Origin of the sequence: Apibacter muscae (genome assembly GCF_007845635.1) — a bacterium.
Classification (GTDB): Bacteria; Bacteroidota; Bacteroidia; order Flavobacteriales; family Weeksellaceae; genus Apibacter; species Apibacter muscae.
In genome coordinates, this window is the sequence record NZ_SELG01000027.1 from 1 (window position 1) to 111,160 (window position 111,160).

A 111,160-nucleotide genomic window follows, 5' to 3' on the forward strand; every position below is an offset into this window, starting at 1 on the left:
CTGTAGTATTCTGCGCGAATACAGTCGATGCTATCATACTAGCCGCTACTGTAACTAACAAATTGAACTTTTTCATATATAAAATCTAATTTTTATCTGCAAAGTAACGTTATTCCCAAATAAAAGACAAACAAATATTAATATTTCTTTACCAATCTATTAATATTTCTTTGAGTTTCTCTTTCTTTTATTGTTTCTCTTTTGTCGTATATTTTTTTACCTTTAGCTAAATATATTTCTATTTTTGCTAATCCTTTATTATTTAAATATAAACGTGTAGGAACAATAGTTAACCCTGATTCTTTTGTTTTTCTTAAAAGTTTGTTAATTTCTTTTTTATTCAACAGCAATTTCCGTTCCCTTTTTATTGAATGATTGTATATGTTACCAAAAAAATATTCATCTATAGTCATATTTATTACATATAACTCATCATTTATAAATTGACAGAAACTTTCAGCTATACTGGCTTTACCTAATCTTAAAGACTTTATCTCTGTTCCTTTTAATACTAGCCCCGCCTCATATTTATCTAACAATTCATAATTGAATCGTGCCTTTCTATTTAATATATTTACTCTGTTCTCAAATTTCATAATCAGACTTTTTCTTATTACTTTTGTACAAATTTATTAAAAGTATATGCTTACAGTATCAAACTTGTCTTTACAATTTGGAAAAAGGGTTCTCTTTGATGAAGTAAATATAAAATTTACTAAGGGAAATTGTTATGGAATTATCGGCGCTAATGGGGCTGGAAAATCTACTTTTTTGAAAATCCTCTCTGGAGATATTGATCCAACTACCGGGCATGTAACTCTTGAAACTGATAAAAGAATGTCTGTCTTAGAGCAAGATCACTTTGCTTACGATTCATATTCTGTCTTAGAGACTGTCATGAGAGGAAACCAAAAGCTTTTTCAAATTAAAGAAGAAATGGATGCTTTGTATGCCAAGCCTGACTTTTCGGATGAAGACGGCGTTAAAGCTGGTGAATTAGGAGTTATCTTTGAGGAAATGGGGGGATGGAATGCTGAAGCGGATGCTGGTACTTTACTATCCAACTTGGGTATTAAAGATGATCTTCATTATAAAATGATGTCTGAACTTGAAAATGTAGATAAAGTTCGTGTGTTACTAGCACAGGCATTATTTGGAAGTCCTGATGTGTTAATTCTTGATGAACCTACCAATGATCTTGATATCGATACTATCTCATGGCTTGAGGACTTTTTAGCTGAATATGAGAATACTGTAATTGTTGTATCGCACGATAGACACTTTCTTGATGCTGTTTGTACTCACACTTGTGATCTTGATTTCAGTAAATTAAATCTGTATACAGGTAATTATTCATTCTGGTATCAAGCCAGTCAATTAGCTACTAGACAACGTGCTCAACAAAATAAAAAAGCTGAGGAAAAGAAGAAAGAACTTCAAGAGTTTATCTCTAGATTTAGTTCAAATGTCGCAAAGGCAAAACAAGCAACTGCGAGAAAAAAAATGTTAGAAAAGTTGAATGTTGAAGATATTAAGCCTTCTTCTAGAAGATACCCAGCTATAATTTTTGAACAGGAAAGAGAAGCAGGAGATCAGATCTTGGAAGTTAAAGGGCTAGAAAAAACTAAGGATAGCGAACTGCTTTTTAGTAATATTGATTTAAATCTTAAAAAGGGAGATAAAATTGCTGTCCTTTCTAAAAACTCATTAGCTATTAATGAATTTTTTCAAATTATATCCGGGGAGGTTGATGCAGATAAAGGTACTTATACATGGGGAGTAACAACTAAACAAAGTTATTTACCTTTAGATAATACAAAATATTTCCAAACGGATGATAATTTGGTTGATTGGCTTAGACAATATGTAAATACAGATGAAGAAAGACATGAAGAATATATCAGAGGATTTTTAGGTAAAATGCTTTTTAGTGGTGATGAAGCTTTAAAATCTTGTAAAGTTCTTTCTGGAGGGGAGAAAATGCGTTGCATGTTTTCTAGAATGATGTTGTTTAGAGCTAATGTTTTAATGCTCGATGAACCTACCAACCATTTGGATTTGGAAAGCATTACAGCGCTAAATAACTCTTTGGTTAATTTTAAAGGGACTCTTTTACTTTCATCGCATGATCATGAATTAGTTTCAACAGTTTGTAATCGTATTATTGAACTTACTCCTAAGGGAATTATTGACCGTTACATGACTTACGACGAGTATTTAAATGACCCTAAAGTAAAAGAATTAAAAGCTCAATATTATAGTTAAAATCTTTAAATTTTGGCTAAAAAAACCTTCCAAATTTGGAAGGTTTTTTATTTATTTTTTATTATTAGGCTTAGGGATTTTTTCTGGCTTTCAAAGGCTAATTCTTCTAATTTAATTTCATCTAAAGACTTCCAAACAAATCCTTTTAATTCCAATGAATCAAAATCTGTAATTTCTAGTTTATCATCCCTATACAAATAAAATAAATCAATGGTATTGTACAATATTTCTTTGTATAAATAGGTATTCGGATTGGAATTTAGATACTTCAATTTTGATTCATCAATAGAAATATTCAATTCTTCATTTAATTCTCTCTTACAAGCATTTTCAGCCGTTTCCTTTGGATCGATAAATCCTCCAGGCAAATCCAACATCCCTGCTTGAGGATTTTTATTTCTAACTGTAAATAAAATTTTATCTTTATTTTGAATAATCACTGCTACCGCCCCTGCAACATTATGATAATATTCAAAATTACAGCTAGAACATGTAATTTTGCTTTCATTCTCGATTCTTAACTTAGGTTTTTTACAATTGGGGCAATATTGGAAGCTTGATTTCATAAATGCTTGTTTTTTTACATTCAAATTTAGCATTTTCTATTGTATCACTATTTTTAAATCATAATTTTTTTTCAAAGTATTATTTCTTTTATATAGTTAATTACATTTACTATTATTAGTTATTTAATATAATTGGAATTATTTTTGAGAAATTATCTAAACAAAATTTAAAATTGAAATAATTATGGCAACTGTTACTTTAAAGGGTAGTGAGGTTCATACTTCTGGTGATTTACCTAAAGTGGGGGATAAAGCTCCTGATTTTACATTGGTTTCTTCTGATTTGTCTGAAAAAAAATTATCAGATTTCGTTGGAAAGAAAATTGTTCTAAATATTTTTCCTAGTATTGATACAGGTACTTGTGCTATGTCTGTTCGCACCTTTAACAAAGATGCATCTAGTTTAGATAATACTGTGGTATTGTGTATCTCTAAAGACTTACCATTTGCCCAATCTCGATTTTGTGCTGCAGAAGGTTTAAATGGAGTAATTAATTTATCTGCATTTCGTTCTGATTTTGGAAAGGATTACGGTCTTGAATTTACTGATGGCCCTTTAAAAGGTCTTTTAAGTAGGGTCGTAATTGTTTTGGATGAAGCTGGTAAAATCATTTACCAAGAACAAGTTTCAGAAATTTCTCAAGAACCTAATTATGAAAAGGCGATTGCTTCTTTAAAGTAAGATAATTTAAATAAAAAGCCGTTTATTTTAAGTAAATGGCTTTTATATTTTCTGTTTTTTTTAAAATGTAAGGGAAGCTTTTTTTCTTAAGTCTTTTAGGTATTCTTTTTTTTCGTCTCTATAAAATAGATTCATATTTTCAAAAGGAATTATTTTTCCGTCTTTATTTACTATATGAACACAGGATTTTTTTACTGCTCGCACATCAAAGTCATAGGCATCCATAAAATTCATGATGATAATTCTAAATAGATTTTCATATTTTAATCCTGGTGCTGAAATTTGTGGCAAACAACATAGTAATTGATTAAATTCTCCTTCTGCTTTATCTACTGATATCCCAGTACTAAAAATCTTAATTAATTTATCCCGCATTACTTCACTCTGCTCATATATAATTGTATTCTGGGTTTCTGTATTCAATAATTCTTTAGGATCTATGTAACGGGTAAGTGGAAATTTTTCTCCCCCTAATTTTAATACATAACCCATAGCCAAAGCATCCGGATTACAGGGAACAGGAATTATATCATTGGGCTGAAAAACATCGGTTTGAGTTAAAATATTACTTCGAACCTCTGTAAGCGTTAATCTGTTTTTTAATGATTCCGGTGTATTTCTTCCTGCTATTTGAACGGGCTGAAAGGTTACTCCTCGCACACATTTTTGTTTAAGGGCAAAGTCAATAATTTTACCTGCTTCATCATCATTTAAACCTTTTTCCATGGTAACCACTAAGGTGGTACTTAGATTTAGTTCATTTAGTTTTTTCAGGGCTTTTTCCCTAACTTCGGTTAAATCTTTCCCTCTCATCTTTTGAAGCACTTCTGGTTTAAAAGAGTCAAACTGAAGATAAATTTCAAAATCTGGCATATAGGTAGCTAACTTTTCCGCAAATCCTGGATCTTGTGCTATTCTTATCCCATTGGTATTTAACATAAGATGTTTAATGGGTTTGCTTTTGGCTATATCTAAAATTTTGAAAAATTCAGGATGTATGGTAGGTTCTCCTCCACTAATTTGAAGAACATCGGGTTCTCCTTCATTCTCTACCATTATATTTAACATCTTTTCTACTTCTTCAACAGTTCTATGATTTCCATAATGAGGGGAAGACATGGCATAACAGGTAGGGCAAGTTAAATTACAACGATCGGTGATTTCTATAATGCTTAAACAACTATGTTGTTCATGATCGGTACATAATCCACAATCATAGGGACACCCATACTCAATAGGTGTATTAAATTTTAGGGGCATCTCTGATGCCTTGTTATAATTTCGAATATTTTTGTAATAATCTATATCTGTGGCTAGTAATACTTTATGTGTTCCATGTTCCGGACATTTTTTTATCATGTATACATTTTCTTTTTCAAAGACTATTTTAGCTCCTATCCTTTTTAAACAAGTAGGACATAGACTAATGGTATAGTCATAATAAGTATATTTTCTAACAGGATTTGCCATAATAATTTTCTATAATATAGTTAATTTATAAAGAAAAAATTGCGCTACAGAGTAGACTTGAAAGTAATAATGATATTCCTACGGCTAGTAATGCATATAAAGTTATTTTTAATTCCCCTTTATATGTTCTCTTTCGTAGAATTTTAATTAATATGATTAGGCATGTAGATATCAATACTAAAATAGCTATGAATATTATCAAAAACAACAAAAATACAAGCGATGATATTGTCCCTCGAACATCCATTGTTTTACATTACTAAAATTTATTTTTGATGTACATTACCTTAACCACCCACATAAAATACTGGTAAGGAGTAAAGATACCCCTGATAATAACAAACTTATAAGAGTAATCTTCAACCAAGTTTGTTTGGCTTTATTGCCTATTTCTGATAATACCATGGTAATAAGTCCACAGATAATAAATAAAACAAAAAAAGCAATCATGGCATAAAAAAATACAATTCCTAAATCATTCATTAATGCAACTAATTTTTAAGGTTCAAAATAAAGCGGTTATAATATAAAAATCCTATTAAACAGGCTATTTGAATACTTCCTAATCCTAAAAAATATCTCCAACCTGGCTTTATAAAATCTAGTAAAAAGCGAAAAAGTAGATAGAAAATCATGAATAATTTAAATAAATCTCCACTTTTTAATTCATATTTTTTCTGTATTTGTCTCAGAATAATCCAAATTGCAATTAGGTAAATAATTTCATATAAAGTTACCGGATGCCTGTATATATGATCTCCTAAGTCCATTCCCCAAGGTAAGCTAGTAGGAATGCCATAAGTTTCTTCATAAATACCTGCAGAAAAACAGCCTAAGCGTCCTATAATCATAGCTAAAAGCAATGGATAAACAAATAAATCACCGGTACTTCTTTTTTCTTTTACTATTTTTTTTGCTAATTCTACACCTATTAAACCTCCCAACAAACCTCCTACTAGGGTTTTATTTGTTAAAAAGAAAAGTACCGGATATTGAGTTTCTCTCCATTTTGGAACATTTTCCATAGCACCCAGAACATGTGAACCAAAATATGCTCCAAATGTGGCTCCTATTAAAATAATTAAAACAGAAATAATATCCATCTTTTCTACCTTCTGTTTTTTTCGAAGATACCAATAATATCGAGATCCTAAAAATATTCCTAAGGATTCAAAGATTGTATGATATAAAATGGGGTAACCAAAAATAGTAGTTGAGACAGGAAATTCAAACATAGTAAACAAAACGGTTTAATTTATTTATTTATTTTCTTTCTATCTTTATTTTTATTTATATAACAAAAAACACCGGATATACCGGTGCCCATTTATTTTTAAAATTTTATTATTTATTTTTTGCTTCGTTTTGTTTAATTAGGTTTAATGCTGAACCAGCTTTAAACCATTCAATTTGTCCTTGATTATAAGTATGATTGGTTGTAATTATATCTTTACCTCCATCTGAATGAATCAATTCAATATTGATTGATCTGCCTGGAGAGAATTGGTCTAAATCTAAGAAATTGATAACATCGTCTTCCTTAATTTTATCATAATCTTCTGGATTAACAAAGGTTAATGCTAACATCCCTTGTTTTTTTAAATTGGTTTCATGAATTCTAGCAAATGATTTTACTAATACTACACGAACTCCTAAGTGTCGGGGTTGCATTGCAGCATGTTCTCTAGAAGATCCTTCGCCGTAATTGTTGTCTCCTACAATGATCGTAGATATACCTTCTGATTTATATTTTCTTGCTGAATCTGGAACCGATAAGTATTCACCACTTATTTCATTTTTAACTTTATTGGCTTCCATATTAAAGGCATTAATAGCTCCTATTAATGTATTATTAGATATATTATCTAAATGTCCTCTAAAACGTAACCATGGTCCTGCCATTGAAATGTGATCCGTCGTACACTTTCCATAAGCTTTAATTAGTAATCTGGCTCCTGTAATATTTTTCCCGTCCCAAGCTGGAAAGCTTTCAAGCAATTGCAATCTTTCTGAAGTTGGCTCAACTTCTATTTTCACCTCAGAACCGTCTTGGGCTGGCGCTTGATATCCCGGGTCATCAACCTCAAAACCTTTAGGTGGAAGTTCGTTTCCTTCGGGTGCATTTAGCATAACTTCTTCACCTTTTTCATTTAATAATTTATCTTTTCTAGGATCAAAGGTTAAATCTCCTGCAATGGCTATAGCTGTAATTAATTCAGGCGAACCTACAAATGCATAGGTATTAGGGTTACCGTCAGATCTTTTGGCAAAATTTCTATTGAAAGAGTGAACTATGGTATTCTTTTCTTGTTTATCTGCTCCTTCTCTGGCCCACTGTCCAATACATGGTCCACAAGCATTAGCAAAGACTTTACCACCAATTTTTTCAAATGTTTCTAAATAACCATCTCTTTCTACGGTGTAGCGTACCATCTCTGAACCTGGAGTAACGGTATATTCAGCTTTGGATTTAATCCCTTTTTCAACGGCTTGTTTTGCTATAGATGCTGCTCTAGATATATCTTCGTACGATGAATTTGTACAAGACCCTATTAAACCTACCTCAACTTTTAAAGGCCAACCATTCTTTTCTGCTACTTCTTTCATTTTAGAAATTGGTGTTGCTATATCTGGTGAAAATGGTCCGTTAAGATGTGGCTCTAAAATATTTAAGTCAATTTCAATCACTTGATCAAAATATTGTTCTGGATTTGCATATACTTCTTGATCTGCTCGAAGATCTTCTTTTATATTATCTGCCAAGGTAACCAATTCCGATCTGCCTGTGGCTATCAAATAATCAGCGGCATTTTTATCATACGCAAATAAAGAGGTTGTAGCTCCAATCTCTGCCCCCATGTTACAGATAGTTCCCTTACCTGTGGCTGATAATGATTCTGCTCCTTCTCCAAAATATTCAACTATACATCCAGTTCCACCTTTAACCGTCAACAAACCTGCTACCTGCAAAATGATATCTTTAGCAGATGTCCATCCATTTAATTTACCTTTCAATTTAATACCAATTAGCTTAGGGAATTTTAACTCCCAAGGCATACCTGCCATTACGTCTACCGCATCAGCACCTCCCACTCCTATAGCAATCATTCCTAAGCCTCCAGCTGTTGGTGTATGTGAATCCGTCCCTATCATCATTCCTCCTGGAAATGCATAATTCTCAAATAGTACTTGATGTATTATTCCTGCACCAGGCTTCCAAAATCCGATTCCGTATTTATTGGAAACTGATGCTAAAAAATTATAAACTTCATTGTTCTTATTTATTGCTTCTTGTAAGTCCTTATCCGCTCCTATTCTTGCTTGTACTAAGTGATCTGCATGTACAGTACTAGGAACTGCTACATTTTTTTTACCGGCTTGCATAAATTGCAACAATGCCATTTGTGCGGTTGCATCTTGCATAGCAACCCTATCTGGCGCAAAATCCACATAAGATTCTCCTCTACTAAAGGCTTCTTGTGGTTCACCTGAATATAAATGAGAATATAAGACTTTCTCTGTATACGTCAATGGTTTTCCTAAAATTTTTCTTGCTTTTTCAACTCTTGATTGATAACGGCTGTACACCGCTTTAATCATATCTATATCAAATATCATATCTTGAATTATTTGTGTTTAATTGGAACTAATTTACAATTTAAATTCATCCTTTTATATTCATTTATTAAAAATAAAATTAATTTGTAATCATTCTAAATAATTGAATGTCACTATATATAGATTTTATATTTCTAATTTTTTTAGCTCTATTTTAAATTTAATTTAATTTTTAATATTAGATTTTAGCTTGCTTTTATAAATTAAATAATAGTAATTTTGTTAAAATTAAGTTTATGAAGATCCTTATAACTGGAAGTGCAGGATTTATTGGTTACCATCTAACTAAAGTTTTAGCGATTAGAAAAGATGAAATTTTTGGTTTAGATTCTTTGAATGACTATTATGATGTAAACCTAAAATATGGAAGGTTAGAAGATTTAGGAATTCACAGATCTAATATTTCTTACAATAAAATAAATAAAAGTAGCTGTCTATCTAATATATCTTTTATACAATTAAATTTAGAGGATAAGGAAAATTTAGATTTACTTTTTAAACAAGAACAATTTGACTATGTTATTCATTTAGCTGCTCAAGCTGGTGTTCGTTATTCATTAGTAAATCCACATGCCTATATTGATTCTAATATCATCGGTTTTATTAATATTTTGGAATGCTGCAGAAATTACAAAATAAAACATTTAACTTATGCAAGTAGCTCAAGTGTATACGGCTTAAATGGGAAACAGCCCTTTTCAACTCAGGACAATGTAGACCATCCGGTAAGTTTATATGCTGCAAGTAAAAAAAGCAATGAACTAATGGCTCATACTTATAGCCACTTATTTAATTTACCTACAACTGGTCTTCGTTTTTTTACTGTTTACGGCCCTTGGGGAAGACCAGATATGGCTTTATTTTTATTTACCAAAGCAATTATAGAGAATCAACCTATCGATGTATACAATTTTGGTAATATGCATCGAGACTTTACTTATATTTCTGATATTGTAGAGGGGATTGTTAAGGTTAATGATCATCCTTCTAAGGGAAATGAATTATGGAATTGTAAGAAACCCGATCCATCTTATTCCACAGCTCCTTATAAAGTTTATAACATTGGAAATAGCAAACCAATCAAACTTTTATATTTTATTGAATGCATAGAGAAAGAGCTTGGAAAAGAAGCTTTAAAAAATTTATTACCTATACAACCTGGTGATGTTCCTTCTACTTATGCTGATATTTCGGATTTAGTTAGAGATTTTAATTATAAACCTAAAGTTTCTGTTGAAGAGGGTGTTAAGAATTTTATTACATGGTATAACGATTTTTATAAAGCTAAATAAATGGATTTTAATCCAAATAAAATAAACATCACTATTATCGGCTTAGGTTATGTAGGCATGCCTTTGGCTTTAGAATTTTCAAAAAAATATAAAGTTATTGGATTTGATATTTCTTGTAAACGTATAAACGAACTAAAGGAATGTAGGGACATTACTTTAGAAGTTTCTGTTGAAGAATTATCTAAGGTTATAATAACAGATATTGAGGATCTGAAAAATAAAAATGGATTCTATCCTACAAATAATATTGAAGAAATTAAAAATTCAACTATCTATATAGTGACTGTTCCTACGCCTATAGATGTTTATAATAAGCCTGATTTGACCCCCCTAATATCTGCTAGTTCAACGGTTGGAAGTGTAATTAAAAAAGGAGATATTGTCATTTATGAATCTACTACCTATCCTGGATGTACAGAGGATGATTGCATTCCTATTATTGAAAAAATTTCTGGATTAAAATACAACATTGATTTTTTTGCTGGTTATTCTCCTGAAAGGATTAATCCTTCGGACAAGATAAATACTTTGACTAAAATTAAAAAAATCACTTCTGGTTCTAGCCCTAAAATCGCTGAATTTGTAAATTATTTATATTCATCAATTATAACTGCTGGTACTTACAAAGCATCCTGTATTAAGGTTGCGGAAGCTGCAAAAGCTATTGAAAATGCACAACGTGATATCAATATTGCTTTCGTAAATGAACTTGCTAAAATATTTAATTTACTAAATATAGATACGACTGAGGTTTTAGAAGCTGCAGGTACTAAATGGAATTTTTTGCCTTTTAAACCTGGATTGGTCGGTGGACATTGTATTGGTGTAGACCCCTATTATTTAGCCCAAAAAGCGATTGAAGTAGGTTACCATTCTGAAATTATATTGGCGGGCAGAAAGCTTAATGATAGCATGGGAGAATATATTGCTTCTACTGTTATAAAGTTAATGATAAAGAAGCAAATTCATATTTATAATTCTTCTGTATTAATTTTAGGAATTACCTTTAAAGAAAACTGTCCGGATGTTAGAAATACTAAGGTTATTGATATTATCAGATATTTACAAGATTATAGTATTAATATTTCTGTTTATGATCCTTTAGCTAATGCAGAAGAAGTGAAAAATAAATATAATATCGATGTATTTAATAAAATCCCTGATCATACTAATAATTTTGATGCAGCAATTTTAGCTGTTGCTCATAATGAATTTAAAACATTCAATATTAAAAAATTTTTAAATAAAGATTCTGTCATTTATGATTGCAAATCTTTTTTGGAAAAGGATATTGTGGATTCTAGACTTTAAATTTTTAAATATATATCATGCCTTTATCTAATCAATCTTTACCTTTAATTACTGTATCTATCCCTATTTACAATTGTGAAAAATATATTGAACGATGTATAAGTTCTGTATTAAATCAAACCTATCCGAATATAGAAATTATTCTTGTTAATGATAAAAGCAGTGATGGTAGCTTAGAAATTATTAAACAAATACAAGAGAAACACCCTGAATCAATAGAAATAATTAATTTTATCGAAAATAAAGGTCCCTCTGCTGCTAGAAATGCAGGAATTGATAGAGCAAATGGTGAATATCTTTTTTTTATAGACTCTGATGATGAAATAACTGAAACCTGTATTGAGAAACTGTATGTTAAAAGTATAGAAACTGGGGCGACCATATCAATGGGTAAATCTTTAGCAAAAAATACTTTTAAGAGGACTGAATATGAAATTTTCCCTTTTAAAAAAGATCTTAACTATTTAGAAGGAAATGATATTATACTTAAAAATTTTTGTGAAGGTAACTGGTCTATTACTTGTTGGAATAAGCTAGTTAAACTTGATTTTTTAAAAAAAAATCAATTATATTTTGTAGAAGGAATTTTTTCACAAGATGAACTTTGGTCTTTTCATTGTGCTCTAGAATTAGATAGTATTACTTTTTTAGATGAATATACTTACTATTATTATTTACATGGTGAATCTATTATCTTCAATAAGACAAAACGGAATTTTGAAAACCATCAAACCATAGTAGAATATTTTACAAAAGCTTATTACGAACAAAATAGTATTCGTAAAAAATATATTTTAAATCATATTATAAAGTTTAAGGAAATTACCCTAACGATGCAATATCAAATAATGGGTAGGGATATTAAATATTGGAAGATAAATTATTCTCGGTTAAAAAAATCTCCTTCTTTATCTGTAGTTGATTATTTTTCTAACTCCTTCTCTAAGGATATGAAAAAGAAAAATATTTTCCAGAACTTACCTTCTTCCCTTGGCTATAAGCTTTACAAATGGAGGATTGAACGAACTTGATTATTTATAAATATTCTTTTATCTCTTGAATAGAAATGTGCTTTATCATTAATAAAATTATCCACATTCTTTCTACATAATTTTTGTTGTCACTCCAGACTAATTCTTTATATGCTCTTTTTAATATATCTCGTCTTTGATCTTTGGTAAAATAACTAAAATAATTTTTAATTATATATTTTTTTGTTAGATACATTGCTTTCGTTTTCTCCTTCATTCCAATATTTTTATTCCCTGATATACTTGATTTAGACATTCTAAAGTATACTACTGCATCATTTATGGAATATATGTCTCCACACTCTGAAAATTCAATCCAAGCCAAATTATCACTACCAAATGCCAATGGAAAATTTTTAAATCCATATTTTAAATATTTTTCTCTGGAAAATATATATTCAATAAGTGAACTTCTTGTTTCTCCTTTTATTTTTCGAACATATGCAGATGTTGACAACTCTTTTGTAGGATGTTCGTATTTCTCTGATATTGGATTATCATTTTCATCGATTTCTATTGTAGAAAATTTAACTACAGAAATATTATCTTTCTGAATTTCTGGTAAACTTTTGTAAAACTCTTCTATACAGTTTTCACTTAATGTATCATCATCTCCTAGTATCATAATCCATGGTTCTTCATTAGATAATTGAATGCATCGATCCCACTGCTTAACTAAATCTATACCTCCTAAGTTATTATCAAATTTTTTATATATAATATTATTGTTTGTTGAAAATTTATCAATAATTAATTGGGGATCATCCGGACTATTGTCATTACCAATATAAACAGTAAATTCCTTATTAGTTTGCTTATTTAAAGACTGTAAAGTTCTTTCAAAGAAATCTATTTTATAGTATGGAATTATTATAGCTAATTTTTGCATGATTACTCTATCTTAATTTTCGAATTAGATAATAAATAAAAAAATTGGAAAATAATAATTGCATATATTTTTTTTGAATCTTTTTTGGGATTGAATAACTATATTTTTATTAATTGAGTCAAAAACTCTTTTAAATAAATCTCGTACATATTTTTTTTGAGTTTGTAATGATTTATTTTTCAGCTTATGCTCGTATAATTTTATATAACTATTCAGTTTATTCATAAAAAAGATCTCAAAATCTATATCTATATTTTTATACAATTCATTTTTTTTTATAAATTTTCTATTTAGTATTTCCGTTTCTAATGGAGTTATTGTTTTTAACGAAATTTTTGATGTGCATGAATCCTTATTTCTTACATAGTAATAAACTCCAGAATTAAAGCCAATAAAACCTGCATTGTGAATTAATCGTCTTCCAACATATTCATCATAATTTAACTATGGTTCTTTTTTATAATAAGAAAATGATTGAAAAACTTCTCTTTTATATAAACATCTAAAGGCATACTTAAATCTAATAACAGTAGCTTTAACTGCTTCCTTAGCGGTTAATATATTTTTAGGCTGTGGACGAGATTCTAATAAATCACCATCCTCATCCATAATTTTGACTTTAAATAAACTAATTCCCCAATCTGGATTTTGTTCCATAGAAACTACTGCTTGTTCAAAAGCATCTTCTCCTAACTTATCATCATGATCAAATGTTAGAATATATTTCCCCTTAACTACTTTTTGACCTGCAGCCAATGCATTATGAGCTCCTCCTTCATTATTTTTATTTATTATTATAATTCTATTATCTTCTTGTTGATACTTTTTTAATAAAGATAATGTTTCATCTTGAAATCCATCATTTACACAAATTATTTCTATCTTCTTATAAGTTTGTTTTTGTACTTCTTTTATTGCTGAGTGCACAAGATTTCCTGAATTATAAAAGGTTATTATAACGCTTACTAAAGGTATATCATCCATAATTTTATCTACATAAATATCATTTTATTAATACATCTAATAATGAAGTATTTAAAAATTTATACCTATACCATCTAAATAATGTTTTTTTCTTTTGGATATATGTAGTTTTTTTAAAAAAATCTATTTTAGAGTTTTTTATTTTGGACTTAAAAAAGTCTACATAATCAGATAATTCAGGTATAAAGCATGAATATTCTTGTGCTTTTTCTAATGCTGTTAATAAATATTTAATTTCTAATTCTATATCTTCTATCCCTTCTATATATTCTTTTATTGATTTTTCCTTATCCTTTTTTGATAGTAATTTACCTACTCCTATCTGTTGATTTTCATGAATCCTATATGCACCCAAAATTTTAGGAATAAATGTAATTTCATTTCTAATACCTAGTTTTAATGCTATTTGATAATCATGAATAAGCCTTTCATCTAAAGGTAAAATATGATTTACGATTTCTTTTTTTATTGCTAATGCAGCTCCTGTTAAAATATTATTATATTTTAAAATATATTCTACTAATTTATTTTTTTCAAATATAAAATCAAGAATATTTTTTTTTAATAAAATAGCATCCCATACTGTATCTTCTGATAACTCTCCTAATTTAATTAATTGAAGATTATGAAAACAAGCTCCTATATTAGGATGTTTTTCAAAGAAATTGATTACTTCTTTTATTTTATTAGGAAACCATATATCATCTTGATCTGATAAAAAAATTATATCTCCTGTACATAAACTAATTGCTTTTTCAAAATTTTTAATAACCTTTAAATTTTGATCATTTCTATATAGTTTTATTATATCTGGATATTTTTCTTTATATCTTTTTAGTATCTCAATTGTATTATCAATAGATCCGTCATCACATATTATTATTTCATTAGGTGATATAGTTTGAGCTAAAATACTTTCTATTTGTTCTGCTATATATTTAGCTCCATTATAGGTGCATAAAGCAACTGATGTTTTCATTTATGAAAATAAAAATTTTAAGAGAGATCTTCTGGAACCTGAGCCTACTCCTATATTAAATACAAATTTTATTTTATCTATAAAAGGAAGTTTTTCTTCTGATAACCTAAGATACCATTTCTTTCTTATAATATTATATTCCTTTCTTAATATAATATCACGATTTTTATGTTTTTTATATATTCTTATATTATCTAAAATCCACTCTATTTTTGATATGCGATTACTCAAACTATTTTCTCTAATTCTATACTTTACAGATATATATTCTGAATAAATAATTTTATATTTTTCTGCTATTCTCAACCACATATCAAAATCTTCATACTTTAATCTCTCATCAAAATAACCTATATCTAACAAAATATTCTTTTTAATCATAATTGACATTGCAGGTATAAAATTTCCTTTAAATAATTCCTGATATACATTACCTGTAAAAGGATTTGATAAATCACCCCTATATTTTGCAATAAAATTACCTTCAATAACATTAGAATTATCATCTATTAAATATGCATTTGAATATACCATCCCCACAGTATTATCTGTATTTTCCAAACAACAAACCTGCTTCTCAATTTTTTTCGATAACATAATATCATCTGTTGCTATTGATGAGATATATTTTCCTTTAGCTATTCCATACCCATCATTAATCGTCTTACAAACCCCTAAATTCTTAGCATGTTTTATTAATTTATAAGGTTTATTGTAATTCTTAAGCCATTTTTCAATTATATGTAAACTTTCATCTGTAGAGCAGTCATCTACAATAATTAATTCCGTATTTTGATATGTTTGATTAGCAATACTATCTAAAGTTTCTATAACATATTTTTCATTATTATAATTAATTGCTACTATTGAAACTAAAGGCTGATTCATTTCTAAAATTTATTAATAACCTCAACGATTTTTTCTAATTCCTTTTTTTCTAAAATAGAACTAATTGGTAAACTTAAAACTTGATTACTTAAACTCTCTGCTATTGGAAAACTCAGCATATTATATTGTGAGTATGCTACTTGTTTATGTGGCGGAATTGGGTAATGTATTAGAATTTGAATATTGTTATCTGTAAGATATTTTTGTAAATCATCTCTGCGCTTAGATTCTACAACAAATAAATGCCAAACATGTTGCTTGTTATGTTTACAATCTTCAATTGATGGTAATTCTATATTTGGATTATTTATATTCTTTAAATAATAATTTGCTACTTCTCTTCTTTTTTGGTTTTCTTTATCTATGTATTTTAATTTAATATTTAAAACTGCTGCTTGTATTTCATCTAAACGACTATTTAATCCTTGATATTTATTTACATATTTTTCCGCTGAACCATAGTTTGCTATTGCTCGAATAGTCTGAACTAATTCTTTGTCATTTGTTGTTACAGCTCCAGCATCTCCTATAGCTCCTAAATTTTTACCAGGGTAAAAACTAAATCCGGCAGCATCTCCTATAGCTCCTGATTTAATTCCTTGATATTCTGCACCTATAGCTTGAGCATTATCTTCTATAATTTTTAGTTTATATTTTTCAGCTAAATCTTTTAGTTCTTGAGAAAAGACAATTTGTCCATATAAATGAACAATCATAATTGCTTTTGTCTTTATAGTGATTTTTTCTTCTATTTTTGATATATCAATATTAAAAGTGTTTAAATCCGGTTCTACAAATACAGGCACTAAATTATTTTCGGTAATGGCTAGAACTGAAGCTATATAAGTATTTGAAGGCACAATAATCTCATCTCCATCTTTTATAGCTCCTAATTCTTTATATGCTCTCAAAATTAAACGAAGTGCGTCTAAACCATTAGCTACCCCTATGGCATTACTTACTCCTATATATTGAGCTAAGTTTTTTTCAAAATTATTTACTTCTTCCCCTAATAAATACCAACCGGAACGATAAACTTGAATTATTTTTTTTTCTATTTCTTGTTGATATTGTAAATTTATCTTTTGTAAGTCTAAAAATTTTATCATTTTAATTATATATATAATAAAAATTCGTTGAATCAATCAATGTCTTTTTATGTTTCACCATTTGGGTAAAAGAACTTTTAAAAAATCCTGTTTCAGAATTAATAATTTCTTTTTTGTCTAAAATATAATAAATATTTTTTTTTGATAGTTGTTCATAATCTTTTTTCCAACTAGGATATTCCACATCCATTTCCCAAGGAGATCTATTTAAATTTTTATTAAACATAACTTCAAAGATTGGTGAACCTGGTAAGAAAATAGAATTTTCAAATTTCTTTTGAAGTGCCTGAGCTTCTTTAATATAATCATAATTATTTTCACTAATTAACATGCCTGAATATATTGGAATATTTTCTTTTATAAAAATAAATTTTGTTTCTAATATACTTTTACTAAAATAAGGCGATAAAAGTCTATAAATAATAAATAATGCTATTACTACAATTACAACTAAATTATTAATTTTTTCTGAAAATCTAAATTTATCATCAAAAGCAAATACTAAAATTGGTAACATTAAAAGTACATTTGAATAACCCCAAGAAATTGAAACACTCCACGTTATAAAAAATAAAATTATTAAGGCTAAAAATTTTTTAATATCGTATGCTATATATGATCTTATATCTTTGAGAAAAAATGATAATAAGAGTAAATATATCGTTTTAGATCCCTCGAATTCAATATTAGAGCCAAATAATAAGTGTTTTAACATTGGTAATAAATACAGTATAAATAGAGCTAAAATAATTATACAATTGTATAATTTAATAGAGCCTTTTCTATTCATTCTTTGAATAACAACAAACAATAATATCGCTAAAAATAAAATCACTCTGAAAATATATTCTGAAAATATATAATCTTTAAAGCCTGCTTTGAAAAAACTATTTATACTATTATTGACATGGGTTTGTTCCAAAAACAAATCAATATTCTTTTCTAATTGATATTTAAATGTAACTAATAATAAAGCTATTAATATTAGTACTATGAAAAAAAATTCTATTTTAAGAGATTTTAATTTAACTTCATTTTTTCTGAATTTGTAGTAAATACAGATAGTATTAATGAAGAAAATAATAAAGAAATCTAAATAAAAAGATTGTTTCATTGTAGCTGCTATACTAGCAAATGCAATTGATAATATAAATTTTTCTTTTGTGAAAAATAAAAATGCAAAAGACAGAAAAAAAACACCATCAATGGTATGCCATGGCATTATATTAAATGTATGTATAATTAGAATGGAACAAATAAATATTGACAATATATAATTTTTTATTTTTACACCTACATTTTTAAATCCTTTGAAAAAGTTTTGAGTAATAATTAATATTTCAATTAAAACTAATAATCGTGAAATAATCCCCAAATAAGACTTAAAATTCCAAAATGGAGTTAAAATAATATCCCAAAATACAATACTTCCAAATGGTCTAACATAATCAAAATCTTTATATATAATTTGTCCCTCCTTAATTCTTTGAACATAGGAGATAATAAACCCCGAATCTATGAAATCAATATTATAAATAAGTAAAATAGCAAGATATATAAAAATTAATATACCCAAACTTGTACAATAAAAGTTTTTCTTATTGATCATAATTCTCTTATAATCATTCCTTTTTTATCAATTTTACCTCTTTGTCTTGCAGGATTACCATACCACACCGTATATGGAGGAATATCTTTAGTAACTACACTACCCGCTCCTACTAATGCGTATTCTCCAATCGTATGTCCTGCAATAATAGTTGCATTTGCCCCAATGGAAGCTCCTTTTTGAATAACTGTTTTTTCAAATCTTTCTGGATATTTTTTTGATCTAGGGATTAGATCATTAGTAAAAGTAACATTTGGACCAATAAAAACATCATCTAGAATTGTTATTCCGTCCCAGATTTGAACACCAGATTTAATTGTTACATTATTGCCTATTTCAACTTCATTTTCAATAAAAACATTAAAATTTATATTGCAATTCTTTCCAATACGTGCCTTACTTAATATTACACAGTATTGCCAAACTTGAGTCCCATCTCCTATACTTTCTGTTTGTACTTCTGCTGTAGGATGAATTTTTATCATTTCCTATATGATTTAAAATCATTATAATCTCTAAAATAATCATTCTCATCGTATATTTCTGATGCTAAACATAACAATACAGCGCTATGTGTAAATTTAATATCCCTCCATACTAACTCAGGTATATATAATCCTTTTTCTGGAGAATCTAATATAAATGTGTTTTTATAGCCCTTCAAATTTTCTGTATTAAATTCTATTGTTCCTGAAACTGCAAAAATAAATTGTTTTAATTCTTTATGTGCATGCCCTCCCCTAATTACATCTTGTGGTGTATAGTAAGTCCAATAAACTCTTTTTATTTCAAATGGAATGTTTTTCTGAACCTCTGCTACAGTTATAAAACCTAATTGAGAGGAACCAATTTTTTCAAAATTGATTATTTGCTCTTTTACTAACTCCATTTTACCTTAAGATTTTTCTATTTACTAATAGTTTAAATAAAGAGTAATTATATAATGATAATCTTCCAATAAGATAAACTAATCTATGCCTTCTCTTAAAAATTTTTGATTCGTTGACTAATACACTTCCATTTAAACTTGTAAATCCATCTTTTAAAATCGCCTTAATTCTCTTTTTAAATTCAGTAGCATAATTCAACTTATTTTCATTATATATTAGGTGCATCGATATTAATTCTTCGTAAATTTCATTTTCAAATTTAGTGCTTATCTCGTTATAAACTCCTACATCAATTAATAATTTTCTTAATAAGACGTTTGTATAAACCCTATCATAGAAACGATACGTTTTCTTTTTAGATACTGATTCACTGTGCTGATAATAATAATATATTCCTTCACAATAACCTACTTTTCTAGATTTAGAATATAAAAATCTAGTAGCTAGCTCATCAAAATTCATCATTCCCTTCGTATCAACATGTACAATATCTTTAAATTTATTTGTACGCCATACACAAAATGTATGAATATTCCATCCTATTGTCTCAATTAATGCTTGTCTTCCTTCTAAAATTCTTCGATCTTGCATTTTATAAATTGTTTTATGTTCATCTACAAAAAACAAGTCCAACCTTATAGCATCTAGATCTTCAGTAAATGAGCCTATTGCTCTTTCAAAAGCATTATAACTTAAATAATCGTCATGACCATGCAAGAAAGTATATTCTCCTTCAATTAAACTTAATGAAGCTTTAAGCACAGATTCTATGCCTCCGTTTTCTTTATTTATGATTTGAATATACTTGTATTTATTTGAATATTCTTTTAATATTTTATAAGTATCATCTTTAGATCCATCATTAATACATAAGATTTGTAATTTTTGATAGGTTTGTTTTAACAAACTATCTAAAGTTTTTTTTATAAATTTAGAAGAATTGTAGCAGGGTATAACTACTGTTATTAGACCTTTAACCATGATACTCTGATATGAAATTAATATTTGGCCTTATAATTCCTGGAGATAAATTAAAATTACCATTTACTCCCTCATTTAAAACCTCGAAACTAAAGTTATCGTAATAGAATAATAAATCTGTAGAATTAGCTCCAAATATTAATTTAAAATAATAATTACCTGCATTTAACAAGTTTTTAGGCAAATCAAATTTCACTTTATAAACACCTGTTTTAGAGTTTTTTAAAGGCGTCAAGATGCAGCTTGCACCAAATACATTTATCTCATCTTGTGTCATTAATATAAAAGAGGTATCTAATACCACATCCGAAACTTTATTTAAAAATTCTAACTCTATTTCTAGACCAGACCCAACACTCAATAATTTTTCAAATCTAGGCTTAACTTCAAATTTTATAATTTCAATTTTATCATTTCCTATAAATCTACTAGCTATAAGTTTATTTGCTTCATTTTGTCTTTTTTGATATTCTAATACAGATTCAAGTGCCCCCCCCAGATATACTACTGATCCTTTTTCTAAAACTATTCCTTTGTTACATAATTGTTTAACAGCGGCCATATTATGACTTACAAATAATACAGTTCTTCCTTCCCCTTTGGAGACATCACCCATTTTTCCTAAACATTTTTTTTGAAATTCTGAATCTCCTACTGCCAAAACCTCATCCACGATTAGTATTTCAGATTCCAAATGTGCGGCAACTGCAAAAGCTAATCGTACATACATTCCTGAACTATATCTTTTTACAGGCGTATCTATGTATCTCTCACACCCTGAAAAATCAACAATTTCATCAAATTTCCTACGTATTTCGCTACGAGTCATTCCTAAAATAGCACCATTTAAGTATACGTTTTCTCTTCCTGTCATTTCAGGATTAAATCCTGTTCCTACTTCTAACAATGAGGCTATTCTACCTTTAACTTTAAAACTTCCTGTTGTAGGTTGTGTTACCTTACTTAATAACTTTAATAAGGTTGATTTACCCGCTCCATTTCTACCAATTATTCCCACAGCAGTGCCTTGCTCAATCTCAAAGTTTACATCTTTCAATGACCATACATAATCTGAATTCCCTTTTACAGATCTATCATTAGATTCTCCTATTTTCAAATAAGGATCTTCCTTTCCTCTAATTTTTGCCCACCAACGATTTAAATCATGGGATATAGTTCCTGTACCCACTTGCCCTAAGCGGTATTGTTTGGATATATTTTCTGCTTTTACTGCTAATATCTTATTCATATTTTTTAATTAAACAGTATCCATAAATGTTTTTTGTACTTTGTTGAAAATAATTATTCCTAAAAATAAAGTTATAGAGATAAATATGGTTGAATATATTAACATATTTAAAGAAAAATCTCCCACCCCTAAATATCCATACTTAAAGCATTCGAAGATTCCTGAAAGTGGATTTATATCTATAATCCATTTATATTTTTTTGGAAAAGAAGATATAGGAATAATTACCGGTGTTACGTACATTGAAAGAGAAATTCCAAAACCTAAAAGCATCGATAAATCTTTATATTTGGTTGTCATAGATGAAAATATCATCCCAACCCCCATGGAAAACATCGCCATTAACAAGAGTAAAATTGGAGTTGATAAAATCCATAAATTAGGCTCAATCTCTCCTTTTAATAAATAATATATAATTACAATTATAAACAATAAATATTGCACTATAAACCTCATCAAGTTTGAGGCTATAATGGATAATGGCATAACTAAACGAGGAAAATAAACTTTGCCAAAAACTGAAGCATTTCCTACAAATACATTTGAAGTACTAGTTAACGAGGATGAAAAAAAATTCCATAGAGTAACTCCTGCTAAATAAAAAACTAGCATAGGAGCTCCATCTGTAGACAAACCTGCTACGTTTCCAAATATAACTATGTACATTAGAGTTGTTAATATTGGATTTACAAAAAACCACATAGGCCCTAAGATCGTTTGCTTAAAAGAGGTAATAAAATCCCTTTTTACCAACATGTAAACCAAGTCTCTATATTTCCAAACCTCTTTTAGATTTAAATCTAATAAGGAATGTTTGGAACTTATAACTTCCGTCCAAGTTTGTGGTGATGATTCATTCATCTTTATAATATATTTTTTAAATATTCTCCATACCCGCTTTTACCGTATTTATCTGCTATGGTAGAAAGTTTTTCTTGATTAATAAATCCTCTTTTATAAGCAGTTTCTTCTATACAGCCAATCTTAATTCCTTGCCTTTTTTCAATTACACGTATATATTCTGAAGCATCGTGTAAGGATTCAAACGTGCCCGTATCTAACCAAGCGGTTCCTCTATCCATAACCCCTACTTCTAGTTTTTGTTTAAGTAAATAGGCTTGATTTATATCTGTAATTTCATATTCTCCTCTGGCAGAGGGTTGTAGATTTTTTGCGATTTCTACCACTTTATTGTCATAAAAATATAATCCCGGTACAGCATAATTAGATTTAGGATTTAAGGGCTTTTCCTCAATGGATATCGCTCTCATATGCTCATCAAATTCAACCACTCCATATCTCTCGGGGTCATTTACGTGATAAGCAAAAACAATAGCTCCTTTGGGATTTGTTTTTTGTCTCAGCAAATCACCCAATCCTGCTCCATAAAAAATATTATCTCCTAGAATTAATGCTACTGAATCGTCTCCGATGAATTTTTCTCCAATTATAAACGCTTGTGCCAATCCGTTAGGCTCATGTTGAATTTCATATGTTAAATTACATCCAAAATCCGAACCATCTCCTAATAATTTTTTAAAACAATTTTGATCATGTGGGGTAGTTATGATTAAAATATCATTAATATCTGCCTCCATTAATACAGATAATGGATAATAGACCATTGGTTTATCATAAATAGGCATTAGCTGCTTACTTACGGCTATCGTTAATGGATACAACCGAGTTCCTGAACCTCCTGCAAGTATAATTCCTTTCATTTTAATATAATATCTAACTATTATTTATATTGAGCTTCGTAATATTTTTGATATTCTCCACTGGTAACATTATTTAACCATTCTTGATTCTCTAAGTACCAATCTATGGTCTTTTCTAATCCTTCTTCAAAAGTTACCGATGGTTTCCAACCTAATTCTCTATTTATTTTTGTAGCATCTATGGCATATCTTAAATCATGCCCTGGACGATCTTTTACAAACGTGATTAATTTAGCGCTTTCCCCTCTTTGCCTTTCTAGCTTTCTGTCCATTAAATCACATAATAGATTAACTAAATCAATATTTTTCCATTCATTAAACCCACCTATGTTATAATTATCATTATTTTTTGCTTCATGAAAAACTAAATCAATGGCAATAGCATGATCAATGACATACAACCAATCTCTTGTGTAATTTCCATCTCCATATACTGGTAACGGTTTATTATTTATGATATTATGTATCATTAAAGGTATCAACTTTTCCGGGAAATGGTTAGGTCCATAGTTGTTGGAACAATTGGTTATGACTACCGGTAGACCGTAAGTATCAGCATAAGCTCTTACAAAGTGATCGGAAGAAGCTTTGGAAGCTGAATAGGGAGAGTGTGGATCGTATTTGGTTTCTTCTTTAAAAAAACCTGTTTGACCTAATGCTCCAAAAACTTCATCTGTGGAAACATGGTGGAATCTTTTTCCTTCGTATGAGTCTTTCCAAATATTTTTAGAAGCATTTAATAAATTTACAGTTCCTATAACGTTCGTTTTAACAAACTCTAAAGGAGATGAAATAGATCTATCTACATGAGATTCTGCAGCTAAATGAATAACTCCATCTGGCTGGATATCGTTAAAGATATTATTTATTTGCTTTTCATTAGTAATGTCTGCCTTTATGAATGTGTAATTGGATTTAGATTCTATATCTTTTAAATTTTCTAAATTACCAGCATAGGTTAGTGCATCTAAATTTATAATTTGATACTCTAAATATTTATTTACAAACTGTCTAACTACATGAGATCCTATAAATCCTGCCCCTCCGGTGATTATAATTTTTTTCATTGTAATAAGTATATTGATTATCCTATGATTAATTTATGATTATTTTTCTTCCTATGCTTTTATAATAAAAGCCATGCGCTTCCAGTTCCTCTAAATTATATAAATTTCTTCCATCAAAAATAGCTTTATTTTTCATTCTTTTTTCTAGCCATTCGAAGTGTGGATTTCTAAACTCTCCCCATTCAGTAGATATGACTAGCGCATCAACATTTTCCACACATTCATACATATCTTTGGCATAGGAAATTCTGTCTCCTAATAATCGTTGAACATTTTCAATAGCAATAGGATCATATGCTTTTATACTTGCACCTTTCTCTAATAATTTATTAATAATTTCTAGGGATGATGCTTCACGTATATCATCTGTATTTTCTTTGAAAGCTAATCCCCAAACGGCAATACACTTATTTTTTAAGGTTCCTAAATGTTTTTCAATATCTGGAACTAATATTGTTTTTTGCTTTTCGTTTATTTGCTCTACGGATTCTAGTATTTTAAAATCATAACCTATTTCGTTACCACTTTTAATAAGAGCTTTAACATCTTTGGGAAAACAACTTCCTCCATATCCTATTCCAGGAAATAAAAATCTATGACCAATTCTATCGTCAGCCCCCATCCCCATTCTTACTTTATCTACATCTGCTCCTACCTTTTCACAATAGTTAGCTATTTCATTCATAAATGTGATTTTAGTTGCTAAAAATGAATTCGCTGCATATTTGGTTAGTTCCGAAGATTTTTCATCCATCTTTATTAAGTTAACTCCTGCATTCGTTAATGGTAGATAGATTTTTTCCATAATTTCAAATGCTTTTTTAGAGCTTGCTCCTACAATCACCCTTTCAGGTCTCATGAAATCTTCAACGGCATAACCTTCTCTTAAAAATTCTGGATTGGATACTACATCAAAAGGTACTGAAGTTTTAAGCTTTATAAGCTCTCCAACCTTTTTTGCTGTTCCTACAGGTACTGTACTTTTATTGACTATAACTGTATATTGAGTTATTAATGTTGCTATTTGACCAGCTACTTCTAATACATAGGATAAATCTGCAGATCCATCTCCTCCTGGGGGAGTAGGTAAAGCCAAAAAAATAACATTTGATTTTTTTACTGCCTCTGCTAAATCGGTAGTAAAAAATAATCTATTCCCTTTTATATTACGTAAAAAAACCTCTTCTAGCTGTGGTTCATAAATGGGTACTTCTCCTTTTTTCATCATTTGTACCTTCTCTTCATTTATATCTACACAATGCACACTATGCCCCAAGTCCGCTAAACACGTCCCAGAAACCAATCCTACATACCCTGTACCAACAATTGTTATATTCATTTTTTATCTTTCTACTAATATCATTTGTTTATAAAGCTTAAAATATCCTGTAACTAACCCCCCACAGGAAAGATATATTTACATCTCCTTTATTCTTTCCAAAACCTGGAATCACTAAATTATCAACATGGTCTTGTTTCTTGGAGTAAACTAAAAATTTAGGCTTTATTATAAAGTCTAAATATAAAGGACTTTCTCCCAATTGTACCTTTGCACCTAAAACAGCTTCCAACCATCCAGCGCTTACATTTGCTTTAGGCAAAGAAGAATTTCCTATCGTTTGAACTTGATTAGAGGTGTTCATTTCTTTAATTGGATAGTTAATGATCGTTTGTTCATACGGTGTAAAAGCAAGCCTACCTCCTATATAAAAACCTTGCCCTGTTTTTTCGTAATAATTGGTTAAAATATAATTTACTCCTGCCTCTAAATAGATTCCTTTAGCATCTACATTCCAATCGTTCTCCTTATAATCATTTTTTTCATAGCCTACTTCTGCAACAGCTATCCATCTATTCTTAAATTTATACGAAACAAATCCATTATAATTTTTTTTACTGGAAAAAAAACTTGCAATAGGGTTTAATAAATCAACTCCTACAAAAAATTGTTTCTCATCTATTGACACTGAATCCTTTGAAGACTGTTGAGCCTGAACCAAAAACCCAAAACAATAACTAATAAGTAATATAAAGATCTTTAGATTCATTTTCTATTTTATTAGTAATTGGACTCAAATTTTTTATTTTATAGGTTTGTAAAAGTTGATATTTTACATCATTATAGGATACCTTAAACCCGCATGCTTTAGATACAAAAGATTGACTTGTATTATAAGTAACTGCTAAAATATCTTTTTGTAAACTATCAGCATTTTTATTTGTATAAAAATAAAATTTCGTCTCATTTGAAAAAGAATTTAAAGGCACTCTTATACTATCCACCTTAGAAAAAATACCCATCTGTAATAGCTTTCCATCTGAACTAAGTTTATCGACATATAAACTATCTAAAGTCAACGGCTTAGATATAGAATCTACAAATGCTATGGTAAGGTTTGGAGTCACTTGTTTGTCACAGACATCATCATCCACACATGCTTGAACAGCAAAAATAAATGAAATAAACAGAGACACTAGAAATATTTTTTTTAAAATCATAGGGCTTTAAGTTTTAACAAAGCTACACTTTCAACATGATGGGTTTGAGGAAACATATCCACAGCTTGAACTTTTACTACTTGATATTGATCTTTCATTAGTTCTAAATCTCTCGCTTGTGTTGCTGAATTGCAACTGACATAAACAATTTTTTCAGCTCGAATATTCAAAATGGTTTCCACTACTTTTTTATGCATTCCATCTCGGGGAGGATCAGTAATTATAACATCTGCATGTCCGTTCTCTGTTATGAATTCATCTGTGAAAATATCTTTCATATCTCCACAATAAAAAGTACAATTTTCTATTTGATTGTATTTAACATTTTCTTTAGCAGCTATAATAGCTTCTGGAACAGATTCAACCCCTATTACTTTTTTTGCTTTTTTGGATATAAATTGAGCAATTGTACCAGTACCAGTATACAAATCGTAAACAATCTCATCTCCTTTTAAATCGGCAAACTCCCTAGTAATCTCATACAATCGTACGGCTTGCTTATAATTCGTTTGAAAAAAAGATTTTGCTCCAATTTTAAATTTAAAACCTTCTATTTCTTCTTCTAAATAACCCTCGCCTGAGAAAGTTTCGATTGACAAATCATATATACTATCATTCCCTTTAGGATTTATAGCATACAAAATAGTCTTTACTTCTGGAAATTTCTCTTGAATAGACGAAAGTAATATTTCTCTTTTTCCCTTATTTTCTTTGAAAAATTGCACAAAAACTAATAGTTCATTCTTAGAGTTTGAACGTATCATTAATGTTCTTAAAAAGCCCAACTGTTGTTTAAGATCATAAAACTCCATCTTATATTTTTGAGCAAGTTCTTTTACAAAAAGTCTAATTTGATTGGAAGGTTCTTTTTGTAAATAACATTCTTTAATGTCCAACACTTTACTCCATTGTTTAGGTATATGGAAACCTAGAGCATTTCTATCTTCAATTTCTTCACCAGATTTGATTTCATTGAAAGTTAACCAACGAGAATTTGAAAAAGAAAATTCTAATTTGTTACGATAAAAATACTGTTCTTCGGAAGGTAGAATATTAATTTTTTTAAACCCTTCAATCTTTCCAATTCTGGTAAGATTATTCATTACTTCTTCCTCTTTGAATTCTAGTTGTTTCTGATAAGAAAGATTTTGCCATTTACAACCACCACAAACTCCAAAATGTTGACATCTAGGTTCAACCCGATAGGGTGAATATTCTAAAAACTCAACAGCCTCTGCTTCTATATAATTCTTTTTAGATTTAATTACTTGAGCGTTCACAACATCGCCTGGCACAGCTCCAGATACAAAAACTGTTTTCCCTTCTACATTTTTGCCTACAGCGACTCCTTTAGCACCAGCTGTTTGAAGTTTTAAATTTGAAATTTGAATATTTTTCTTCTTTTTCAATTCATAAAATAATAAGTAAACAAAAGTACGTAATTTTATTTTTCATAAAAAACTTTTGACTTACTCACAATGAATAATATTGAATCTTTATAAACTATGCCTTATATATATTAAAAAAAGCTGTATTTTTGATAGTAAATAATACAACCAATTTAGTCAAAATGAATATATTATCTGAACGCATCAATCGGCTTAGCTATTCCCAAACCTTTGTTATGTCTAACAAAGCTAGAGAATTGAAAGCCCAGGGTATTAATGTAATTAGTTTAACTTTAGGTGAACCAGACTTTGAAATCCCTGAATTTGTTAGAGAATCTGCCATTAAAGCTATCAATAATGGGGTAAAATCTTACACTCCCGTTCCTGGATATCTTGAATTACGAAAAGCTATAGCCAATAAATTTAAGCGCGATAATAATCTAGACTATAAACCTGAACAAATTATTGTTTCTAATGGAGGGAAACAATCGATTATAAACGTTCTCCTATCTGTATTAAATGATGGAGACGAAGTTATTGTACCAGCTCCGTATTGGGTAAGTTATTTTGAGATGGTAAAGTTAGCCGGTGGTGAAAATGTTATTGTTGAAACAAATATAGATACTGACTTTAAAATAACTCCAGAACAGTTAGAAAATGCTATTACCTCTAAAACTAAAGCCTTTTTGTTCAGCTCCCCATGCAATCCTTCTGGAACTGTATATACTAAAGATGAACTTCAAAGTTTGGCTAAAGTACTTTCTAAACGTCCTAATATCGTTATAATTTCTGATGAAATTTATGAATATATAAATTACGAATCTAAACATGAAAGTATCGCTCAATTCCCTGAAGTATTTGAACAAACCGTAACCATCAATGGGGTATCTAAGTCTTATGCTATGACTGGGTGGAGAATTGGATATTTAGGTGGGCCAAAATGGTTAACCGAAGCTTGTGATAAAATTCAAGGTCAGATGACCTCAGGCGCAAATTGTATAGCCCAAATGGCATCTATTACAGCTGTAGAAGCAGATCCATCAAATATAAATTACATGATTGAAGGCTTTAAAAGTAGAAGAGATCTTGTTTATAATCTTTTAAAAAATATTCCAGGCTTTAAAGTTAATAAACCTGCAGGTGCCTTTTACTTTTTCCCTGACATATCTTACTATTTTGGTAAAACCATACAAGGTACTGAAATTAAAAACTCTGATGATTTTGCATTAATGCTTCTTGAAAAAGCTCATGTAGCTACAGTTGGAGGAGTATCTTTTGGCGATAGCAATTGTATTCGATTATCCTACGCTGCCTCTGAACAAGAACTTATTGAAGCTATGAAAAGAATTAAAGAAATTTTATCATAAAAATAAAAAAGAGTTCAAATAATAAATTTGAACTCTTTTTTTTAGTAAACCTAAAAAAATAAGGTTTCAGCGACTCAATCGATTATTATTTTGATAAATCAACTGTTTCAGCTACAGCAGCTGTACTCATTACCGATTTAACTCCGTTTTTCACGTTGGTCTCATTCTCGAACATTTCACTTGTTCCTACCACTTGACCATTTCCTGCTTTCAAATTAAAAAACCATTTACTATTTGAACTTTGTTTAAGCTCAAAACGATCCTCATTTTTTGCATTTCTTTTTACAGAACTAACTCCTTTTTGGCAATTTGTTTTTTGTGTGTATCCTTCACTCGCAAGAATAACTTCTCCATTTTTCGCTTTTAGTCTAAAGCGAAAAGCTCCTGACTTGTCTTTAAAAATTTCAAACATAACTTGTACAATTTTAGTGTTTATTTATTAGTACTTATTCGAAAGGCTTAAAAATTTAAGCACTAAACCTTTCAAACATGGACGCAAAAGTAAAACTTTTTTATCACATAATACCAAAAAAACATGTTAAAATTATTCCTTTCCTATTTTTTATTTATCCCTCTTTGTCTTCTAACTTCATAACAGGAGATCGAAACTGCATTACTTATGTTTAAAGAATCTACTTTCCCCTGCATAGGTATAAGAATGTTTTCTGTAATCTTATCTTTCCAAAAATTTGATACTCCCGAGTGCTCTGTACCAAATATTATAGCCGTTGATTGGTCTAAAGAAATTTCTTGAATTTCTTTAAAATCCATATTCATAAAAGTCGCATAAGTATTTATCTTTCTATCTTTTAAAAATTCATACAACTCTTGATTGGCTACATGAATAATAGGAACATTAAAAACAGAACCCACCGATGATCTAATAACATTCGGATTGTAAATATCTACTTTTTCATCACAAACAAATAGATAATCCACCCCAAAGGCATCCACTGACCTACAAATAGCACCAAGGTTCCCTGGCTTTTCGATGGATTCTATAATAACTAAAAAAGGATCTTTTTTTAATTTTATTTTTTTTAATTCTTCTTCTTTTTGTCTGTACACGCCCACAATACCTTCGGTAGACTGCCTATAGGCAATCTTTGAATACACTTGTTTAGATACTTCGTAAATTTGTATATTTTTTGGTATATTTATATTATTCTGAAAAATTGATGTTTGAATAAAAAACTCAATCGGATCATAATTATTTTGTAAAGCAAAAAAATTCTCTTGAACTCCTTCTACAATAATTTTATTTTGAATCTTTCTTTCTCTACTTTTTTCAATTAATTTTAATAGCTTTTTTATTTTTGGATTTTTATCACTTTCAATTGTCATTTTAATAAAACTTCTTTTAAAGATTTTATCAAAAATAAATAATCTAATTTATTTTTAGATATTTTTGCTAAAACGTTTTACTTTAAATTTATGAGTATAAAAAAGGGTTTTAAATTGCCCTATCTTTTATTATTGGTAGTTATAATTAGTATAGGCTTTGTTTTAAGCTATAATTCCTCTATAAAAAAATTAAATTACAATCAATTTAACGTTAAAGAACTTAGCGCAGAAAATGTTGTGATTCCTTATATAAAAAGTAAGCATAGGCTTCCAGACTATTACATTACTAAGAATAAAGCTAGAGAAATGGGTTGGAATGCCAATCAAGGAAATCTTTGCAGTAAAATTCCAGGAAAAATAATTGGGGGAGATCTATTTAAGAATAGAGAAAATTTACTTCCTAATAAAAAAGGAAGAGTATGGTTTGAAGCAGATTTAAATTATAATTGTGGATCTAGAGGAAAAGATCGTGTAATATTTTCTAATGATGGATTAATTTTTGTAACCTACAATCACTATAAAAGTTTTGAAAAAAGATGAAAACGGTAATTTTTGACTTTAATGATATTGAGAATTTATCTATTTTTTATAGGCGCTTTCAAAAAGAATTTAAATTAAATTCAACCATGGCTAATAATTTAGATAGTTTATGGGATGCCTTAACTGGTTATATTGAAATCCCAGTAAAAATTGAATTTATTAATTTAACCTTATTTAAATTGGATAAGTTTTCTAGATTAATAACTTTATTTGAAGAGGCTGAAGAAGAAACAGATCATAAAATTTCATTTACTTATTTTATTTCAAACTCAAACATTTAAGACTCATATTTACACATTACAAAAACTTTGGATCTGTGCAGGACAAAAAAATAGTTGTTATACCTACTTATAATGAAGCTGAAAATATTAAAGACCTCTTACTTTGCGTAATTCATTTAAAGCAAGACTTTGACATTCTGGTAGTGGATGATTCTTCTCCCGATGGCACTTCAAACATAGTTCAAGAAATGCAAAAAGAATATCCAAATCAAATTTTTCTTACTATACGGAAACAAAAGGAAGGATTGGGCAAAGCATATATTCATGGATTTCAATGGGCATTAAAATATAAATACGATTATATTTTTGAAATGGATGCTGACTTCTCGCATAATCCTAAAGATTTATCAAGACTTTATGAAGCTTGCAAAGCTGGCGCTGATTTAGCAGTAGGTTCTAGATATTCACAAGGTGTAAATGTTGTTAATTGGCCAATGAACCGTGTACTGCTATCTTTTTTCGCTTCTAAATATGTAAGGTTTATTACAGGACTTCCCATACATGATTCAACGGCTGGATTTGTTTGTTATTCTAAAAGAGTATTGGAAAATTTACCGCTTGATCAAATTAAACTTGTGGGTTATGGTTTTCAAATTGAAATGAAATTTAGAACCTATTGTAAAAAATTTAAAATTGTTGAAGTACCTATTATTTTTACAGATAGAACCAAAGGAGAATCTAAGATGAGTGGTGCTATTATAAATGAAGCAGTTTTTGGGGTTATAAAAATGAAATTAATGGCTTTATTGGGAAAATTATGAGAAGATTTTTTTTTCTAATACTATTTTGTTTGGTTATTCTTTCCTGCCAACAAACCGTAAAGAAACCTAAAAACTTACTTTCTAAGGAAGAAATGATTTCTATACTTACAGATATTTATCTTTATAAACAAAACATAAATAGTTCTGTACCATTAGATAAAGATAAAACTTTTGAAACCTATGTTTCCATCTTTAAAATTAATAATACTTCTAAAGAGCAATTTCAGGAAAGTTACCAATACTACTACGTTAATTCAACTACTTTACAAAACATTTACGAAGAAGTACTAAAGAATTTAAAAAATAAATTGGACAAAAACCAACAATCATTGTTAAAATATTAAATAAACTACTAGGTCTACTTTATTCAAATTATAATATTTTATTAACACAGTTGTTTGTTTTAATTTACTAACTTTAATCTATAAATTATTAAGAATATGGAATATAGAAAAATAGGAAATTCAGATCTTCAACTGTCTGTTATTACTTTTGGAGCTTGGGCAGCTGGCGGATGGATGTGGGGAGGCACTGAAAGAAATGATGCTGTAAATGCAATTAAAGCCGGTTATGAGGTAGGAATAACCTCTATCGATACTGCTCCTATTTATGGGCAGGGTACAAGTGAAGAAATTGTAGGTGAAGCTATTAAAGATATACCTAGGGAAAAAATTCAGATTCTAACAAAATTTGGTATGCGTTGGGACCTTGCAAAAGGTGATTTTGCTATGCATAGCCAAGACAATTCCGGTAAAAATATTGATATTTATAAATACGCTGGAAAGGAGAGCATTATTTATGAATGCGAACAAAGCTTAAAACGATTGGGTACTGATTATATAGATTTATATCAAATCCACTGGCCAGAATCTTCTACACCTATTGAAGAAAGTTTTGAAGCGGTGGCTCGTTTGATTGAACAAGGAAAGGTGCGATACGCTGGTGTATGTAACTACACAGCCCAACAAATGGAAGAAGCCAATAAAGCATGCAAAATTATCTCTAACCAAGCACCTTACAGCATGCTAAATCGGAAAATTGAAGCCGAAGTTGTACCTTATTGCCTAAAAAATAATTTTGGAATATTAGCATACAGCCCTTTGGAAAGAGGCTTACTCACTGGAAAAATTCAACCCAACCATGTTTTTGCTAAAGGAGATGCCAGAAGCGAAATGAAAGTTTATCAACCCGAAAGCATCAAAAAAGTTAATGATTTTCTACTTAAGATAAAACCTATTGCTGATGATCTTGGTGCTACACTGGGGCAATTGGTTCTTAAATGGACACTTGAACAACCCGCTATAACCATAGCTCTTGCTGGAGCAAGGAATGTAGAACAAACTTTACAAAATGCTAAAGCCTCCAATCTTCAATTGTCTCAAGAACAAATACAGTTCATTAATTCAGAATTATCATCTATATAATTAAAATGGAAAAATTACAAGGAAAAAAGGCTTTAATAACAGGAGGAAGTCGTGGCTTAGGCAAAGCGGTTGCATTAGCCTTATCTAAGGAAGGAGTTCAAGTTGCTATTACAGGCAGAAATGAATCTTCATTACAAGAAACGGTAAAAGAAATAGGCAATCATGCCACCTATTCGGTTTTTGATATTTCAAATCAACAAGATGTAAAAAATTCTTTAGAAAAACTGCAAGTTGATTTTGGCCCAATTGATATTTTAATCAACAATGCTGGAATATCTGCTTTTGGCGGGTTTTTAGAAATGACTGAAAAAGAATGGTTAGATATAATACATACCAATCTATTAGGAGTTTATTATGTATCTAAGGCTATACTACCATCTATGGTAGAAAGAAAATGCGGAGATATTATAAATGTCTCTTCAACCGCAGGATTAAAAGGAGGTGCTTCTACCTCTGCGTATAGCGTTTCTAAGGCTGGTTTAATTTCTCTTTCTGAATCTTTAATGTTTGAAATGAGAAAACACAATGTAAGAGTTACAACTCTTACACCTAGCACCATTGCTTCAGACATGTCAGTTAAAGATCTAAAAATTACAGATGGTAATCCAGAAAAGGTTTTACAACCGGAATATAATCGAAAAATCAAAAAGTACTAATTTTCAAATCAAAAAGTACTGAAAAAATTCATATAACATTACTCAATTAATATACAAAAAGCCTCAATTTTTGAGGCTTTTTTAGTGCTAATTATTTGGTAAAAAAGAAAATAAACCGTATCTATATAGAGTATCATGAAAGTGTAAGTCTACAGTTTTAAAGTACATTTAAGCCTAGTTTAAACATGGATTAAATATTTTGTTCTGGTCATCAAAAGTAACATAAGCCATAAAGTCCTCCCGATGGTTTTTACCTGAAACAGAGACTCTTTTAGTTTGGTATACATAGCTAAATCCAAATAAATTAAGTAACTCTATACTGTCTTTCTCTACCATATTAAAAAAGATAAAATCATTTTGTAACTGCTTCATTAGGTTAAGTAACTGAATAGTTTCACATAAGCCAAAGAAAGTCTCATTATTGTATTGTTTTTGTGCACTATTCAAATAGGGAGGATCTAAGACAATCAAGGTATTTCTATCCTCAGGCTGTACATATTTTTTTATAAAGTCTTTGTAATCCAAACTATCTAACTGTATGTTATTTAGGTTTTCATAAAAAAACCTATCCTGTTCGGTAGATAGTTCATTAGTGAAGTACTTAAAATCTTTTATATTTAAAACTCCAGAGCTTCTTTTAGCACTAAATACAAAATTTTTAGCCAGATATTTAAGCATGCTTTTATTATCTTGTATATCCACAATTAGCCTTTGCAGGCTTACTTGTTTATCTTTAGGTAGGTAGTTTTTAGATTTAACAAAACCTAAGTCTATTAATTTCTTTACTAACTGTTCTTTGTAGGTTAAATGCTTATCAAAATCTTTAAAATATTGGTCATAATCGTTAGCTACTGCCTCTTTTATAAGGTCGTGGTATTTAAGATTATTGGAGATACAACAACTACCTCCAAAGGGTTCTATTACTCTCTTATAATTCCTATCTTTTATTAATTCTTCAATTTCTTTTATTCTTCCTACTTTGGAGCCAGAAAAGGCTAATTTTAATAAGTTTTTTTTAGTTTCCATTTTTTTTAATTATAATATGTAATTTTGTATTCCTACGCAAAAGCAGAATACTACCAACGAAAGGCTTACTGCCCCCAGTTTGTGGAGTATTTTGCTTTACTTTTTTTGCGTAGGAACTTAAAAAGGAAACTGGGGGTTTTTTACCCTATTTCAAATATTATGGTTTGATGAAAATTGTACAAAGCACCTACAGGAGTACTCATTCCTGCGGAAGCTCCATCGGGTGGTGTTGTAAGCTCAAATAAGCCACTATCTGCCGTATTTTTAAAGGAAAGCCAAGCCATGTCTAATTTTCCATTTTTATCTCCATAACAAGCTATATCCATATATTCAATTACTTTTGAAAATTTTAATCCTCTAGGCAATTCTAATTTTATGGTTTTGTTAAGTGGGGGTTTATCGGAGAATTTAAAGCATCCTTTAAGTATTAGGGTTGCGGTTTTTCCATTTAAAAAAAGCTCTGGAAATATTTGAAAATTATCTTCGTTAAGGGAGTTATCTGAAGGCATTTCGCAAAGGAAATCCGAAAAAGAATAATAAATGATGTCGTTATTTTCGGTTGAGTTTTGGAGGCTTTTTACTCCAACTTTGCCCTCTGCATCTACTACTAACATTTTATTAGGCTCAAAGGCTTTTTCTCCTTCTGCTACCAATTTATCTGCATCGGGGGTATAGGTAAAGTTTAAAATATAAGTTCCTCCAAGGCTAAAAGTTCTTTGTGTAAAATGTCCCTTGATTAGTGGAGTAATAGCATAACTTCCTCCTTCAGAAGCTTTCCTTTGAGAATGAATGATTAAAGTATCACTAAAACTGCCATTACAGGGGGCAAAAGCACCAATTAATACATTGCAATCGCCGTTCGAGGCTTTGGTCATAGAGGCTATCCCGTGTCCTAACAAGGTGTTGTAGGATCCGGAGTATTTCCAATTTTGTCCACAAGCAGCGCCTACAAAAGTATTTCCATAGCCATTTATAGTGTATAAAGCACAGGAGTCACCAATATATACATTATTTCCTCCTTTTTTTACTATTCCTTTTCCGTCGGTAAAATCTTCCCCGGTATGACTATAACCTGACAACCCGATAAAAGTATCTCTATTTAAATAGATTGCATTTGCTCCGGCGTAGGGGCCTACCAAAGTAGAATTCATGGAAGAAACTGCTTTTTGTGCTGCTAAATAACCTACAGCTAGGTTGGTATCTCCTGTTTCAAGCTTATTAAAGGCTTGGTGTCCTAAAGCTACATTTTGATAGCTAGATTTATTGTTTTCTAAAGCCCCTTGTCCAAATTTGGTATTTTTTAAAGCACTATCAGCCCCTAAAGTAGCTCCCTGTACGGTTATTTCTTTATCGGTGGTATTGCCTTGGTCGGTCACGCTTTGTAAGTCTCCGCCTGCGGAATTTTCTACCAATTCTTTTATTTTATCAATGGAATAGGTATTAACGCTTCCTTCTTCTAACTCGTCATCAATTAATTCAGAAGGTTTTACTTGGTTGATTAATTCTTCTATTTTTTCAGAGGAATAGGTGGTTGTACTGCTTGCTTCCCTATCATCAATTAATGCTTCAATATAGGATTGTAAAGCATCCACAATGGTTCTATCCGCTTTACTTTCTAATTCTTCTAGTAAGGTATTTACCTGTTCTGTATCGGCTTTATTTGCTAATATGTTATTAATATCTTCTATTATGTCAATAGGTATTTTTTCATCTTTGTGCCAATAGCTATCCATCCATGCCCAAAATTGTTCTTGGGTGGGTTTTTCGTTATTTTTAAACCAATTTTTTAAAGTGCTTTTATCGGTTATTTCTGCCATTTTATTTTTTTTAGTTATCCTACAAATTCAATAAAGTAAACCACGCGATAGGGATTCATTATACTAAAGGGTTGGGAACCTCCGGTATATCCGGTATATCCTCCGGTTTTATTGTATCCTGATAAATATTTAGCTTTTCCGTCGGAATAAATAGGGTCACCGGAAGTACCTTCGTGTGTATGTGCGGGCATTTCTGCGATGCTTAGGCTCTTCTTTTTTAATCCACCTGTTTTGCCTAGAGGATAAAAGTCGGCATCATTAGGATTTAAACCAATGGGTATGCGCCCGCGCCAGTCGGTTACTTCTCGCCATCCCATAGGTATTTCATTGGCTGGTTTATTCCAAAAAACCATAGCGCCTCCCGTTTGAAATACAGCATTTTTTTTCTCTAAAGTAGCCACCCGAATAGTTAATTGTTCTAAAAGGGTTTTAAAGGTATCCTCCAGTTTATTTAAAACAGGAACTCTTTTAAAATCTGCCCACTTATAAGAGGTTGCTCCAGTGCCAAAGCTTATGTATCTTTTATTTAGAACGGCTTTAGCTTCTCCATTTTCAAATTCTTTGGCTATTTTCTCTTCAAAGAGGGTAACATTTTCCTGTTTTATTCCTGCTTTAAATTCAAAGATTTCATTTTCGATCTGAACTACTCCATCGGTTATTTGACTACCTTTTTCCTGACAACCGGAAATAATGGAAAGATTTCCGGTCATTGCCCCTAAGCCATTCAGCAAGGAGGCAAAGGCTTGTTGTATGTCGTCCAAGCGGTTAGTGGTTAGGGGATAACCGCCTGCATTGTTATATTCTAATTTATTCATTTTTAAAGGTATTCTAAGGGTTCAATTCTATATCTTTTACTAGCCAGTTTATAGTAGTCTATGAGGGCATTCATTTCGTAATTGTTTTCGTCTAAAAGTTCAGCAGGAGCCAATACTAAGAAGTCGGCGCCGTTGTCTTCAAAATCAACATCGCGCCGTAGGTACATTGTGCCTAAGTACTTTTCTTTTTTTTCTGCTTCTGTATATATATACTGCGATTTATATCGTTGCGATCCCGTTATAATAATTCTTCTTTGAATTGGGTCAAAGCGATCGTTTAAAACTTTTCGTAAATAGCATACCTGCCCGGTATGTTGGAGTTTATAAAGGCTGTTGTTCCTTAGTTTCTGCCAATTATACAGGGTAGTTTCTAAGGGCTTTAGCAAACTAATCAGATAACTTATAGAAAAATTATTTCGTAAGCCCGGGGGCATAGTTAAAACTGCCAATTTTTTAAGGTTTGGGTTATACCACATAATTTATATTTATTAGGTTTTTGCCTTCCGTATCTTCCGTAGTGAAATAACCGCTCTCGGGAATTACCGACATTTCGATGATTTGAGGAGTGTTGTATTTCCCAGTGGTTGGGTCTAGCCAAGCCGAAGCGGCATAGGTTATTTTTATATCGGTCACTCCGGTAGTTAGTTGCAATTGGTCGGTTAGCTTGGAAAGTTGCAGCTCTCCATTAAAGGGCAATTCTTTTAAAAACTGACGAATGGTTGCTTCTACCGGGCGAATAATTCCATTAACCGGAGCTATGGCATTGCCCTGGGCATCCAAAACCAAGGGGTCTCTTCGGATGGTTATGTATAAGCTTAGTTCATCGGGTAAGTAATTAATAACTGTAACTGCCACCCCAGCATATTTAATTTCTTCTAAATAATAGGTAAAGGCTTCCAATTCTGCTTCGTTAATAGGGGTTAGTTTATCCCCGGTTTCGGTGGCAATTTTTATAATCAATCGGCTTTGAGTAGTGGCTTCGGTAACCGCAGAATATTTAATGATTTTGGAATTTTCGATTTCCTCTTCTGTATAATTCTCATTGTTGAAATCTTCGGAATCAGGCAACAAATCAAAGCCCAATTGAAAAGCAAGAGCTTTGTTTCTATACCATTTTAAGGAGCCTTTTTTTTGCTCGGCAATGGTGGTGTTTATTTCTTCTGTATGGGCATCAAAAAGCAACTCCAGGTTAAAAATAACATAGGCAACCACATAGGTAAATAATCGCCAAATAGACGCCTTGGAGTTGCTATTTAGTACCTTTAATGCTTCGTGTTTTTCTTTTTCCTCTAGTATAGAGTTCTGTATTTCTGTAATTGTTCGTGCCATATTATGATTTTGCTTTTGCCATGAAGTTTATATTAATGATCATTTCGCCTATTCCATCCTGATCAAAAGGCAGCATAAAATCATCGGTTACCGAAGTGGCAGGAAATAAGCCTTTTTGTTGGTAATAGGAGGCGATATCCGAGTTTTTGTATTTACTTTTCTCAGGTAGTATTAACTTTTCTCCGGCGGTTAACTCATCGGTTAGGCTTCTTTGGTTGGTAAAGGCTATTGCAAAGGCTGCTTCGGTGGTACCTAAATACTGCACTGCCAAGTCTAAAAAAGACTGGTTATTTAGTACGGTTACTGTCATCTTTTAATTGGTTTTCCAGTTCTTTAATTCTTTTTTTTAGTTCGCTGTTTTCACGCTCCAACATTGTTATTTTGCTTTTTAGCATGGCTATTTCATCTTGTAAAAGTTTTTCTTTTCCGGTATATAACTGTTCAATATCCAGGTATTTTTTTTCATAGCGAGCGGAAAGGTCATCCAGTAAGCTTTTGTAGTAGTCAGCAAATTTTATTTCGTTATCTATTTCAGCCGATTTTAACTCTACATTCTGCTTTCTTCTTCCAAATAACCAACCGCCAATTCCAGCGATAACAACACTTAAAAATTCGCCCAGGTAAGAGGTTAAAAATTCTTTCATATGGTGGTTTTTATGGTGGTTTGTATTTTATTTTTTAGTTCTGCATATTCTTTATTATCTAGGGAAAGTTGCAATTTTACCCGCTTTTCTATATCTAACTTAGAGGCTTTACTGTTTACCAGCTGGTATAAATTCGCTCCTATTATTGGGTGTTCTTTCCATTCGCCCTGGTTGCTTTCCAATAGTAAGGCAATTTCCTGCATTTCACTTTCTCCGATTCTAAAATCACCATTGAGCACTTGTATTCGGCGGGTTTCATCTAATAAAATATCTTTCATTTTTTAAACTACTTTTCCATTTTGCAAGGCTCCTCCGTTGGGAGGACATATTCCTTGCACTTTTCCGCTTTTCACATATTTTTCTATCGCATCCGCCAGTTTTTGAACGGCTTCTTCTGTATTGCTTTTGCCCTCATTATTTAAGTTCATCAGGGCTTTTAAATCTTCTATTAATCCTGCTTTATCTAACATGGTTTTTAAATTATTTTAAAAGGGTGTTTAAACGTTGTTTAATGGTTCCGGTTACCTCTTGTTTGATTTTTGCAATTACCGGAGTGTTGGGGCTGGTACCTATGGCTACTTTTATTTTATTGATTTCATCGGCTAATTTTCCAAATTGTTCGATGTAATCGCCTAGGATTTGGTATAAATTTTCGCCCTGGCTGGAAAGCTGAAAACCTTCGGGATTTATCACCCATTGACTGCTGCCTGAGGTATAAACCACTTCTTCCACTTGTTCACTATCCAGCAAAAAAGTAAGAGGAGTTTGGTTTTCTATTACCCCCAATAAAACCGGGCTACCTACTTTGGGTTTTACCTGTAAACTCCCTAAGCCTAACAGAACCTTATAAAATGGCAGTTCGTTTGATACTCCAATCGCTGTCATCGTTTTATTTTCCCAATCTACCTCTTGAGTAATAGCCCAATAGGTTTGAATAGGTACTAAAGCTCCTGCCTGTATTTTTAAAAGGCTCCTTAGTTCTGCTTTGGGGTTTTGTCTATTCTCTATTTTCATTTCTTTTCTCCTATTTGAAATCCTAATTTAATATCCTGTCTGTAGCCGGATTTGGAGAAACTTTTATTTACTCCTTCAATGCCGAAAGTGCCATTTCTCTCTTCATAGAGATTGCTTACTAATTTTACTTTTTGTCCGAATTGTACGGAAGGGATTCCCAAGGCGGTAAAGCTTCCCTCCATGCCATCCTGTTTAAAGCGGTCGTAGTCTTTTTTTACCAGAATTTCCAAGTCTTTTTTGGTAATACCAGGGTTATAATAGGTTAAGGTATTTACCGTTCCGTCATAATCGCCGTATTCTACTTCTATTTTTTTACCTTTTCCCAGATTGCACACTCCTTTAATTTTTATTCGGATGTCTTCTTTACGTCGGTAATTTAACTGCTGGTCTACGCAATTGCGTTCTAAATGAAAAAGTACCGGTTTTGTATTCGTTTGAGTTTGGTAAATAGAACCTACTTCCAGCACGGGTTTACCATCAACCAAACGAAAATAGCTATGGATATTCCAATCGGTTTTTAGTTTGTCTAAGACTGCCCCTAAATTGGTTTTGGAAAACATAACCTGTCCTAATTGAGCATCGTAGGTAATGTTTACGATGTATTCGGGGTTGGGTAGTAATTTTTCTATTAACTTTTTTAGAGTAATCCCCGGACTGGAAAAGTTTACCTCCTTTTTCTTTAGGTTATACATTTCGTCTTCCAGTTTAATGCTAATCGGAAAATCGGCACTTACCTGAGTAATGTAGCCTATAAACTCTAAGGTTAAAGCCCCATTGTAGCCTAAGTAAATTTCTACTTTATCGCCTTTTCTGAAAACCTCCTTTATTTTATTACGATCAAAATATTTAACCTTTCGGGCAATGATGATTTCCGAATTTTGCGTTAAGTTGGTGTAAGAGGTTTCGATTTGTACTTCGGACACCGTGTAAAGGGTTAGCTTTTCTCTACGACTATCATTAGGAAAAAATATTAATTTACAATTCATGGCTAGCGTCATTCGGATAGTGTTTTTTCGGTTAATACTAATTCCAAGGCTTCGTCTGAGGAGGCTGTAATAGTAAAAGGTATCGTTCCCGGCTCTGCTTCCAACTGCCCTAGTTCTATGCTTTCTATGGCTAAGCGGTGAATGTTTTTGGAGGTAAAAAGTATTCCGTCTACCTCGATGGAATCTGCTAACTCCTCAAATTTTAATAGATTTTCTATCTGATCCTGGGCTTTCTTATTGGGTTCGTCCATAGCATATCCCCGAAAACTGATAACCCAATCATCCATGCCGTAAATTTCTTTTACTGTACCATTAGCCCCCAACATATCGGTTTTGATGATGTTTTTTGCTCTTCTGAATTCTATCAATGTAACCAGCGGAAGCTGAAAATCGGGTAGGCTTATACTGGTTAACTCTCCATTTGCTTTGTATTTTCTGTATTCACCTGCTTTAAAAGTGGTAGGGGCTACAATGGGAGTACCTAAATAGCTCAGTTTTAAGATTTCCTCTTCCTCTTTTAGCGTTACATCGGGGAATATTATTTCCGCAGGCAGTTGTTTATTTAACCGATAGGGAAAATAGATCGGCAGATTGTACCCGAATAATTTTTGTAAGGCTTTTGATACATAATAACGTGCGTCCATCTTTTTTCTTTTAAATAGTTGCTAATCCATCGCGTAAGCCGTCATTGATTTGGGTAATCACTTTGTCGGCAAAGCTTCTGTCGTCCGAAGAATTTCCGCGAGTAAAATAGTTGTTGATGGTTAGATTTTGTGTAATGGTTTTGCCTCCTCCGGAGCCTCCACTAATTCTTAATCCATTTTTTGAATTACTGCCCTTTTTGTCCCCTTTTTTGTTTCCTCCTCCGGAAAAAGAAGAACTATAATCATCCAGGGTTGGGGTTAGTGGATCCGCGGTGATTTTTTCTACTATTCCTTTTTGTGGTCGTAAACCATTTTTTAACCGATCTGCTTGTATGTCTTGACGTATAAGGTTTTGTAAATCTCTTTCCTTGTTTTCTTTGGTTTCCTTAGCCGCGTCATATTTAGAAAATACTCCTAGGTTAACAATATCTAAAACCACATGTCCTGCTTGTGCTATTTTACTTTTTCTATCAATTTCATCACTCCATTTCTTCTCCTCTAATTTTGCGAGTTCAACCTCTTCTGCTGTTTTTGCGATTAATTTTTTTCTGCCTTCTGTTAAGGCATTATTATAAATTTCCTGGGTTAGTTGTTCGGTGGTTCTTCGCAATTGATCGGTAAGAATAATTCCGTTTTGTAAAGAGGATTGATATCGGGCATCTTCTTTGATTAATTCCCCCAGGGCTTTTTTACGTTCTACTAACGAGATTCTTTCATCGGTAGCTACTCGGGTAAGGTTTTTTAGTTTGGTAATGCGTTCGTTGGTGGTTTGAATAGCATATTTATTCAACTCTTCGTTGACGCGCATTACAGACGCTTGTTGTTTAAAGGCTTCGGTGCTTTCTATGGTGTCTTTTCGTATTTTATAAACCATGGCTCCCAAGGCAGCTATAGAAGCGATAACCGCCCCAATAGGATTGGCAACCATTACTAGATTCCATGCCCGTTGGGCTAGGGCTGCCGACTTGGTGGCTATGGTTTGTACTACAGTTACCCGCCCTAAGGTTTGCACCAAAGAAATAACCCCCATAGTTTGAGTAGAAAATGAACCTAAAGTTTGTAAATAAGGCGCAAAAGTACCAACGGAAGTAGCTACCTTGCTTTGAATATCGGCAATAATGCCCTTTATTCCTGCTCCTGCCTGTTTTACCGAAGGAAGGTTTTCCAGGTTTAAGTCCATGGTAGATAAACCTAAAATAAACTCTTTGCCCGCATCTTCTCCGGCGGCTTTAAAAATATCGGCAAGTACTTTTTGTTGTGCCTGGGAAGAAGCTCCTTTCATCTTTTCCGAAATAAGCTTAGCTACATCCATGGTAGTTTTGCCCTTTAAGTCTTTTCCGGAAATACCAATACCCTGTAAGGCTTCTACCTGTGGTTTATCCATTTCCCGAAGGGCTAAATTCATTTCTTTAATGCTATCTATCGCCTTATCGGAATAAACGCCTTGTTTGTTTGCCTGAGCGATTAAAGCAATGGATTCACTGGCGGACAATCCCGCCTCTTTGAGCTGTTTGGGGTATTCTTTTAAAGAATCCAGCATTTCTTTGTTGATATTCCCGCCTTTTTCGTAGCCTTTTTGCATTAAGGCAAGCATTTCCTCATAAGAACCTCCCCAAGTGGTCTGCATGGAGTGTGCCGCCCGGGCAATATCCTCATCATTTTCGTTGAATACCACCCCTAGCTTATGCACCTTGCCGGTTAGATCATCCAAACCCTTACCTGAAATACCTGTCATTCGCTCTATTTCGGTACGTGTAGCTACAATAGGCTGGGTAAAATCCAACATGGAGGAAACCTTATCTATAATCTCCATGGTTTGGTTTACGCCGGTCATCATTCCGGTTAAGGAAGTAGGGCTTTTTTTAGAGTTGGTTATGTTCTCTAAATCTTTTTCCAGTGTTTGGGCGTCTTCTAAAGTTTCTTTTAACTGTTCTTGCAAGCTCTGTAAGGCTCTTTTGGATTCAGCCAAAGGCTTGGAAGCGTTTAGTTTTTGAGTGCCGGGTGCGGCTTTTTCGTAGGCTTTTTCTAACTCTTTTACCTGCTTCTCGTTTTCCTTAATTTGTTTTTCTAATTCCTTATGATGTTTTTTGGTATTGGTTAGTGCCTGTTGGGTTTGTTTTTCGGACATTACTATACGCTCGTTGCTTTTATCCACTACCTGTGCACACTCTTTCACGGACGCCATAATTTCTTTTACTGGCTTCGAGGCTCTGTCGATAATGGATAATATCCAAGAGGTTTCTTTGTCTGACATGGATTGGTTTTAGTTTTTCCCGTATAGGGTGTTTACGATGTGATATAAGGTATTTTTAATATTGATTTCTAAGGTTTCTAATTCCGCTTTTCGGTCTTCGGCTTCCAATTCGTATATATATCTGTATTCTTCTACTAATTTTGCCCAGTCTTTTAAAGGGAGATTATCGGGGTCTTTTATTCCATATTTCAGGCGCAGGATGGCATTCCATTTCCGAAACTCAAAGCCCTTATCTTCGGGCAATAACCGATAAAGGCTTAAAGCTTTTTTGCTTCGGACTTGTAATTGCCTACTTCGTCTTTAATATGGGCTAAAAGAGTGGTGTATACTTTGCCATTTTTTTCGATGAGTTCCAAGTCTCCGTATACTACACAGTTATTAATTAACACTTTTGATACTTCTGCGGTGTTAGTTTTTTCGTCTGAAATAATATCTATAACTGTGCGGGTGGGAGGCTTAATTATATACGTTTTTTTATTTCCTTCTACCTCAATATTTACTTGGGTTAGAAAGTCGCCATGTCGGGCTTTTAAATCTTGGATTTCTGCTTCGGTTATCATATATTTATTTTTTAAATTACTATATCCCAACCAATGTGGGTTATGATCAACGTATACTGAATGGAAATCGTTCCATCCTCGTTGGTTATTTCTACCCCATCGTTGGTAAATTCAGCGTTGTATACGCGGTCTCTTTGAATGTAACCACTTGGGCGAGCATATTCTACCGTTATATCGAACATAGCGATATCTTGTATTCTTGCCCCCGGTACCAAAGCCGCTTTAAGGGCATCTACTTCCTCTTTGTATAGGGTAATGCTTGCTTCCGCTGAATACTTTTTATACCCGCGTCCTACCGGCATACGCCCAGCACCGTATGCATTTACTTTTTCGTGGTTGTCTTTGTAGGTAAGGGAGGTTATCCCCACTACGTCGCGACCTAAAAGATTGACGGTTACGTTATTCCATCCGGTCATAACGCCGAAATTGTTTACTAAGTGATCTGCATTTGCCATCTTATTCTATATTATTGGTTAATCCTAAATCCACATCAAACTCATGAGCAATGTCGTCGGTTACTACTACCGCTCTTATTTTTACGGGATTGTCTTCGTTCACTACTTGGTTGTTATCTATGCGTACCTGATAGCCGGAAATATCATTGTTAATTACCATTTGCTCCAGAGCTTTGGAGGCGGCTCCATGCCATGTGGCAATGGTGGTAGATTTTATATAACCAGTGGAAGGGTCTTTTTTTACCTTTCCTTTTACATAGGGTAATAAGCTTTGTCTTATCGCTCTTTTGGCGGCATTCCATACCCGATTATTTTCAATGGTAGAAAAATCCGAGGCTTTTTCTATACAAGTGGTAGAAGCGGAAAAAAATAAACCGGCAAAACCTTCGTAACCGGCTATAAATACATAGCCTTTTTGTTGAATGGTTTTTAAATGGGTTTTGCTTAACTCGCTCAAAGGAGTTCCGTCGCTTAATGCAGAGGACAACCAACGAGAAGAAGCACTATCGGTTAAAGGATAAGAGGTAGTAGCCCTGGAGTTGGCGGGTTTGTTTTCGATGTTTACCGATCCCATATTTTCAGATATTTTGCGAATTGCCAACATCCCTAAAGCCGAACCGATCGCACTATAATTTTTATAGGCTTCCTCTAAAGAAGCAACCGCGGGGTCTTGCCCTATAATTACCGTAATATTGGGGGCAGCTTTTTCTCTTAGGTTGGGTAAATCGTTTACTTTAAAAGTTTCGCCCGCCTTAGGTTTGCCTTCCAATAAAACAAAATCTAAATCGCGATTTTCTTTGGTAAATTCATCTACCAGGGTTTTTTGGATAGCATCTACATTTAGGGTTTCCAAAGTTTCCGAAAACCCGCAAAAGCCCAACCCTTTGATTTCGGAATTTTCCCGAATGGCTGGAATGATAACCTCTATGGCTTTTTCGATACTTTCGGAAGTAGTGGGAATAAAATAAACCACCGCCTCGGGAGCTAAGCGAAAAATTTCAGAAATATGATAATGCACCAATAACTTATTATTTGCATCAAAAGACTCATTAAACCCTTGGGCTTCCAAGTCTTCTATCTGCAATAATTGCAGGGCTTTGTTTTCTTTTATCTCAGGTAGTAAGGCTAAGGTTTCGGCGGAAATATAACCCACCAATCCTACATAAGAATCGGTAGTACCGTTACCACGCCCTAAGCCTCCTTGTAATTTGTTTACATTTACACCAGTTAGTTGTGCCATATTAGTTATTTAGGGTTTCTTTGTGTTTTTCTAAGGCTTCTATAAGAGTAGCTTGTTTTTGATTTTCTACTTCCAAGCCTAAGCCTTTTACCATATTTTTAAGCTCCGGGTAAATAAGTGTATTTACATCTTCCGTTGCTTTTAATTTTTCCGCCCAGTCTTCGTTGGCTTCTGCCGTAGTAGAGCCATCTTTAGGGAAAACATAAACGCTAAGTTCTTTTTTAGATCGGGCGTGTAATTCTGCTCGGTTTTTATCTAAAAAAAATTGTCCGTCGGAAGTTCCGTAGACTTCTTTTTGTTTGTATTGCTCCAGGAAGCTTTGGGCTTCCCTATTTAATTCTTCTTTGCTTTTCATATTTTCATTTTTATTAGTAAAACCCCTATTAGAAATACCACAGCCCCTCCGCCAATCCACGCCAAGCATTTAACTAAGAAAGGCACATAAGGCACTTTTTGTATCTGGGTTTCTGTTATTACTGTTTCCAGGGTTTCTTTTTGCAACTCCTGTTTTATTTTTGCTGCGATTTGTAGGGAATCGCATTCGCAATCGGCTACGATATTTCCATCTTTGTCTTTGTATAAACTTTGGGTTGCATTTTTGTTTTTAGATACCTGAGGTTTTTCGTTTAGATTTTCTACGGGAGTAGTTACAGAAGCTTTTGCTTTTTCCGTTACAAAAACCGTATCTCGGTATGTGGTAGTTTTTTCTACTATTAGGGTATTGGTTTCAGTTTTATGGCTCGGTTGGGGTTTACGTGAACCACAACCGAGAAAAATAAAACTGAATAGAGCTACTAAGGGTATTAGAACTTTCATCCTTTTTTTATTATTAATTCAAAGCCTTTGGGGGCTAAACCCAATAGTCTATTTAAGGCTACTTTAGAGTTTACCACATCTAAATAGCCATCTTTATTGATATCTGAATACGCAGTACCTACCAGTATACAGCCTTGTATGTCGGTGTAATAATTGCCTGCATGAATAAGAATGTAACTTCTTGGTTCGGTAGGCACGACATGAAAATGCTTTTTAAACTTAGCCGAAGTACGAGGGTTTACCTGGTAAATTCCCTCCGGAATACAACTTACTCTTAGTTGGTTGTTTTTCCAGGGAAGTTCTAAGGTTTTGCACTTATAAATTAGCTGGTTTTGGTTGTTATACAACTCCAGCTCGCCTAAGGTTTGCACCTTTTCAAACTTTGTACGGGTTATAACTGCTTTCATAATTATTATTTTTAAGCATCTTTACCGGACACTAAAGCGGCTTGTCCTTCGTCCTTAATTGCTACACAGATAAAATATAACCTAAAGCCTAAGGTATTTTTACGATATTCGGGATCTTCTTCTTCGGCGCGCATAAATCTTTTTACACTCCCTGTTGCTTTAGCAGCATTGTTTTTAAAGAAAGCAATTGAAGCGGTTCGCCCAGTATTCAGGCTCTCAAAGGGTAATTTTTCTAAATTATCATTGTATTCGGGAGTATCTAAAGATTCGTAGGTAGTAAAACCATAGTAGGATTTTGATATCACCCCATCTATGGCATTTTGGTACCGGGTTTGAAAATTTCTATCTTCCTCTAGTAAATCACCAACATGGTCGGTACATAAAACTAAAACTCTTCCTTTTTTAGGAACTCCTAGTTTATCCAGAGCTTTTTTAAGATTAATGACATCTTTGGAGGTTAGTTTTTTGCGTCCGTTTTCGTCTGCATCTCCAGTAGTTTCTAAAATAGGAGTTTGTGTGGTTTTTTTATCGGGCGAAATGGAATACAAGGCATGGGAAGCGGTTTTGTCTTCCAATTCTTCCCGGTGTTGTACCTGTACATCGCTCAACTTCTCATAGGATAAGGCGTACAGCTCATCAGCAGTAACTTCTGTATTTTCAGTTTCATATTTATTTAAAGATAGACTAACATAGTCATCCTCTCTTTTATTGGAAACAATGGGGTACACCTGATTATTAATTATAACATTGGGCGCGGTCCCTTGTTTAGGGATTCTAATAACATCATTTTCTAGCCATTTTTGTTTGGATTTTATTTCCTGTAACCAGGTATTTTCATGTCTGAATTTTTTGATCAGCTCTTTTTCTGCCACTTCGTTTTTTAGTTGTTTGCCTGCTAAGGGTAAACTCATGGCTGTTATAGCTGTTTCCTTATGGGAAGGTAAAGCGAATAAAAGGACAGCCACCAGCAAAAATGCCAGGCTAAAAATTAGGGTTTTGTTTTTCATGGGTTTTTATTAGGTTTTTAAGGTTTTTCTTTTTTAATAGCCGTAATACTCCTGGTTTAGTCGTAGGAAATTTTGAGGGTCTTTTACTTCCATTTCTGCTAAGGCTTTGGGGTCTTTTTCTATATAGTCATCCAACGTCCAGGAAGCGCGGGCAGCATTTATTTTTTGTTGTTGCTGTGGGTTTAGCTGAGAACTAAGAGCCTGAGGAGTAGGCAAGCTGCTAATAACTGCCTGGGTAGCATTAAAATCGGCTTCTGCTAAGATTTGGTAGGTTGCTTTTTGTTCAGCAGTAATTTTCTTGTCTAAGATTGCCTGATTTACTAAGGCTTCTGCATTTGTTTTTTTAAGAGCTTCGGCTTGAGCTTTGGTCTGCTCTGCCTGCTCTGCTTTTTGACGGTTGTCTGCAATTTTTTCTGCAATTTCTGCATCAGTAGCATCGGTGGCTAAGCCTAAGGAGGCTATGAGTTGTTTTCTATCCATGGTTGTTTTATTGGGTTTTTCTTTTATTAAATGTGGAATGTGTGGAGCTCCACATGCTTCAAGTATTGCCAGGCTTTCGGCAGTGACTTTTTCGGGTTCCTCTATAATACGGTCAATTAATCCTAAAGCTAAAGCCTCCTGTGCCGTCATCCAATAATCCCCATCTTTCCATAAGGCTTCGATTTCTTCTTCTGTTTTTTTCATTTTGGAAGCATAGGCTTTTTTATAGTCAGCAGTAGTATTGATTAGAAGCTTTAAGTCCGCTTGTATTTGGGTTACATTTCCATAAGTGCCTAACATCGGCTTATGGATCATGAATTGAGAGTTAGAAAAGGCAGAAGTGGGGTACTTAGCCACTAATTTAGTGGCGGCTGAGGCTGCTAATGCTCCGACGGTAAGGTTTACTTCTTCCAATTGATCTAGGGCGTTTTCAATTTCCGTCTCTTCGAATGTACTTCCCCCTTGTGAGTTTATATATACTTCTGCCTTTTTAACTCCTTGTTTTATTAGGTCTTCTACTATTTTTCTTACCACCGAAGAAGAACTGGTCTCAGAATATTCTGAAATTCTATCAGTTATTCTTATTTGTCCGATACTTTTTTCTACTGAGGCGGTTATCTGTAGTGTACTTTTCATTTACATTATAGTTCTGGCTTTGGATTATTAAAATTTGTTTTGCAAAATTCCGACAGAGCTAGCGCAATAGAAAAAAGCCATTCCAAAACGTCTGAAAATCTCCGACGTTTTATCCGTAAATCTTCGACGTTTTGGAATAGAAAAATGGTAATGAACTACCATTGAAAGACCTTTGCAATAGTAAAATTCAAGTATGGCAAAGGAAGCAGAAAAAAAACGAGCCTATGATTATTATGTAAACCAAGGTAAAACCGCCAAGGAAACGGCAGGACTTTCCGGAGTAACAGAAAAAACCATTGGCGAGTGGATAAAAAAAGGAAACTGGAAGGGATTACGACATACTAAGGCTAATTCTAAGGCAGAGAGACTTACCAATATTCAACAGATAATAGACTCTCTGGCAGAAGACCGCATACAGGTACAGCGAGATATATCCAGTGAATTAGAAAAAGAAGAGCCGAATAAAACCTACATCAATGATTTACGTCGGCAGGCAGTTTCCATATCGGACGAAATATCTAAATGGAATAAAACCCTTACCAATTTTGATAAGGAAAATAAAATTTCTTTATCGGTATACATTGAGGTAATGAATGACATTTTTGATAATCTAAAAAAATATGACCCGAAACTTTTTGCTTCTACGGTAGACTTTCAGGAGGAACACTTAAATACTATTTCAATTAAATACTAATATAAAAACCTTTTAAACCATGTTTAAACTTATTTTAAATCTTCTATGGAACCGCGCCAACAAAAGACGTTGGCAAATGGAATTAGGAACCTATTTACTACGCCAGGGGGTGCAATGGAAAATTGGCGATCCGGTGCAGGTGCCTAACGGACGAAACAAGGTATGCACCATGTGGATTAGCAACCTGTTTTATGATTTTCAGAAAAACCACATTCAACATTCTTTAACTTCTAAAAAACCATTCAGAAAAGAAAGTGAGAAAAGAGGATAAAAAAGCCTTAGAACGTTACCGTAAAAAACTAGAGCTTTCCAAGCAGTCGGTACATATTAATCCTTTTGAAACCGATAAGGAAAGAAAAGAGGCAATCGAACGTTCGAAGAAAGATATCCTTTATTGTGTAGAACGTTATTTTCCTCACTATGCCAAATATCCTTGTGCGGATTTTCATTTACAATGGGCAAAGCTGGTTAAAAAAGATAAGAACTTTGTAGGCTTTTGTAAATGGGGGCGTGGACTGGCTAAATCGGTATGGAATAATATTTTTATTCCTTTTTGGCTTTGGCTGAATGGGGAAAATATGTATTTCGTGCTGGTTGCTGTGAATGAAAAAAAAGCCCGTCAATTGTTAGAAGATTTACGGGCTGAATTTGAAATCAACCCTCAAATTATTGCTGATTTTGGCGAGCAGGTAAAATTGGGAAGCTGGGAGGAAGAACTTTGGATAACCAAAGGTGGGTTTATTGGGCAAGCTATGGGATTCGGACAAAGTTGTCGAGGGCTTCGGGTAGGAGCACAACGTCCTACCTATTATAATCTGGACGACTTAGAAACCCGCCAAACGATAAAAAGCGAAAAACGACAAGATGAAATGGTCGAATGGGTAGAGGAAGAATTGTTACCCTCTATGGATTCGCCCGAAGATACTGAACGACTTTTGTTTTCCAATAACTGGTTTGCTCCGGTAATGTTTTTAAAAAAGTTAGCCAAAAAACACCCCGATTGGAAAGTACACGAGGTAAAAGCGTATGACTCCACTACTTTTAAACCTACTTGGGCAGGTAAATATACCGCCGATTATTACCGAGCTAAGGCTAAAAAAATGGGTATTACTTCAGCGGATTCTGAATACAACCATAAAGCTGTTTTGCGAGGAGGAAAGGTTTTTAAAGCTGAATATATACAATGGGCAAAGTTGCCACGCATCGACCATTTTAAAGCCATTTGCGCCCACTGGGATATTGCCTATGCAGGCAATGAAACTTCCGATTATAATGCGGTGCGGATTTGGGGCTTGTATAAAAATGATTTTTACTACATCGACAGCTTTGTAAAACAAACCAAAATGAAGCCAGCGGTTAAATATATGATTGCCATTGATAGGGAAATGAAGGCAAAAGGCATTGAAATTATTTGGCGGGCAGAGGCACAATTTTGGAATGATGAAGTAGAAAGAACCATTAAAGAAGCTTGCAAAGAAGAAGGAAATTACCAACTGTCTATTACCTTGGTTTATGATAAAAACCACAAGTACACCAAGATCATTGCTCGTTTAGAAGCCCGTTACCAAAATGGACGGATTTATTATAACGACAAAAAACAAAGCCATAATGACACCCAAATAGGCTTACAACAATTGTATGGAATAAGCCCCGGCTATTCTTCACATGATGATGCCCCCGACGCAGATAGTGAAGCCGTTGAATATTTATCTAAATATATAACCAATAACTCTGATAGTGACGATAACGCTTATTTACAAGGAAGTTACCAACCCAAGCACGAAAGAATATGATATACCTAACTAGAGATTACCTGAATACCTTTGCTTTTGAAAAATTAATTGATGAAAGTATAAACGATTATGAACCAATTTTAGACAATATAGAAGCTTCCAGCATCGAGTTAATTAAAACTTATTTAAGTGGGATTTTTGATATTGATAAAATTTTTGACCCGGAAGCACCTATACAAAACGAACTACTGAAAACCATTTTGGCTAAATTGGTGCTTTATGGTATCGTTCGTCGCAATGCTGCCCGAAAAGTACCCACGGATTATAAAGAAGAATACGAATGGGCAATTAAGCAATTGGAAAATATCAATTCAGGCAAACTTAATCCGGGAGGCTTACCGCCCCTAACGGATGAAAACGGAAATACCGTAGAATCTACCACCCTGATAGGTAATTTGTCTAATTCTAATTTTTATATTTAACATGAGCAAAAAACGAAGACATAACCGACGCCCAGCCATTCAGCAACCCCAAGCCCAAGCAGAGAAGAAAAGCAATTATTTGTCTTCTCTCTTGGTGCCACAAGAGATAAGCATCCACGCTAAAAGTATTAACGATTATAAAATAGCGGTTGCCCTGGCTTTGGATAATTCTAACCCGGATCGTTCGCCTTTGGCGGCTTTGTATGATAATTTGTTGTTGGATAACCATGTAGCTTCGGTAATAGACAGCCGTATTTTATACAGCCAACGAAGCCCTTTTAAAATGATAGATGATAAGGGAAATGAAAATGAAGAATTGAGTTGGTTGTTGGAACGTAGTTGGTTCGAAGAATTAATTCGTTTGGTGTTATTTTCAAAATTTCAGGGAACTACCTTACTGGAATTGTACGAAACCAATGCAGAAGGGGAATTAGCAACCACCACCGAAATACCCCAATCACATTTTAATGCTACCAAGGGGTTAATCTTAAAAGAACCGGGAGCCACCAATGGTTGGCAATATAAGGAAGGGATTTTTAAAAACTATTATGTACAGATAGGTAAAGACCGAGACTTAGGTATATTAGAGCGATTGGCACCTATGATACTAGCAAAAAAAATAGGTTGGGGTGCTTGGATGGATTTTATTGATAAATATGGGGTACCTCCTTTATTTATTACTACCGATAGGGAAGACAATAGCCGTTTGCAACAACTCTATTCCTCGGCTATGGCTTTTAAAAGCAATTCATTTTTAATTGGAAGGGGGAATGAAAAGTTTGAAGTAGGAAGTACCCACACGGGAAATTCTAAAGATACTTTTGATGTTTTTATTGAGCGCGCCAATGACGAGATATCCAAGCGTATTTTAGGTGGTTCCTCGCTTACTGACCAAAAAACCTTTGTGGGGTCGGCGCAAATCCAATACCGCTTAGCCGAAGACCGATACAATGCGGATAAAATCTTTTTTAAGAATATTTTCAACTCCTTTATTCGTCCGCGTTTAATCAATCTTTCGCCTATTTATGCTCCTTTGCAAAATCATTATTTTGAGTGGGATAACTCGGAAGTTCGCACCGCTGACGGAGTTGCTGACCTAGTGGTAAAATTAAGCCAGGCAGGTTATGTGCCGGATCCTGAATTTGTAGAGCAAGAAACGGGAATAAAATTACTGGGATTGAAAGAAAACACGATCGTAAAACCCCAACCGGAAGCCGAAAAAAAAAAGTAGCTACTAAGTTAACTGCTTTGTTGGCTAATTATTTACCTAAAGAAAATTGTTGCCCTTCGGAGGTAGTGGCTGTAGATTTATCTGATTATGAAGAATTAATCCGCCAATTAGCCGAAGACATAAAGAGTGGTAAAATAGATAAAAATAACCTATCGGTAGACCTGGTTAAAAAAACTTATAAAGACCTTAGTAAAGGAGCCACTAAAGGTTGGGGAAATGATTTTAACGAGCTTACTGGTGACAACCCACCCGGAGACAAAACGGTACAGCATTTACACCAAAATATCTATCGTTTTTCGGGAGCTAAAACCGCTGCCCAAGCTTATGAGATCAGCCAATTATTGTATACAGAAGATGGGAAAATACGCCCTAAAAAGGAATTTATGGAGTTGGTTTTAAAACTTAACGAAAGATATAACCGCCATTATCTAGAAACGGAATACAACACCGCCATCAAAGCAGCTACTATGGCTCGGCAATGGGTAGATTTTCAGCAGGATGCGGAATTGTTTCCGAATTTGAAATACAAAACTGCCGGGGATAGCCGGGTACGACCGGAACACCAAAAACTAAACGGAACCATACGCCCGTTAAATGATCCTTTTTGGAACAAGTATTACCCCCCTAATGGTTGGAATTGTCGTTGCTATGTAGTACAAACTGCGGAAACAGTAACCGAAGGCAGGGAAGATGACAGCGTACCAAAGGAGTTTTACGGGCATGTGGGCAAGGAAGAAGTGGTATTTTCTAAAAACCAAACCTATTTTAAGGTAGTAAAAGAACTGGGAGAAGGCGAATTTAATAAGCATTTTGAAACTGCCAAGCTAGATGCTCCTTATTTGAACCTAAAAGGGGTGAAGGTAAATATTTGGGCAGATTTGGAAGATTATAAAGAAAATTTAGATGCTGCCCTGGTATTAAAAAAAGCAGGTTATGAGGTGAAGCTTCGCCCGCATGTGAATAGTTCTATTTTGCTAAATACCCCTAACCCGGAATATGAAATAAACGGGCAATTAGCCGAACGAAAAGCTCCGAAAGGTGTCAACTTACGTAATGTTTTAAGTAAGGCGAATAAACAAGGCTGTAAGATCGTCGTAATAGATATGGTGGATAGTAAGGCAAGCCTAGAAGAAATACAAAAAGAAGCGGAAGCAAGATTGAATGATCCTGAAAAATTCCCGAGGATAGAGGAAATACTTATAGTAAATGAGGGGAAGACTTTCTCAGTTAAAAGAAAAAAGCAATCTAAATAAATTTAAACTGCTTTTTGTGGTCTACATTCTTGGTTTTGAGCCGCGAACTTCCTCACCCCACAAAGATACAAATTTTTAATTATATATGAGCGAAACAAATAAATTACCGGACTTAGAAAGCATGGTTACCCGCTTATTGAAAGAAGCGGAAAGCTATGCAGCGGTTAGCGGGCTGAATTTTTTTAAAGAGTCTTTCGAAAAACAAGGCTGGACGGGTACTGCTTTTGAACCCTGGCAAGCCCGAACCAACGACCTGCGACCGGGTGGGGCTATATTAATGGATAGTGGACAGTTAAGAGATTCTTTACAAATTTTGGAAAGAGGGGATTTAAAAATAAAATATGGCACTTTTTCGCCCTATGCCAGCATACACAACCACGGCGGGGTTATGATGATACCCATAACTAAAAAGTCAAGAAAATACTTTTGGTATATGTATTACCGCACGAAAAAGGAGTTGTACAGGGGTTTAGCTTTAACTAAAAAAAAATCCGTGAGGGTGCAAATGCCGAAACGGCAATTTATAGGGCATTCAGACACTTTAATGATTCAATTGGACGATTGGATTTTAAACCGAATAATAACCCGTTTTAAAGAGATATAAGATGCAAAATTGGAAAGATTTATATATAGAAATAGCAGAAAAAATAGACAACGGACTGGAAGCTATTCGTTGGGTAGATTTATGGCATAACCAGGTATATTTTTTGGAAGAGGAACATCCTTTTCCTACTCCTGCGGTGTTTTTAGCTTTTCGGGGGCGACAATTTAAAGACCTGGGAGACAAAGTGCAGGATGTTAGCTTGCAAATGGATGTTTTTTTGTTTTATGAGACTTTTAAAGACACCTACCTTAAGGGAGTAAACCAAGAGACCGCTTTAGAGTTTTTAGATTTATTGGATGGTTTAAATGCGTTGCTGCATGGCTCGGGTGGTAAAAATTATAGCTCTATGCGGCGCATTGGGTTAGCCCCCGTAGATTCGGGAGGAAGTGGTAATTTATATCAACTGGTTTATGAGTGTACTTTAATGGATTTTTCCGCGCAAAAAGTGATGGAAGAAGGTATTATTGAAGGTTTTGAGGTGGAAAAATTAAGGGATAAGGAAAATGATTTCTTTATCCCTTAAAAATAGTTAAAATAGATTTAGGTTATTTCGGTTGTAAATAATTTTTTCAATGGTAGCCGGGGATTTATAGAATTTATGTGCTAATTCTCCGATAATCCATTTATCGTGGTATTTTTGCACGCCATGCTCGGTAATTGCCATTAACCGGGCATGTTCTTTTTGAATATCTTCATACATGCGACGGGTAGCTTGCCTTTGTCTGGTTTCTATAAGGTTCTGCATCACACAAAAATAAGTGTTTTTTAGCTATTTTACAAGGAGTTTGTTAATGCTTCCAAACAAGCCCCTCTGTATTAAATTCTATTTGTTTATTTCCATTATTATAAAATTCTACTTCTATAACCATTCGTTTAGATTTCTTTAATTTATCTATTATTTTATTGGGTGTTTGTAAAAATATTACTTCTGAACTTCCATCTGAAGAACCTACATATCCTATATTGAAAGGTTTTTCATTATCAAAACGAATTCTTGCAGTACCTCCGTCATATACATATCCTTTTATTTGTCCTTCAGTTACACTAAAAATAACATCATTTTTACCTTGTTTATTTCTGATATTTAAAGATGCATAAGAATTTTCATAAGGAAAATCTAGGTTTAAATTTTCCGCTGATTTTAATTGAGCATAATATATACTATCTCCCATCTTATCTACTTCGTCTTCATATAGCCAACTATTTAGTGAATCTATTTGTTTTTTTGCTTCTTCTGAATGTTGAAATTCTATTGGTAAGCTATCTATAACCATAGAATCATTTACAGATTTATCTGTCTTTTTATTACAACTTAAAATAGTGGTAAGGGTCAATAAAATAATAGAAACAACTCTCATTCTTATTTTTTTGCAAATATATAAATAAGATAAATAGTAAATATAAAAAAGCCACCTAATAAACTAGGTGGCTTTTTTATTGATATAATTTTTTTTTACACTTTTTACACTCATAAATCGTATCATTATGGTTGTTGCCTATATATTCGGTGTCTTTATGCTTACAAATCTCCTGAATAGCTTCAATCGCTTTGTTTACGGCTTTTAGTTGGGTTTCCAACTTTTCTTTTTTCTGATAAAGTTTTTTTATGTTCATTTCTTTTCTCTAATTCAGTTTTATAGATTTCGTAGGCATCGGATAATTTATAACTTTGGGCTTTTTGTATTTGTTCTTTTAATTCTTTATCAGAAAGGTTTTTACAAAGCTCTGGTAATCGGGATATAAATATCTGATGATTAGATAATACAGAGCTTGGAACTTCTGTTTTTTCTTTTTTCTTATCCAATCGCTCTATTAATTCATCCAGTTTTTTTTTATTTTCCGGGGAAATCTTGTAAGGTTGTTCCTCTCTCCGTTTTAATTCTGCTTTTTCATTTTGCTTTTCTTTTTCCCTTTCTTCCGCTTTCATATCCAGATAAGTAGGAACGAAAATATTAAATAGCGTATCATTATCAAACCTACCTTTATTGCTTCCTAATTTCCCTTGTCGAGCCATTTTAAGCATTAGTATAATGTCTTCAAAACTTTCGTATTTGAATACATCTACTAAATCGGCAGCCATAAAAGTAGCGGTTTCTATATCCATTTTTTCAGAAAACTTAAATACTTTGGAACAATTTATTATTGCAAAACGGACAGCCGAAATAATCTGTTTTTTATGGATAGCTTTTTCAATATTGATAACCAAAGTAGTATCCATACATTTTCTAACGGTTAAGTCCGATTCTAATAAAACCAGTTCCATAGCCGCTTCGGTTTCTTTATTTAAACATTCTATCGAGTGGATCGTCTGCTTGTGTTTTATTAAGTTGCTCATAATGTTTTTTGTATTTTTCCGGATTCTGTTTAATAGTCAATACCTGGTTAAGGTATTTTTCAAAGTTGGAAGGTCTAAATAAAGTTGTAGGGCAAAGATGTACCGCCATTACTTCGTTATTTTTCCATTCCAACGTTTTTACCATTACTACCTCTTTCATTTCTTCCAAAGTATAACCGTCTTTAAATCGGGCTGAAATGGGTTTTAAATTGGATTTAATCGGTTTAAAACGCTTCCCAGCTATCTCGTTTAGATAGTTAAGGATTTCTATTTCCGGGAGTATGGTTTGTGTATTCATAATTCTTTATTTAATTTCCATTCTCTTTCAAACCAACTACACATCGCACGGGTGGGGATTACTAAATTTTCACATATTATTTTATTTGCTACTGATTTTCCTACTTTTGTTCTGTGAAAATCGGATAAATAAAAAATCACACCATTTGTCAATAAGTTGTTCTTTTTTAGTTTATCTAATAATTTTGATTTACTTGTTATCGTTTTCATGGTATTAATTTATTTTTTATATGTACTATTTAATACCCCTTCCAGAGCGATTATAAGTTTACTTGTTTCTTTAGATGTCATTTGTTTAAGCGGTTTTCTTACGGGACTTTTTTTTGATACTATAAAAATTCCTAGCTTATTGACATCGGCAACCGATTTACCCGCTTTTTTACTGTAGGTTGTCCAACCTAAATCATAGCATATACGGCGAATTTGGGCATGTTGTTTATTGTCTTTATCAAAATATCCAAAATAGCTGTAATCGCCTTTTAACGAGACTATCAAATTATTAGCTTCATCGTTGGTAAGTTCTTTAGTACTGGTAATCCTTCCATCGGTAAAATCTGAAATAAAATCAGACCTTAAGTCTTTATCTTTTTTTATTTCTTCTGGTAATAGTCTAAAAATCTGTTGTTTTTGGGAATATTGGATTTTCATATCAGGTAAATTCTAAATATTCATTTTCTTTAACTATAGTAGAGATAAAGGGAAATTTTTCTTTATCTACTTTCTGTATCATTTGCAGCAACACAGTGGAACCGGTAAATACTACGTGGCGGGTTCCTGATTTTTCAATTTGTAAAGTCAAAAGTTGGGTTCCTACTTTTGCTTTGGATTGCTCTATTTTATAATCAATAATGACAATAGGTACATTTAATATCTTATCAATCTTTATTTTATCTCCTGTAAAATGATTGATTTCTGGTTTTATCTTAAAGTCTTTAAACTGGTTCATCCTTTAATAGTTTTTTTAGTAGGTTCTTAGAATTACAATGTATTGTCCAACCTTTATAAGACGCAATAGATGCAGGATTACGATTTTGTTTAAGCATTCTGGCAAAGTTCTTTTTGATTCTTTTACGTAGTAAGATATGAGTATGGTAGAAACGATAGCCTAAAAAGTCTATTCCTCGGGCTTGTACCGGAAATATCTGATAATTGGATTTTACCAAAAGTTTTAAATGAGTGTTTAAATACTGTTTAATATCATGTAAAAGGCTATGTAAATAGAGTTTATTATCAGAAAGGATAACCAAATCATCGGCATATCGAAAATAATATTTTACTTTTTTTTCTTCTTTTAGCCAATGGTCAAAATAGGTAAGATAAAAGTTTGCAAGGTATTGACTCAAATAGTTTCCTATGGGAAGACCGGGAGCGCTATTTATAATTTCATCTAACAGCCAAAGCAGATTAGTATCCTTAAATTTTCGTCGTAATAAATTTTTTAATACCCCGTGATTTATTGAGGGATAAAATTTAGTAATATCTAATTTTAAACAATAAATAGTTTCTTCTTTATTGGTAAGGGCTTGTTTTAGTTTTTTCACGCAAGCATGAATACCTCTATGTTTAATACAACTATAGGTATCCGCAGTAAAAGAAGCTACAAAAAGAGGTTCTAACACATTCATAATAGCATGGTGGGTAATTCTGTCTGGAAAATACGGAAGCCTGTATACTTCCCTTTCTTTAGGTTCATATACTTTGAAAATATCGTACTTAGAAGTAGAATAGGTTTTATCTTTTAGCATTTCATGTAATTTCAAAAGGTTAGTATCCTTATTTTTGTTGTGAATTTGGACACCATATTGCTTACTTTTGCCCTTTTGGGCTTTTTCATCTGCAAGGATAAGATTTTCCATGTTGTAAATTTTTGGATATAATTTTCCGATTCTTTTCATCGTCCTTTGCTTTATTCCGGTCGTTTTCCCATAAAGTACCAACGCCCTTGGTTTAGTGTTGTTTTTTGCCATGTGGGCAGGGTTTGCGGTGTATATACTTTTGCATAGGTGAGAGCTGACATTCGAATTCGTGTTCCAGTTATCGTAGTCGTTGTACGAGAAACTGCCAGACGCAGAACTACAACTCCATACACCACACCACCCGTTACTTAGATTATTTTTTAATTACAAAGTAAGTTTCGTATAAGCCTTCAAATTGTTTTCCCGCATATTCGGCTAATTCCCTGCTTTTAAAGCAAAGGCGAGAGCCGACACCCGAAGTCGTGAGCCAGAAAACGTAGCCGTAGTACGAGAAACCGCCAGACGCAGAATCTTCCATATCAAACCAAGGATAATACTTATATTCATCCCAATTACTCCAATCGGGTTCCCACCCCTCATTAAGGGCTTGCGTTATTACAACTAATTTCAAATGTGCCGTTAGGGCTTCTGAATGTTTTGAAAATTCATTAGGAATTGTAATTGTGAAATCTTTAGGATTCAGATTTAATTCTTTACAAGCGTCTTCAAAAGTTTTAATTTTTTCAATAATCGTAGACATAATTATTATTTTAAAGGGTTAAAAAATCTTTGTATATAGTTTCAAATTGCTTTCCTGCATATTCGGCTAATTCCCTACTTTTAAAGCAAAGGCGAGAGCCGACACTCGAACGCGAGTACCAGAAATCGTAGTCGTCGCACGAGAAACCGCCCGACGCAGAACCCATACGGAACCAAGGGTAATATTTATATTCAGAGCTATTATTCCAATCAGGCACCCAATCTTCATTGAGAGCAGCAGCCAGTAATTTTAACTTACGGTATGCTTTTTCATCTTTATCTAAACCTTTTAAACTTTGTTTAAATTCTTCTTTATCAAATCCGGTTTCATTTAGCACATCATCAAAAGTTTTTATCCTTTCTATAACTGTTTTAGGAATCGGAATAAACTTTAATTCTCCGGTTTTGTCATCAAAAGAATCTACTTTAAATCCTTCTGGAATCTCAATTTTTAATGTTTTCATACTTATTATTTTTAGCCTGCGTAAATAGCAAAGGTTTCTTTTTGAGTTATTTTAATTCCTAATTTGGTTAGTAGCTTCCTAAGTCGGGTATCTTTCGGGGCTTCATTAATTATTAGTTTTTCGTCTAATTCCGTTTTTATAAACTCGTATTCGATTTCGTCCAATAATTGTTTTTTAGCGTCTTTACTTCCTTCTATTACATCTTTTACCCGTTGGCTTACATAAGTCCCATTTGGGAATTTTAATTGAAAGGCTGCGTCGAAATCGGATTTGTTTTCTTCGGCATACTTTAATAAAGTATCTTTAAATTGTTTTTGTTTAGACTGTAAATCTTTAATTTGTCTGTCTAATTCCTGATAGCTTTCTGCTGCTGTAATGATTTTTGTTTCCATTTTTTATTATTGTTTTTATTTTTTATAGTATCTTTTAATAAGTGTTCCATCCTCTTCTACATATCGTATAGAAGGACGTGTCCATTCATTAATTCTAATTTTTGCAAGATTCTCAATAATTTTTTGTTCTAATTCTTCACTGAATTTTAGAGGTTTCTTATTAACAATATTGGATATATTCCTTTGGATTTCGCACCTTTGATCAAAAGTTAAAAATCGAACTTCCTCACTATCGTAGGAAAGTAAATCTCTTAAGTCGTGTATATCTATTTCCATGTTTTTTTAAGTTCATCCCTGCGGGTTAATTCTGCTAATACTCTGATTCTTTCAGCACGAATAAATATTTTATACAATATTTCGCCGTAATGAAACTTATTTAGTTCACAACTCAACTGATACACTCGATTTTCGAGTTCGGTTTCGCTCCATTCCTTTAATGGAGTTCGATTTGAGAGTATTATTTCTGCTGCCATAAATTTTTTGTCTTAATACTTTCATTACTAAATTGTTGGGGTAAATATTTCGGTAGCTATTTTCGCAATGTGTATCGTAAAAGGCTTCTTTTAAGGCTTCTATCTCAAAAGGACACAATTGAGGTTCGTTTTCTTTTATACCGGTTAGCCCGAATGCCTCTTGTGTACGGATATTCCATTGGGTTTTCCACCAATTCCAATATTGAGAAAGGGAAAGCATAACACGTATATGGTTTTCTCTAGCTTCTTCAGGTAAATATTTACAATAATTTTCTGCAAACTCACACCCACACTCAAAAAGGATAGTTTGGTATATCTCTTCCGGCATTCCGGTTAGACGGCAAAAGTTAGATTGAGTTGTTGTCATAATCATTTATGTCTATTATTTCATCAGATAGTATTAAGCAGTCTTCAAAAGCATAAACCTCTTTATTGGAAGGGTCAATAAATTTTGCTTCTTTTACTTCACTATTTTGCAATAGATTATATTGAAAATCATCATTAACTTGCATTATCATAACATCCATGTTATCCGGTAAATCTGCTATGTATTCTTTTAGTTCTTTTACTGTCATATCTTTATTTTTTTATTGGTTTTCTAATTTTCCCCAGTATTTTTCGGCTCCTTCGTCCCAAATGGTATATTCTCCGGAAGTTCCTATATATCTACCTTTAGAAAAGGCTTTATGCCCTTCAACCCATATTTTAAGGTCGGCATCAAACATTACTTGTTCTGCAGTTCTTCCTACGGGATTCATTCCTTTTGCCTGGGAGGTGAAAATAAATAGCTTATTGGGGTATCTTTCTACAAAGTCCTGATACTTCGGATAATTTAACCGGGCATACTGGATGCTGTCAATTACTACTATCCGTCGGCTTTGCCTTTTGTCTAACCGGGTTATTAATTCTTTTATGGGTTCTGCCGGTAAAAGTTGTACATGGGTTCCTACTTCCCCCATGTTTACCCGACCAAAGGCTAATTTCATGGTATAGGAGGTAGCCTCCTCTAATGAATTGTATAGCACTTTATCAAACTGAGAAAGGTATTTTACTAATTGTAGTGTGAAAGTGGTTTTTCCGCTTCCTGAATTACCCCATATAAACCATACGCCTGACATTTCAGGGTTTCCGAATGCTTCCATCCAATCGCCTTTAAAGTCAAAAAGCTGGTATTTTTTGTTACTTAATTCGTTTGCAGATAAAGCCCTTGCCATAGTGTTATTTTAAATGTTAGGGATTCCTATTATGGTTCGTACAAAGTTTTCGGTTAAAGGTTCCCCCGTACGGTCGGCTTCACGCATGGCAGGAACTAATACATCGTGCAACTCTCCGTAATTATCACAGTTTTGTTTTAAAAACTGAATTAATCCTTTATCTTCAATGCCATTTAAAAACTGTTTAAATGTTTTATCAATGGAAGGTAATACCCGGATACCGAACTTAATACGACGATATAACTGCGGGATGCCGTCCTTATTCTTTTTTCGGAGTTTATCCAGATTCTTCGTAAGCTGGTCGGTTCCGATAAGGATAATGGAGCAAATGCCAAATAAATTATCGTATAATTCTTTCATCGCACACAACGCCGGTTGTTTCATGTATTCGGCTTCATCAAATAAAATCACAGGGGTAAAACCTTCGTATTTTAATTGTTTCAGTTTCTTTACGATTTCCCGTATTTTTTTAGATTTGGTTTTGGCAGTAGGGATTTTCAAGGCTTCGATTACCTTATCTATCAAATCACCTATAGTGTCGGAGCTTCCTACCGTAATTTTAAAAGTATCTACCGGATTTTGTTTTACGAAAATATCGGCGGTAAAACTTTTCCCGCTTCCGGTACTTCCGATAATTACATTGGTGTATCCGTATTTTTTAGCATCTTCCAGCGTGGCAATGGTTCTCAAAAATTGTTCAGTCGGTACCGGTTCCCAATAGGTTTGTTCTAATTCTAATCCAATGTATTCCGCTATTTTCTTGTACCATTTATCGGATATAAGTACTTCCTTACCACTTACGGAAGCCGTTTCTTTACCATTTCTAAGGGCGGATATATACCCGGAGTTAATTCCGGCTTTTTTAGAAAATTCGTTGGCAGAAAGTTTATGTACAGAAAGGTAATTCTCTAATTCTGTAATAATTTGATTCTTTACTTCTGTTTTCATAATTTTGTTATTGGTTGTGTCCCGAAAGGGGCATTTTTTATTGTAAATACTTGTTTATATCCACTTTTTCACGCAAATAGGCGTCTTGTTGGGCTTTCCAGTTACTTACATTCTCTTTTTCTTTTTTTCTGTCCTGCTTGTAAGCAACTTTTTTTACTTCATTTAAAGCGTTTATACGTGCTTTATTTCGGTTGTTTTTATGGTTTCCTGTACTATCAGTAAGTACCAGTTTTGCTAATGTGTTACCCAGTTCCGGTACTTTTTGGAACAAATCTTCTACGATTTCAGCATCCTGATAGGTTTGTTCGGCTATTTTTCCGTTTATATACTTGTTGAATTGTTGTATTTTTTTCAGTTCCGCAGCGTCTCCAGTGGTTCGATCTTTAAGTGCCATCGGCTGAACATATTTTTTATCTAACATAAACCGAAGGGTACCGCCTTCATTGTAAGCCAATATTTTATCTGTATTATCAGAATCGTAAGCGATAGTCCAATCCAAATGTCCGTATAAACGAAAATCCGGGTTAAAACAATCGTAATGTTGTATAGTTCCGTTAAGGGTTACTTTAATTCCTTCGTGGTTGAGTTTATTGGTATAACCGGTTCTTTCGCCTAAATAATACAAATACTCGTCATCTGACATATAATGTTTATCTTCCGATGGCATATCTGCATACGCCGATAAATATTTGGCTTTTCCTGCTTCCCGCTCGGCTTCCAGAATTCTCTCTATCTGTAACCGGCAAAGCTGTTCATCCGGGAAAGTATGCCGTATTTTATTTAATATTTCACTATTAGGCTGGTTTTCTTTTCGGGAAGTAACTCCGAAACCCGACCAATTCGGCATTAATTGACAGTATTTTTTGTTTAGTCGTAAGAAATATGGTTCTATTATTTTGGCTTTGGCATTGTGTGCTTTAGCCGGAATATAATTATTTGAAACTGCCTCGTAAAAAGGAGTTAGTTTTTTAGTTGCATAACGATCGGATTGGAGTTGTAACACACGGTGCCGTTGTCCGAATAATTCGGCAGTGTGGTTTACTGCATTTCGGATTGCCTGTTGTATCAATTCCGGCGTTTCATGGGTTCCAATGGCATAACCAATCGGATATTTGCCACACGGATCTAAGACCACTACAACGTTTAATCGGTTATGATAGGTCGTAACTTCTTTTCCTCTAGGAGTAACATCTGTTTTTTGGTAAAGTAGTTCCACATCCCAGCCGTCTATTGTCCAGTAATACAAAGGATAAACCGGAGCTTTACGTTTTACCGTCATTGCCTTAACATTATCGAAGGTTTGTTGCCCTCTACGTCCGGCAAAGGTGATTAAATCCCATTTTTCCCTGTAATTACCTACGGTTGAAGTAGATATGTGTTTCCAGTTGCATTTATCAGCTATAATGTTATAAATCGCAGAGATTTGCTCATTATCCAAGTTATTATGTTTACGGAGCAACTGACGTAAAGAGGCTTCTTGCTCTGTATCTTTTACTTTTGCAGAATGTTGATTGCAGAAGTTCGCATGTATTAGGCTTGAATATCCTTCTTTAATATACCGGGTATATTTTCTTTTTAAAGATGTTGGATTGGTCGGTAAAGAATGTGGATATTCCGTTTTGTTTAGTTTTTGGATGTGTCCGCTTATTTCTTTCCAAAGTTCTTCGGAGTTTTGTTTCGGACGGTTTAATTTCTTACGTGAAGTCTGGCGTATATTAATTAATGCGTGTACTGCATTGAATATTTGAGCATGTGCATGGTATTCTTTTTGGACGGATTCTTCTAAGAAACGATAATCGGGTAATTGCCAGTTGGCGAAAAATTCTACTGCCTCGGGATCGGATTTCAGTTGTTTTTCTAATAAAGATTTATTTTCGGAGGGCGGATTACCGTATTCTTTTATAATAAGGTCTTTTAGATTTTGAGGTAGTTTTTCAAAGTCTAAGAGAGCATAACTGTCTAATCCTCTTGCGGTACGAGTTTTAATTAATTTACCTCTTACGCACCACTGTCTATATGTATCATATGAAACAACTTCCAAATCTTCATATAAAACTTTGGCGGGAATAGACAATATATTATTATGAAACTCGTACATTTTAAACTTCTAAATTTTATCAATCAAACTATTTTGATATTCATTAATTAAAATTTTTCTATTTTCAAATATTTTTTCCATTACATATAACATATCTTCTTTACCTCTATTTAATCTCATTCTAGCAGCATCACTTGTTATATTCAGCATTTCAGAAGCAGTTAACAAATCTCCTGGTCTCATTTTGCTTTTTATTAGTTCTTTTCTTCGAACATTGTTTATCGTTTTCATATATTTGTGTTCGTTTGTTTAGTGCAAATATAGTACACATAATGAAAACTAAAAAATATTTCTTTAAATAAGTTTGCGATTTGAAAACAATTTATGAATAAAGCACTGATTTTAAATAGAATAAAAGAATACAATGACTTTAAAACAGATAAGGAGTTAGCTAGTTTTCTTGGTATTAGTAAATCTACATTATCAAATTGGTACAATAGAAATTCTATTGATTATGATTTGGTGTTTTCAAAATGTGTACAAATAGATAAAAACTGGTTACTTACAGGTAAGGGTAAAATGTTAAAAGAAGAAAAGGAATCAGATATAATAATAAACCCTATTGTAATCAATAGAAAGACTAAAGATTCTTTAAAAGAAATACAAGAAATTCCTTTATATAATTTACATGCAACCGCTGGCTTAGTAGAATTATTTAAAGGTTCTAATCAAGATGCAATTATTGATAATATAAAGATTCCTGGAATCGCATCCTGCGATGGAGCTGTTTATGTTTCTGGCGACTCCATGTACCCCTTGTTAAAAAGTGGAGATATTGTATTATATAAAGAAGTAGACATAAGTCGCTTATTTTGGGGAGAAATGTATTTATTGTCCATACAATTAGATGATTGGAGTGAGTATATAACTATAAAATACATCCAAAAATCAGAATTAGGAGAAGATTATATAAAATTAGTTTCTCAAAATCAGCATCACCAACCTAAAGATGAACCTATAAAAAATATTCAAGCATTGGCGCTCATTCGTGCAAGTATTAGAATCCAATCCTCATAACACACGCATTAAAATTCTAACAATAATATATAATCAAATGATATTCAATTATTTAAGTGTTTAAAAACTATTATTTTAATGTATAAGTGGGGGTGCGAGTTTAATATTTTTATGCAAATTATGGCAATATAATACTATAGTGTATATTTTAGTTTGTTAAAAATTACACTGCTTTTGTCACCCCAAATGTCACCCCAAATGTCACTGCAAAGATGAAAATATGTAGTTTGGCTTATTTTGAATATTGATTAAATAATAGATGGTTTATTTAAAGAAAATAGTCTTTTCTTAAATAAGAAAAACGACTGTAAAGCCGTTTTAATCGTGTTTTGTAGTAGTTTATAAGGTTATTTTAGTATTTAATACTAAAATAACCTTTAATGGGTAAATTTGAGCTTGAAAAAACGAATATAAATGGTAATTAAATGGTAGTAAATTACTTTTTGTTTTTAAATAAAAAAATCTCACTTTTTTTTAAATCCTTTTGTTTATAAGCTTTTCAGGCTTTTTTTCTTTTTATTCTTAAATATGATTTGTCTTACCCCCTATAGGAAGATTTTGCAGAATTAGTTCTTGATATTTTAAAATTAAACAAAAGAGCTCTACTTGCAAACGCTTCTCTTTGGTCTACAAATCCCTAAGAGAATAGTTTTATAAAACAATAAAACCACGAAGAAAAAATCCTCGTGGTTTTTTTAATTTTTTATATGTTCATTACTTTGCTTTAGTATATGTAATTGTGTTTTCAGTAATAGTAGAAATGCCGTCTCTATCTATTCTTTCTTTCTTTAGGTAAGTAGGAAACCCATCTTGGTAGTTGTCCCAATTAAATTTAACCGTTTCATAAAGCTTAGAATTACTTTCCTCCATTGTAGATATTAGTTGGTTATATCTACCAAAGTCTTCATAGATAAAAGATAGCATCCAATCTGGAGTGGAAACATTTTTTAGATAACTATGATGACTATAATCATATTGATAAATCTTTTTACCAGTTGTTAAACCTTTTACAGTAAAAATATCAGAGATAGCATTAAAGAATTCATCGTACGCTATATCAGTAGTTAATGTTAGATTATTTTCTTCAAAATCTTCTAACTTGACTATAAAACCATTGTTAAGCGTAAATCTATACTTTAACAATCCGGTATCTCCGTCTGTATCATTTACTATATTATTTCCCTCATAAGTAAAATTATGTGTTTCCCACAAGTATTCATTTTCTGGTGTTTCTAAATCCTCGTAGGCAGTTATTAGTTGTACAGGATTTCCTTGTGCATCATAATTAATCTTTGCTATGTACAATTCTGTATAATCTTTATAATGTTCCTCTTGCCTTAATTCTGTTATTTGATTTTTGTCATTATAAGTATATAAAACTTTATCTCCGTTATCTCCTAAAATAGATACTGGTAATAATTTATCAGACGAAAGAATTTCCTCTTCGTTAAGATTATCATCACTGCTACACGAAGTAATACAAACGGCTAATAATAAGATTAGATTTAATAGTAAAAAATGTTTTTTCATATTTAGTTAATTTTTTGCAAAGATATTATTATAGAGCTTTACTTGCAAACGTTTTTCTTTGGTATACATATCTCCCTAAGAAAATTCAAAAAACCACGAAGAAAAAATCCTCGTGTTTTTTATAATGTTTTATAAGTTTATTACTTTGCTTTAGTATATGTGATTGTGCTATTGGAAACAAATGGATTACCATTAATTTCCCTTTCCGTTTTTACATAGGTTGGAAAACTATCTATATATGAATCCCAAGTATATGTATCCATTTGTACATAATTTGGAGATTGTGTGTTTGAAGTCTCAAAATAATCTTCTTCTAATGTTGAAATTAATTGATTATTTTTTGCAAAATTTTCATTAACAAATGATAGTAGCCATTCAGGGGTAGATACATTTCTTAAAATACTACGCTGATTATAATCATACTGAAAATCGTATCTAGATGAAATTTTCCCTGCAAAACTTGTAACTTCCGAAATTATATTAAAATTTTGATCGTATTTAAATTCTGTTGTTCTATTTACCTTCCCATTTGATATCTCATCTTCTTTTACTAATAAATTATTATTTATTGTATACTTGTATCTTAAGATATTCGTATCAGCATCAATAATATTAACAATGCTATCACCTTCATAAGTAAAATTATACTTATACCATATATAATCAACTAAAGGTGTATCAGGTTCTTCTTCAGCTATTTTCACTTGTATAGGCTTTCCTTGTTCATCATAGGTAATCATTCTAAGATGAAGCCATATATAGTCCTTGTGCTGTTCTTCTTGCCTTATTTCTGTAATTTGATTTTTATCATTGTATGTATATAAAATTTTATCTCCATTATCTCCTAAAATAGATACCGGCAATAATTTATCGGAAGAAATAGTATTTTCTTCATTAAAATTATCATCACTGCTACAAGAAGTAATACAAATGGCTAAAAAAAAGAATAGATTTAAAAGTAAAAAATGTTTTTTCATATTTAGTTAATTTTTTGCAAAAATAATATTAATTACATTAATTAGTTGCAATAATTAAGAAATAAAATTTCTGTACTTTTGAAATGACCTAATTCATTTAAATGTCATTTATATGAAAAAAGTATTTATTTCAGGAATAATCCCTAGGGTTGGTATTGATATGTTAAATGAGGAAGGATATACTGTAGAAGAGTGGTCCAATTCTAAACCCATAACTGAAAAAGAATTAATTAGCAAGTGCCAAAAAGCTGAGGCGTATCTTTGTATTATGTCTCAAGTTTCAGAAAATTTTCTGAAACAATGTAGCCATTTAAAAGTGATTGCAACCTACTCCGTCGGTTTTAATCATATTGATATTGCCACCGCAACTAAACTAAAGATCCCTATTGGGAATACTCCTGATGTACTTAGTAATGCTACTGCAGATTTAGCGTTCCTTTTAATGATAAATGTTTCCCGAAAAGCATTCTTTAATTATCGAAGGATTCTTGAAGGCAAATGGGAATCTTCTTTTAGTGCTACAAGATATTTGGGTCAAGAATTGGAAGGTAAAACTTTAGGAATCTTTGGAATGGGTCGAATAGGTTTAAAAATGGCTGAAAAATGCAGAAACGCCTATGGAATGAAAATTCTATACCATAATAGAAATAAAATTATTAATGATGAAAAGGAACTTAATGCTAGCTATGTTTCTTTTGAAGAATTATTATTGCAATCTGACGTTCTTAGTATACACGCACCTTTAAACTCTGAAAATTCTGGCATTTTTGATAAAAGTGCTTTTAATAAAATGAAACCTTCAGCCATTCTTATTAATACTGCCAGAGGTTCAATTGTAAATGAAATAGATTTAATTACTGCCTTAGAAAACAAGCAAATATGGGGTGCGGGTTTAGATGTTACTGACCCTGAGCCTATTCAATTGGATAATCCTTTGTTGCAAATGGAGAATGTTGCTATAACACCACATATAGGATCTGCAACTGCTGAAACGAGAAATGCTATGGCTGTGCTTTGTGCGAAAAATATTATTGCGGGTTTAAAAGGAGAAAAATTGCCTGGGATTGTAAATCCTGATGTTTATAAATAAACTAATATAATAGTTATTATAATTTATTTTATTGAAAAAAAAATATTCCACATACCAATTTGAAGCTGCACTTGATGAAGTGGGTAGGGGTTGCTTAGCTGGCCCTGTCGTTGCAGCAGCAGTAATTTTACCCGCTGATTTTTATCACAAAGATATTAATGATTCTAAAAAGTTGTCTCCTAAAAAAAGAAAAGAACTGGGAGCAATCATTAAAGATAATTGTTTAAGCTATTCAATTGCAGAAGTTCCATCAAAAAAAATTGATGAAATTAATATTTTAAATGCAAGTTTTTTAGCAATGCATATTGCCATTGAAAAACTCTCCATAGTACCCGAATTTTTACTTGTTGACGGCAACCGATTTAACCCCTACAAGAATATCCCTCATTTTTGTGCTATAAAAGGGGATGCAAATTTTTTAAATATTGCCTCTGCTTCTATTCTTGCTAAAAATTACAGAGATTCGTTAATGGAGAAACTGCATGAAAAATTTCCAAATTATTACTGGAATAAAAACATGGGATATCCAACTATTCAACATAGAAAGGCAATTCAAGAGTTTGGGATTACTAATTTTCATAGAAAAAGTTTTAACCTGTTTCCTATACAACTATCTCTAGAATTATAATTATTTTATATATATTTGCTAACTAAAACTATAAAATTCAATAAATTGTGAATTTTTTAAAATTAATTAGAATTCATCAATGGGTTAAAAATATTTTTGTTTTTCTCCCTATTTTTTTTGCAGGAAAACTATTAGATTTAAATCTTGTAATAAATTCATTTTTTGGCTTTTTGGCTTTTTCTTTTATTGCGAGTTCCATATATATTATTAATGATTATGTTGACATTGAAAGTGATAAAAAGCATCCTGAAAAAAAGAATCGTCCTTTAGCTAGCGGAAAAATTAAGAAATCTGAAGCGATTATAATTCTTTTATTTTTACTCTTATTTTCCTTTAGTATCTGTTTATACTTGAAATCTTGGACATTATCACTTTTTATTATTGCCTATTTTCTTATGAATCTTGCCTACAGTTTTAGGTTAAAACATGTTGCAATAATAGACGTAATTATTATTGCTCTGGGTTTTCTATTTAGAGTCTTTGTGGGTGGTGCTGCAACTGGATTGCCTATCTCTATATGGGCCATACTTTTAACTTTTTTTCTAGCTCTAGTAATGGGAATTGGTAAAAGAAGAGGGGAATTAATTAATGCAAATCTTACGGGTAAAACAAGGAAAGCTTTGGATGGCTATAATTTACAGTTTACAGATACTGTAATGACTGTAATTTCTACTTGCGCAATTTTATGTTACATTATGTATACGTTAGACCCTACTGTTATGCATAACATCCATAAAGATATTGTGTATACGTCTTTGTTTGTGGTAATAGGAATTTTAAGATATTTACAATTAACTTTTGTATTTAATAAAACTGAATCACCTACGAAAGTTGTTTACAAGGATTTATTCCTTCAAGTAGATTTAATATTATGGATAATTTCAATTTTTATTCTAAAATATTCTATTTAAATTTACTAAATCATGGAAAAAAAAAGCAAGCCTGACACTATTGAAATTACCAATTGGGGGAAATACCCTTTGGTTAAAACAAATTTCCATCAAACATCAAATATATCAGAAATTCAAAAAATTATAAAGGAAAGTCATTCAATTATACCTAGAGGCAATGGCAGATCTTATGGGGATAATTCTTTAAATAAGGAAAATATTTTATCAACTTTAAGACTAAATAAATTTCTCTCTTTTGATAGAGAGAATGGTATTTTTGAGTGTGAATCTGGTGTTATCTTATCAGATATCCTAGATACTATTGTACCGGAAGGTTTTTTCCTACCAGTAACTCCCGGGACCAAACTAATTAGTATTGGTGGAGCTATTGGTTCAGATGTACATGGAAAAAACAATCATTCGGAAGGCTGTTTTGGTGACTATGTTTTAGATTTTAAAATTATAACTGAAGACGGCGAAATAAAAAAATGTTCTCCTACAGAAAATTCAGAATTATTTTGGAATACCATTGGAGGAATGGGGCTAACAGGTATAATTATTTCTGCACGATTTTCATTAAAAAGAATAGAAACAGCTTATATTAAACAAAAAATTTTAAAAGCGGATAATCTTGAAGAAATATTTAAATATTTCGATGAATCGGAAAACTGGACATACAGTGTAGCATGGATCGATTGTTTACAAAAAGGAAAGCAAATGGGAAAATCTATTCTTATGATTGGAGAACATGCTAAGCTAGATGAATTGCCTACCAAATGGAAAAACCAACCGTTGCATGTTGAAAAGAAGCCTTTATTAAATGTTCCGATAGATTTCCCTTCATTTGTTCTTAATACATTAACAGTTAAGGCTTTTAATTTTTTATATTACTTTAAACAAAGAAAAAAAATTGTAAATAACTTTGTTGACTATAACACCTTTTTTTATCCATTAGATGCGATCAATAATTGGAATAGAATTTATGGAAAAAATGGATTTATACAATATCAGTTTATTATTCCACGTGAGTCAGGAAAAAAAGGCATGACTGAAATCTTACAAACTATTGCTAAAAGTGGACAAGGATCTTTTCTAGCTGTTCTAAAGTTATACAAAAAAAGTAATCCAAAGGCTCATAATTCTTTTCCTATAGATGGTTATAGTCTAGCTCTTGACTTTAAAATTAATTCTAAATTACCTTTGTTAGTAAAAGAGTTAGATGAAATTGTAGAGCATTACGGAGGTAGAATTTATTTGGCTAAAGATGCTATGTCTAAAAAGGAATTAACAGACTATGTAAAAGTTCCAGAAACAAACAAATTTAATTCTGTGCAACATACTCGTATTGCAAATGGAATATAGTATGAAGAAAAATATTTATTTATTGCCAGCAATAACTGCAATAATCTATCTTGTTATAAACTTAGTTTACGTTTACTTTAGAAATTTCGATGAAGATGCTTATATACTATTTCGTTATGTAGAAATGGCTGTTGACGGTAATGGTATAGTTTTTTATCCAGGTGGAGAACATACAGAAGGTGCTACAGATTTTCTTTGGCTTATATTATTAATAATACTAGGTAAAATAGGTATAAATGTAGGAGTTGGAGCTATAATTTTAAATAGTTTTGGAGTTTATATTATTAATTATATTTTTTTTAAAACCTTATGTAAAGGGTTCAATTATAAAATTTCATATTTTATAGCTTTTCCTATTGCAACCTTTTGGATTTTATTTTACCCAATAATAGCAGCCCTAGGAGGATTCAGCGTAATTTTATATAGCTCATTGATAGTATTACTATCCTATTTTTTATACAATCAAAAATTTATAAATTTAATTCCTTATTTAGGGCTAACTATATCCTTATTTAGACCGGATGGTGCAATTATAGCAGTTACTTCTACCATATTAGGATTTTTAATATCCTATAAAAAATATTTTTTTCATTCGCTAATTGCCTTAACTCTTAGTATTATTTATTTTATTTGGAGATTCAATTATTTTGAAGAAATATTACCGCTACCTATCTATGTTAAATCTAATGGTGGAATTTTACAGAATATTCTTTCTAATTTAAAAATTTTACTTTTTAATAAGCAAACTTTAATATTTACATTTTTATTTCTCTTAAGTTTAATTTTTATTAAAAAAATTAGATTCCGCTTATTATTTGCCTTTTTTCCTGTATTGATACATTTTCTAACCTTTACATTAATGCATCAATCTCAAAATGTAGGTTTTAGATTCCAAGCTCCTTTCTTTTTAGTTTTATATTATTTATTAATACTTATTACCATTTTCATAGCCTTGAGCTATAGAAATATATATATTGTTTTAATATTACCCCTTCTTATGCTTATTACCAGCATTAAAACCTATAAGCATTACTATTATACTTTAAACACTCTTGATTATATAAATCAATTTACTTTTTTTCTAAGTAGAGATATTTTAAAAGGAAATGAAACATTATATATAACGGAGGCAGGAAGGTTCGCATATTGGAACACGAAACCTAACAAAATTATTGATGTTGTAGGGCTTAATAATCGATATTATGCAAAAAAAGAAGCTCCCTTAGATAACTCTAAAGATAAAATTGATATTCTTATGTGTTACTGGGGAGGAAATAGTAAACCATTCTCTTTTTTCCAAAATAATATTATTTATAAGTTTACAAATATTAATCAATTTCAAAATATTATTCATGATTACATAACACAAAATAAACATTCATCTGAAAAAACAGTTTTAGCAACCATGAATATACTATCATTCTTAAGTAAGAATTTTAATGATTATGACATAATTTTTGTTAAGATGGGAGGAGAAACTTCTGCACATGTTTATGGAATTAACAAAAAAATCAATATAAGTAATGATATTTTAAAGCTACTTATATGGTCTAATAATCATGAAAATTATAAATCATATATTAATTTAATCCAATTAAGAAAACATTTAAAATGATCATACTAGGAACTACCTCCGATATATCTCAAGCTTTTATAGATAAATTTTTATTTGAAAATAGCACTAAATATAAAAAAATCTATTTAGTAACCTCTAATGAAGAGGAAACTAAACGTTTTGCTCAACATATCTTAGTTAAATTTAAACAAGAATCTGAGATTATCTCTTTTGATTTAATGAAAGATATTGACTATTCTGTGTTTAATCATATAGATTCTGATTTACTTTTTTGTGCTTCTGGATACCTTGGAAAGAATACGGAAGATGGTCTTTATAATCTTTCTAATACAAAACAAATTATCAACATAAACTATGCTAAATTAGTTCCACTTATCAATTATTTTGCTCAAAAATTTGAACAAAATAATAATGGTACAATCATAGGGCTTTCATCAGTAGCTGGATTGAGGGGAAGACAAAGCAACTTTATATATGGAAGTGCTAAAGCTGGATTTTTAACTTATCTTGATGGTCTTCGAAACTATTTATATTCTAAGAATGTACATGTTATGTCCGTAATTCCCGGATTTATGGATACTAAAATGACTGCTGGAATGCCTCTACCCAAACCATTAACAGCTACACCCTCTAAAGCTGCATCTATCATTTATAAAGCTTATAAAAAGAAAAAAAATAAGATTTATGTGACTTCTATTTGGTGGGCTATAATGACAATTATTAAGAATATACCTGAGTTTATTTTTAAAAAGTTAAAAATGTAATTTTATTTACTAATTATTAAAATAATGAATAATCGATTATATCTCTTTGATTTTGATGGTACACTAACCAATAAGGATACACTTTTTGATTTTCTCCAAATTTCATTTCCTCATATATATAAATCTAGATTTATTAAATTTATTCCATTATTTTTACTATCAAAATTTAAGTTAGTAAATACTGAATTTGTAAAACAAACATTTATTTCTTCTTTTTTAAAAGGAAAATCTAAAGAAGAAATAAATGTTTTATCTCAAAATTATTTTAATAAAAGAATAAACAGTTTAATACATCCAAAAGCTCTACAATATCTAAAGAATATAGAAAATACTAATGATAAATACATTGTCACTGCCTCGTTGGATATATGGGTTGAACCATTTGCAAATTTTTTTGGATTTCGTTTAATTAGTACAAAAGCAGAATTTAAAAATCAAATTTTTACTGGAAAATTTGCAACTCCCAATTGCAATGGCAAGGAAAAGGTTAAAAGAATTGTATGTGAAATACAGTTATCTCAATTTAAAGAAATTTATGCCTTTGGGGATACTAAAGGTGATAAGTACATGCTTGAGCTATCAACTAATCCTCATTATAAATACTTTAACAGTTAAATACAACATAAAAAAAGGAGAGCTAAATTTAAAATTTAGCTCTCCTTTTTTATTGATTATTATAAATTTATACTTACTCCTAAAGAACCATAGCTACCTAACTCAGCATATGCTCCAATTTTATCTGTGAAGAAGTAACGATATCCTAAACCAGCACCTATTCCAAAGCCATCATTTCTACCTCCTACTCTTACCGTAGGATATAAATCCATATTATAGGGTAGATCTAAAACATCATTTAAATGAAAATTCACTCTTCCAAATATAAAAAAGTTATCATTATCGTTACTCCAATAAAAATTACCTCCAGCACCTACGGATAACCAATCCAATACTCCATAATCATACGAACCTGTAATACCAGTTCCATAACCAAAAGCATTTATACCGATTTGTACTTTCTGATCACCCTGACCATTATAAGCTTGTGCATTCGTAAAAGAGACAAAGCCTATAAATAGAACTAATAATATTATTTTTTTTACCATATTTTTATTCAACTATTTCTAATTTATCTTGGGTAAAGGAACATGAAATTTTAAATTTTAAGGGCTCTTTATTACCCGTAAGGAAATCTTCACAATATCCTATCCAAATCAATTTTAAATTACCATTTTCGTCCTTACCAAATTTAAGTTCATTATCTCCCGTATCCAGATACTCTTCATCATTAATATTCAAGTTCGTATAATAAACTTCTTCAATTTCTCCAGAATCTGTTTCGATTTCCTCAAAACTAGGAACTTGAAATGACTTTCCGAGCAATTGCTGAACTGTATTCACTGGAATTTCGAAATCTTCTAAAGAAAATGAAACTTGTGGATATTCATTTTGATAAGAATCCTCTTCAACATGATCTAAATCATCATCAGATTCAACTTCTACAACTAAGGTATTTTTCTTATTCAGAAAAACAACTTTACAAAAACATTTCCTGATGTGATATTCTAAGGTTTCATCAGGATGATAAAACTTAATAAGCCCTTTCATTTATTTTTTATATGAGTTTTGCAAATATATTTAATTTGTATTATGGAAAAAATAAATTTCTGCAATTTTATTAAACTCCTTTTAATATAAAATATGATTTTTTACCTCTTTGAAGTAATATATATTTTCCTTGTATTAAATCGCCTTCGCCAATTTTATATTCTTCATTGATTTTTTGCTGATTCACAGATATAGAATTTTCTTTTAATGCTCTCCTTGCTTCTCCTTTGGAAGCTAAGAAACCACTAAAATCTGATAGGGCTTCTAAAATCAATACTCCATTTTTTAAATCTGCTAGAGATACTTCTTTTTGTGGAACCCCTTCAAACAAAGAGAGAAAAGTACTTTCGTCCAATGCTAAAAAATCTTCTTTGGTAGATTTCCCAAATAATATTGAAGATGCTTGGATTACCTTATCTGTTTCTTCTTTTCCATGAACCCAAGAAGTAATTTCTTCCGCTAATTTTTTTTGTAATATTCTTTTGGAAGGATCCTCTTTGTGTTGAATTATTAATTCATCTATTTCTTGTTTTGACAAGAAAGTATATATTTTTATATATTTTTCAGAATCTTCATCTGCTACATTTAACCAAAATTGATAGAATTTGAATACTGATGTTCTGTTTACATCTAACCAAATATTCTCACCCCCTTCACTTTTCCCAAACTTAGTCCCATCGGCTTTTGTTATTAATGGGCAAGTTAAAGCAAAGGCTTCCTGACCTATTTTTTTTCGAATTAGTTCTGTACCAGTGGTTAAATTCCCCCATTGATCAGAGCCTCCCATCTGTAGTTTTACACCTTCTTTGGAAAAAAGATGATAAAAGTCAAATCCTTGTAATAGTTGATAGGTAAATTCTGTAAATGACATTCCTTCTTGAAACTCTCCGTTCAATCTTTTTTTAACAGAATCTTTTGCCATCATATAGTTTACAGTGATAAACTTACCAATATCTCTAGCAAATTCTAAAAATGAAATGTTTTTCATCCAATCGTAATTATTTACTAAGACCGCAGAATTAGGAGAATTACTTTCAAAATCTAAAAATCTTTCCAACTGTGATTTTATTCCAGCTAAATGTTTTTGTAGAGTTTCATCGTCTTGTAAATTTCTTTCCGAGCTTTTACCAGAAGGATCCCCGATCATTCCTGTAGATCCACCAATTAATGCTATTGGCTTATGTCCATGTCTTTGAAAGTGAACCAATAACAATATAGGGACTAAACTTCCCACATGTAATGAATCAGCGGTTGGATCAAATCCAATATAACCCAAAGTCATTTCTTTATCCAGTTGCTCTTCTGTACCTGGGATCACATTATGAATTAATCCCCTCCAAGTTAATTCCTCAATAAAAGAATTCATATACTATATTTTTACTAAACAAATTTATAATTTTTCAGATGATTTTCATGGATTAAAAGTAATAGGTTTTATAAGTTATCAATAATTATCTATTAAAATAATCCCAGACAAAAACCTATAACTTTCTGTATAACGTTTCCAACAACTAGTAAATAATTATTATTCAATAGACCATAAATTATTTTTTTGCCTATATTTGCATAATAAATCGATATCATAAAATCAATTAGACTAAAATAGTCATTTTTATTCTCATATTGATATTTTTTAGTTCCGATATCACTAACTAAATTTAATACATGGATGCCTCAAAATTTTTAACTATTGTTGTTTTTATATTTTTAATAATAACTTTGATTTTATTTATGCCCGTAATAGGTTCCTTTTTTTAATATTGGTTATATAAAATATTTGATATTAATTTATTTAACTATTTCTTCTTAATTTATTAAATTCTTTAACTACCCGATGATGAGAAACTATTTGGTACTTAAAAAGATTAGATAAGAGTTCTTTTTCTGAATTTGTTGCCCCCAACTGGTTTAATATATTTAAAAGATGCATTTTCATATGCCCCTTTTGTATTCCAGTAGTAATTAATGATCTTATTGCTGCAAAATTTTGCGCTAATCCTGATACTGCTACTATTTTCATCAATTTTTCTGAAGTGGGGTTTTTTAATATCTCTAAAGACGCTCGTACTAATGGATGTAATTTAGTCAAACCTCCTACTACACCTAGAGCCAATGGAATTTCTAACCAAAATCTAAAAATATTATCTTCTATACTACAATTAGTAAGTCCTCTGTATTGCCCACTTCGCGAAGCATAAGTGTGTGCACATGATTCAACTGCTCTAAAGTCATTCCCAGTTGCAATTACTACAGCATCTATACCGTTCATAATCCCCTTATTATGCGTAGATGCTCGGAAAGTTTCAACAGTAGCTATATCTATGGCTTGTTTAAATTTTACAGCAAACTCATACGGAGACATAACTTTAACATCCAATTCATCAACTTCACAACAAACCTCTGCTCTAACTCTACAATCAGGAACATAATTAGACAATATAGACATTGTTATTTGTAATGATTCCTTCTCGTTGGACTGAAAACTTTCTGATTGATTCATCTCTTCTTTCAAAATTTTAGTCATTTCTTCCAAACATGAATTTATAAAATTGGCCCCCATACTATCTCTAGTATCAAAAGAAACTTCAATAAAATAATACCCTTCAAGTTTAGCTGTATTGTCCTGAAGAATTATAGAAGTAATTCCTCCTCCTCGGCTACGCATATTTTGGGTAATCTCTGCGGTAGCATCTTCTAATTTTATCTTTAAAAAATTTTGAAACCAATTCGTAAATTTTTCTTTATTTCCTTTATAAAAGAAATGAATGTGTCCTAATTTTGTAGTTCCTAAAACTTGTGTAGAAAATCCTCCTTTGTTTAACCAGAATTTTGCAGCATTAGCAGCAGCAGCCACTACTGAACTTTCTTCTGTTACCATAGGCAAAGCATACATTTCTCCATCAATTAAAAAGTTAGGAGCTATCCCCCAAGGAAGGAAAAAATTTGAAATTGTATTTTCAGAAAACTCATCATGTAATTTTTGTAAATCCTTATTATCTAACCAATATTGAGACAATATCTCTTTTGTTTTAAGGGAATTATTGGTAAAATTTTTAACCAACCAATTGATTCTATCTTCTTTACTTAATCTTGAAAAACCATTAACAATCAATCCTTCCATTATTTCTATAATTTATATTTAAAAGTATTTAAACAATTAATAGATTAAAGATAAAAATTCATCTAAAGAAATAGCTCCAAAATAATGTTTCAAATCAACATCTTTCAAAGCAATTTCAACTTGTTGTCGTGAATATTTAATTCCAACTAGTTTACTTTCTATTTCACTAATTTCACCGATACCAAAAAAATCTCCGTAAATTTTAATCGCTTTTATTACACCTTCTTCTACATCTAATTTAAGATCAATTGAACCTATTGGAAATCTTTGGGTTCTTTCCATAAGAAATTTGGGTGATTTTCCATAATTCCAATCCCAATTGGCATATTTTTCTTTCGAAATTTGATTAATCTTTTCCCAATCAAACTTAGTTAATGTATATGAATTGATTTTAGATATACTATCTACCTTAAAAATTGATAAAAGAATTTTTTTTTTGAACTCTTCAATTGACATAGGAAAGCTTAAATAATCTGAAATATTGCCTACTCTACTTCTAATTGATTTTATTCCTTTAGATTCTATTTTATCTTTTCTAACCTTTAAAGAATTTACAACCTCATTGATATTACTATCAAATAAAAGTGTTCCATGTGTTAACATTTTGCCTTTTGTTGCAAATTGTGCATTGCCATTAATTTTTTTTCCATTTACTACGACATCATTTCTTCCTCTTAGTTCAGCCATAATTTCCATATCATTTAATGCCTTTATAACTGGGTTTAAAAATTTTTGATAATTTGAGAAACTACTCCCATCGTCTTTTGTAATAAAACTAAAATTTAAATTTCCTCTATCGTGATAAACGGCTCCCCCTCCAGATAATCTTCTTACCACTTTTATATTATTCTTTTCTACATATTCCGTATTTATTTCCTCTATTGTATTTTGATTCTTTCCTACAATTATAGAAGGATTATTTATGTAAAAAAGTAGATAAGAATCATTCTCTAGAGACAAATTTTTAAGAATATATTCCTCAATTGCAAGATTAATTTGTGGATTATATATTTGAAGATTATCAATAAAAATCATTCGCTTTTTCCTTCAAAAATACAATAATTTACTTAGAGATCTTAATAAAAAACTATAGCACTAAAGCCATCTTATAAATTAGATATGGACTGATTTTTGGGGGATTTAACCTTATAACTTATTCTTATCTTTCTTATTTCGTTTGCTGCTAATACTAAATCCCAAGTCAACTTCCCTAAATCAGCATCAACCTTGGCTCCTCCTTTATCCATTAACTCTATCTTTATATTTTCATCTGTACTTAATGGATATTGATCTTCTATGGTTAGATTAATTCTATTCTTTTTATTATTTTTTATTACAATATCATAAGTGAATGTTTGCTCCTTAGAGGATGAAAGAAATCTAGTTCCAGATTTATCAGCTATTTTTTCTCTGGTTATAGTTACTCTTTTATCCCTTCCCATTCCTAAACTTAAGGTGTCTTGCGTTTGATTAGGATCAATAACCGTTTTACCTACATACAAACCTTCAAAAATTATATTTGCTTCTCCCTTCAACAAGTTATACTGAGAATAATTACTGATTTGTGCTAACAAATAAGCATCTTTATCTAATTTAGGGACTGCGAAATATTTGTAGCTTGCCGGTATTTCAATTTCATTCAATACAACACTGTGCTGCTTTCCATTGGATAATATATTGTAAAGTACAGGTATATCAAAAGAAGTATTCAATTGATTTTCATTAATAGTAGATGATACTGTTGAAACTTCGTAAGCCTGTTTTTGTCTATTTTCCAAAGCCATACCCTTTTTATTAAAAACCTGTTCTTCATTTGCATACTCAGGCATAGATATGGAAAGTGCATTACTCCTATAGAGCTTTGCTACCGGTTGGAAATAAAGAAACCAAGGGTTTAATTCTGGAACCCTATTGTTTTGGCTAGGCATACCACTGGAAAGAGTTAATTTAACATTTTTCCAATCAACTCCAGTTTGTTGTACTACCTGTGCTTTATATAAAAACTGAATTGGCTGAGATATACTTTCTGCCCTCAAATCATAAAAAGGTTGCCAAGAGGCACCTCCACTTATATATGAAATTTGTAAAGGAATATTCTGAAGATTCCCTGAATTCATCAATTGTAGAACTAACTTCCCTTGGGATATATTTTCTTCATTTGCTTGACTATAACTAAGCTTATTTTTCAAATTTGTAAGTTTTTCAGACAATTCCTTTTCTTTTCGCTCCAACACAAATAATGAATTGTTAAGTTCTGTTCTTTTTGTTTGGTAATATTCAACCACCTTTATTAAATCGCCGGAATTAATACCGTTTGAACCTACAATTTTTTGATTCGCGTCTAACAATTCAATCGTTTTTTGGGTAGATTCTTTTTCATTCTTTATTTGGCTGTATTTATTTGTAACCCACAAAATACTATCCTTCACCTCTTTTAACTGAGAGGAATTTTCATTCTTATCGTATTCGGAAATATAGTTGGTTGTATATTGTACAGATAGTACCGATACCTGTTTCGGTACTCCTACAAGAACGGTTTCTTCATTTACATAATCAGAAACATTTTTTACGATAATTTCTGAAGTTCCATTAGGCAAATTTATGTTTACGGATTGTGAAATTTCAACAGAATTGAAATATACGGTAGCTGCCTCTACCTTTGCAGTTGCAACTATGGGCTTTTGTGCTCCTAGGGTTAGACCTAGTAAAACAATAAATAAAAAACAAATTTTCATACTTTTACCATTATTATTGATTAATAACATATATAGATTATATACTTTATAAATAATATTTTTATTTCTAATTCATACAATTATGAAGCAATCTAGACATTATAAACGAATATTATAATGTATTTAATATTTTTTGGTATTTATTTTGCGTCTTCATGTACCATTATCATACAACAATTAATATTTATTAAATTAAAAAGAGTTCCTTTAAATGAATTTATATTTTTTTTATTCTTACATGTCTTATTCAAGGTAACTGTGACATAAAACAATGGTTATTAATATTAAAAACTAATATGTTTATACAATTTTTATTTATTTTTTTGGGAGGTGGATTGGGAAGTATTTCTAGGTATGCCGTTTCCTATATTACTCCAAATTATTATAAAGGCAATTTCCCTTTAGGTACATTCCTCGTAAATATTATTGGATGTTTCTTAATCGGACTGTTCTCCATAGTCTTACATAAAAACCTTACTCTCAATGAATTTTTAATTACTGGTTTTTGCGGTGGTTTTACCACCTTTTCCAGCTTTTCTAAAGAAGCATTTCTCTTATTTAATAAAGAAAAAATAAAATTGGCTTTTATCTATGTTTTTTCTAGTTGTGTTGTAGGACTTTTAAGCTTATTTTTAGGATATATAACAGGCGGAGGAAACTGCTAACAAGACGAAAATTTAAAATTAAAATTTAATGAAAAAAATTCTATTGGTTTTTATAGGTGGTGGATTCGGAAGCCTATGCAGGCATTCAATCTCTTTATTATCAGCAACTTCAAATCCGCCTTTATTCCCTTTCGCTACTTTTGTAGCCAATCTTTTAGGTTGTTTTATAATTGGACTGTTAGCTGGAAAGGTAAATCTTAAAAACAATCTTAACTTACTATTAGTTACAGGTTTTTGCGGTGGCTTTACTACCTTCTCTACCTTCTCTAAAGAAACTTTCTTTTTAATTAAAGAAGGCTACATTTCAATTGCTTTCCTCTATCTTACTATAAGTTTTTTAGCAGGTATCACGCTTGTATGGTTAGGTTTTCTAATATCCAGAAAAACAAGTAAGGATTAATTTATAAAAATGCTGTATCCTTCATTTTAAAGCTTTTACTCATCATTCTTTGACGTTTAATATAGATATTCCCTAAGTTTATTTATCCATCCGTTGAATTTTTCAAACATTTCAATTCATACTAACTTCCTCATAATCATCTATATTTATAAATTTCTCTCTTATCTGTTGTTTCTATACCTTAGAATGTTTACATTGTCCATAGCTTTTTATGGCTAAAAAAAGACTAAAACCTAATTATAAATTTTATGAAACAAGATTTAAATGAGTTTATGAAGGTGGTTGAAATGAAAAACCCTCATGAACCTGAATTTTTACAAGCGGTTAAAGAATTTGCGGAAACAATTATCCCTTTTATTTCTGAACAACCCAGATATAATAACAAAAATATTCTGATGAGAATGACTGAGCCTGAACGGTCAATTATATTCCGTGTCCCTTGGGTAGATGATCGTGGACATATACAAGTAAATCGAGGATTCAGAGTTCAAATGAATTCAGCCATCGGTCCTTACAAAGGTGGACTCCGTTTTCATCCTTCTGTAAATTTAAGTACCATGAAATTTTTAGCCTTTGAACAAGTTTTTAAAAATTCTTTAACCACATTACCAATGGGTGGAGGAAAAGGAGGGGCTGACTTTGATCCTAAAGGAAAATCTGAAAATGAAATAATGAGATTTTGTCAATCTTTTATGACTGAGCTGAGCAAGCATATCGGAGCTGAAACTGATGTGCCTGCCGGAGATATTGGTGTGGGAACTCGTGAAATCGGCTTTTTATTCGGACAATACAAACGTTTGCAAAATGAGTTTACTGGGGTATTGACAGGAAAAGGTCTTTCTTACGGAGGTTCACTAATTCGTCCAGAAGCAACGGGATATGGTGTTGTGTATTTCTGTGAAAAAATGCTGGAAACCATTGATGAAAAAATTGCGGGTAAAACCGTATTGGTCTCTGGCTTTGGAAATGTCGCTTGGGGAGTTATAAAAAAAGTAAATCAATTGGGTGGAAAAGTCGTTACAATTTCCGGCCCTGATGGTTATATTTATGATCAAGATGGAATTACGGAAGAAAAGGTTGAATATTTATTAGAAATGAGAATGAGTGGAAACGATGAAGTTAAAGATTACTTACATAAGTATCCTTCTGCTGCCTTTTATGCAGGCAAACGACCTTGGGAGCAAAAAGGTGATATTGCTATACCGGCAGCTACCCAAAACGAATTAGATTTAGAAGATGCAAAACTGTTAATTGCTAATGGAGTTATCTGTATAACAGAAGCCGCCAATATGCCTTGTACTTTAGAGGCTGTGCATGAATTCATTTCAAATAAAATTCTGTATTCTCCAGGAAAAGCTTCTAATGCCGGAGGAGTGGCTACTTCTGGATTAGAAATGAGCCAAAATGCGATGCGTATGCATTGGAGCAGCGAAGAGGTAGATAAAAAATTAAAAGAAATTATGACTGGAATCCATGACAATTGTAGAAAATACGGATTAGAAGAAGATGGTTCTATTAATTACGTAAAAGGAGCAAACATTGCTGGATTTATAAAAGTTGCTGATGCAATGATCGCTCAAGGAGTGATATAAATTTTAAAATTTTCAAACTAAAAAAAGGAATTTAAAAGTTCCTTTTTTTAGTTATTCATATTCCATTACTACTTAATTCTTTTTATCAAATTCATGAAACGGTTTTTAGAAAACTTTTAATAAAATAGTAATGGCTATTTTATTAAATTTAGCGCTATATATAATGGGTTAAACTGAAAGCTTCTCTTTTAAGTATTTGCCGGTATAAGATTTTTTACATTTTATTATTTCTTCCGGGGTTCCAGTAAAAATAACTTCACCTCCATGGACTCCTGCTTCCGGACCTATATCTACCAAATAATCCGCGCATTTAATAATATCCGGATGATGTTCAATTACCATTACGCTATGCCCTTTTTCTATAAGTGCATAAAACGATTTTAAAAGTTTATTAATATCATCAAAATGCAGACCCGTACTTGGTTCATCAAATATAAACAATGTTTTATTGGTAGTATTTCCTTTAATAAGGAAAGAAGCTAATTTTATTCGTTGTGCCTCTCCACCCGATAAGGTTCCTGAAGATTGCCCCAGTTGTAGATACCCTAAGCCAACCTCTTCCAATGGTTGTAATTTATTTACAATTTTGGCTTGTTTATGAGTATTAAAAAATTGGATGCTTTCTTCTACTGTCATTTCTAAAATATCAGCAATATTTTTACCCTCAAAGGTTACTTCCAATATTTCCTGTTTAAACCTTTTCCCGTGGCAACTTTCACATTCCAGCTCTATGTCTGCCATAAACTGCATTTCAACTTTTATCCTTCCTTCCCCTTGGCAGGTTTCACACCTCCCGCCTTCTACATTAAATGAAAAATGTTTCGGCTTATAGTCATTTAGTTTACTTAGCTTTTGTTTGGCGAATAAATCACGAATATCATCAAAAGCTTTTACATATGTGGCTGGATTGGAACGAGAGGATTTGCCGATCGGGTTTTGATCGACCAATTCTAAATGTTCAATCTCTTTCCAATTTCCTTTCAATTCTGAAAAAGCCCCCGGTCTATCTCCACTAATTCCTAACTTACGCTGGAGCGCTGGAGCTACAATGCCCTTCATCAAAGTACTTTTACCGGAACCACTAACTCCTGTAACCACTGTTAAACAATACATGGGAAGCTTAACATCTATTCCCTTTAAATTGTTTTGCCTTGCTCCCGTAATTTCAATATATTCTTTGGTTTTTCTTCGAGTTTTAGGAACTTCAATTTTCTTTGCTCCGTTTAAATAGTCCGAAGTTAGCGTTTGCTTCTTCATCATTTGTTTATACGTTCCCGCAAAAACGACTTCCCCGCCTAATGTACCAGCATTAGGACCAATATCTACTAAATAGTCCGCCGTTTTCATAATATCTTCGTCATGTTCCACAACTACCACGGTATTCCCTAAATCCCGTAGTTTTTTTAAGACCGATATTAAACGATCGGTATCTCTCCCATGCAAACCTATGCTGGGTTCATCTAAAATATAGATAGAACCTACCAAGCTACTTCCTAAGGACGTTGCTAAATTAATTCTTTGAGATTCTCCTCCGGACAAGGTATTGGAAGCTCTATTTAAAGTAAGATATCCTAAACCTACATCTAAAAGAAATGATATACGGCTATTAATTTCAAATAAGAGACGCTTGGCTATTTGTTTTTGATAATCACTTAGCTTTAACTGTTTTATTCTTTCAGAGAGTTGATCCAGCGGTAAGTCTATCCAGTCATTGATCGAGGATTCATCTATTTTTACAAAATAGGTTTCGGGTCTTAACCTCTTGCCGTTACAATCCGGGCAGGTGGTTTTCCCTCTATAGCGAGATAGCATGACCCGGTACTGTATTTTGTACGTATTTTCTTCCAACATTTTAAAAAAATTGTCCAAACAAGGAAATTTTTTAGAGCCGTTTCCTCTCCATAACAATTTTTTCTGTTCAGAAGTCAGTTCAAAATATGGCTTATGAATTGGAAATTTTGCTTGTGCTGTCTCTTTAATGAAATGTTCTTTCCATTCACTCATCTTTTCTCCCTTCCAGGCAAATACAGCATCTTCGTAAATGGATAAATTTTTATTGGGAATTACTAATTCTTCGTCTATTCCTAAAACTCTACCATAGCCCTCGCAGGTAGGGCAAGCTCCATAGGGATTATTGAAACTAAAAAAATGGATGGTGGGTTCTAAAAACTGCATCCCGTCTAGCTCAAAAGCATTTGAAAATTTTTGTGTAACCCCTGTTTCCGTATTTTTTATAAAGCAATCTCCTTTGCCTTCATAAAAAGCAATTTGCACGCTGTCTGCAAATCGTTGAAGTGCTTCTTCGTTATGTTCTACAGAAAATCTTTCAACCACTAATAGAATATCCACTTCCGGCTCCGGCGTAAACCCAAAACTTTCCAGATCTTCCATAGTTACAACCTTTCCGCCAATTTCTAATCGTACATAGCCTTGCCCTTTTAATAATTTTAATAGCTCGGAAAAATCTTTTCCTTGTACCTCCAGAGGAGAAAGCAAAAGATATTTCCCCCCTTCGGGCAAACTTTCTACATAACGAACCACATCGCTTACTTCATCTTTTTTTACTTCCTTGCCGGAGATGGGTGAATAGGTTTTACCTACTCGGGAGAAAAGTAAGCGCAGATAATCGTAAATTTCTGTAGTTGTTCCTACGGTAGAGCGAGGGTTGTCTGAAATTACTTTTTGCTGAATGGCTATAGCGGGTGCAAGCCCTACGATATCATCTACCTGAGGTTTTTCTAATTTCCCTAAGAATTGCCGTGCGTAAGAACTTAAACTTTCCACATACCGCCTTTGCCCCTCGGCATACAGAGTATCAAAAGCCAATGTAGATTTTCCACTTCCGGATACGCCGGTTATTACTGTTAGCTTATTTTTAGGTATGGATACATTTATATTTTTAAGATTGTGAAGATGTGCATTTTTTATTAAAATGTCTTCTGAATCTTGATTGGTTTTTAGAGAAGAGGTCTGGGTATTCAAATCTGTATGAATTAATTAACAAAAATTTTTTACCTGCTTACCAGAAGTAGGATAAGTACAAAAATAAATAATTTAGCGTATACATCCTTTAGTTCATTAGGAATAAAACTAAAATATAAGTCCTCCCCATATATGGAAAGGACTTATCAGTTTCTATAACAAACAGGTTTTTAATTTCCCTTGCTTATTAAAAGGTAGTTTTAAAAAAAAATTTATACTTGCTACAAATATATTATAAAAAACTGTGCCAACATTACTACAAACTATATAAAAAAATATTTTTTTAATCTTTCATTCGTCGACTTGCTTAATTTCCGTTCATGTCATACGAATAAAATAAAACAAATGTTTATTTAGATACATTCGTATATAATTCATAAATGTTTTATACATTTGCGTTTGTTGATTTTGTTTTTATGTCTAATTATAAATATAAAGTTCAAAAAGGGGACACTTTACATAAGGTGGCTTTAAAATTCGGAATTTCTTGTGACGAACTCAGGCAATACCATAACCAATATTGTCCTTTGGAGGATTTACTGCCGGGTACCGACAAATTGCCTCGTCATTTAAAAGAAATACTTCTACCAGAAGGACAACTGACCTATCAAGAAAAGTTAGAAAAAAGTTTAAATACTAATTTTTCTTTAGGAAAAAACAATTCTTATAAAATTGAAATTGAGAATTCTTTTTTTCTTAAAAATGAGTTGATGTCTGAAAATCAAACGATGAATCTCTGGAAAATTTCTGAGGATTTACATGCCCAAAGGGCAGAAATTCTTGTGCAGGAGGTTCAAGTAATAAAATGTAGCAGCCCTTTAAAAGCTTTAATTGACTTGGTACAGCAAATCAATAAATCTTCGGATCATTTGATGGTTTCTCTTCTAACAGACGGTACGCTGGGAGAAGTATTAAACAAAAAAGAAATTTTTGAGAAATGGGAAGCTATTAAATTTGAAGAATTAAAGTCGGCAGAATTGCAAGACGATTTTGCTAAAGTTTTAATTGAAGAATACAACCAAGCCTTTAAACGTATAACTCCTTATATAAAGCAAAATATGCTTTATCAAGTTTTGTTTTGCCCTAAAAAACCTTTGGTTTTTCCGGTCAATAGCCCCCGTGTTATAAACAAAGAATTTCTAGTGAATTCTTTAATTTTCCCGGAGCTTTTAATTCCCTACACACTTAGCTACACCAGCAAGGAGCAAGCGGAAGAGATTGAAATTTTACTAACTTCCAAAAGTCCTAGTTCCCACTGGGAGCTTTTTAAGGAAAGATACGAAAAGGCTTATTCCTTAATGCTGGAAGATCCTTTTCTTCCTCATTTCTCGTTGGAAGGAAAGTATTTTTACGATAAAGACAGTGGAACTTTAAACCGTGCCGTAGTTTATGCTAAGGAGCAGATGAGTAAACAGCTTTTTTATACTCTGCAATACAAAATTAACCGTATAGATCAAGAAGAGGGTGAAACTCCCAACGATGCATTTGAACCTCAAGAAGAAATAGTACTTCATGAAAAGAAAAAATTACCTCCTAGTCCTTTTTTGTTTGATGAGTAGTTTATTTCTGCTCTCTTGTTTAGACCCGATTAAAAGTAAAAATCGTAAGAAATACACGCCGGAATTTTGTTTTGAGGAACCTTTACTGCCTTTGGCAGAAGCGATTTACCAGGGGAATGCCCGTGAGATTGAAAAACTGGTTCATGATAACCAGATAGACCTAAATACTTGGAGCTCTAAAAGTGGTTTTACCCCTTTATACTATGCCTGTTTACTAGAAGACGTTTCTGTGGTAAAAAAACTTTTGGATTTAGGGGCAGATCCTAATTTAGTTTCATTTGATATAATTAAAGATAAAAAATATCCTAGAACAGAACTATGCCTTACTTTTGTTGTCGCCCGAGGGAATATGTCTTTGACCCGATTATTACTGGAAAAAGGTGCTAATCCAAATAATCCTATAGACATATTGCCTCTTAACTATGCTATGGCTCATAAAAATAGCCAAGAATATATTGACTTGCTTATGAAATACGGCGCCGATGCTAATTTTTTGGAAGCGGGTAGCATTGATAACGCTGCCCAAATTGCCTTTACTGGTAGACATTTTGAACTAATTAATTATTTTTTAGATCAGGGGGCAGATCCTCGATCGGTGAATCGGTTAGGTTATAGTTTAGCTTTATTGGTACAGGAAGAGTTAGAAGAACCCGGAAGAACAAAGGAAGCTAGAGAAACTTTAGAAAACATTAAAAAACGCTTGGAAAAAGAATACGGCATTCGCTTTCCCGTACAGTTGCAAAGAAGACAAGGAATGATCAATGAAATAAATCAATATGAGAAAATCCCTGAATATATACGAAAACTACCTTTAATGGAAAGTAGCAATAAATATATTATACGTGTAAAGGATTCTTTAGCAGCAGGCAAGACAATTTCAGGCAGACCCTTAGAAAGTTAAAATAAATTCTCTTAATAATAAGATAAAATTTTAATTTTGAGTTCTTGGTTTAGAGAATTTTAGACTTTTAAAAGATGAAAAGAATAAAAATAATTTTAGTACTACTGATATCTATGGCTTTTTTAACTTCTTGTTTAGACCCGATTAAAAGTAAAAATCGTAAGAAATACACGCCGGAATTTTGTTTTGAGAAATCTCTGCTGCCTTTGGCAGAAGCGATTTACCAGGGGAAAGCCCGTGAGATTGAAAAACTGGTTCATGATAACCAGATAGACCTAAACACTTGGAGCTCTAAAAGTGGTTTTACGCCTTTGTACTATGCCTGTTTAATGGAAGACGTTTCTGTGGTAAAAAAACTTTTGGAATTGGGGGCAGATCCTAACCTAGTTACTTTAGATGTTAGTGATGGTTCTAAATATCCGAGAAAAATTACTAATATTTCCTTTGTTGTTGCCCGAGGAAATATGTCTTTAACCCGGGTATTGCTGGAAAAGGGAGCTAACGCTAATACTCCGATAGGATTACTACCGCTTAATGTAGCTATGGCTCATAAAAATAGCCAAGAATATATTGACTTGCTTATGAAATACGGGGCCGATGCTAATTTTTTGGAATATGGAAGCATTGATAACGCTGCCCAAATTGCCTTTACTGGTAGACATTTTGAACTAATTAATTATTTTTTAGACCAAGGGGCAGATCCTCGCTCGGTGAATCGGTTAGGTTTTAGTTTGGCTTATTATATTCAAGAAGAATTAAAAGAACCTGGAAGAACAAAGCAAGCCAGAGAAACTTTAGAAAACATTAAAAAACGTTTGGAAAAAGAATACGGCATTCGCTTTCCCGTACAGTTGCAAAGAAGGCAAGGAATGATTAACGAAATACAAAGATACGAAGAAGTACCTGAAAGTATACGTAATTTGCCTTTAATGAAAGGAGATGAAGAATATAATCAAAAAGAAGTTCAATACTTAAAAGCAGGTAAAACTATTTTCGGAAAACCCTTAAACGACTAAGCAATGAGCCAACTGTATGTCCCCCACGGAGCTATAACCACCTGTTTGGAAGGGAAAAAAAATTCCCAAATAAAGGTAAGCTCCCAAAAAACGGTTTTTATAAACCAAAAGCTAAAAGCCACCGAAGAAGATCGGTTTCAGGATAATTTTTACTGCCAAAAAATGGTGGGAGGCACTTCTTCCTTAGTGGGCTGGATAAGCGGAGCCATGGGAGCATTGGGCGGTCCGTTGGGGGCTTTTGTGGGTTATTATGCCGGTAGGTTTGTGGGTGGTTTTTTGGGAAACCAATTGTCTTCCCAACTTCTCCCCAGTTTGTGTTCCACCCTTTGCCAATCGTCTCAGTGGTCTTCGGTGCACCCCAAGGTAAAAATTTCCGGTAGACGAGCTTTGTTGGAGAAAGCCACCCTGCAATGCAAAATGGGAGGGGTGGTACATATTGTTTTGCCCCAAATGCATAAGGCATTGACCCATGCCCGCATGGCTGCCGCTTCCTATGAAGATGTTGACTTTCAAAATCCCGAAGATAATAAGGTTATCGATGGATTTACACCCGTAAACGAAGATCGTGCAAAAGACATTTTAGGTAAGGATTGGAAAGATTTATTAAATCAGAATGCTGACAACGGATTTTATGCTGCTTTGTATGAAGACAGGGAGGGCAATGTGGTCATTGCTTACCGAGGCACGGAACCTTCCAAAACTGCAGATTTAAAAGAAGATTATTTGCAGGCAATGGGTATCCGTTCCGATCAATACGACGCTGCTGTAGAGCTAGCACAAAAGGTAAAAGATGCAAAAAATTCAGGAGGAATTCTCGGAGAGGTAAGCATTACGGGGCATTCTTTGGGAGGTGGGCTTGCCACCATAGCCGGAGCAGCTACCGGCTACGAAACCTATACTTACAATGCGGCGGCCGTGCATAATTCTAGCTACCAAAGAAATGGTGTGGAGAAAAATACGGAACATATACAGGCTTATATAGGTACTCGGGATATTTTAAACACCTTGCAGGACCAAAGGGAAATGGTGCTTTCAGGGGCGGTATTGGGTGCACCAGCGGTTATGCCTGTCTTGGGCGGTGTAGCGGGCGGGGCTACCGGTACCGTGGTTGGGGGTTCTTTGGGTGCGGTATCTACACTGCCTAGCTTAAATCCTTCGATCATAGGGAGTGGTACCTTGGTAGGGGCAAATGTGGGGGGAACGACTGGAACGGTTGCCGGCCTCCTTGGAGGGGGATTGCTGGGAACTCTTTTGTCTGCTTCTGGAATATGGGGGCTGGCTACGGGAGGAATGCCTCGCCAAGAAGGTGTTCAACGCATTGTAGTTCCCCAAAGCGATAGCGATGCTATGCACGCCATGGAACCTTTAATTGTCGCTATGGAAAAAATGTTTGCTAAAATGGGGGGCGGTAAACCGGTGAAAGCTCTTCTTAAAAATTAAGCCCTTGGGATTCCCCCAAGGGTAAAATATATAAATACTTACATAAATTCACTAATTGTAATGCCCTTTGTTGATAAAGCTTCTCTTTCTTTACTCTAGCCTATGAAGCATAAAACGATCTTTTTTCTCTTGTATCCATTTATTATTCCTATAAGAATAAGGAAATTTAAAAAATTAATTTTATTTAATTTTTTTACCTCATCTAAACTACAATCAGTTTCTACATAATTTGCATGCATGTTTAATAACCAATTATAAATTTATTTGTATCCTTTTACTATTCGAGCTATTTTATTTAAATAATTAAATAAAATTCAATTTTTTTAAATATAAGAAAATAAATAATATGAATAATTATACTATAAATATAAAATAACAACTATTAATCAATATTTGTCGATTTCATTAAAAATTTAATATTATTAATTTCATTAATTTCGCGTTCATTATTCTCTAAACAGAGGTTCTGTTTAGAGAATAATATTCTCAATTAGAACCTATATTTATTTTTTATAATTTACTTGATCTAATCATGATTGAAATAATAATTTTTTTACTTCCTGCTATTTTTGCTACAAGTATATTTGATTTTTTCACTAAACAAAAAAGTTCTCCTTTCACATTTCTTAAAAAGAGTTTACTATTTATGCTTGCCATCAATCTATTCGTATGGTTATCTATGATCATAGTTTTCGATAGCGACATATTACAGGTACAGCTAGATAATTATCATAGTATGTTTTTTAGTTTATCTTATTTAGTCACTACCTTGGTATACGCATTTATTTTATCCTTTTTGTCCTTTATTTTTAAAACATATGTTAAAACCTTTTTAGTGTATAAAAAGAATAAAAAATGAAATTTTCCAAAAAAATAATATTATTTATCTTAATATTTTTATCCATTACAATCTTCTTTATCCTACTATGGCTTAACAGTAATTTTGCCCATGCTACTTTTGAGCAAATTTTATTTCATATTAATATACCGGATAACAACCCAACGTTTGATTATAAAACGAATTTAATTCTTTTAACCTTACTACCTGCCTCAATAATAACTTTATGTTTCATAGTATTATCTATGGATTTTTCTAAAAATGAAAGTTTATTCTTGTATATTAAACTTTTTACTAAAATTAAGTTTAGAATTCAAATATATCCAATTCAACTTTTTAGGAAATACTTATTTATATTTACCATCTTCTTAATTTTACTATCTTCTTATTTGGTATACCAAAAATTTAAATCTTACAATGTGTATGGTTATTTTTTTGAAAAAACAGCCTTGTACGATCAAGAATATATTAATCCCAAAAAAATTAAAATTACTTTCCCTGAAAAACCTAACAACCTTATAGTTATTTACTTAGAATCCATGGAGACCACCATGCAATCTAAAGAAGAAGGAGGTTTGTTTAATCAAAATATAATTCCAGAACTTACAAAATTGGCTAAGGATAATATTAATTTCAGCCAGTCCGATCATGTAGGTGGAAGTGTTCAGGTTTCATTTACGGGTTGGACTATGGCAGCTGTAGTAGCCTCTACAAGTGGCATTCCTTTAAAGCTTTCCAATAAAAAAGAAAATGACATGGAAAGGTATAAAGTTTTTTTGCCTAATGCCTTAACTTTAGGGGATATTCTTGAAAAAGAGGGATACAATAATATACTGATGGAGGGTTCGGATTCCAAGTTTTCAGGTTTAAAAACTTTTTTCCAAAGCCATGGAAAATTTCAAATTAAAGATTATAATTACTTTAAGGAAAATGGGCTAATTCATAAAGATTACTTGGTCTGGTGGGGAATAGAGGATGCTAAATTATTCAATTTTGCTAAACAGGAATTAACCGATTTATCTAAAGACCAAAGACCTTTTGCTTTTGTTATGAATACTATGGACACTCATTTCCCTAATGGTTATTTAGATCCTAATGCAGATATTAAATTTGACAACCAATATGCAAATGTTAATGCAAATTCAAGCAAACAACTGTATGAATTTATTGAATGGTTGAAATCCCAATCTTTTTTTAAAAATACGACTATTATCATCTTGGGAGATCATCTTTCTATGGATAATTTTTATAAAAGTTATGATTTAAATCAGCGCTTTCCCTATAATTGTATCATTAATTCCGTAGTTCAACCTAAACATATGAAAAATAGAAATTTTACTACTTTTGATTGGTTCCCTACGATTATTGAAAGTATTGGCGGTAAAATTGATGCCCCAGGCTTAGGATTAGGACGTTCACTCTTTGGTAATGATCAAACTTTATTAGAAAAAATGGGTAAAGACAGTTTGAACAATGAACTAAGCAAAAATTCAGATACTTTTAATCATTTTTGGAATAATTAATTTTATGAACAAAAATTATCCGAACTTAATTATATGAATCATTATAGATTTATGAACTTTATTTTGATTATTTATTATAATCTCTAGCTCCAAATAATTTTGTTCCAATTCTTACCATGTTACTCCCGCATTGTATAGCTATTGGGTAATCATTAGACATTCCCATAGATAAGGTTTGTAACTCAAATTCTTTTTGATGTTTTATAAAAAAACTATTTAATGAAAGGAATTCCTCGGTAATCTGCTGGATATTATCTGTAAAAGAAGCCATTCCCATAAGCCCTATAATATTTACATGAGGAAAAGCTTCAAGTTTTTTTTGAGTTAAAATTTGCAAGGCTTCATTAAAAGTAAGTCCATATTTTGTTTCCTCTTGAGCTATTTTTACTTGCAAAAGTATAGACAGTATTCGGTCATTTTTAATAGCTTCTTTTTCAACAATATGTAGTAGTTCTTCGCTATCCACCGAATGAATTAAATGTACAAATGGTGCTATATATTTAACCTTATTTTTTTGTAAATGTCCGATCTGATGCCAACGAATATCTTTGGGTAAAGCCTCTTCTTTTTGCATCATTTCTTGAACTTTATTTTCTCCAAAATCTTTCTGTCCAGCCTTATACATACCTGCAATTTCTTCAATCGATCTAGTTTTTGAAACTGCTACTAAGCTTACATTTTCAGTAAGTGTATTTAACGTATCTGTTAATCTTATTGATTCATTCATTCCTTTTTCCCATAATCTAAAGACAAAAATAACTAAAAAGTTAAAAAGATCATTTGTTTTTCATTTAAAAGCCAATACATTACTAATACTTATTTAGTACATAAAATCATTATAACTATATCATAACAATTTCTCCATGAAAATACCTAACAATCTCCGATTACGAGTTCTACTGTTATATTTAATCTTTTAAAGATTTTAATTGTTCTTTCATTTAAGTTATCTAAATTTAGAAAGCTAAGATAGGATTTCACTTAGTTAGTAGGAGAAAACAAATCACTCGTTGAAAGTTCTACCACATTTCCAAATTTTTTAATTTCTTTCCAATCTATGATATCACTATTGCCCATTAAAGCAACATTATACTTTTTATTCTTTATATTTTTATTAAAGAAATTTTTTAAATCATTTAAAGCTATGGCTTGAACTTCACTATAAACTTTTTTTCTTATATCATCATCCAACCCTTTCTTTTTTGCTGAAAGGTAAGACCAAAAAAGATTCATTTTGGTAATCCTTTGAGAGGCTATTTGTTTTAAAGCACTTTTTTTTGCATTTTCAAATTGTTCCTCTATTTCTGGCATATCATTCATCAACTTATACATGGTTTCCATTGCTAAAGGTAATTTTTCAGCTTGGGTACCTAGATAAAGAGAAACTGCATCATGTTTATGCTGATCAGCGGCTATGGAATAGAAAGCATATGCTGAATAGGCTAACGACTTACTTTCTCTAATTTCTTGAAAAACAATTGAGGATAAGCCACTTCCAAAGTATTCGCTAAATATATAGGCAAAAGAAATTTTAGATACATCAAATATTTCTCCTTTAGATTGTGCTAAAACTTCCGTTTGCACCATATCATAAGGGGTAAAATAAATAGTTCCATCCGAAACTAGTTTCTCATAGTTTAAAGATTGGGTGTATATGTTCTTCCCTAAGGTATTATGATTTTCAATTATTGCTTTTTTTATTGGCTCTTCATTGGGTCCAAAATAAAAAATTTCATGTTTATATGTAGTTAACCCTTTTATAATTTGAATTAAGTCTTCTGGATTTTTATTACGAAGTTCTTCTTCTTTAATTATATTTTTAATTCGATTGTTTTGCCCGTACTTCGCGTATTGCGTTAAAGCATTAAAAATATATTGTTTATTCCTTTGTGCATCTTTTCTAGCTTTTAAAATTGTTTGTACATAATCATGATAGGCTTTATCATCTACTTGAGGATTTTTTAATAGATGTTCAACTAACCGTATCCCTTGGGGCAAGTTTTCTTCTAACCCATGAAGAGATAAAACAATTTTTTCATTTTGAACCTGAAGCGAGTATTTAACTCCCATCTTATAAAATTCTTGTTCAAGTTCCGATTTTTTGTATTGGTTGGTACCAATAACATTTAAGTACCCTAAAGCTAATCCTAACTCTTGATTATGATCTAAACCAAAATCAAAAATATAATAAAGTCTTCCTAAGGCATTATTCTTATTTTTAATAAAAGAGAATGGCGTGGCATTTATCTTATCAAAATGAATGCTATCTTTATAATCTACAAATTGAGGTTCAATTTCTTTCTCTGGAATTTGTATAAATTCTTTATAGAAAATAGAATGAGCTTTACGATTAATGGTTATAGGTGTAATTCTAGGACTTTCAACACGTATTAAATGATCATTCGTTCCTGTTTCTTTATAAACAACTACATAATTGTCTTTATAGAATTTATTGGCAAATTCAACAATAGATGGTTTAGTAATTTTATCCAGTTCATCAAATTCTTTAAGAATGGATTCCCAAGACTTTTTTTGTATAAAAGAAGTATACATTTGTGTTGCTAGCCCACTTGCTGTATCCCAGTTTTGAATTCTTTGTGTTTTAAAATTGTTTACAATAGCAGGAATTAACCAATCGGGAAAATTTCCTTTTTTTACTTCTTCTATTTGATCTAAAAGAAGTTTTTCAATTTGTTTTAAATCTTGTCCTTCTCTGGGTGCCCCGAATAAGATATGCATTCCATAATCATTAAAAAAAGAAGTATATGAACCTGCTCCTTGTGCTTTTTGTTTTTGATTAATGTTAATATCAATTAACCCTGCTCCTGAGTTGTTTAATATCATATCAACCATTTTTACTTTCAAAAGATCTTCACTATTAGCTCCTTGCGTTCTAAAAGCTAGTTGTAGCTTTTCGGAGGAGGGGCTTTTTACAGTTCTTTTAACTACAGATGTAAGTGGTTTCTCAATAATTTTATTAAAAACCGGTAACTCTCTATATTTAAAATTTCCAAAATTTTGATCTATCCATTGAATGGCATTTTCAAAATCTAAATCCCCAACCAATACCATTGCCATATTATTGGGAACATAATAATTTTCAAAATAACTATGTATTGCCTTCATAGAAGGATTTTTTAAATGTTCTGATGTGCCCAAGGTCGTTTGTTGTCCATAAGGATGATTTGGAAACAAGGCATCCATCAACTGATAATTTACTAAGCGCGCATCGTTATCCTGAGCTCGATTAAATTCTTCATACACCGTTTCTAATTCTGTGTGAAATAACCGTAAAACTAAAGTAGAAAAGCGTTCTTTTTCCACAAGTAGCCATCGTTCCAATTCATTGGATGGAATCACGTTTTTATAAATGGTTTCATCTAACCAAGTATGAGCATTTGTTCCCGAAGCACCAATCTGAGACAAAAGTTGGTCGTATTCATTAGCGACAGCATATTGAGAAGCCTCTTGAGATAAGGCATCAATTTTGGAATAAATTTGAATTTTCTTATCTGGGTCTGATTCAACTTTATGAGCTTCATAAAGATCTGAAATTTGTGATAATAATTTAGATTCTTCTTCCCAATTTAAAGTTCCGATTTTAGAAGTTCCTTTAAACATCATATGCTCTAGATAGTGAGCTAGTCCGGTCTGGTCGGAAGGATCATTTGCAGATCCTGTACGTACAGCTATAAAAGTTTGTATTTTGGGTTCATCAATATTTTGAGCCAAATACACTTTCAACCCATTTTTTAATGTATAAATCCTTGTTTGTGATGGATCTTGAATTACCGTTTCATATTTGTATCCATTTATATCCGTCTTAATTTCAGTATTATAAGGTTGAGCATCAGTCATCGTAAAAAGGTTTAAAATAATTGGTAAGAAAAATTTTCTCATTAAATTTTTGAAAAATTTATTCAAATATTCTTTTTCCTATATATAAAGTTTAAATAAGTAAATCCTAAAATCGCCGCACAAAGAGAACTTATCAATATCATAAATTTGGCATTGTTTATATAATCGTAATGCATTACAGGATCAAACGCTAGCAATGTTATAAATATAGACATGGTAAAGCCAATACCGCCTAGGAAGCCTACCCCCATTAATTGCTTCCAACCTATTTGTGAAGGTAAGACGCACAGTTTAGACTTGCAGGCTATAAAAGTAAATAAAAATATACCTAAAGGTTTACCCACCACTAAACCCAGAAAAATACCTAAAGTATAGGGTTGAGAAAATAGTTCTGGAAAACCTGAATCTATAACTATTGCAGTATTGGCTAAGGCAAATACTGGTAATATTAAAAAGCTAACAGGATGATGCAACGCCGAAAGTAATTGATAGGACTTTGTGTTTTTACCTCCGTCTCCAAAGGGAATAACAAAGGCTAGTAAAACTCCGGTAATTGTTGCATGAACTCCGGAATTTAACATAAAATACCACATGATTATTCCTCCTATTATGTAGGGTATTAAAGACTTTACTTTTAATAAATTTAAAATTAATAAAATCGCCCATATCCCCAAGGCTGTTCCCAAGGAAAACATGGATAGATCTTGAGTATAGAAAAGAGCAATAACTATAATGGCTCCTAAATCGTCAATGACTGCCAATGCCGTTAAGAACACGCGTAAGGCAAGTGGTATTCTTTTTCCTAAAAGTGATAAAACTCCTAATGCAAATGCTATATCCGTAGCCATAGGAATACCAGTACCTGAGGCTGTTTCTGTATTATAATTGAAGTAAGCATAAATTCCGGCAGGTATTAAAATTCCGCCTAAAGCAGCCATAATTGGCAAAAGTGCTTGCTTAACATTTGATAATTCGCCAATATAAATTTCTCGAGCTAGCTCTAATCCTACCATAAGAAAAAATACCGTCATTAAAGCATCGTTAATAAAAGTATCTAAACTTAAAGGCTCTCCATGATGATTAAAAAAATTAAAATCTCCGAATTGCAGTCGAATTGGCGTTTTCCAAAATTCTAAATAGCTATTTTGAAAAATAGAATTGGCTATAATTAATGATATTATGGTGCATATAATCAAAATGATTCCAGCCGTTTTTTCATCTTCTAAAAAATCATTAAATAACTTATTAATCCTCTTCATGTTTTTTATGGGTTTATTTCAACAAAATTACAATTTAAAAAACTTATGAATTAACTATAGCTATTGATTATTCATGAAAAATGACTTTGCTAGATGTATAACAAAGTCATTTATTTATTTCACTTTCTAAAAACTTAGAAAAATTCAATGATTTTTTTAAAAAAGTAAAATATTAATTTCTCATTTTTTGGTTTATGTTTGAAGTCTTAGTTTCTTCTTTGGACAATATAAATAAAAATCGTTTATTTAAAAAAAAATTCTATAATTGTAAAAATGTTTTTAAACTTAATATAGCTTAAATGCTTTTAAATTACTGATGCAAAGAATATTACAAAATACGTTTATAATAAATATTTCCTTATATATAGATAAATATTTATTATTTTAACACAAAATCTAGCTTTTTTAATAAATTAAAAACCTTCAATATTTAGTCCCTAAATTCGAAAATGAAAGAATTTTACGAAAAAGTTTATAAAATAGTTTCAAAAATTCCTTACGGAAAAGTTACTACTTATGGGCTAATTGGTGAATACATCGGAGTTAAAAGTTCCGCTCGAATGGTAGGATACGCTATGAGTCATTCTCATCAATTAAACATACCTGCCCATCGAGTAGTAAATCGAAAAGGCTTACTTACAGGGAAGCACCATTTTGCAACTCCATCTTTAATGAAGGAACTTCTTGAAAACGAGGGATTGGAAATAGAAAACGATCAAATTGTTAATTTTAAAAATCATTTATGGGACCCAAAATCACTTGATAATAAAAATTTATCATCAATTTAATATTTATAACTTAATTTACCTAATTTAGCAGTTAGAAAGACCTAACAATTGAACAAAAAATCTTTACAAGAAGTACATGAATCTATTAATACGGATAGCCCTAAAAGGTGGAGACGTATTTTTGCATTTTTTGGCCCGGCTTATTTAGTTGCTGTAGGATATTTAGATCCTGGTAACTGGGCGACGGATATTGCAGGAGGTAGTAAATTTGGATATGCCTTGATATGGGTATTATTAATGAGCAACTTAATGGCTTTACTTCTACAGTCTTTAAGTGCTCGTTTAGGAATTGTTCGTGGATTAGATTTAGCGCAAACCAATCGAGAATATTACCCCAAGTGGATGAATTACATTCTATATGCTTTTGCTGAAATTGCTATAGCTGCCACTGATCTGGCTGAGGTGTTAGGAATGGCAATAGGACTACAACTTTTATTCGGCTTAGATCTAATTTGGGGAGTATGGATAGCCGCCTTAGACACATTTTTACTTCTTGTTTTACAAAGGTTTGGTATGCGTAAAATGGAAGCTTTTATTATAGCTTTAGTAAGTATCATTGGCGGATGTTTTTTGGTTGAAATGTTTTTAGCAAAACCAGAATTGGGAGAAGTTGTACAGGGATTTAAACCCTCTTTACCTAATAACGAAGCTCTTTATATAGCTATAGGAATTATAGGTGCAACTGTAATGCCTCATAATTTATATTTACATTCAGCACTTGTTCAAACAAGAAAAATAAAAAGAGATTTTCAATCTGTAAAAAGAGCCATCAAATATAATTTTTTTGATAGCCTTATTGCTTTAAATTTAGCTTTTTTTGTTAATGCTTCAATTTTAATATTAGCAGCTGCTACCTTTTATAAGGCAGGATTGCATGATATCGCTGGTTTACATGATGCTTATAGAATGCTTTCTAATATCTTAGGTCCAATGGCTCCATTTTTATTTGCCATAGCTTTAATCGCAGCCGGACAAAGCTCTACAGTCACAGGCACCTTGGCTGGGCAGATTGTAATGGAAGGATATTTACATTTCCGTATGAATCCAGCTCTTCGAAGATTATTGACCCGTATGCTTGCTATAATTCCAGCAGTTATTGTGATTAGCATTTTAGGAGACAATTCTGTTGATGAAATGCTTATTTTTAGTCAGGTTTTACTTAGCATGCAATTGGGGTTTGCCGTTATTCCTTTAATACATTTTGTAAGTGATAAAGAAAAAATGGGAAAATTTGCCATTAAACTTCCTATAAAAATTCTTTCATGGTTAGTATGTATAATTATTGTAATATTAAATATTAAACTGGTCTACGACGAGGAAATATTGATATTTAAAAACCCTGAAATTTCCTTAGGAATTAAAATATTTTTAGGCTGTATTTCTTTTTCTTTACTACTTTTTTTACTCAATATAATTATTTATCCTTGGTTAGTAAGAGCAAGAAAATTAAAGTTTAATATTCACGATAATTTAGTTAAAAATAAACTTTTACAAATTAAAAATTTTAATACGGTTGGGATTGCTTTAGATTTCTCAAAGAATGATGCTAGAGTGCTTAATTATCTTTCATTGGTCTCAGATAAAACTACTCGTGTTATTTTAATACATATTACTGAAAGTGCTTCGGCTAACTACTACGGGAAAATTGCAGATGATTTTGAAACAAAATTTGATCATGAAAAACTTGATTCTTATAAGCGTTTTTTAGAGAAAGAAGGATATGAAAATATTGAAACAAAATTAGGATATGGACTGCCTGCAGTTAATCTTCGCAACTTAACTGAAGAAAATCAAATTGAAATTTTGTTAATTGCTAAACATGGACACAAGGGCTTAATCAACCTTATATTTGGAACAACTTCTACAAAAATACATTCTAAGATTGATATACCTATTTTAATAGTATAATGAAATAATTTTATTAAAAAAGGGATTAAATATTTAATCCCTTTTTTAAATTTCTTTATCTTTAAAAGAACATACTCAATTATAGAAACCTTCTTTTTATAAGAAGGTAAATAACTTATCTTCTGGCAATCTAGATTTAGGTAGAGAAGCGTTATAATCATTTTCATCATGATATCCTAAACTTGCAATTACTACACTTGTTAAACCTTTTTCCTTTAAATTAAGTATTTCATCTAATTTTTCAGGTATGAAGCCTTCAATAGGAGTAGAATCAATTTTTAAACTAGCGGCGGCTAAAAGTAATTGACCTAATGCAATGTAAATTTGCTTACTTTCCCAATTCACCAATTTTTCTTCAGAAGTATTATTTAAACCAACAAAATATCTCCTTCCCTCATCGTTCTGTTTTTTTAGTTCTTCACTTGAAAATCTATGATCATTATCTTCTTTCTCAATTAATTCCTGGAATCGTTCTTCCGTAAACCTTAATTTAGCACAAAAAATAACTACATGTGAAGCTCCTTCTATCCTTGCATGATTAAATTCTAAAATCGCTGGTAATATTTTTTTCTTCGCATCATCAGACTCAGCAATAATAAAATGCCAAGGTTGGGAATTAACTGAAGATGGTGCATTTTTTAATACTTCATAAAGTTTTTGAATGTCTTGCGAAGAAATTTTCTTTTCCTTATTATAATGTTTGGTAGTAAATCTTTTTTTTGATATTTCTGCTATATCCATTTTAATTAAGTTTTATATTAACAATTAAGGAAACTTAGGGAATTTTTTGAAATCTGGCTTACGTTTTTCCAGAAAAGCATTTTTCCCTTCTTGTGCTTCATCCATTAAATAATACATTAAAGTAGCATCGCCTGCCAACTGCATCAGACCATGTTGACCATCTAATTCAGCATTTAAGCACCGCTTAATCATCCTTAAAGCCAATGGGCTTCTCTCTTGCATGATTTGGCACCATTCAATGGTGGCATCTTCCAATTCAGAAAAAGGAACCACTTTATTTACCATACCCATTTCCATTGCTTCATGGGCGGTATATTGTTGACACAAAAACCAAATTTCTCTTGCTTTTTTCTGCCCCACACTTCTGGCTAAATAGGAGGAACCGAATCCACCATCAAAACTTCCAACTTTTGGTCCGGTTTGTCCAAACTTAGCATTTTCAGAAGCTATAGTTAGGTCGCATACTACATGAAGCACATGTCCTCCTCCAATTGCATAGCCGTTAACCATTGCAATAACTGGCTTAGGTATCTCTCTGATTTTTTTATGTAAATCCAACACATTTAATCTAGGAATGCCGTCCTCACCCATATATCCTCCCACACCTTTTACGTTTTGATCACCTCCACTACAAAACGCTTTGTCTCCTGCACCCGTTAAAATAATAACATCAATTTCTGAATGTTCACGGCAATAGTCCATGGCTTCTAACATTTGAAAATTGGTCTCCGGTCTAAATGCGTTGTATACTTGAGGTCTATTGATTGTAATTTTTGCAATCCCTTCCCAATATTGAAACAATATATCTGAATATTCTTTTATAGTTTTCCAATTTCTAGCCATATTATTTTTTTGTTTTTAAACATCCAAAGTTAAAAATTTTTAAGAGTTATGCTTACTAAAGTGTTCCTTTAAAGCACTATTTAAAATTTCGTTAAAAATTTTTTCCGATGTTTATTTTTTTTATTTTTATAATAAAAAAAATGAACTATATAAATAATTTCTTTAGAAAAATACCTGATTGGCTTTCTAGTAAACTTTCTATTTTTATTTATTTATTCTTACTTTTTTACCTAGTAATCTTCGCTCTCCTATGCATTATAATACCGTCTTGGAAAGATTTTATGCCCTCCGACAATGCTCAATTAATTTTTGGAAATTATACTAATGTTATTAGTGCATTGGGTGCTTCCATTGCTGCGGGTAGTGGAGTAAGTGCTCATAATAGTTCTCAAATTTCTAGAAGAAATCATAGAGAATTATTAGACACTATCAAAAAATTGAATAATCGACTGGATGAATTAAATAAATCTATTTCCGATAATAAAAAAATTTAAATCTATTTAACTATTTATATAATCAATCTTTTACTGCTTGTAATTACTTAAATGAATCATTCTCATTTAAATCAAACCTGTCATTTAACCACTGCTTTCTAACTTTGCTAGGGATTAGAAAATGCCCAACAGCGAGAATAATAAACCATACGGGTGTAAAGATTAATGCTTGCCTAGTATCATCTTTAAACCAAAGAGCTATAATAAGAAGAACAAAGAACGTTAAAGCTCCGTAAACAGAAAATAATCCACCTGGGACTTTGAATTTAGATTTTTTGTGTAATTCTTTCCTTTTCGATCTATATACTATATAGGAGATCAAAATCATTGACCATACAAAAACAAACAAAATTGTTGAAGCTGTACTTACTAAAGTAAATGCAAGCATGATATTTTCATTCCCAAAGTATAATAAAATAACTGCCGGTAGTAAACAAAGGCATGAAAATAAAAGACCATATGCGGGTACTGAAACTTTAGAGAGTTTTTTAAAAATGGTAGGAGCCTTTTGACTTAGAGCTAAACCGTAAAGCATTCTACTTGTTGAAAAAATACCACTATTTGCTGAAGATGCTGCGGAGGTCAAAACCACAAAATACGTAATACTAAAAGCAGCAGCAATTCCTGCGAAATTAAATAATACTATAAATGGACTAGCATTAGGATTTATCATTCTCCATGGCATTACAGACATTATAACAGCCAAAGCCAATACATAAAAAAATATTACACGTACAGGTATTGCATTGATCGCCTTAGGAAGAGTTTTTTCAGGATCTTTAGTTTCAGCAGCAGTAGTACCTACCAATTCAACACCTACAAAAGCAAAAACCGCAATCTGAAATCCAGCTACAAAACCCGCGAATCCAGTAGGAAAGAATCCTCCATCGCTCCATATATTACTTAAAGATGCAACAATACCTACGGGTGTCTTAAATTTATAGATGATGAAAACAGCGCCAATAATAACTAGAGCTACGATTGCTAAAATTTTTATAATTGAAAACCAGAATTCTGCTTCACCAAAAAGTTTTACAGTTAATAAATTTAGACATAGAAAAATAAGTATACAAATGAATGCGGGTACCCATGGATCAACAGCTCCAGGAAATAAATATTCAATATATCCTGAAATAGCAATTAAATCTGCACTCCCAGTAACTATCCAACAGAACCAATAAGTCCAACCCATAAAGAATCCAGCAGTAGGACCTAACAAATCTGTTACAAAATCTACAAATGATTTGTATTGAAGATTCGATAATAATAATTCCCCCATTGCGCGCATAACGAAAAATAATACAAACCCTATGATTGCATAAACCAATAATATTGAGGGTCCTGCTAAACTAATCGTTTTACCTGAGCCCATGAATAATCCTGTCCCTATAGCTCCACCAATAGCTATTAATTGTATATGTCTATTTGTTAGGTTTCTCTGTAACTTTTTGCCTGGTTGATTCATTTTATAATTTAATTCACTTTTTAATGAGATTAGCATGTAAAAGTATGATAAAATTAATTTTTCTAGAAAAAAATAATTATAAAATATTTATTAATTCGCATATACCTCTCTAAGCTGAATTAATAATTATTTACTTTTGTATAAAAGCATTAAAAATGAATAAACAAATCTTACATTCTAAAATATACGAAAACAAAAACAAACCATCCCTTTTAATATTCCATGGTTTGTTTGGTTTACTTGATAATTGGGGAAGTTTAGGAAAAAAATTTGGAGAAAATTATGATACTCATTTAATTGATTTAAGAAATCATGGAAAAAGTTTTCATTCTGATGAAATGAGTTATGAATCTATGGTTGAAGATATTGCAGATTATATAGATTTTTATAACTTAAATAAACCTATTCTTCTAGGTCATTCTTTAGGAGGGAGAGCTGTCATGTCTTTTTCAATAGAGAAACCTAATTTGGTTCATAAACTAATTGTTGTAGATATGGCTCCCAAAGCCTATGAGCCACATCATGTCAAAATTTTTGAAGCATTAAATACTATAGATTTTTCTAATGTAAGAGATCGAAAAGATGTTGAAAATATGCTTTCTAAAGAAATTGATAATAAGGCCATTGTTCAGTTCTTAGTAAAAAATGTTTATAGAAAGGATGATAATTCATTTGATTTTCGATTTAACTTGAAAGGTTTAGAGAAAAATTATATTCACATAATTTCAAAAGCCATTGAAACTGGTATATTTCTCGGGTCAAGTTTATTTATTTCAGGAGAAAAATCCAATTATATACTTGAGGATGACAAAATTGAAATTATTAAACAATTCCCTAATTCTGAATTTATTTCAATATCTAATGCGGGACATTGGGTGCAAGCAGAAAATCCAACTGATTTTTATAATTCTGTTGTTTCATTTATTGAATCCTAAAGTTATTAACAATAATACTTATTAAATAATAATTTGAAAATTATTTAATGAGCAAGTAAATAAACTTTTTTAATTAGAATAAGCAAAGATTTAGAATAATAGATTAGATATTATATTTAAACATTTAGCAAATTCCCATATAACTTATCAAATAACAGCCATGAAATACTATTTAATTGCAGGAGAAGCTTCAGGTGATTTGCATGCTTCAAACTTAATGAAAGAAATTAAAAAATTAGACTTTGAAGCAAAATTTAGATTCTGGGGAGGAGATTTGATGAAGGCTCAAGGAGGTCAATTGGTAAAACATTACAAACAACTTGCATTTATGGGATTTGTGGAAGTTGTACAAAATATTGGAACTATTCTAGGTAATATCAAATTTTGTAAAGAGGATATCTCCAACTTTCATCCAGATTGCGTTATTTTTATTGATTATCCAGGGTTTAATCTACGATTATGCAAATTTGTTAAAAATCTAGGAATTAAGACATATTACTATATTTCACCCCAACTTTGGGCTTGGAAATCTGGACGGGTTAAGTTAATAAAAAAGTATGTGGATCATATGTTTGTAATTCTACCATTTGAAAAAGATTTTTATGCAATGTACAATTATAATGTTGATTTTGTAGGTCATCCACTTTTAGATGCTCTAAATCATATACCTAAAATTAATGAACAACAATTTAGATCAGAAAATAGATTATCTAATAAACCAATTATAGCTCTATTACCTGGAAGCAGAAAGCAGGAAATAAAAAAAATTTTACCTTTAATGCTTAGCATTAAAAAAGAATTTCCAGACTATGAATTTGTCATCGCAGGAGCACCCTCATTTAATTTGGATTTTTACAACCATTTAATAAATAGTAAAATAAAAATCATAACGAATCAAACCTATCAATTACTACAACTATCAGAAGTCGCATTAGTAACCTCAGGGACAGCGAC

General features: G+C 31.9%; 122 protein-coding genes and 1 pseudogene. 42 read left to right on the forward strand and 81 right to left on the reverse strand.

Annotation, left to right across the window (positions count from 1 at the left end):
• Window positions 1-137: 137 nt before the first annotated feature.
• Entirely contained in the window at window positions 138-596 is a 459-nt protein-coding gene (gene smpB, locus ETU08_RS01505; protein WP_146261244.1) for an SsrA-binding protein SmpB, read from the reverse strand.
• Between the two features lie 46 nt (window positions 597-642).
• Here smpB and ETU08_RS01510 point away from each other — a divergent pair, with 46 nt between their 5' ends.
• Window positions 643-2,265 (forward strand): ABC-F family ATP-binding cassette domain-containing protein, encoded by a 1,623-nt coding sequence (locus tag ETU08_RS01510; RefSeq protein WP_146261245.1) that lies wholly within the window; start codon window positions 643-645, stop codon window positions 2,263-2,265.
• A 47-nt stretch (window positions 2,266-2,312) separates the two neighbouring features.
• Here ETU08_RS01510 and ETU08_RS01515 read toward each other — a convergent pair whose 3' ends face one another.
• Window positions 2,313-2,831 (reverse strand): NUDIX domain-containing protein, encoded by a 519-nt coding sequence (locus tag ETU08_RS01515; RefSeq protein ID WP_146261246.1) that lies wholly within the window; start codon window positions 2,829-2,831, stop codon window positions 2,313-2,315.
• 184 nt (window positions 2,832-3,015) lie between these two features.
• Between ETU08_RS01515 and tpx the strand changes: the two genes are divergently transcribed.
• Entirely contained in the window at window positions 3,016-3,513 is a 498-nt protein-coding gene (gene tpx / locus ETU08_RS01520) for a thiol peroxidase (RefSeq protein WP_146261247.1), read from the forward strand.
• A gap of 60 nt (window positions 3,514-3,573) precedes the next feature.
• Here the strand turns inward: tpx and ETU08_RS01525 are convergent, their stop codons facing one another.
• The 4 genes from ETU08_RS01525 to ETU08_RS01540 all read right to left on the reverse strand — a co-directional run bounded on the left by ETU08_RS01525 (window position 3,574) and on the right by ETU08_RS01540 (window position 8,601).
• Window positions 3,574-4,983: a radical SAM protein gene (locus ETU08_RS01525; RefSeq protein WP_146261248.1), complete on the reverse strand. Its 1,410-nt coding sequence runs from the start codon at window positions 4,981-4,983 to the stop codon at window positions 3,574-3,576.
• A 282-nt stretch (window positions 4,984-5,265) separates the two neighbouring features.
• Window positions 5,266-5,466 (reverse strand): hypothetical protein, encoded by a 201-nt coding sequence (locus tag ETU08_RS01530; protein WP_146261249.1) that lies wholly within the window; start codon window positions 5,464-5,466, stop codon window positions 5,266-5,268.
• A gap of 8 nt (window positions 5,467-5,474) precedes the next feature.
• Window positions 5,475-6,218 carry a prolipoprotein diacylglyceryl transferase family protein gene (locus tag ETU08_RS01535; RefSeq protein ID WP_146261250.1) on the reverse strand — a complete coding sequence of 248 codons (744 nt, stop codon included), beginning with the start codon at window positions 6,216-6,218 and terminating at the stop codon, window positions 5,475-5,477.
• Between the two features lie 109 nt (window positions 6,219-6,327).
• Window positions 6,328-8,601, reverse strand: a complete 2,274-nt coding sequence (locus ETU08_RS01540) for an aconitate hydratase (RefSeq protein WP_146261251.1) — start codon at window positions 8,599-8,601, stop codon at window positions 6,328-6,330.
• 236 nt (window positions 8,602-8,837) lie between these two features.
• Here ETU08_RS01540 and ETU08_RS01545 point away from each other — a divergent pair, with 236 nt between their 5' ends.
• Genes ETU08_RS01545 through ETU08_RS01555 form a run of 3 tightly spaced genes read left to right on the forward strand, consistent with a single transcriptional unit; the run spans window position 8,838 to window position 12,235 of the window.
• Window positions 8,838-9,893, forward strand: a complete 1,056-nt coding sequence (locus ETU08_RS01545; RefSeq protein WP_146261252.1) for an NAD-dependent epimerase — start codon at window positions 8,838-8,840, stop codon at window positions 9,891-9,893.
• Window positions 9,894-11,204 (forward strand): nucleotide sugar dehydrogenase, encoded by a 1,311-nt coding sequence (locus ETU08_RS01550; protein WP_146261253.1) that lies wholly within the window; start codon window positions 9,894-9,896, stop codon window positions 11,202-11,204.
• 17 nt (window positions 11,205-11,221) lie between these two features.
• Window positions 11,222-12,235, forward strand: coding sequence for a glycosyltransferase family 2 protein (locus ETU08_RS01555; RefSeq protein WP_146261254.1), 1,014 nt, complete (start codon window positions 11,222-11,224; stop codon window positions 12,233-12,235).
• 4 nt (window positions 12,236-12,239) lie between these two features.
• Here the strand turns inward: ETU08_RS01555 and ETU08_RS01560 are convergent, their stop codons facing one another.
• The 17 genes from ETU08_RS01560 to rlmD form a co-directional block, all read right to left on the reverse strand.
• Window positions 12,240-13,124, reverse strand: coding sequence for a glycosyltransferase family 2 protein (locus ETU08_RS01560; protein WP_146261255.1), 885 nt, complete (start codon window positions 13,122-13,124; stop codon window positions 12,240-12,242).
• A gap of 444 nt (window positions 13,125-13,568) precedes the next feature.
• The gene (locus ETU08_RS01565) at window positions 13,569-14,108 is read right to left on the reverse strand and encodes a glycosyltransferase family 2 protein (RefSeq protein ID WP_146261256.1); all 540 of its coding nucleotides are present in this window, start codon (window positions 14,106-14,108) and stop codon (window positions 13,569-13,571) included.
• A 19-nt stretch (window positions 14,109-14,127) separates the two neighbouring features.
• Window positions 14,128-15,087: a glycosyltransferase gene (locus ETU08_RS01570; protein ID WP_146261257.1), complete on the reverse strand. Its 960-nt coding sequence runs from the start codon at window positions 15,085-15,087 to the stop codon at window positions 14,128-14,130.
• Window positions 15,088-15,975, reverse strand: a complete 888-nt coding sequence (locus ETU08_RS01575; protein WP_146261258.1) for a glycosyltransferase family 2 protein — start codon at window positions 15,973-15,975, stop codon at window positions 15,088-15,090.
• Between the two features lie 2 nt (window positions 15,976-15,977).
• The gene (locus ETU08_RS01580; protein WP_146261259.1) at window positions 15,978-17,084 is read right to left on the reverse strand and encodes a DegT/DnrJ/EryC1/StrS family aminotransferase; all 1,107 of its coding nucleotides are present in this window, start codon (window positions 17,082-17,084) and stop codon (window positions 15,978-15,980) included.
• 1 nt (window position 17,085) lies between these two features.
• The gene (locus tag ETU08_RS01585; protein ID WP_146261260.1) at window positions 17,086-18,693 is read right to left on the reverse strand and encodes a hypothetical protein; all 1,608 of its coding nucleotides are present in this window, start codon (window positions 18,691-18,693) and stop codon (window positions 17,086-17,088) included.
• Window positions 18,690-19,178 carry an acyltransferase gene (locus tag ETU08_RS01590; RefSeq protein WP_146261261.1) on the reverse strand — a complete coding sequence of 163 codons (489 nt, stop codon included), beginning with the start codon at window positions 19,176-19,178 and terminating at the stop codon, window positions 18,690-18,692. Before ETU08_RS01590 ends, ETU08_RS01585 begins: the two co-directional genes overlap by 4 nt.
• Window positions 19,175-19,582 carry a sugar 3,4-ketoisomerase gene (locus ETU08_RS01595; RefSeq protein WP_146261262.1) on the reverse strand — a complete coding sequence of 136 codons (408 nt, stop codon included), beginning with the start codon at window positions 19,580-19,582 and terminating at the stop codon, window positions 19,175-19,177. Before ETU08_RS01595 ends, ETU08_RS01590 begins: the two co-directional genes overlap by 4 nt.
• Before the next feature lies 1 nt (window position 19,583).
• Window positions 19,584-20,564: a glycosyltransferase family 2 protein gene (locus tag ETU08_RS01600; RefSeq protein ID WP_146261263.1), complete on the reverse strand. Its 981-nt coding sequence runs from the start codon at window positions 20,562-20,564 to the stop codon at window positions 19,584-19,586.
• Entirely contained in the window at window positions 20,557-21,813 is a 1,257-nt protein-coding gene (locus ETU08_RS01605) for an ABC transporter ATP-binding protein (protein ID WP_146261264.1), read from the reverse strand. Before ETU08_RS01605 ends, ETU08_RS01600 begins: the two co-directional genes overlap by 8 nt.
• Before the next feature lie 9 nt (window positions 21,814-21,822).
• Window positions 21,823-22,674 carry an ABC transporter permease gene (locus ETU08_RS01610; protein ID WP_146261265.1) on the reverse strand — a complete coding sequence of 284 codons (852 nt, stop codon included), beginning with the start codon at window positions 22,672-22,674 and terminating at the stop codon, window positions 21,823-21,825.
• Between the two features lie 2 nt (window positions 22,675-22,676).
• The gene (gene rfbA / locus ETU08_RS01615; protein WP_146261266.1) at window positions 22,677-23,534 is read right to left on the reverse strand and encodes a glucose-1-phosphate thymidylyltransferase RfbA; all 858 of its coding nucleotides are present in this window, start codon (window positions 23,532-23,534) and stop codon (window positions 22,677-22,679) included.
• A 20-nt stretch (window positions 23,535-23,554) separates the two neighbouring features.
• The gene (gene rfbB / locus ETU08_RS01620) at window positions 23,555-24,601 is read right to left on the reverse strand and encodes a dTDP-glucose 4,6-dehydratase (protein WP_146261267.1); all 1,047 of its coding nucleotides are present in this window, start codon (window positions 24,599-24,601) and stop codon (window positions 23,555-23,557) included.
• A gap of 28 nt (window positions 24,602-24,629) precedes the next feature.
• Entirely contained in the window at window positions 24,630-25,940 is a 1,311-nt protein-coding gene (locus tag ETU08_RS01625; protein ID WP_146261268.1) for a UDP-glucose dehydrogenase family protein, read from the reverse strand.
• Window positions 25,941-25,977: 37 nt separating this feature from the next.
• The gene (locus ETU08_RS01630; RefSeq protein ID WP_146261269.1) at window positions 25,978-26,649 is read right to left on the reverse strand and encodes a DUF6048 family protein; all 672 of its coding nucleotides are present in this window, start codon (window positions 26,647-26,649) and stop codon (window positions 25,978-25,980) included.
• Entirely contained in the window at window positions 26,618-27,076 is a 459-nt protein-coding gene (locus ETU08_RS01635; protein ID WP_146261270.1) for a DUF6452 family protein, read from the reverse strand. The genes ETU08_RS01630 and ETU08_RS01635 overlap by 32 nt, the downstream gene beginning before the upstream one ends.
• 20 nt (window positions 27,077-27,096) lie before the next feature.
• Window positions 27,097-28,509 carry a 23S rRNA (uracil(1939)-C(5))-methyltransferase RlmD gene (rlmD, locus tag ETU08_RS01640; RefSeq protein ID WP_146261271.1) on the reverse strand — a complete coding sequence of 471 codons (1,413 nt, stop codon included), beginning with the start codon at window positions 28,507-28,509 and terminating at the stop codon, window positions 27,097-27,099.
• Between the two features lie 161 nt (window positions 28,510-28,670).
• Here rlmD and ETU08_RS01645 point away from each other — a divergent pair, with 161 nt between their 5' ends.
• Window positions 28,671-29,855: a pyridoxal phosphate-dependent aminotransferase gene (locus tag ETU08_RS01645; protein ID WP_146261272.1), complete on the forward strand. Its 1,185-nt coding sequence runs from the start codon at window positions 28,671-28,673 to the stop codon at window positions 29,853-29,855.
• Between the two features lie 85 nt (window positions 29,856-29,940).
• Here the strand turns inward: ETU08_RS01645 and ETU08_RS01650 are convergent, their stop codons facing one another.
• Together ETU08_RS01650 and ETU08_RS01655 are read right to left on the reverse strand one after the other, a co-directional pair.
• On the reverse strand, window positions 29,941-30,267 hold the full coding sequence (locus tag ETU08_RS01650) for a YegP family protein (protein ID WP_146261273.1): 327 nt from the start codon (window positions 30,265-30,267) through the stop codon (window positions 29,941-29,943).
• Between the two features lie 143 nt (window positions 30,268-30,410).
• On the reverse strand, window positions 30,411-31,199 hold the full coding sequence (locus ETU08_RS01655; protein ID WP_260390916.1) for a TrmH family RNA methyltransferase: 789 nt from the start codon (window positions 31,197-31,199) through the stop codon (window positions 30,411-30,413).
• A gap of 90 nt (window positions 31,200-31,289) precedes the next feature.
• Here ETU08_RS01655 and ETU08_RS01660 point away from each other — a divergent pair, with 90 nt between their 5' ends.
• The 6 genes from ETU08_RS01660 (at window position 31,290) to ETU08_RS01685 (ending at window position 34,861) form a co-directional block, all read left to right on the forward strand.
• Window positions 31,290-31,739 carry a ribonuclease domain-containing protein gene (locus ETU08_RS01660; RefSeq protein WP_146261275.1) on the forward strand — a complete coding sequence of 150 codons (450 nt, stop codon included), beginning with the start codon at window positions 31,290-31,292 and terminating at the stop codon, window positions 31,737-31,739.
• Complete coding sequence (locus ETU08_RS01665) at window positions 31,736-32,020, forward strand: barstar family protein (RefSeq protein ID WP_146261276.1); 285 nt, start codon at window positions 31,736-31,738, stop codon at window positions 32,018-32,020. Before ETU08_RS01660 ends, ETU08_RS01665 begins: the two co-directional genes overlap by 4 nt.
• A gap of 35 nt (window positions 32,021-32,055) precedes the next feature.
• A complete protein-coding gene (locus tag ETU08_RS01670; RefSeq protein ID WP_146261277.1) occupies window positions 32,056-32,781 on the forward strand; it encodes a polyprenol monophosphomannose synthase in 726 nt (241 codons plus the stop codon).
• Window positions 32,778-33,125 carry a DUF4296 domain-containing protein gene (locus tag ETU08_RS01675; protein WP_146261278.1) on the forward strand — a complete coding sequence of 116 codons (348 nt, stop codon included), beginning with the start codon at window positions 32,778-32,780 and terminating at the stop codon, window positions 33,123-33,125. Before ETU08_RS01670 ends, ETU08_RS01675 begins: the two co-directional genes overlap by 4 nt.
• 96 nt (window positions 33,126-33,221) lie before the next feature.
• Window positions 33,222-34,205, forward strand: a complete 984-nt coding sequence (locus ETU08_RS01680) for an aldo/keto reductase (RefSeq protein WP_146261279.1) — start codon at window positions 33,222-33,224, stop codon at window positions 34,203-34,205.
• Window positions 34,206-34,210: 5 nt separating this feature from the next.
• Complete coding sequence (locus tag ETU08_RS01685) at window positions 34,211-34,861, forward strand: 3-ketoacyl-ACP reductase (RefSeq protein WP_146261280.1); 651 nt, start codon at window positions 34,211-34,213, stop codon at window positions 34,859-34,861.
• A gap of 174 nt (window positions 34,862-35,035) precedes the next feature.
• Here ETU08_RS01685 and ETU08_RS01690 read toward each other — a convergent pair whose 3' ends face one another.
• From ETU08_RS01690 to ETU08_RS01795, 22 genes are all read right to left on the reverse strand, one after another.
• On the reverse strand, window positions 35,036-35,887 hold the full coding sequence (locus tag ETU08_RS01690) for a DNA adenine methylase (RefSeq protein ID WP_146261281.1): 852 nt from the start codon (window positions 35,885-35,887) through the stop codon (window positions 35,036-35,038).
• Window positions 35,888-36,027: 140 nt separating this feature from the next.
• Window positions 36,028-37,704 (reverse strand): DUF445 domain-containing protein, encoded by a 1,677-nt coding sequence (locus ETU08_RS01695; protein ID WP_146261282.1) that lies wholly within the window; start codon window positions 37,702-37,704, stop codon window positions 36,028-36,030.
• Between the two features lie 14 nt (window positions 37,705-37,718).
• Complete coding sequence (locus ETU08_RS01700; protein WP_146261283.1) at window positions 37,719-38,519, reverse strand: hypothetical protein; 801 nt, start codon at window positions 38,517-38,519, stop codon at window positions 37,719-37,721.
• Window positions 38,520-38,521: 2 nt separating this feature from the next.
• Window positions 38,522-38,995 (reverse strand): hypothetical protein, encoded by a 474-nt coding sequence (locus ETU08_RS01705; RefSeq protein WP_146261284.1) that lies wholly within the window; start codon window positions 38,993-38,995, stop codon window positions 38,522-38,524.
• A complete protein-coding gene (locus tag ETU08_RS01710) occupies window positions 38,985-39,848 on the reverse strand; it encodes a nucleotidyltransferase (protein WP_146261285.1) in 864 nt (287 codons plus the stop codon). Before ETU08_RS01710 ends, ETU08_RS01705 begins: the two co-directional genes overlap by 11 nt.
• Window position 39,849: 1 nt before the next feature.
• Window positions 39,850-40,158, reverse strand: coding sequence for a hypothetical protein (locus ETU08_RS01715; RefSeq protein ID WP_146261286.1), 309 nt, complete (start codon window positions 40,156-40,158; stop codon window positions 39,850-39,852).
• Window positions 40,136-40,492, reverse strand: coding sequence for a hypothetical protein (locus ETU08_RS01720; RefSeq protein ID WP_146261287.1), 357 nt, complete (start codon window positions 40,490-40,492; stop codon window positions 40,136-40,138). The genes ETU08_RS01715 and ETU08_RS01720 overlap by 23 nt, the downstream gene beginning before the upstream one ends.
• A complete protein-coding gene (locus ETU08_RS01725; RefSeq protein WP_146261288.1) occupies window positions 40,489-40,770 on the reverse strand; it encodes a hypothetical protein in 282 nt (93 codons plus the stop codon). Before ETU08_RS01725 ends, ETU08_RS01720 begins: the two co-directional genes overlap by 4 nt.
• A 3-nt stretch (window positions 40,771-40,773) precedes the next feature.
• Window positions 40,774-40,962 (reverse strand): hypothetical protein, encoded by a 189-nt coding sequence (locus ETU08_RS01730; RefSeq protein WP_146261289.1) that lies wholly within the window; start codon window positions 40,960-40,962, stop codon window positions 40,774-40,776.
• 10 nt (window positions 40,963-40,972) lie between these two features.
• Window positions 40,973-41,506, reverse strand: a complete 534-nt coding sequence (locus ETU08_RS01735; RefSeq protein WP_146261290.1) for a hypothetical protein — start codon at window positions 41,504-41,506, stop codon at window positions 40,973-40,975.
• Window positions 41,503-42,504, reverse strand: coding sequence for a hypothetical protein (locus ETU08_RS01740; protein WP_146261291.1), 1,002 nt, complete (start codon window positions 42,502-42,504; stop codon window positions 41,503-41,505). Before ETU08_RS01740 ends, ETU08_RS01735 begins: the two co-directional genes overlap by 4 nt.
• Entirely contained in the window at window positions 42,501-43,136 is a 636-nt protein-coding gene (locus ETU08_RS01745) for a DUF6046 domain-containing protein (RefSeq protein WP_146261292.1), read from the reverse strand. The genes ETU08_RS01740 and ETU08_RS01745 overlap by 4 nt, the downstream gene beginning before the upstream one ends.
• Window positions 43,137-43,146: 10 nt before the next feature.
• The gene (locus tag ETU08_RS01750; RefSeq protein WP_146261293.1) at window positions 43,147-45,390 is read right to left on the reverse strand and encodes a phage tail tape measure protein; all 2,244 of its coding nucleotides are present in this window, start codon (window positions 45,388-45,390) and stop codon (window positions 43,147-43,149) included.
• A gap of 9 nt (window positions 45,391-45,399) precedes the next feature.
• Window positions 45,400-45,633 (reverse strand): hypothetical protein, encoded by a 234-nt coding sequence (locus ETU08_RS01755; protein WP_146261294.1) that lies wholly within the window; start codon window positions 45,631-45,633, stop codon window positions 45,400-45,402.
• Window positions 45,634-45,647: 14 nt separating this feature from the next.
• Window positions 45,648-45,950 carry a hypothetical protein gene (locus ETU08_RS01760; protein WP_146261295.1) on the reverse strand — a complete coding sequence of 101 codons (303 nt, stop codon included), beginning with the start codon at window positions 45,948-45,950 and terminating at the stop codon, window positions 45,648-45,650.
• An 11-nt stretch (window positions 45,951-45,961) separates the two neighbouring features.
• On the reverse strand, window positions 45,962-46,318 hold the full coding sequence (locus ETU08_RS01765) for a hypothetical protein (RefSeq protein ID WP_260390922.1): 357 nt from the start codon (window positions 46,316-46,318) through the stop codon (window positions 45,962-45,964).
• A gap of 88 nt (window positions 46,319-46,406) precedes the next feature.
• The gene (locus ETU08_RS01770) at window positions 46,407-47,645 is read right to left on the reverse strand and encodes a DUF2586 family protein (protein ID WP_146261297.1); all 1,239 of its coding nucleotides are present in this window, start codon (window positions 47,643-47,645) and stop codon (window positions 46,407-46,409) included.
• Window position 47,646: 1 nt separating this feature from the next.
• Window positions 47,647-48,000, reverse strand: a complete 354-nt coding sequence (locus ETU08_RS01775) for a hypothetical protein (protein ID WP_146261298.1) — start codon at window positions 47,998-48,000, stop codon at window positions 47,647-47,649.
• Window positions 47,997-48,461 (reverse strand): hypothetical protein, encoded by a 465-nt coding sequence (locus ETU08_RS01780; protein ID WP_146261299.1) that lies wholly within the window; start codon window positions 48,459-48,461, stop codon window positions 47,997-47,999. The genes ETU08_RS01775 and ETU08_RS01780 overlap by 4 nt, the downstream gene beginning before the upstream one ends.
• Window positions 48,458-48,868 carry a DUF5675 family protein gene (locus ETU08_RS01785; RefSeq protein WP_146261300.1) on the reverse strand — a complete coding sequence of 137 codons (411 nt, stop codon included), beginning with the start codon at window positions 48,866-48,868 and terminating at the stop codon, window positions 48,458-48,460. Before ETU08_RS01785 ends, ETU08_RS01780 begins: the two co-directional genes overlap by 4 nt.
• Before the next feature lie 11 nt (window positions 48,869-48,879).
• Window positions 48,880-49,875 (reverse strand): hypothetical protein, encoded by a 996-nt coding sequence (locus tag ETU08_RS01790; RefSeq protein ID WP_146261301.1) that lies wholly within the window; start codon window positions 49,873-49,875, stop codon window positions 48,880-48,882.
• 33 nt (window positions 49,876-49,908) lie between these two features.
• Window positions 49,909-50,991, reverse strand: a complete 1,083-nt coding sequence (locus tag ETU08_RS01795) for an ATP-dependent Clp protease proteolytic subunit (protein ID WP_146261302.1) — start codon at window positions 50,989-50,991, stop codon at window positions 49,909-49,911.
• Between the two features lie 193 nt (window positions 50,992-51,184).
• Between ETU08_RS01795 and ETU08_RS01800 the strand changes: the two genes are divergently transcribed.
• The 8 genes from ETU08_RS01800 to ETU08_RS01835 all read left to right on the forward strand — a co-directional run bounded on the left by ETU08_RS01800 (window position 51,185) and on the right by ETU08_RS01835 (window position 57,511).
• Window positions 51,185-51,685, forward strand: coding sequence for a hypothetical protein (locus ETU08_RS01800; RefSeq protein ID WP_146261303.1), 501 nt, complete (start codon window positions 51,185-51,187; stop codon window positions 51,683-51,685).
• A 19-nt stretch (window positions 51,686-51,704) separates the two neighbouring features.
• A complete protein-coding gene (locus tag ETU08_RS01805) occupies window positions 51,705-51,956 on the forward strand; it encodes a hypothetical protein (RefSeq protein ID WP_146261304.1) in 252 nt (83 codons plus the stop codon).
• Window positions 51,940-53,478, forward strand: coding sequence for a hypothetical protein (locus ETU08_RS01810; RefSeq protein ID WP_146261305.1), 1,539 nt, complete (start codon window positions 51,940-51,942; stop codon window positions 53,476-53,478). The genes ETU08_RS01805 and ETU08_RS01810 overlap by 17 nt, the downstream gene beginning before the upstream one ends.
• The gene (locus ETU08_RS01815; protein ID WP_146261306.1) at window positions 53,475-53,900 is read left to right on the forward strand and encodes a phage protein Gp36 family protein; all 426 of its coding nucleotides are present in this window, start codon (window positions 53,475-53,477) and stop codon (window positions 53,898-53,900) included. Before ETU08_RS01810 ends, ETU08_RS01815 begins: the two co-directional genes overlap by 4 nt.
• A gap of 1 nt (window position 53,901) precedes the next feature.
• Window positions 53,902-55,131, forward strand: a complete 1,230-nt coding sequence (locus tag ETU08_RS01820) for a phage portal protein family protein (protein ID WP_146261307.1) — start codon at window positions 53,902-53,904, stop codon at window positions 55,129-55,131.
• Between the two features lie 20 nt (window positions 55,132-55,151).
• Window positions 55,152-56,384 (forward strand): phage minor head protein, encoded by a 1,233-nt coding sequence (locus tag ETU08_RS01825; RefSeq protein WP_146261308.1) that lies wholly within the window; start codon window positions 55,152-55,154, stop codon window positions 56,382-56,384.
• Window positions 56,385-56,469: 85 nt separating this feature from the next.
• Window positions 56,470-56,988, forward strand: coding sequence for a phage virion morphogenesis family protein (locus tag ETU08_RS01830; protein WP_146261309.1), 519 nt, complete (start codon window positions 56,470-56,472; stop codon window positions 56,986-56,988).
• A 1-nt stretch (window position 56,989) separates the two neighbouring features.
• Complete coding sequence (locus ETU08_RS01835; RefSeq protein ID WP_146261310.1) at window positions 56,990-57,511, forward strand: hypothetical protein; 522 nt, start codon at window positions 56,990-56,992, stop codon at window positions 57,509-57,511.
• A 6-nt stretch (window positions 57,512-57,517) separates the two neighbouring features.
• Here ETU08_RS01835 and ETU08_RS01840 read toward each other — a convergent pair whose 3' ends face one another.
• From ETU08_RS01840 to ETU08_RS01925, 18 genes are all read right to left on the reverse strand, one after another.
• On the reverse strand, window positions 57,518-57,733 hold the full coding sequence (locus tag ETU08_RS01840; RefSeq protein WP_146261311.1) for a hypothetical protein: 216 nt from the start codon (window positions 57,731-57,733) through the stop codon (window positions 57,518-57,520).
• Window positions 57,734-57,776: 43 nt separating this feature from the next.
• On the reverse strand, window positions 57,777-58,346 hold the full coding sequence (locus tag ETU08_RS01845; protein ID WP_146261312.1) for a hypothetical protein: 570 nt from the start codon (window positions 58,344-58,346) through the stop codon (window positions 57,777-57,779).
• A gap of 182 nt (window positions 58,347-58,528) precedes the next feature.
• Window positions 58,529-59,323: a hypothetical protein gene (locus ETU08_RS01850; RefSeq protein ID WP_185145255.1), complete on the reverse strand. Its 795-nt coding sequence runs from the start codon at window positions 59,321-59,323 to the stop codon at window positions 58,529-58,531.
• Window positions 59,268-59,621 carry a conserved phage C-terminal domain-containing protein gene (locus ETU08_RS01855; protein ID WP_146261314.1) on the reverse strand — a complete coding sequence of 118 codons (354 nt, stop codon included), beginning with the start codon at window positions 59,619-59,621 and terminating at the stop codon, window positions 59,268-59,270. Before ETU08_RS01855 ends, ETU08_RS01850 begins: the two co-directional genes overlap by 56 nt.
• Window positions 59,618-59,830 (reverse strand): hypothetical protein, encoded by a 213-nt coding sequence (locus tag ETU08_RS01860; protein WP_146261315.1) that lies wholly within the window; start codon window positions 59,828-59,830, stop codon window positions 59,618-59,620. The genes ETU08_RS01855 and ETU08_RS01860 overlap by 4 nt, the downstream gene beginning before the upstream one ends.
• Window positions 59,831-59,839: 9 nt before the next feature.
• The gene (locus tag ETU08_RS01865) at window positions 59,840-60,268 is read right to left on the reverse strand and encodes a hypothetical protein (protein WP_146261316.1); all 429 of its coding nucleotides are present in this window, start codon (window positions 60,266-60,268) and stop codon (window positions 59,840-59,842) included.
• A gap of 1 nt (window position 60,269) precedes the next feature.
• The gene (locus tag ETU08_RS01870; protein ID WP_146261317.1) at window positions 60,270-60,566 is read right to left on the reverse strand and encodes a DUF8468 domain-containing protein; all 297 of its coding nucleotides are present in this window, start codon (window positions 60,564-60,566) and stop codon (window positions 60,270-60,272) included.
• The gene (locus tag ETU08_RS01875; protein ID WP_221410532.1) at window positions 60,553-61,587 is read right to left on the reverse strand and encodes an RNA-directed DNA polymerase; all 1,035 of its coding nucleotides are present in this window, start codon (window positions 61,585-61,587) and stop codon (window positions 60,553-60,555) included. Before ETU08_RS01875 ends, ETU08_RS01870 begins: the two co-directional genes overlap by 14 nt.
• A gap of 142 nt (window positions 61,588-61,729) precedes the next feature.
• Entirely contained in the window at window positions 61,730-62,116 is a 387-nt protein-coding gene (locus ETU08_RS01880; RefSeq protein ID WP_146261318.1) for a hypothetical protein, read from the reverse strand.
• Window positions 62,117-62,126: 10 nt separating this feature from the next.
• Entirely contained in the window at window positions 62,127-62,579 is a 453-nt protein-coding gene (locus ETU08_RS01885) for a hypothetical protein (RefSeq protein ID WP_146261319.1), read from the reverse strand.
• 11 nt (window positions 62,580-62,590) lie between these two features.
• Window positions 62,591-62,971, reverse strand: coding sequence for a host-nuclease inhibitor Gam family protein (locus tag ETU08_RS01890; protein WP_146261320.1), 381 nt, complete (start codon window positions 62,969-62,971; stop codon window positions 62,591-62,593).
• Between the two features lie 15 nt (window positions 62,972-62,986).
• Window positions 62,987-63,247 (reverse strand): hypothetical protein, encoded by a 261-nt coding sequence (locus tag ETU08_RS01895; protein ID WP_146261321.1) that lies wholly within the window; start codon window positions 63,245-63,247, stop codon window positions 62,987-62,989.
• A 105-nt stretch (window positions 63,248-63,352) separates the two neighbouring features.
• Entirely contained in the window at window positions 63,353-63,811 is a 459-nt protein-coding gene (locus ETU08_RS01900; protein WP_146261322.1) for a hypothetical protein, read from the reverse strand.
• On the reverse strand, window positions 63,792-64,019 hold the full coding sequence (locus ETU08_RS01905; RefSeq protein ID WP_146261323.1) for a hypothetical protein: 228 nt from the start codon (window positions 64,017-64,019) through the stop codon (window positions 63,792-63,794). Before ETU08_RS01905 ends, ETU08_RS01900 begins: the two co-directional genes overlap by 20 nt.
• Window positions 64,020-64,031: 12 nt before the next feature.
• Window positions 64,032-64,658 carry a DNA repair protein RadA family protein gene (locus ETU08_RS01910; protein ID WP_146261324.1) on the reverse strand — a complete coding sequence of 209 codons (627 nt, stop codon included), beginning with the start codon at window positions 64,656-64,658 and terminating at the stop codon, window positions 64,032-64,034.
• Window positions 64,659-64,667: 9 nt separating this feature from the next.
• On the reverse strand, window positions 64,668-65,606 hold the full coding sequence (locus ETU08_RS01915) for an AAA family ATPase (protein WP_146261325.1): 939 nt from the start codon (window positions 65,604-65,606) through the stop codon (window positions 64,668-64,670).
• A 37-nt stretch (window positions 65,607-65,643) separates the two neighbouring features.
• Entirely contained in the window at window positions 65,644-67,704 is a 2,061-nt protein-coding gene (locus tag ETU08_RS01920; RefSeq protein ID WP_146261326.1) for a hypothetical protein, read from the reverse strand.
• A gap of 9 nt (window positions 67,705-67,713) precedes the next feature.
• Window positions 67,714-67,935 (reverse strand): hypothetical protein, encoded by a 222-nt coding sequence (locus ETU08_RS01925; RefSeq protein WP_146261327.1) that lies wholly within the window; start codon window positions 67,933-67,935, stop codon window positions 67,714-67,716.
• A 93-nt stretch (window positions 67,936-68,028) separates the two neighbouring features.
• Between ETU08_RS01925 and ETU08_RS01930 the strand changes: the two genes are divergently transcribed.
• Entirely contained in the window at window positions 68,029-68,721 is a 693-nt protein-coding gene (locus tag ETU08_RS01930) for a LexA family transcriptional regulator (RefSeq protein ID WP_146261328.1), read from the forward strand.
• Window positions 68,722-69,272: 551 nt separating this feature from the next.
• Window positions 69,273-69,362 (forward strand): annotated as a pseudogene (locus ETU08_RS12005) (short chain dehydrogenase); the annotation flags it as partial.
• A gap of 73 nt (window positions 69,363-69,435) precedes the next feature.
• On the opposite strand, the gene ETU08_RS01940 reads toward ETU08_RS12005, so the two are convergent.
• Both ETU08_RS01940 and ETU08_RS01945 read right to left on the reverse strand, forming a co-directional pair.
• Window positions 69,436-70,251 (reverse strand): hypothetical protein, encoded by an 816-nt coding sequence (locus ETU08_RS01940; RefSeq protein WP_146261329.1) that lies wholly within the window; start codon window positions 70,249-70,251, stop codon window positions 69,436-69,438.
• A gap of 140 nt (window positions 70,252-70,391) precedes the next feature.
• Window positions 70,392-71,228: a hypothetical protein gene (locus ETU08_RS01945; RefSeq protein ID WP_146261330.1), complete on the reverse strand. Its 837-nt coding sequence runs from the start codon at window positions 71,226-71,228 to the stop codon at window positions 70,392-70,394.
• A 112-nt stretch (window positions 71,229-71,340) separates the two neighbouring features.
• Between ETU08_RS01945 and ETU08_RS01950 the strand changes: the two genes are divergently transcribed.
• The 7 genes from ETU08_RS01950 to ETU08_RS01980 are packed head-to-tail and all read left to right on the forward strand — an operon-like array spanning window position 71,341 to window position 78,153.
• On the forward strand, window positions 71,341-72,318 hold the full coding sequence (locus ETU08_RS01950; RefSeq protein WP_146261331.1) for a 2-hydroxyacid dehydrogenase: 978 nt from the start codon (window positions 71,341-71,343) through the stop codon (window positions 72,316-72,318).
• Window positions 72,319-72,349: 31 nt separating this feature from the next.
• Window positions 72,350-72,946, forward strand: coding sequence for a ribonuclease HII (locus ETU08_RS01955; RefSeq protein WP_146261332.1), 597 nt, complete (start codon window positions 72,350-72,352; stop codon window positions 72,944-72,946).
• 44 nt (window positions 72,947-72,990) lie between these two features.
• Window positions 72,991-73,857: a decaprenyl-phosphate phosphoribosyltransferase gene (locus tag ETU08_RS01960; protein WP_146261333.1), complete on the forward strand. Its 867-nt coding sequence runs from the start codon at window positions 72,991-72,993 to the stop codon at window positions 73,855-73,857.
• Between the two features lie 12 nt (window positions 73,858-73,869).
• A complete protein-coding gene (locus ETU08_RS01965) occupies window positions 73,870-75,198 on the forward strand; it encodes an FAD-binding oxidoreductase (protein WP_146261334.1) in 1,329 nt (442 codons plus the stop codon).
• Window position 75,199: 1 nt separating this feature from the next.
• Entirely contained in the window at window positions 75,200-76,813 is a 1,614-nt protein-coding gene (locus ETU08_RS01970; protein WP_146261335.1) for a hypothetical protein, read from the forward strand.
• Window positions 76,810-77,538 (forward strand): SDR family NAD(P)-dependent oxidoreductase, encoded by a 729-nt coding sequence (locus ETU08_RS01975; RefSeq protein ID WP_146261336.1) that lies wholly within the window; start codon window positions 76,810-76,812, stop codon window positions 77,536-77,538. The genes ETU08_RS01970 and ETU08_RS01975 overlap by 4 nt, the downstream gene beginning before the upstream one ends.
• Before the next feature lie 24 nt (window positions 77,539-77,562).
• Window positions 77,563-78,153: an HAD-IB family hydrolase gene (locus ETU08_RS01980; protein WP_146261337.1), complete on the forward strand. Its 591-nt coding sequence runs from the start codon at window positions 77,563-77,565 to the stop codon at window positions 78,151-78,153.
• 59 nt (window positions 78,154-78,212) lie between these two features.
• On the opposite strand, the gene ETU08_RS01985 is transcribed toward ETU08_RS01980, so the two are convergent.
• From ETU08_RS01985 to ETU08_RS02010, 6 genes are all read right to left on the reverse strand, one after another.
• Window positions 78,213-78,641 (reverse strand): DUF6646 family protein, encoded by a 429-nt coding sequence (locus ETU08_RS01985; protein ID WP_146261338.1) that lies wholly within the window; start codon window positions 78,639-78,641, stop codon window positions 78,213-78,215.
• Between the two features lie 4 nt (window positions 78,642-78,645).
• Window positions 78,646-79,143 (reverse strand): hypothetical protein, encoded by a 498-nt coding sequence (locus ETU08_RS01990; RefSeq protein WP_146261339.1) that lies wholly within the window; start codon window positions 79,141-79,143, stop codon window positions 78,646-78,648.
• A gap of 70 nt (window positions 79,144-79,213) precedes the next feature.
• Window positions 79,214-80,509 carry a tyrosine--tRNA ligase gene (gene tyrS, locus ETU08_RS01995; protein ID WP_146261340.1) on the reverse strand — a complete coding sequence of 432 codons (1,296 nt, stop codon included), beginning with the start codon at window positions 80,507-80,509 and terminating at the stop codon, window positions 79,214-79,216.
• Window positions 80,510-80,935: 426 nt separating this feature from the next.
• Window positions 80,936-82,264, reverse strand: a complete 1,329-nt coding sequence (locus ETU08_RS02000; protein ID WP_146261341.1) for a hydroxymethylglutaryl-CoA reductase, degradative — start codon at window positions 82,262-82,264, stop codon at window positions 80,936-80,938.
• 36 nt (window positions 82,265-82,300) lie between these two features.
• Window positions 82,301-83,299: a lipoate--protein ligase gene (locus ETU08_RS02005; protein ID WP_146261342.1), complete on the reverse strand. Its 999-nt coding sequence runs from the start codon at window positions 83,297-83,299 to the stop codon at window positions 82,301-82,303.
• Between the two features lie 71 nt (window positions 83,300-83,370).
• A complete protein-coding gene (locus ETU08_RS02010; RefSeq protein WP_146261343.1) occupies window positions 83,371-84,999 on the reverse strand; it encodes a DUF4139 domain-containing protein in 1,629 nt (542 codons plus the stop codon).
• 296 nt (window positions 85,000-85,295) lie between these two features.
• Between ETU08_RS02010 and crcB (ETU08_RS02015) the strand changes: the two genes are divergently transcribed.
• From crcB (ETU08_RS02015) to gdhA, 3 genes are all read left to right on the forward strand, one after another.
• A complete protein-coding gene (gene crcB / locus ETU08_RS02015; protein ID WP_146261344.1) occupies window positions 85,296-85,664 on the forward strand; it encodes a fluoride efflux transporter CrcB in 369 nt (122 codons plus the stop codon).
• Between the two features lie 28 nt (window positions 85,665-85,692).
• Window positions 85,693-86,064, forward strand: coding sequence for a fluoride efflux transporter CrcB (gene crcB / locus ETU08_RS02020; RefSeq protein ID WP_146261345.1), 372 nt, complete (start codon window positions 85,693-85,695; stop codon window positions 86,062-86,064).
• Window positions 86,065-86,312: 248 nt separating this feature from the next.
• The gene (gdhA, locus tag ETU08_RS02025) at window positions 86,313-87,656 is read left to right on the forward strand and encodes an NADP-specific glutamate dehydrogenase (protein ID WP_146261346.1); all 1,344 of its coding nucleotides are present in this window, start codon (window positions 86,313-86,315) and stop codon (window positions 87,654-87,656) included.
• 168 nt (window positions 87,657-87,824) lie between these two features.
• On the opposite strand, the gene uvrA is transcribed toward gdhA, so the two are convergent.
• Complete coding sequence (gene uvrA, locus ETU08_RS02030) at window positions 87,825-90,638, reverse strand: excinuclease ABC subunit UvrA (RefSeq protein ID WP_185145256.1); 2,814 nt, start codon at window positions 90,636-90,638, stop codon at window positions 87,825-87,827.
• Between the two features lie 416 nt (window positions 90,639-91,054).
• On the opposite strand from uvrA, the gene ETU08_RS02035 reads away from it, so the two are divergent.
• From ETU08_RS02035 to ETU08_RS02050, 4 genes are all read left to right on the forward strand, one after another.
• Complete coding sequence (locus ETU08_RS02035) at window positions 91,055-92,197, forward strand: LysM peptidoglycan-binding domain-containing protein (protein ID WP_146261347.1); 1,143 nt, start codon at window positions 91,055-91,057, stop codon at window positions 92,195-92,197.
• Window positions 92,151-93,098 (forward strand): ankyrin repeat domain-containing protein, encoded by a 948-nt coding sequence (locus tag ETU08_RS02040; protein WP_146261348.1) that lies wholly within the window; start codon window positions 92,151-92,153, stop codon window positions 93,096-93,098. The genes ETU08_RS02035 and ETU08_RS02040 overlap by 47 nt, the downstream gene beginning before the upstream one ends.
• A gap of 74 nt (window positions 93,099-93,172) precedes the next feature.
• Window positions 93,173-94,114 carry an ankyrin repeat domain-containing protein gene (locus ETU08_RS02045; protein ID WP_146261349.1) on the forward strand — a complete coding sequence of 314 codons (942 nt, stop codon included), beginning with the start codon at window positions 93,173-93,175 and terminating at the stop codon, window positions 94,112-94,114.
• 3 nt (window positions 94,115-94,117) lie between these two features.
• Window positions 94,118-95,554, forward strand: coding sequence for a Tle-like phospholipase domain-containing protein (locus ETU08_RS02050; RefSeq protein ID WP_146261350.1), 1,437 nt, complete (start codon window positions 94,118-94,120; stop codon window positions 95,552-95,554).
• A 510-nt stretch (window positions 95,555-96,064) separates the two neighbouring features.
• Here the strand turns inward: ETU08_RS02050 and ETU08_RS11870 are convergent.
• Entirely contained in the window at window positions 96,065-96,241 is a 177-nt protein-coding gene (locus ETU08_RS11870; RefSeq protein ID WP_185145022.1) for a hypothetical protein, read from the reverse strand.
• A gap of 168 nt (window positions 96,242-96,409) precedes the next feature.
• Between ETU08_RS11870 and ETU08_RS02055 the strand changes: the two genes are divergently transcribed.
• The gene (locus ETU08_RS02055) at window positions 96,410-97,915 is read left to right on the forward strand and encodes a sulfatase-like hydrolase/transferase (RefSeq protein ID WP_146261351.1); all 1,506 of its coding nucleotides are present in this window, start codon (window positions 96,410-96,412) and stop codon (window positions 97,913-97,915) included.
• 67 nt (window positions 97,916-97,982) lie between these two features.
• On the opposite strand, the gene ETU08_RS02060 is transcribed toward ETU08_RS02055, so the two are convergent.
• The 3 genes from ETU08_RS02060 to nhaA all read right to left on the reverse strand — a co-directional run bounded on the left by ETU08_RS02060 (window position 97,983) and on the right by nhaA (window position 103,032).
• Window positions 97,983-98,642: a YggS family pyridoxal phosphate-dependent enzyme gene (locus ETU08_RS02060; RefSeq protein ID WP_146261352.1), complete on the reverse strand. Its 660-nt coding sequence runs from the start codon at window positions 98,640-98,642 to the stop codon at window positions 97,983-97,985.
• 254 nt (window positions 98,643-98,896) lie between these two features.
• Window positions 98,897-101,815: an insulinase family protein gene (locus tag ETU08_RS02065; RefSeq protein WP_146261353.1), complete on the reverse strand. Its 2,919-nt coding sequence runs from the start codon at window positions 101,813-101,815 to the stop codon at window positions 98,897-98,899.
• Window positions 101,816-101,835: 20 nt separating this feature from the next.
• Window positions 101,836-103,032: a Na+/H+ antiporter NhaA gene (nhaA, locus tag ETU08_RS02070; RefSeq protein ID WP_146261354.1), complete on the reverse strand. Its 1,197-nt coding sequence runs from the start codon at window positions 103,030-103,032 to the stop codon at window positions 101,836-101,838.
• Window positions 103,033-103,481: 449 nt separating this feature from the next.
• Here nhaA and ETU08_RS02075 point away from each other — a divergent pair, with 449 nt between their 5' ends.
• Together ETU08_RS02075 and ETU08_RS02080 are read left to right on the forward strand one after the other, a co-directional pair.
• Window positions 103,482-103,820: an MGMT family protein gene (locus ETU08_RS02075; RefSeq protein WP_146261355.1), complete on the forward strand. Its 339-nt coding sequence runs from the start codon at window positions 103,482-103,484 to the stop codon at window positions 103,818-103,820.
• Window positions 103,821-103,868: 48 nt separating this feature from the next.
• On the forward strand, window positions 103,869-105,728 hold the full coding sequence (locus ETU08_RS02080) for an Nramp family divalent metal transporter (protein WP_146261356.1): 1,860 nt from the start codon (window positions 103,869-103,871) through the stop codon (window positions 105,726-105,728).
• Between the two features lie 96 nt (window positions 105,729-105,824).
• Here the strand turns inward: ETU08_RS02080 and nfsB are convergent, their stop codons facing one another.
• Window positions 105,825-106,469 (reverse strand): oxygen-insensitive NAD(P)H nitroreductase, encoded by a 645-nt coding sequence (gene nfsB, locus ETU08_RS02085; RefSeq protein WP_146261357.1) that lies wholly within the window; start codon window positions 106,467-106,469, stop codon window positions 105,825-105,827.
• Window positions 106,470-106,493: 24 nt separating this feature from the next.
• Entirely contained in the window at window positions 106,494-107,312 is an 819-nt protein-coding gene (gene menB, locus ETU08_RS02090) for a 1,4-dihydroxy-2-naphthoyl-CoA synthase (protein WP_146261358.1), read from the reverse strand.
• Between the two features lie 281 nt (window positions 107,313-107,593).
• On the opposite strand from menB, the gene ETU08_RS11940 reads away from it, so the two are divergent.
• Entirely contained in the window at window positions 107,594-107,806 is a 213-nt protein-coding gene (locus ETU08_RS11940) for a hypothetical protein (protein WP_221410533.1), read from the forward strand.
• Window positions 107,807-107,849: 43 nt separating this feature from the next.
• Here ETU08_RS11940 and ETU08_RS02100 read toward each other — a convergent pair whose 3' ends face one another.
• On the reverse strand, window positions 107,850-109,271 hold the full coding sequence (locus ETU08_RS02100; protein WP_146261359.1) for an amino acid permease: 1,422 nt from the start codon (window positions 109,269-109,271) through the stop codon (window positions 107,850-107,852).
• A 155-nt stretch (window positions 109,272-109,426) separates the two neighbouring features.
• Here ETU08_RS02100 and ETU08_RS02105 point away from each other — a divergent pair, with 155 nt between their 5' ends.
• Window positions 109,427-110,206, forward strand: a complete 780-nt coding sequence (locus ETU08_RS02105) for an alpha/beta fold hydrolase (RefSeq protein ID WP_146261360.1) — start codon at window positions 109,427-109,429, stop codon at window positions 110,204-110,206.
• Window positions 110,207-110,366: 160 nt separating this feature from the next.
• Window positions 110,367-111,160 (forward strand): lipid-A-disaccharide synthase (locus tag ETU08_RS02110; RefSeq protein ID WP_146261361.1); only part of this gene is annotated, 794 nt, incomplete at its 3' end.

What these genes read in the sequence shown, in the direction of transcription:
- rfbA (WP_146261266.1), bottom strand. Translation starts at nt 23,534, where the DNA reads ATGAAAGGAATTATACTTGCAGGAGGTTCAGGAACTCGGTTGTATCCA.
- ETU08_RS01795 (WP_146261302.1), bottom strand. Translation starts at nt 50,991, where the DNA reads ATGAAAAGTACACTACAGATAACCGCCTCAGTAGAAAAAAGTATCGGA.
- ETU08_RS01740 (WP_146261291.1), bottom strand. Translation starts at nt 42,504, where the DNA reads ATGACGCTAGCCATGAATTGTAAATTAATATTTTTTCCTAATGATAGT.
- ETU08_RS01815 (WP_146261306.1), top strand. Translation starts at nt 53,475, where the DNA reads ATGATATACCTAACTAGAGATTACCTGAATACCTTTGCTTTTGAAAAA.
- ETU08_RS01840 (WP_146261311.1), bottom strand. Translation starts at nt 57,733, where the DNA reads ATGCAGAACCTTATAGAAACCAGACAAAGGCAAGCTACCCGTCGCATG.
- ETU08_RS01700 (WP_146261283.1), bottom strand. Translation starts at nt 38,519, where the DNA reads ATGAATAAATTAGAATATAACAATGCAGGCGGTTATCCCCTAACCACT.
- ETU08_RS01870 (WP_146261317.1), bottom strand. Translation starts at nt 60,566, where the DNA reads ATGAACCAGTTTAAAGACTTTAAGATAAAACCAGAAATCAATCATTTT.
- ETU08_RS01845 (WP_146261312.1), bottom strand. Translation starts at nt 58,346, where the DNA reads ATGAGAGTTGTTTCTATTATTTTATTGACCCTTACCACTATTTTAAGT.
- ETU08_RS01525 (WP_146261248.1), bottom strand. Translation starts at nt 4,983, where the DNA reads ATGGCAAATCCTGTTAGAAAATATACTTATTATGACTATACCATTAGT.
- ETU08_RS02105 (WP_146261360.1), top strand. Translation starts at nt 109,427, where the DNA reads ATGAATAAACAAATCTTACATTCTAAAATATACGAAAACAAAAACAAA.
- ETU08_RS02065 (WP_146261353.1), bottom strand. Translation starts at nt 101,815, where the DNA reads ATGAGAAAATTTTTCTTACCAATTATTTTAAACCTTTTTACGATGACT.
- ETU08_RS01905 (WP_146261323.1), bottom strand. Translation starts at nt 64,019, where the DNA reads ATGACAGTAAAAGAACTAAAAGAATACATAGCAGATTTACCGGATAAC.
- ETU08_RS01590 (WP_146261261.1), bottom strand. Translation starts at nt 19,178, where the DNA reads ATGATAAAAATTCATCCTACAGCAGAAGTACAAACAGAAAGTATAGGA.
- ETU08_RS01595 (WP_146261262.1), bottom strand. Translation starts at nt 19,582, where the DNA reads ATGGAGTTAGTAAAAGAGCAAATAATCAATTTTGAAAAAATTGGTTCC.
- ETU08_RS01805 (WP_146261304.1), top strand. Translation starts at nt 51,705, where the DNA reads ATGTTTAAACTTATTTTAAATCTTCTATGGAACCGCGCCAACAAAAGA.
- ETU08_RS01570 (WP_146261257.1), bottom strand. Translation starts at nt 15,087, where the DNA reads ATGAAAACATCAGTTGCTTTATGCACCTATAATGGAGCTAAATATATA.
- ETU08_RS01685 (WP_146261280.1), top strand. Translation starts at nt 34,211, where the DNA reads ATGGAAAAATTACAAGGAAAAAAGGCTTTAATAACAGGAGGAAGTCGT.
- ETU08_RS01895 (WP_146261321.1), bottom strand. Translation starts at nt 63,247, where the DNA reads ATGGAAATAGATATACACGACTTAAGAGATTTACTTTCCTACGATAGT.
- ETU08_RS01530 (WP_146261249.1), bottom strand. Translation starts at nt 5,466, where the DNA reads ATGAATGATTTAGGAATTGTATTTTTTTATGCCATGATTGCTTTTTTT.
- ETU08_RS01865 (WP_146261316.1), bottom strand. Translation starts at nt 60,268, where the DNA reads ATGAAAATCCAATATTCCCAAAAACAACAGATTTTTAGACTATTACCA.
- rfbB (WP_146261267.1), bottom strand. Translation starts at nt 24,601, where the DNA reads ATGAAAAAAATTATAATCACCGGAGGGGCAGGATTTATAGGATCTCAT.
- ETU08_RS01780 (WP_146261299.1), bottom strand. Translation starts at nt 48,461, where the DNA reads ATGAAAGTTCTAATACCCTTAGTAGCTCTATTCAGTTTTATTTTTCTC.
- ETU08_RS01970 (WP_146261335.1), top strand. Translation starts at nt 75,200, where the DNA reads ATGAAGAAAAATATTTATTTATTGCCAGCAATAACTGCAATAATCTAT.
- ETU08_RS01835 (WP_146261310.1), top strand. Translation starts at nt 56,990, where the DNA reads ATGCAAAATTGGAAAGATTTATATATAGAAATAGCAGAAAAAATAGAC.
- ETU08_RS01915 (WP_146261325.1), bottom strand. Translation starts at nt 65,606, where the DNA reads ATGAAAACAGAAGTAAAGAATCAAATTATTACAGAATTAGAGAATTAC.
- ETU08_RS01630 (WP_146261269.1), bottom strand. Translation starts at nt 26,649, where the DNA reads ATGAATCTAAAGATCTTTATATTACTTATTAGTTATTGTTTTGGGTTT.
- ETU08_RS02055 (WP_146261351.1), top strand. Translation starts at nt 96,410, where the DNA reads ATGAAATTTTCCAAAAAAATAATATTATTTATCTTAATATTTTTATCC.
- nfsB (WP_146261357.1), bottom strand. Translation starts at nt 106,469, where the DNA reads ATGGATATAGCAGAAATATCAAAAAAAAGATTTACTACCAAACATTAT.
- ETU08_RS02000 (WP_146261341.1), bottom strand. Translation starts at nt 82,264, where the DNA reads ATGGAAGGATTGATTGTTAATGGTTTTTCAAGATTAAGTAAAGAAGAT.
- ETU08_RS01580 (WP_146261259.1), bottom strand. Translation starts at nt 17,084, where the DNA reads ATGATAAAATTTTTAGACTTACAAAAGATAAATTTACAATATCAACAA.
- ETU08_RS01920 (WP_146261326.1), bottom strand. Translation starts at nt 67,704, where the DNA reads ATGTACGAGTTTCATAATAATATATTGTCTATTCCCGCCAAAGTTTTA.
- ETU08_RS01510 (WP_146261245.1), top strand. Translation starts at nt 643, where the DNA reads ATGCTTACAGTATCAAACTTGTCTTTACAATTTGGAAAAAGGGTTCTC.
- ETU08_RS01900 (WP_146261322.1), bottom strand. Translation starts at nt 63,811, where the DNA reads ATGACAACAACTCAATCTAACTTTTGCCGTCTAACCGGAATGCCGGAA.
- gdhA (WP_146261346.1), top strand. Translation starts at nt 86,313, where the DNA reads ATGAAACAAGATTTAAATGAGTTTATGAAGGTGGTTGAAATGAAAAAC.
- ETU08_RS01775 (WP_146261298.1), bottom strand. Translation starts at nt 48,000, where the DNA reads ATGAAAAGCAAAGAAGAATTAAATAGGGAAGCCCAAAGCTTCCTGGAG.
- ETU08_RS01745 (WP_146261292.1), bottom strand. Translation starts at nt 43,136, where the DNA reads ATGGACGCACGTTATTATGTATCAAAAGCCTTACAAAAATTATTCGGG.
- menB (WP_146261358.1), bottom strand. Translation starts at nt 107,312, where the DNA reads ATGGCTAGAAATTGGAAAACTATAAAAGAATATTCAGATATATTGTTT.
- ETU08_RS01830 (WP_146261309.1), top strand. Translation starts at nt 56,470, where the DNA reads ATGAGCGAAACAAATAAATTACCGGACTTAGAAAGCATGGTTACCCGC.
- ETU08_RS01720 (WP_146261287.1), bottom strand. Translation starts at nt 40,492, where the DNA reads ATGAAAGAATTTTTAACCTCTTACCTGGGCGAATTTTTAAGTGTTGTT.
- ETU08_RS01785 (WP_146261300.1), bottom strand. Translation starts at nt 48,868, where the DNA reads ATGAAAGCAGTTATAACCCGTACAAAGTTTGAAAAGGTGCAAACCTTA.
- ETU08_RS01650 (WP_146261273.1), bottom strand. Translation starts at nt 30,267, where the DNA reads ATGTTTGAAATTTTTAAAGACAAGTCAGGAGCTTTTCGCTTTAGACTA.
- ETU08_RS01820 (WP_146261307.1), top strand. Translation starts at nt 53,902, where the DNA reads ATGAGCAAAAAACGAAGACATAACCGACGCCCAGCCATTCAGCAACCC.
- ETU08_RS01860 (WP_146261315.1), bottom strand. Translation starts at nt 59,830, where the DNA reads ATGAAAACGATAACAAGTAAATCAAAATTATTAGATAAACTAAAAAAG.
- ETU08_RS02050 (WP_146261350.1), top strand. Translation starts at nt 94,118, where the DNA reads ATGAGCCAACTGTATGTCCCCCACGGAGCTATAACCACCTGTTTGGAA.
- ETU08_RS01990 (WP_146261339.1), bottom strand. Translation starts at nt 79,143, where the DNA reads ATGAAAGGGCTTATTAAGTTTTATCATCCTGATGAAACCTTAGAATAT.
- tpx (WP_146261247.1), top strand. Translation starts at nt 3,016, where the DNA reads ATGGCAACTGTTACTTTAAAGGGTAGTGAGGTTCATACTTCTGGTGAT.
- ETU08_RS01800 (WP_146261303.1), top strand. Translation starts at nt 51,185, where the DNA reads ATGGCAAAGGAAGCAGAAAAAAAACGAGCCTATGATTATTATGTAAAC.
- ETU08_RS01735 (WP_146261290.1), bottom strand. Translation starts at nt 41,506, where the DNA reads ATGAAAATAGAGAATAGACAAAACCCCAAAGCAGAACTAAGGAGCCTT.
- ETU08_RS01600 (WP_146261263.1), bottom strand. Translation starts at nt 20,564, where the DNA reads ATGGTTAAAGGTCTAATAACAGTAGTTATACCCTGCTACAATTCTTCT.
- ETU08_RS02010 (WP_146261343.1), bottom strand. Translation starts at nt 84,999, where the DNA reads ATGAAAATTTGTTTTTTATTTATTGTTTTACTAGGTCTAACCCTAGGA.
- ETU08_RS01665 (WP_146261276.1), top strand. Translation starts at nt 31,736, where the DNA reads ATGAAAACGGTAATTTTTGACTTTAATGATATTGAGAATTTATCTATT.
- ETU08_RS02005 (WP_146261342.1), bottom strand. Translation starts at nt 83,299, where the DNA reads ATGATTTTTATTGATAATCTTCAAATATATAATCCACAAATTAATCTT.
- ETU08_RS01550 (WP_146261253.1), top strand. Translation starts at nt 9,894, where the DNA reads ATGGATTTTAATCCAAATAAAATAAACATCACTATTATCGGCTTAGGT.
- ETU08_RS01575 (WP_146261258.1), bottom strand. Translation starts at nt 15,975, where the DNA reads ATGAATCAGCCTTTAGTTTCAATAGTAGCAATTAATTATAATAATGAA.
- crcB (WP_146261344.1), top strand. Translation starts at nt 85,296, where the DNA reads ATGTTTATACAATTTTTATTTATTTTTTTGGGAGGTGGATTGGGAAGT.
- tyrS (WP_146261340.1), bottom strand. Translation starts at nt 80,509, where the DNA reads ATGAATTCTTTTATTGAGGAATTAACTTGGAGGGGATTAATTCATAAT.
- crcB (WP_146261345.1), top strand. Translation starts at nt 85,693, where the DNA reads ATGAAAAAAATTCTATTGGTTTTTATAGGTGGTGGATTCGGAAGCCTA.
- ETU08_RS01890 (WP_146261320.1), bottom strand. Translation starts at nt 62,971, where the DNA reads ATGGAAACAAAAATCATTACAGCAGCAGAAAGCTATCAGGAATTAGAC.
- ETU08_RS01660 (WP_146261275.1), top strand. Translation starts at nt 31,290, where the DNA reads ATGAGTATAAAAAAGGGTTTTAAATTGCCCTATCTTTTATTATTGGTA.
- ETU08_RS01875 (WP_221410532.1), bottom strand. Translation starts at nt 61,587, where the DNA reads ATGGCAAAAAACAACACTAAACCAAGGGCGTTGGTACTTTATGGGAAA.
- ETU08_RS01980 (WP_146261337.1), top strand. Translation starts at nt 77,563, where the DNA reads ATGAATAATCGATTATATCTCTTTGATTTTGATGGTACACTAACCAAT.
- ETU08_RS02100 (WP_146261359.1), bottom strand. Translation starts at nt 109,271, where the DNA reads ATGAATCAACCAGGCAAAAAGTTACAGAGAAACCTAACAAATAGACAT.
- ETU08_RS01515 (WP_146261246.1), bottom strand. Translation starts at nt 2,831, where the DNA reads ATGAAATCAAGCTTCCAATATTGCCCCAATTGTAAAAAACCTAAGTTA.
- ETU08_RS01945 (WP_146261330.1), bottom strand. Translation starts at nt 71,228, where the DNA reads ATGAAAAAACATTTTTTACTTTTAAATCTATTCTTTTTTTTAGCCATT.
- ETU08_RS01715 (WP_146261286.1), bottom strand. Translation starts at nt 40,158, where the DNA reads ATGACAGTAACCGTACTAAATAACCAGTCTTTTTTAGACTTGGCAGTG.
- ETU08_RS01565 (WP_146261256.1), bottom strand. Translation starts at nt 14,108, where the DNA reads ATGGATGATATACCTTTAGTAAGCGTTATAATAACCTTTTATAATTCA.
- ETU08_RS01985 (WP_146261338.1), bottom strand. Translation starts at nt 78,641, where the DNA reads ATGGTAAAAAAAATAATATTATTAGTTCTATTTATAGGCTTTGTCTCT.
- ETU08_RS02035 (WP_146261347.1), top strand. Translation starts at nt 91,055, where the DNA reads ATGTCTAATTATAAATATAAAGTTCAAAAAGGGGACACTTTACATAAG.
- ETU08_RS01880 (WP_146261318.1), bottom strand. Translation starts at nt 62,116, where the DNA reads ATGTCTACGATTATTGAAAAAATTAAAACTTTTGAAGACGCTTGTAAA.
- ETU08_RS01680 (WP_146261279.1), top strand. Translation starts at nt 33,222, where the DNA reads ATGGAATATAGAAAAATAGGAAATTCAGATCTTCAACTGTCTGTTATT.
- ETU08_RS01975 (WP_146261336.1), top strand. Translation starts at nt 76,810, where the DNA reads ATGATCATACTAGGAACTACCTCCGATATATCTCAAGCTTTTATAGAT.
- ETU08_RS11940 (WP_221410533.1), top strand. Translation starts at nt 107,594, where the DNA reads ATGCCCTCCGACAATGCTCAATTAATTTTTGGAAATTATACTAATGTT.
- ETU08_RS01965 (WP_146261334.1), top strand. Translation starts at nt 73,870, where the DNA reads ATGGAAAAAAAAAGCAAGCCTGACACTATTGAAATTACCAATTGGGGG.
- ETU08_RS01940 (WP_146261329.1), bottom strand. Translation starts at nt 70,251, where the DNA reads ATGAAAAAACATTTTTTACTATTAAATCTAATCTTATTATTAGCCGTT.
- nhaA (WP_146261354.1), bottom strand. Translation starts at nt 103,032, where the DNA reads ATGAAGAGGATTAATAAGTTATTTAATGATTTTTTAGAAGATGAAAAA.
- ETU08_RS01625 (WP_146261268.1), bottom strand. Translation starts at nt 25,940, where the DNA reads ATGAATATAACAATTGTTGGTACAGGGTATGTAGGATTGGTTTCTGGG.
- ETU08_RS01850 (WP_185145255.1), bottom strand. Translation starts at nt 59,323, where the DNA reads ATGAGCAACTTAATAAAACACAAGCAGACGATCCACTCGATAGAATGT.
- ETU08_RS01655 (WP_260390916.1), bottom strand. Translation starts at nt 31,199, where the DNA reads ATGACAATTGAAAGTGATAAAAATCCAAAAATAAAAAAGCTATTAAAA.
- ETU08_RS01710 (WP_146261285.1), bottom strand. Translation starts at nt 39,848, where the DNA reads ATGGCACGAACAATTACAGAAATACAGAACTCTATACTAGAGGAAAAA.
- ETU08_RS01645 (WP_146261272.1), top strand. Translation starts at nt 28,671, where the DNA reads ATGAATATATTATCTGAACGCATCAATCGGCTTAGCTATTCCCAAACC.
- ETU08_RS01540 (WP_146261251.1), bottom strand. Translation starts at nt 8,601, where the DNA reads ATGATATTTGATATAGATATGATTAAAGCGGTGTACAGCCGTTATCAA.
- ETU08_RS01885 (WP_146261319.1), bottom strand. Translation starts at nt 62,579, where the DNA reads ATGAAAACATTAAAAATTGAGATTCCAGAAGGATTTAAAGTAGATTCT.
- ETU08_RS01910 (WP_146261324.1), bottom strand. Translation starts at nt 64,658, where the DNA reads ATGGCAAGGGCTTTATCTGCAAACGAATTAAGTAACAAAAAATACCAG.
- ETU08_RS02040 (WP_146261348.1), top strand. Translation starts at nt 92,151, where the DNA reads ATGAAAAGAAAAAATTACCTCCTAGTCCTTTTTTGTTTGATGAGTAGT.
- smpB (WP_146261244.1), bottom strand. Translation starts at nt 596, where the DNA reads ATGAAATTTGAGAACAGAGTAAATATATTAAATAGAAAGGCACGATTC.
- ETU08_RS01560 (WP_146261255.1), bottom strand. Translation starts at nt 13,124, where the DNA reads ATGCAAAAATTAGCTATAATAATTCCATACTATAAAATAGATTTCTTT.
- ETU08_RS01605 (WP_146261264.1), bottom strand. Translation starts at nt 21,813, where the DNA reads ATGAATAAGATATTAGCAGTAAAAGCAGAAAATATATCCAAACAATAC.
- ETU08_RS01855 (WP_146261314.1), bottom strand. Translation starts at nt 59,621, where the DNA reads ATGAATACACAAACCATACTCCCGGAAATAGAAATCCTTAACTATCTA.
- ETU08_RS01950 (WP_146261331.1), top strand. Translation starts at nt 71,341, where the DNA reads ATGAAAAAAGTATTTATTTCAGGAATAATCCCTAGGGTTGGTATTGAT.
- ETU08_RS02075 (WP_146261355.1), top strand. Translation starts at nt 103,482, where the DNA reads ATGAAAGAATTTTACGAAAAAGTTTATAAAATAGTTTCAAAAATTCCT.
- ETU08_RS01585 (WP_146261260.1), bottom strand. Translation starts at nt 18,693, where the DNA reads ATGATCAATAAGAAAAACTTTTATTGTACAAGTTTGGGTATATTAATT.
- ETU08_RS01695 (WP_146261282.1), bottom strand. Translation starts at nt 37,704, where the DNA reads ATGGCAGAAATAACCGATAAAAGCACTTTAAAAAATTGGTTTAAAAAT.
- ETU08_RS02045 (WP_146261349.1), top strand. Translation starts at nt 93,173, where the DNA reads ATGAAAAGAATAAAAATAATTTTAGTACTACTGATATCTATGGCTTTT.
- ETU08_RS01730 (WP_146261289.1), bottom strand. Translation starts at nt 40,962, where the DNA reads ATGTTAGATAAAGCAGGATTAATAGAAGATTTAAAAGCCCTGATGAAC.
- ETU08_RS01925 (WP_146261327.1), bottom strand. Translation starts at nt 67,935, where the DNA reads ATGAAAACGATAAACAATGTTCGAAGAAAAGAACTAATAAAAAGCAAA.
- ETU08_RS01555 (WP_146261254.1), top strand. Translation starts at nt 11,222, where the DNA reads ATGCCTTTATCTAATCAATCTTTACCTTTAATTACTGTATCTATCCCT.
- ETU08_RS01675 (WP_146261278.1), top strand. Translation starts at nt 32,778, where the DNA reads ATGAGAAGATTTTTTTTTCTAATACTATTTTGTTTGGTTATTCTTTCC.
- ETU08_RS11870 (WP_185145022.1), bottom strand. Translation starts at nt 96,241, where the DNA reads ATGATCATAGATAACCATACGAATAGATTGATGGCAAGCATAAATAGT.
- ETU08_RS01705 (WP_146261284.1), bottom strand. Translation starts at nt 38,995, where the DNA reads ATGTGGTATAACCCAAACCTTAAAAAATTGGCAGTTTTAACTATGCCC.
- ETU08_RS01790 (WP_146261301.1), bottom strand. Translation starts at nt 49,875, where the DNA reads ATGAAAAACAAAACCCTAATTTTTAGCCTGGCATTTTTGCTGGTGGCT.
- ETU08_RS01545 (WP_146261252.1), top strand. Translation starts at nt 8,838, where the DNA reads ATGAAGATCCTTATAACTGGAAGTGCAGGATTTATTGGTTACCATCTA.
- ETU08_RS01535 (WP_146261250.1), bottom strand. Translation starts at nt 6,218, where the DNA reads ATGTTTGAATTTCCTGTCTCAACTACTATTTTTGGTTACCCCATTTTA.
- ETU08_RS02060 (WP_146261352.1), bottom strand. Translation starts at nt 98,642, where the DNA reads ATGAATGAATCAATAAGATTAACAGATACGTTAAATACACTTACTGAA.
- ETU08_RS01610 (WP_146261265.1), bottom strand. Translation starts at nt 22,674, where the DNA reads ATGAATGAATCATCACCACAAACTTGGACGGAAGTTATAAGTTCCAAA.
- ETU08_RS01930 (WP_146261328.1), top strand. Translation starts at nt 68,029, where the DNA reads ATGAATAAAGCACTGATTTTAAATAGAATAAAAGAATACAATGACTTT.
- ETU08_RS01690 (WP_146261281.1), bottom strand. Translation starts at nt 35,887, where the DNA reads ATGGAAACTAAAAAAAACTTATTAAAATTAGCCTTTTCTGGCTCCAAA.
- ETU08_RS01770 (WP_146261297.1), bottom strand. Translation starts at nt 47,645, where the DNA reads ATGGCACAACTAACTGGTGTAAATGTAAACAAATTACAAGGAGGCTTA.
- ETU08_RS01760 (WP_146261295.1), bottom strand. Translation starts at nt 45,950, where the DNA reads ATGATAACCGAAGCAGAAATCCAAGATTTAAAAGCCCGACATGGCGAC.
- ETU08_RS01725 (WP_146261288.1), bottom strand. Translation starts at nt 40,770, where the DNA reads ATGAAAGATATTTTATTAGATGAAACCCGCCGAATACAAGTGCTCAAT.
- ETU08_RS01750 (WP_146261293.1), bottom strand. Translation starts at nt 45,390, where the DNA reads ATGTCAGACAAAGAAACCTCTTGGATATTATCCATTATCGACAGAGCC.